This is a genomic window from Aeromicrobium sp. (assembly GCF_047607065.1).
Lineage (GTDB): Bacteria > Actinomycetota > Actinomycetes > Propionibacteriales > Nocardioidaceae > Aeromicrobium.
Genome location: NZ_JASGDU010000047.1, coordinates 1 through 96,885, shown reverse-complemented (window position 1 = coordinate 96,885; position 96,885 = coordinate 1). Strand labels below are relative to the sequence as shown.

General features: G+C 69.2%; 90 protein-coding genes. 69 read left to right on the top strand and 21 right to left on the bottom strand.

The genetic code is table 11. From position 1 onward, the window contains the following. Positions 1–439 precede the first annotated feature (439 nt). From QM597_RS07500 to QM597_RS07410, 19 genes are all read left to right on the top strand, one after another. On the top strand, positions 440–1,663 hold the full coding sequence (locus QM597_RS07500; RefSeq protein ID WP_415004247.1) for an RDD family protein: 1,224 nt from the start codon (positions 440–442) through the stop codon (positions 1,661–1,663). Next, on the top strand, positions 1,660–5,292 hold the full coding sequence (locus QM597_RS07495) for an FtsK/SpoIIIE domain-containing protein (protein ID WP_415004246.1): 3,633 nt from the start codon (positions 1,660–1,662) through the stop codon (positions 5,290–5,292). Before QM597_RS07500 ends, QM597_RS07495 begins: the two co-directional genes overlap by 4 nt. Then, entirely contained in the window at positions 5,262–6,068 is an 807-nt protein-coding gene (locus QM597_RS07490) for a hypothetical protein (protein ID WP_415004245.1), read from the top strand. The genes QM597_RS07495 and QM597_RS07490 overlap by 31 nt, the downstream gene beginning before the upstream one ends. Positions 6,069–6,217: 149 nt before the next feature. Further along, the gene (locus QM597_RS07485; protein ID WP_415004244.1) at positions 6,218–6,487 is read left to right on the top strand and encodes a WXG100 family type VII secretion target; all 270 of its coding nucleotides are present in this window, start codon (positions 6,218–6,220) and stop codon (positions 6,485–6,487) included. A 65-nt stretch (positions 6,488–6,552) separates the two neighbouring features. Next, the gene (locus QM597_RS07480) at positions 6,553–6,822 is read left to right on the top strand and encodes a hypothetical protein (RefSeq protein ID WP_415004243.1); all 270 of its coding nucleotides are present in this window, start codon (positions 6,553–6,555) and stop codon (positions 6,820–6,822) included. 1 nt (position 6,823) lies between these two features. Continuing rightward, positions 6,824–7,765: a hypothetical protein gene (locus QM597_RS07475; protein WP_415004242.1), complete on the top strand. Its 942-nt coding sequence runs from the start codon at positions 6,824–6,826 to the stop codon at positions 7,763–7,765. Positions 7,766–7,809: 44 nt separating this feature from the next. Next, the gene (locus QM597_RS07470; protein WP_415004241.1) at positions 7,810–8,409 is read left to right on the top strand and encodes a hypothetical protein; all 600 of its coding nucleotides are present in this window, start codon (positions 7,810–7,812) and stop codon (positions 8,407–8,409) included. Between the two features lies 1 nt (position 8,410). After that, on the top strand, positions 8,411–9,493 hold the full coding sequence (locus QM597_RS07465) for a hypothetical protein (RefSeq protein WP_415004240.1): 1,083 nt from the start codon (positions 8,411–8,413) through the stop codon (positions 9,491–9,493). Next, complete coding sequence (locus tag QM597_RS07460; protein ID WP_415004239.1) at positions 9,490–9,759, top strand: hypothetical protein; 270 nt, start codon at positions 9,490–9,492, stop codon at positions 9,757–9,759. The genes QM597_RS07465 and QM597_RS07460 overlap by 4 nt, the downstream gene beginning before the upstream one ends. Positions 9,760–10,034: 275 nt before the next feature. Further along, on the top strand, positions 10,035–11,792 hold the full coding sequence (locus QM597_RS07455; protein ID WP_415004238.1) for a GYF domain-containing protein: 1,758 nt from the start codon (positions 10,035–10,037) through the stop codon (positions 11,790–11,792). A gap of 337 nt (positions 11,793–12,129) precedes the next feature. Then, positions 12,130–12,351: a translation initiation factor IF-1 gene (infA, locus tag QM597_RS07450; protein WP_023647000.1), complete on the top strand. Its 222-nt coding sequence runs from the start codon at positions 12,130–12,132 to the stop codon at positions 12,349–12,351. Between the two features lie 93 nt (positions 12,352–12,444). Next, on the top strand, positions 12,445–12,558 hold the full coding sequence (gene rpmJ, locus QM597_RS07445; RefSeq protein WP_008361054.1) for a 50S ribosomal protein L36: 114 nt from the start codon (positions 12,445–12,447) through the stop codon (positions 12,556–12,558). A 183-nt stretch (positions 12,559–12,741) separates the two neighbouring features. Continuing rightward, complete coding sequence (gene rpsM / locus QM597_RS07440; RefSeq protein ID WP_415004237.1) at positions 12,742–13,110, top strand: 30S ribosomal protein S13; 369 nt, start codon at positions 12,742–12,744, stop codon at positions 13,108–13,110. Positions 13,111–13,117: 7 nt separating this feature from the next. Beyond that, on the top strand, positions 13,118–13,516 hold the full coding sequence (gene rpsK / locus QM597_RS07435) for a 30S ribosomal protein S11 (protein ID WP_415004236.1): 399 nt from the start codon (positions 13,118–13,120) through the stop codon (positions 13,514–13,516). A 40-nt stretch (positions 13,517–13,556) separates the two neighbouring features. Beyond that, positions 13,557–14,165, top strand: coding sequence for a 30S ribosomal protein S4 (gene rpsD / locus QM597_RS07430; protein ID WP_415004235.1), 609 nt, complete (start codon positions 13,557–13,559; stop codon positions 14,163–14,165). A gap of 70 nt (positions 14,166–14,235) precedes the next feature. Further along, positions 14,236–15,243, top strand: a complete 1,008-nt coding sequence (locus QM597_RS07425; protein ID WP_415004234.1) for a DNA-directed RNA polymerase subunit alpha — start codon at positions 14,236–14,238, stop codon at positions 15,241–15,243. A 51-nt stretch (positions 15,244–15,294) separates the two neighbouring features. Further along, positions 15,295–15,810, top strand: a complete 516-nt coding sequence (rplQ, locus tag QM597_RS07420) for a 50S ribosomal protein L17 (RefSeq protein ID WP_415004233.1) — start codon at positions 15,295–15,297, stop codon at positions 15,808–15,810. A gap of 317 nt (positions 15,811–16,127) precedes the next feature. After that, the gene (locus tag QM597_RS07415; protein WP_415004232.1) at positions 16,128–16,292 is read left to right on the top strand and encodes a hypothetical protein; all 165 of its coding nucleotides are present in this window, start codon (positions 16,128–16,130) and stop codon (positions 16,290–16,292) included. Further along, the gene (locus tag QM597_RS07410) at positions 16,289–16,507 is read left to right on the top strand and encodes a hypothetical protein (RefSeq protein ID WP_415004231.1); all 219 of its coding nucleotides are present in this window, start codon (positions 16,289–16,291) and stop codon (positions 16,505–16,507) included. The genes QM597_RS07415 and QM597_RS07410 overlap by 4 nt, the downstream gene beginning before the upstream one ends. Before the next feature lie 127 nt (positions 16,508–16,634). On the opposite strand, the gene QM597_RS07405 is transcribed toward QM597_RS07410, so the two are convergent. The 3 genes from QM597_RS07405 to QM597_RS07395 form a co-directional block, all read right to left on the bottom strand. Continuing rightward, positions 16,635–17,228 (bottom strand): class I SAM-dependent methyltransferase, encoded by a 594-nt coding sequence (locus QM597_RS07405; RefSeq protein WP_415004230.1) that lies wholly within the window; start codon positions 17,226–17,228, stop codon positions 16,635–16,637. 58 nt (positions 17,229–17,286) lie between these two features. After that, the gene (gene truA / locus QM597_RS07400) at positions 17,287–18,075 is read right to left on the bottom strand and encodes a tRNA pseudouridine(38-40) synthase TruA (protein WP_415004229.1); all 789 of its coding nucleotides are present in this window, start codon (positions 18,073–18,075) and stop codon (positions 17,287–17,289) included. A gap of 126 nt (positions 18,076–18,201) precedes the next feature. Further along, positions 18,202–19,497: a citrate synthase gene (locus QM597_RS07395; RefSeq protein ID WP_415004228.1), complete on the bottom strand. Its 1,296-nt coding sequence runs from the start codon at positions 19,495–19,497 to the stop codon at positions 18,202–18,204. Between the two features lie 292 nt (positions 19,498–19,789). On the opposite strand from QM597_RS07395, the gene rplM reads away from it, so the two are divergent. The 3 genes from rplM to glmM are packed head-to-tail and all read left to right on the top strand — an operon-like array spanning position 19,790 to position 22,105. After that, the gene (gene rplM / locus QM597_RS07390; RefSeq protein ID WP_415004227.1) at positions 19,790–20,233 is read left to right on the top strand and encodes a 50S ribosomal protein L13; all 444 of its coding nucleotides are present in this window, start codon (positions 19,790–19,792) and stop codon (positions 20,231–20,233) included. A gap of 20 nt (positions 20,234–20,253) precedes the next feature. Beyond that, on the top strand, positions 20,254–20,751 hold the full coding sequence (rpsI, locus tag QM597_RS07385) for a 30S ribosomal protein S9 (RefSeq protein ID WP_415004249.1): 498 nt from the start codon (positions 20,254–20,256) through the stop codon (positions 20,749–20,751). Between the two features lie 7 nt (positions 20,752–20,758). Next, positions 20,759–22,105 carry a phosphoglucosamine mutase gene (glmM, locus tag QM597_RS07380; RefSeq protein ID WP_415004226.1) on the top strand — a complete coding sequence of 449 codons (1,347 nt, stop codon included), beginning with the start codon at positions 20,759–20,761 and terminating at the stop codon, positions 22,103–22,105. 132 nt (positions 22,106–22,237) lie between these two features. Here glmM and coaA read toward each other — a convergent pair whose 3' ends face one another. Then, the gene (gene coaA, locus QM597_RS07375) at positions 22,238–23,188 is read right to left on the bottom strand and encodes a type I pantothenate kinase (protein ID WP_415004225.1); all 951 of its coding nucleotides are present in this window, start codon (positions 23,186–23,188) and stop codon (positions 22,238–22,240) included. Between the two features lie 46 nt (positions 23,189–23,234). Between coaA and glmS the strand changes: the two genes are divergently transcribed. The 8 genes from glmS (at position 23,235) to rimI (ending at position 31,371) form a co-directional block, all read left to right on the top strand. Then, positions 23,235–25,079, top strand: coding sequence for a glutamine--fructose-6-phosphate transaminase (isomerizing) (gene glmS / locus QM597_RS07370; protein ID WP_415004224.1), 1,845 nt, complete (start codon positions 23,235–23,237; stop codon positions 25,077–25,079). 193 nt (positions 25,080–25,272) lie between these two features. Next, positions 25,273–25,629: a holo-ACP synthase gene (locus QM597_RS07365; protein ID WP_415004223.1), complete on the top strand. Its 357-nt coding sequence runs from the start codon at positions 25,273–25,275 to the stop codon at positions 25,627–25,629. Positions 25,630–25,631: 2 nt separating this feature from the next. Next, the gene (locus QM597_RS07360) at positions 25,632–27,062 is read left to right on the top strand and encodes a bifunctional ADP-dependent NAD(P)H-hydrate dehydratase/NAD(P)H-hydrate epimerase (RefSeq protein ID WP_415004222.1); all 1,431 of its coding nucleotides are present in this window, start codon (positions 25,632–25,634) and stop codon (positions 27,060–27,062) included. After that, positions 27,059–28,183 carry an alanine racemase gene (gene alr / locus QM597_RS07355; protein WP_415004221.1) on the top strand — a complete coding sequence of 375 codons (1,125 nt, stop codon included), beginning with the start codon at positions 27,059–27,061 and terminating at the stop codon, positions 28,181–28,183. Before QM597_RS07360 ends, alr begins: the two co-directional genes overlap by 4 nt. Next, positions 28,180–29,163, top strand: coding sequence for an alpha/beta fold hydrolase (locus QM597_RS07350; RefSeq protein WP_415004220.1), 984 nt, complete (start codon positions 28,180–28,182; stop codon positions 29,161–29,163). Before alr ends, QM597_RS07350 begins: the two co-directional genes overlap by 4 nt. 11 nt (positions 29,164–29,174) lie before the next feature. Continuing rightward, positions 29,175–30,152, top strand: a complete 978-nt coding sequence (gene tsaE / locus QM597_RS07345; RefSeq protein ID WP_415004219.1) for a tRNA (adenosine(37)-N6)-threonylcarbamoyltransferase complex ATPase subunit type 1 TsaE — start codon at positions 29,175–29,177, stop codon at positions 30,150–30,152. A gap of 146 nt (positions 30,153–30,298) precedes the next feature. Beyond that, positions 30,299–30,937 (top strand): tRNA (adenosine(37)-N6)-threonylcarbamoyltransferase complex dimerization subunit type 1 TsaB, encoded by a 639-nt coding sequence (gene tsaB, locus QM597_RS07340; protein WP_415004218.1) that lies wholly within the window; start codon positions 30,299–30,301, stop codon positions 30,935–30,937. Continuing rightward, complete coding sequence (gene rimI / locus QM597_RS07335; protein ID WP_415004217.1) at positions 30,934–31,371, top strand: ribosomal protein S18-alanine N-acetyltransferase; 438 nt, start codon at positions 30,934–30,936, stop codon at positions 31,369–31,371. Before tsaB ends, rimI begins: the two co-directional genes overlap by 4 nt. Positions 31,372–31,446: 75 nt before the next feature. On the opposite strand, the gene QM597_RS07330 is transcribed toward rimI, so the two are convergent. Next, the gene (locus QM597_RS07330) at positions 31,447–33,441 is read right to left on the bottom strand and encodes a hypothetical protein (RefSeq protein ID WP_415004216.1); all 1,995 of its coding nucleotides are present in this window, start codon (positions 33,439–33,441) and stop codon (positions 31,447–31,449) included. 93 nt (positions 33,442–33,534) lie between these two features. On the opposite strand from QM597_RS07330, the gene tsaD reads away from it, so the two are divergent. Further along, complete coding sequence (gene tsaD / locus QM597_RS07325) at positions 33,535–34,578, top strand: tRNA (adenosine(37)-N6)-threonylcarbamoyltransferase complex transferase subunit TsaD (protein WP_415004215.1); 1,044 nt, start codon at positions 33,535–33,537, stop codon at positions 34,576–34,578. A gap of 6 nt (positions 34,579–34,584) precedes the next feature. Here the strand turns inward: tsaD and QM597_RS07320 are convergent, their stop codons facing one another. The 5 genes from QM597_RS07320 to QM597_RS07300 all read right to left on the bottom strand — a co-directional run bounded on the left by QM597_RS07320 (position 34,585) and on the right by QM597_RS07300 (position 38,338). Beyond that, entirely contained in the window at positions 34,585–35,457 is an 873-nt protein-coding gene (locus QM597_RS07320; protein ID WP_415004214.1) for a biotin-dependent carboxyltransferase family protein, read from the bottom strand. Continuing rightward, complete coding sequence (locus QM597_RS07315) at positions 35,454–36,038, bottom strand: 5-oxoprolinase subunit B family protein (RefSeq protein WP_415004213.1); 585 nt, start codon at positions 36,036–36,038, stop codon at positions 35,454–35,456. The genes QM597_RS07320 and QM597_RS07315 overlap by 4 nt, the downstream gene beginning before the upstream one ends. Then, complete coding sequence (locus QM597_RS07310) at positions 36,035–36,724, bottom strand: LamB/YcsF family protein (protein ID WP_415004212.1); 690 nt, start codon at positions 36,722–36,724, stop codon at positions 36,035–36,037. Before QM597_RS07310 ends, QM597_RS07315 begins: the two co-directional genes overlap by 4 nt. A gap of 34 nt (positions 36,725–36,758) precedes the next feature. Beyond that, entirely contained in the window at positions 36,759–37,076 is a 318-nt protein-coding gene (locus tag QM597_RS07305; protein ID WP_415004211.1) for a hypothetical protein, read from the bottom strand. A 101-nt stretch (positions 37,077–37,177) separates the two neighbouring features. Beyond that, positions 37,178–38,338 (bottom strand): THUMP-like domain-containing protein, encoded by a 1,161-nt coding sequence (locus tag QM597_RS07300; protein ID WP_415004210.1) that lies wholly within the window; start codon positions 38,336–38,338, stop codon positions 37,178–37,180. A gap of 420 nt (positions 38,339–38,758) precedes the next feature. Here QM597_RS07300 and groES point away from each other — a divergent pair, with 420 nt between their 5' ends. From groES to QM597_RS07225, 15 genes are all read left to right on the top strand, one after another. Then, positions 38,759–39,049 carry a co-chaperone GroES gene (gene groES / locus QM597_RS07295; RefSeq protein WP_415004209.1) on the top strand — a complete coding sequence of 97 codons (291 nt, stop codon included), beginning with the start codon at positions 38,759–38,761 and terminating at the stop codon, positions 39,047–39,049. 85 nt (positions 39,050–39,134) lie between these two features. Continuing rightward, positions 39,135–40,739 (top strand): chaperonin GroEL, encoded by a 1,605-nt coding sequence (gene groL / locus QM597_RS07290; protein WP_415004208.1) that lies wholly within the window; start codon positions 39,135–39,137, stop codon positions 40,737–40,739. A gap of 115 nt (positions 40,740–40,854) precedes the next feature. Further along, positions 40,855–42,363 (top strand): IMP dehydrogenase, encoded by a 1,509-nt coding sequence (gene guaB, locus QM597_RS07285; protein WP_415004207.1) that lies wholly within the window; start codon positions 40,855–40,857, stop codon positions 42,361–42,363. A 266-nt stretch (positions 42,364–42,629) separates the two neighbouring features. Beyond that, positions 42,630–43,607, top strand: coding sequence for a FecCD family ABC transporter permease (locus QM597_RS07280; RefSeq protein WP_415004206.1), 978 nt, complete (start codon positions 42,630–42,632; stop codon positions 43,605–43,607). After that, positions 43,604–44,692, top strand: a complete 1,089-nt coding sequence (locus QM597_RS07275; RefSeq protein WP_415004205.1) for a FecCD family ABC transporter permease — start codon at positions 43,604–43,606, stop codon at positions 44,690–44,692. The genes QM597_RS07280 and QM597_RS07275 overlap by 4 nt, the downstream gene beginning before the upstream one ends. After that, complete coding sequence (locus QM597_RS07270; protein ID WP_415004204.1) at positions 44,689–45,549, top strand: ABC transporter ATP-binding protein; 861 nt, start codon at positions 44,689–44,691, stop codon at positions 45,547–45,549. Before QM597_RS07275 ends, QM597_RS07270 begins: the two co-directional genes overlap by 4 nt. Positions 45,550–45,587: 38 nt before the next feature. Then, positions 45,588–46,583: an ABC transporter substrate-binding protein gene (locus tag QM597_RS07265; RefSeq protein ID WP_415004203.1), complete on the top strand. Its 996-nt coding sequence runs from the start codon at positions 45,588–45,590 to the stop codon at positions 46,581–46,583. Positions 46,584–46,703: 120 nt separating this feature from the next. Then, positions 46,704–46,946 carry an AbrB/MazE/SpoVT family DNA-binding domain-containing protein gene (locus tag QM597_RS07260; RefSeq protein ID WP_415004202.1) on the top strand — a complete coding sequence of 81 codons (243 nt, stop codon included), beginning with the start codon at positions 46,704–46,706 and terminating at the stop codon, positions 46,944–46,946. Continuing rightward, a complete protein-coding gene (locus QM597_RS07255) occupies positions 46,943–47,263 on the top strand; it encodes a type II toxin-antitoxin system VapC family toxin (RefSeq protein ID WP_415004201.1) in 321 nt (106 codons plus the stop codon). The genes QM597_RS07260 and QM597_RS07255 overlap by 4 nt, the downstream gene beginning before the upstream one ends. A 36-nt stretch (positions 47,264–47,299) precedes the next feature. Next, positions 47,300–48,406: a GuaB3 family IMP dehydrogenase-related protein gene (locus QM597_RS07250; RefSeq protein WP_415004200.1), complete on the top strand. Its 1,107-nt coding sequence runs from the start codon at positions 47,300–47,302 to the stop codon at positions 48,404–48,406. A gap of 14 nt (positions 48,407–48,420) precedes the next feature. Next, positions 48,421–49,194 carry a carbon-nitrogen hydrolase family protein gene (locus tag QM597_RS07245; RefSeq protein WP_415004199.1) on the top strand — a complete coding sequence of 258 codons (774 nt, stop codon included), beginning with the start codon at positions 48,421–48,423 and terminating at the stop codon, positions 49,192–49,194. Positions 49,195–49,262: 68 nt separating this feature from the next. Then, positions 49,263–50,843, top strand: coding sequence for a succinic semialdehyde dehydrogenase (locus QM597_RS07240; protein ID WP_415004198.1), 1,581 nt, complete (start codon positions 49,263–49,265; stop codon positions 50,841–50,843). A gap of 13 nt (positions 50,844–50,856) precedes the next feature. Further along, complete coding sequence (locus QM597_RS07235) at positions 50,857–52,539, top strand: GMC oxidoreductase (RefSeq protein WP_415004197.1); 1,683 nt, start codon at positions 50,857–50,859, stop codon at positions 52,537–52,539. A gap of 278 nt (positions 52,540–52,817) precedes the next feature. Beyond that, positions 52,818–54,413, top strand: a complete 1,596-nt coding sequence (gene guaA, locus QM597_RS07230) for a glutamine-hydrolyzing GMP synthase (protein WP_415004196.1) — start codon at positions 52,818–52,820, stop codon at positions 54,411–54,413. After that, entirely contained in the window at positions 54,410–55,432 is a 1,023-nt protein-coding gene (locus QM597_RS07225) for a glycerophosphodiester phosphodiesterase family protein (protein WP_415004195.1), read from the top strand. Before guaA ends, QM597_RS07225 begins: the two co-directional genes overlap by 4 nt. Positions 55,433–55,608: 176 nt before the next feature. On the opposite strand, the gene QM597_RS07220 is transcribed toward QM597_RS07225, so the two are convergent. After that, positions 55,609–55,824: a hypothetical protein gene (locus QM597_RS07220; protein ID WP_415004194.1), complete on the bottom strand. Its 216-nt coding sequence runs from the start codon at positions 55,822–55,824 to the stop codon at positions 55,609–55,611. After that, positions 55,821–56,999, bottom strand: coding sequence for a PspC domain-containing protein (locus QM597_RS07215; RefSeq protein ID WP_415004193.1), 1,179 nt, complete (start codon positions 56,997–56,999; stop codon positions 55,821–55,823). Before QM597_RS07215 ends, QM597_RS07220 begins: the two co-directional genes overlap by 4 nt. Positions 57,000–57,130: 131 nt before the next feature. On the opposite strand from QM597_RS07215, the gene QM597_RS07210 reads away from it, so the two are divergent. The 5 genes from QM597_RS07210 (at position 57,131) to pcrA (ending at position 64,440) form a co-directional block, all read left to right on the top strand. After that, on the top strand, positions 57,131–58,384 hold the full coding sequence (locus QM597_RS07210) for a PspC domain-containing protein (protein ID WP_415004192.1): 1,254 nt from the start codon (positions 57,131–57,133) through the stop codon (positions 58,382–58,384). After that, positions 58,381–59,046 carry a response regulator gene (locus QM597_RS07205; protein WP_415004191.1) on the top strand — a complete coding sequence of 222 codons (666 nt, stop codon included), beginning with the start codon at positions 58,381–58,383 and terminating at the stop codon, positions 59,044–59,046. Before QM597_RS07210 ends, QM597_RS07205 begins: the two co-directional genes overlap by 4 nt. Before the next feature lie 85 nt (positions 59,047–59,131). Next, on the top strand, positions 59,132–60,364 hold the full coding sequence (locus QM597_RS07200; RefSeq protein WP_415004190.1) for a hypothetical protein: 1,233 nt from the start codon (positions 59,132–59,134) through the stop codon (positions 60,362–60,364). Between the two features lie 57 nt (positions 60,365–60,421). Next, positions 60,422–61,855, top strand: a complete 1,434-nt coding sequence (zwf, locus tag QM597_RS07195; RefSeq protein WP_415004189.1) for a glucose-6-phosphate dehydrogenase — start codon at positions 60,422–60,424, stop codon at positions 61,853–61,855. A 215-nt stretch (positions 61,856–62,070) separates the two neighbouring features. After that, positions 62,071–64,440 (top strand): DNA helicase PcrA, encoded by a 2,370-nt coding sequence (gene pcrA, locus QM597_RS07190; protein ID WP_415004188.1) that lies wholly within the window; start codon positions 62,071–62,073, stop codon positions 64,438–64,440. Positions 64,441–64,622: 182 nt separating this feature from the next. Here pcrA and QM597_RS07185 read toward each other — a convergent pair whose 3' ends face one another. Further along, entirely contained in the window at positions 64,623–65,408 is a 786-nt protein-coding gene (locus QM597_RS07185; RefSeq protein ID WP_415004187.1) for a M23 family metallopeptidase, read from the bottom strand. A 400-nt stretch (positions 65,409–65,808) separates the two neighbouring features. Between QM597_RS07185 and sucC the strand changes: the two genes are divergently transcribed. Continuing rightward, complete coding sequence (gene sucC / locus QM597_RS07180; RefSeq protein ID WP_415004186.1) at positions 65,809–66,975, top strand: ADP-forming succinate--CoA ligase subunit beta; 1,167 nt, start codon at positions 65,809–65,811, stop codon at positions 66,973–66,975. Between the two features lie 16 nt (positions 66,976–66,991). After that, a complete protein-coding gene (gene sucD, locus QM597_RS07175) occupies positions 66,992–67,888 on the top strand; it encodes a succinate--CoA ligase subunit alpha (protein WP_415004185.1) in 897 nt (298 codons plus the stop codon). Between the two features lie 274 nt (positions 67,889–68,162). On the opposite strand, the gene QM597_RS07170 is transcribed toward sucD, so the two are convergent. Next, entirely contained in the window at positions 68,163–69,980 is a 1,818-nt protein-coding gene (locus tag QM597_RS07170) for a hypothetical protein (RefSeq protein WP_415004184.1), read from the bottom strand. An 80-nt stretch (positions 69,981–70,060) separates the two neighbouring features. Between QM597_RS07170 and QM597_RS07165 the strand changes: the two genes are divergently transcribed. Genes QM597_RS07165 through purH form a run of 3 tightly spaced genes read left to right on the top strand, consistent with a single transcriptional unit; the run spans position 70,061 to position 73,423 of the window. Continuing rightward, positions 70,061–71,209 (top strand): DUF6350 family protein, encoded by a 1,149-nt coding sequence (locus QM597_RS07165; protein WP_415004183.1) that lies wholly within the window; start codon positions 70,061–70,063, stop codon positions 71,207–71,209. Next, positions 71,184–71,849 (top strand): phosphoribosylglycinamide formyltransferase, encoded by a 666-nt coding sequence (gene purN / locus QM597_RS07160; protein ID WP_415004182.1) that lies wholly within the window; start codon positions 71,184–71,186, stop codon positions 71,847–71,849. Before QM597_RS07165 ends, purN begins: the two co-directional genes overlap by 26 nt. Next, on the top strand, positions 71,846–73,423 hold the full coding sequence (gene purH, locus QM597_RS07155) for a bifunctional phosphoribosylaminoimidazolecarboxamide formyltransferase/IMP cyclohydrolase (protein WP_415004181.1): 1,578 nt from the start codon (positions 71,846–71,848) through the stop codon (positions 73,421–73,423). The genes purN and purH overlap by 4 nt, the downstream gene beginning before the upstream one ends. Positions 73,424–73,581: 158 nt before the next feature. On the opposite strand, the gene QM597_RS07150 is transcribed toward purH, so the two are convergent. Continuing rightward, the gene (locus QM597_RS07150) at positions 73,582–74,217 is read right to left on the bottom strand and encodes a TetR/AcrR family transcriptional regulator (protein ID WP_415004180.1); all 636 of its coding nucleotides are present in this window, start codon (positions 74,215–74,217) and stop codon (positions 73,582–73,584) included. Positions 74,218–74,327: 110 nt separating this feature from the next. On the opposite strand from QM597_RS07150, the gene QM597_RS07145 reads away from it, so the two are divergent. Beyond that, positions 74,328–75,212 carry a bifunctional methylenetetrahydrofolate dehydrogenase/methenyltetrahydrofolate cyclohydrolase gene (locus QM597_RS07145; RefSeq protein WP_415004179.1) on the top strand — a complete coding sequence of 295 codons (885 nt, stop codon included), beginning with the start codon at positions 74,328–74,330 and terminating at the stop codon, positions 75,210–75,212. Further along, positions 75,209–75,511: a DUF3017 domain-containing protein gene (locus tag QM597_RS07140; protein WP_415004178.1), complete on the top strand. Its 303-nt coding sequence runs from the start codon at positions 75,209–75,211 to the stop codon at positions 75,509–75,511. The genes QM597_RS07145 and QM597_RS07140 overlap by 4 nt, the downstream gene beginning before the upstream one ends. Here QM597_RS07140 and nhaA read toward each other — a convergent pair. Then, a complete protein-coding gene (nhaA, locus tag QM597_RS07135) occupies positions 75,467–76,648 on the bottom strand; it encodes a Na+/H+ antiporter NhaA (protein ID WP_415004177.1) in 1,182 nt (393 codons plus the stop codon). The genes QM597_RS07140 and nhaA overlap by 45 nt on opposite strands. A 284-nt stretch (positions 76,649–76,932) precedes the next feature. Between nhaA and QM597_RS07130 the strand changes: the two genes are divergently transcribed. Further along, positions 76,933–78,123: an MFS transporter gene (locus tag QM597_RS07130; RefSeq protein ID WP_415004248.1), complete on the top strand. Its 1,191-nt coding sequence runs from the start codon at positions 76,933–76,935 to the stop codon at positions 78,121–78,123. 115 nt (positions 78,124–78,238) lie between these two features. Here the strand turns inward: QM597_RS07130 and QM597_RS07125 are convergent, their stop codons facing one another. The 4 genes from QM597_RS07125 to QM597_RS07110 are packed head-to-tail and all read right to left on the bottom strand — an operon-like array spanning position 78,239 to position 81,924. Then, on the bottom strand, positions 78,239–79,210 hold the full coding sequence (locus QM597_RS07125; protein ID WP_415004176.1) for a sulfate/molybdate ABC transporter ATP-binding protein: 972 nt from the start codon (positions 79,208–79,210) through the stop codon (positions 78,239–78,241). Then, positions 79,207–80,046 (bottom strand): sulfate ABC transporter permease subunit, encoded by an 840-nt coding sequence (locus tag QM597_RS07120; RefSeq protein ID WP_415004175.1) that lies wholly within the window; start codon positions 80,044–80,046, stop codon positions 79,207–79,209. Before QM597_RS07120 ends, QM597_RS07125 begins: the two co-directional genes overlap by 4 nt. Continuing rightward, the gene (cysT, locus tag QM597_RS07115; protein WP_415004174.1) at positions 80,039–80,890 is read right to left on the bottom strand and encodes a sulfate ABC transporter permease subunit CysT; all 852 of its coding nucleotides are present in this window, start codon (positions 80,888–80,890) and stop codon (positions 80,039–80,041) included. Before cysT ends, QM597_RS07120 begins: the two co-directional genes overlap by 8 nt. Continuing rightward, a complete protein-coding gene (locus QM597_RS07110; protein ID WP_415004173.1) occupies positions 80,887–81,924 on the bottom strand; it encodes a sulfate ABC transporter substrate-binding protein in 1,038 nt (345 codons plus the stop codon). Before QM597_RS07110 ends, cysT begins: the two co-directional genes overlap by 4 nt. Positions 81,925–82,288: 364 nt before the next feature. Here QM597_RS07110 and QM597_RS07105 point away from each other — a divergent pair, with 364 nt between their 5' ends. From QM597_RS07105 to QM597_RS07070, 8 genes are all read left to right on the top strand, one after another. Continuing rightward, the gene (locus QM597_RS07105) at positions 82,289–82,723 is read left to right on the top strand and encodes a Fur family transcriptional regulator (protein WP_415004172.1); all 435 of its coding nucleotides are present in this window, start codon (positions 82,289–82,291) and stop codon (positions 82,721–82,723) included. Between the two features lie 28 nt (positions 82,724–82,751). Next, the gene (katG, locus tag QM597_RS07100; protein ID WP_415004171.1) at positions 82,752–85,001 is read left to right on the top strand and encodes a catalase/peroxidase HPI; all 2,250 of its coding nucleotides are present in this window, start codon (positions 82,752–82,754) and stop codon (positions 84,999–85,001) included. 145 nt (positions 85,002–85,146) lie between these two features. Then, entirely contained in the window at positions 85,147–87,174 is a 2,028-nt protein-coding gene (locus QM597_RS07095) for a TIGR03767 family metallophosphoesterase (protein ID WP_415004170.1), read from the top strand. A 185-nt stretch (positions 87,175–87,359) separates the two neighbouring features. Then, on the top strand, positions 87,360–88,106 hold the full coding sequence (locus tag QM597_RS07090) for a DUF5819 family protein (protein WP_415004169.1): 747 nt from the start codon (positions 87,360–87,362) through the stop codon (positions 88,104–88,106). Continuing rightward, positions 88,103–89,068: an HTTM domain-containing protein gene (locus QM597_RS07085; protein ID WP_415004168.1), complete on the top strand. Its 966-nt coding sequence runs from the start codon at positions 88,103–88,105 to the stop codon at positions 89,066–89,068. The genes QM597_RS07090 and QM597_RS07085 overlap by 4 nt, the downstream gene beginning before the upstream one ends. 171 nt (positions 89,069–89,239) lie before the next feature. Continuing rightward, positions 89,240–90,955, top strand: coding sequence for a choice-of-anchor G family protein (locus QM597_RS07080; protein WP_415004167.1), 1,716 nt, complete (start codon positions 89,240–89,242; stop codon positions 90,953–90,955). A 179-nt stretch (positions 90,956–91,134) separates the two neighbouring features. Then, positions 91,135–91,878, top strand: a complete 744-nt coding sequence (locus QM597_RS07075) for a DUF5819 family protein (protein ID WP_415004166.1) — start codon at positions 91,135–91,137, stop codon at positions 91,876–91,878. Positions 91,879–91,883: 5 nt separating this feature from the next. Continuing rightward, positions 91,884–92,960: an HTTM domain-containing protein gene (locus QM597_RS07070; RefSeq protein WP_415004165.1), complete on the top strand. Its 1,077-nt coding sequence runs from the start codon at positions 91,884–91,886 to the stop codon at positions 92,958–92,960. 190 nt (positions 92,961–93,150) lie between these two features. Here QM597_RS07070 and QM597_RS07065 read toward each other — a convergent pair whose 3' ends face one another. Next, positions 93,151–95,196: a M13 family metallopeptidase gene (locus QM597_RS07065; RefSeq protein WP_415004164.1), complete on the bottom strand. Its 2,046-nt coding sequence runs from the start codon at positions 95,194–95,196 to the stop codon at positions 93,151–93,153. Between the two features lie 17 nt (positions 95,197–95,213). Here QM597_RS07065 and QM597_RS07060 point away from each other — a divergent pair, with 17 nt between their 5' ends. Beyond that, a complete protein-coding gene (locus QM597_RS07060) occupies positions 95,214–95,999 on the top strand; it encodes a siderophore-interacting protein (protein ID WP_415004163.1) in 786 nt (261 codons plus the stop codon). After that, a complete protein-coding gene (gene ispD, locus QM597_RS07055; protein WP_415004162.1) occupies positions 95,981–96,682 on the top strand; it encodes a 2-C-methyl-D-erythritol 4-phosphate cytidylyltransferase in 702 nt (233 codons plus the stop codon). Before QM597_RS07060 ends, ispD begins: the two co-directional genes overlap by 19 nt. Positions 96,683–96,885 lie beyond the last annotated feature (203 nt).

The window sequence follows — 96,885 nt, the reverse complement described above, 5'->3', positions numbered from 1 at the left end:
GTGCTGTCGCCGGCGTCGATCCCGTGGCGGCAGGTGGGCCGGGCCGCACGCGAGCGGGGGCGCGGGTATGCGGTCGCGGCGGCCGGCAGCCGTCCGGCCCGGTGGCTGCGCGAGCGCGCCGCGCGCCTGACCCGCCGGAGGACCCCCAGTGCCTAGGGGAACGCTGATTTATAGGTCGATGCCGCTCATTGAGGTGCGGAGCGAGGTACGAGCGGAGCCTCGAAATGAGTTGCGGTTTGGGTCCCTTCGAGGCTCGCAAGCTCGCACCTCAGGGACCGGATGCTCCCGGTCCCTGAGGTGCGACGAAGGAGCCTCGAAGGGGCGGGCCTCAGCCAGCGACGGCCGTCCGGTCCCTGAGGTGCGACGAAGGAGCCTCGAAGGGACCACTCCAGCGCCTCCTCCGTCCCATGAATCCGACTGAAGAACCCGAGGTCCACGCATGAGCCAGCACCATCCCCAGCCGCCCACCGCCTACGCGACCCTCGGCAACCGGTTCGTCGGTGCCGCAGTCGACGGGCTACTGAACCTGCTATTCGTCGGCCCGGCCTACGGCCTGCAGATCGCGGCGACATCCGACCCGTACAGCGTCAACACGGGTCTGCTCATCGGCGCGCTCGTCCTGTGGGTCCTCTATTTCGGCTGGTGGTTCTACCAGCGGATCTACTGCGTCGGTGTCCACGGGCAGGCCATCGGTCACAAGGTCGCCGGGATCGCGGTCGTCGATATGGATACCGGCCGGCCGGTAGGGATGGGGCGCGCGATCTTGCGTAATGTCGTCTTGGCCCTGACGGCCACGTGCTGCGGAATCATGGCGTTGATCTCGGCGCTGGTGTCGAACTCCCATCCGCGACGCCAGATGTGGCATGACAGCGTTGCGGGAACCGTGGCGGTCAGGGCCGATTCGCTCGGCGGGGCACCCGCAGCGAAGGCCCCGGCCGAGGGTGTTCTGCCGGTGGTGCTGCCGGGCACGCCGCCTTCGGCACCGGCCGGCCACGTGCTGCCGCCGCTGCCCACGCGCCCGGGAACCGACCTCACCTCGAATCCCGGGACGCCGCCGCTGGCCGCCCCACAGGCTAAGGACCGCCTGCCCGCGCCGCCGGTCCGTCCGGCTGCGGCGCCCGTGTCGCCTGCGGTTCCGACGCCGCTGCCCCAGCCTCCGGTGACCCCGCCGCTGACTCCGCCGTCGACCCCGCCGACCGGGGGGCTTATCACCTCGGTTCCGGGATTCAGTGCGCCGTCGACGCCAGGAACGCCGCAGCCGGCCGTCCAGCCCCCGGTGCCGCAGCGGCCCGCGAGCGAGGTCGATGCGCGCACGCAGTTGCGTCCTCGTCGCGCCAAGCAGCCCGCGTGGCGTTTGCGGTCCGATTCCGGTCAGGTCATCGAGGTATTCGGCACGGTGCTGGTCGGTCGCGACCCGTCCGCAGACGGACATCCCGGCGCGACGCTGGTGCCGGTCGACGATCCGGAGCGCAGCATGTCCAAGACCCATGCGCGCTTCACCCTGGTCGGCATCGAGGTGGAGGTCGAGGACCTGCATTCGACCAACGGCACCTACCTCGTGCGCGACGGGAACGAGTCGGAGCTAACCGAGCCGACCGTCCTCGCCGCCGGCGATCAGATCGCCCTCGGCGACCGGATCTTCACCCTGGAGCCGTCCGAATGAAGCTGAAGCTGTCGGTCGGAGGGGCCAACGGCGACCGCGACGTCCTGGTCACCGCCGACGCTGCGGCGACCGTGGGCGATGTCGCGGAGGAGATTCAGGCACGGCTCGACGGCAACTCGTCGTCAGGCGGGCAGACCACGTTACGGGTACACGGCCTGCCGACCGAACGCGGTGCGCAGACCGTGGTGCTCGATCCGCACGGCCCCATCGGCGAGTCCCCGTTGCCGTCCGGCTCTCGGGTCAGCGTCGCCTCCTCCACCGAACTGTTCGACGGAAGCGGTCACCGCCGGGCCGGTGCCGTGGCGGTGCTGAGGGTGCTCGCCGGCCCGGACGCGGGCCAGGAGTTCGGGTTGCCCTCCGGCGCCACCCACGTCGGCCGCGACGCCTCCTCCGAGGTGGTGCTGTCCGACCGGTTCGTCTCCAAACGGCACGTGCGCGTGAGCGTGACCGATGTCGTCGAGGTCATCGACCTCGGATCGGCCAACGGCACGAGCCTGTCCGGTGAACAGGTGCAGCGGGCGACGGTTCTGCCGGGCGATGTCGTACAGATCGGCGACACGAGCTTCACGATCGTCCCGCTCCAGCGGCTTACTGCCGACGCTTCGGGCACGGTGCAGTTCAATCGGGCACCCCTCGTGCAGCAGATCTTCGCCGCGCGGGAGATCGATGCACCCGAACCTCCGGGACTCGTGCGGACGTCCCATTTCCCATTCGTCGCCATGGCGGGGCCGCTTCTCATCGCCGGCGCGATGTTCGCCGTCGTCAAACTCACCGGCATGCAGACCTCTCCCATCATGTTCGTGATGATGGGTCTCAGCCCGTTTATGATGCTCGGCGCGTTCTTCGACCAGAGGCGTCAGAACAAAGGTGAAGCGAAGCAAGCGCTGAGGCAGTACCGGGCGGCCGTCGAGGACCTGCGAGCGGACCTGGAGATCCTGCGGGAGGAAGAACGCGCCTCGCGGTACAACGAGGCCCCGTCGACCGCCGATGGATTGTCGGCCGTCGAGCAGCACGGCCGTCTGCTGTGGTCTCGCCGGACGGACCGGCCGGGCTTCCTGGACCTGCGGCTCGGCATCGGCCGGGTGCCGTCCCGCGTGACCTTGAACCTTCCGGACAGCCGCCGTTCGGACCCGAAGCATTGGCACCTGATCGCCGACCTCCAACGGGATTTCTCTACCATCGATGATGTCCCCGTCGTCGCTTCACTCATGGACGCCGGCGGTATCGGAGTCGCCGGACCGCCGGAGATGATGTCGGTCGTGGCGCGCGCCCTGGTCGCGCAACTTGCTTGCCTGCATTCGCCCGCTGATGTGGCCATCGCGGCGGTCGGGAGTTCTCAATCGGTGGGGCAGTGGGACTGGCTGAAGTGGCTGCCGCATGTGGGCGGTCCGCACGCGCCTATCACTGGTGTGTCCCTCGCGGACAATTCGACGACCTCGGCACGTTTGGTCGCCGAGTTGGAACAGCTGCTCAACGAGCGCATGGTCGCCAAGGAGAATGCGACCGGTCCGATGTCGGAGCCTCGGGTAGTCCTCATCGCCGTGGACGACGCGCCCATTGAGCGCTCGCGGCTCGTCACGCTCGCCGAGGCCGGCCCGGAGGTGGGGCTGCACGTGCTGTGGTGCGCCTCGTCGGTGGGCCGCATTCCAGCGGCTTGCCGCTCGTTCGTCGAAGTCGACCATGCCGGCCATGCCGAGTCCGGACAGGTCCACCTGTCGGAGATCGTCGACCCGATCCGCTGCGAGTCCTTGGACGTCGACGTCGCCGGCCACATCGCGCGGCGGCTCTCGTCAGTCGTGGACGCCGGTGCCCCGATCCACGACGACAGCGACCTGCCGCGTTCGGTCTCCTTCCTCGCCTCGATGGGAACGGAGATGGGCAGTTCTCCCGAGCCGGTCGTCGAACGGTGGATCGCCAACGACCCGACGCTGGTCGGAGGGCCGCCGGTCAAGGGCGGGTTCTCGCTGCGCGCGGTGGTCGGCCAGGCGGCCGGCGATGCGTTCGCGCTCGATCTGCGCACCCACGGGCCGCACGCATTGGTCGGCGGCACGACCGGCGCGGGCAAGAGCGAGTTCCTGCAATCGTGGGTCCTGTCGTTGGCGGTCTCCCAGAGTCCCCGGCGGGTCACCTTCTTGTTCGTGGACTACAAGGGAGGGTCGGCCTTCGCCCGGTGTACCGAACTGCCGCATTGCGTCGGCCTGGTCACCGACCTCGACCAGCATCTGGTCCGGCGTGCGTTGACATCGTTGCGTGCCGAGCTGACCTACCGTGAGGAGATCCTGGCCCACTACCGCGCCAAGGACATCATCGATCTGGAGAAGAAGCCCGACGCCCCGCAACTGCCGAGCCTGCTCATCGTGGTCGACGAGTTTGCGGCGTTGGCGCAGGAGATCCCGGAGTTCGTCGATGGCGTCGTCGATGTCGCCCAACGCGGCCGGTCTCTCGGCCTGCACCTGATTCTGGCGACGCAGCGGCCTTCGGGCGTCATCACCGGGAACCTGCGGGCCAACACCAACCTGCGCGTCGCGCTGCGTATGGCTGACGCCGACGACTCGAAGGATGTCCTCGAAGACGTCATGGCGGCCGGATTCGATCCGGGCATTCCCGGTCGTGGTGCCGCCAAGACGGGGCCGGGCCGGTTGACGACCTTCCAATCCCTCTATGTCGGCGGGAGCACGCCGGACGTGGTGCCCCGTCCGTCGGTGGACCTGGAGACCCTGACCTTCGGTGCTGCTCAGGTGTTGAAGCGAGACAGTGCCGACGAAGTGCGACCCACCGGTCCCGAACCGGAGACCGACCTGAACCGGACCGTGGATCAGGTCATCGCAGCTGCCCGCCAACTGGAGTTGTCCGAGCCGCGCAAGCCGTGGCTGCCGGTGCTGGCACGGGTCTACGACCAGGCGATGGTTCCTCAGCGTACGGATGCCGAACTGGCCATCGGCATGCAGGACATCCCGCAGCAGCAGAGCAACGACTTCATCTACTTCCGCCCGGACGTCGACGGCAACATGGCCATCATCGGCACTGGTGGATCGGGTAAAAGCGGTGCGCTGCGCACGCTCGCGGTGGCTGCGGCCGGCACCATGCGCGGCGGCCCCTGCGACGTCTACGCGCTGGACTTCGGCTCGCGCGGACTGGCGATGCTCGAAGAGCTTCCGCACGTGGGGGCCGTCATCGCCGGGACGGACCACGAGCGGGTCGGCCGCCTGCTGCGGTGGCTGCGCGACGAGGCCGAGTTCCGGGCGCGCAGGTACGCGGCCGTGAATGCGTCCACCATCACCGAGTATCGGCAACGCTCGGGCGACACCGATGAACGGCGCCTTCTCGTGTTGATCGATGGCTTGGGGGCCTTCCGGCAGGAGTACGAACTCGGTCCGCGCAGTGGCTACTACACCCTGTTCAACCAGTTGGCCGCCGACGGCCGTGCCGTCGGCATCCATTTCGTGCTCACCGCAGACCGTCCTGCGGGTGTGCCCGCGTCCTTGTCGGCCACGATCCAGCAGCGCCTCATCCTGCGCCTGTCGGATCAGAACGACTACTCCTTGGCGGGTGTGCCGTCCGACGTACTTTCCAGCGACTCGCCCCGGGTCGTGGCATCTTGGACGGGCTGGAAGTTCAGGTCGCCATGATCGGCGGTTCGTCCAGCCTGCCTCGTCAGGCCGAGAGCCTCGGACGCCTCGCCGCAGTCATGCGACGACGTGGCCGCAGCCCGGCCCGGCCCATCGAGCGTCTTGCCGAGCGGGTCGAACTGGCCGAGTTGCCGGCGGCGATCAACGGCCATGCGGTCATCGGCGTTGGCGATGAGGACTTGCAGCCCTATGCCATCGAGACGCAGGGATCGTTCCTGGTCGTCGGTCCGCCGGTGAGCGGACGCACCACGGCGCTGGCTTCGATCATCACCGCGACCCGTCGTGCGGCACCCCGGACGGTGTCGTACCTGTTCGGTGCCAAGCGGACGGTTCTGCGGCACATGGATCCGTGGGAGTCCATCGCGGTGACCGATGAGGAGATGTCGGAGTTGGCAGCCGATCTGAGTTACCGGCTGTCATCGGGCACGCTGGTGCCCGAGCCGACATGTCCGGTCCTGATCGTGGTGGAGTCGTTCGAGGCCCTCGTGGGAGCGATGGCCGAATCGGCCATCGACGCCCTGGTCAGGACGGCTGTCGGCTACGACGCCTTTGTCGTCGGCGAATCGGAGACATCGGCGCTCAGCAGCGCCTACACGCTCGGAACCACCTTCAAGCAGGCCCGCCGGGGTATCGCGCTCCAACCGGACGATATGGACGGACAGACCGTCTTCAAGCAGTCCTTCCCACGGGCCAGCAGGTCGGAGTTCCCGCCGGGTCGCGGCATCGTCGTCGACGGCGGCCGGGCCATGCGCGTGCAGTTGGGTCTGCCGTCGTGAGAGGCGCCGGGTTCAGATGGGGATTGGTCCCCATCGACCCAGGCGGAAAACCTCTCTAAGTTCGTCTTGACCGCGACAGGGCGGTCGAGATCGGGGGATCACCACCGAGGCCACCGTGGCCGAGGACATTACAGAAGGGGATAGGGATCATGGCCGGAATGGTCGGCATGAATGTCGAAGAGGTTCGCACTCTCGCCAAGCAGATGGACACCGCTGCGCAGCAGATCGAGACCCTCGCGCGTCAGATTGGCTCGAAGCTCAACAGTACCACCTGGGTCGGCAACGACTTCAACACCTTCAAGAGCGACTGGGAGGGCCAGCACATGACGGCCATCACGAACGTCGTCAACGCGGTGCGCACGGCCGGACAGAAGGCCGGTCAGAACGCCACCGACCAGGAGAACGTCTCCAACGCCTGACCCGCGGTGCGGCCCCGGCCGGCTCTGGCCGGGGCCGCGGGTCGCCCCATGAGAGGAGGTCCGCCATGAACCAGATGTTCGGCATGAACATCGAGCAGATCCGTGCACTGTCAAGCCAACTCGACGCCGCAGGCACCGAGGTCGATCAGATCGTCACCACGTTGACCAAGGCGCTGAGTTCGACCAAGTGGGTCGGTAACGACCGCACACGGTTCGAGTCGAGCTGGTCCACAACGCATACGACGGGCCTGCGTAACGCCTCGGCGGCGTTGCGTAACGCCGCGCGCGCCGCCCGGACGAACGCCGACGAGCAGCATCGGATCTCGGGGCGCTGACATGGGGCACATGATCGGAGCGGACGTCGATGACCTGAGGCGTCTGGCCGCACAGTTCGATCAGGCGGCTGACCGGCTGAGGGCACAGGCCGGCCAGGTTTCCAACGGCGTGCGGGTCTCGGCATGGGTCGGGCCGGTCGCCGTACGTTTTCGGGCCGATTGGGACTCCACGCACAGCGTGGCGCTGAAGAATGCCGCAGCCGAGTTGGCCGAGAGCGCCCTCAGCCTCCGTCAGAACGCCAAGGAGCAGGAGGCCGCCAGCGCCAGCCTCAGTGGTAACGCCGGGACCTCGGTGGTCAAGGCTCACGCGGTGCAGAACGCCGCCCGCCACGCCGCCCAGGGCGGGGGGTCGAAGGCGATTGCCGATGCGAGCGACTTTTGGGATGGCGTCAAGGACGTCTACCAAAGAGCAGCCATGGGCATTGACTCGGCGAAGCTTCTGAAAGAAGCCGTCGAGTGGGCGAAACCGCAATGGGCGAAGAGTCTTCCCTGGATGGCGAAAGCGGGCAAGGTTCTCGGCAAACTCGGCGACGTCACGGCGGTGATCGGTGCCTTCGATGCCGGATGGCAGATCGGTGAAGGGATCGCTACCGGCGATGGCTTCAAAGTCACCGACGGCGTCATTTCGGCCGGCTTCGCCGTGGCCGGCGTTGCCCTTGTCGCGTGCCCGCCTGCTGCTCTGGTTGTCGGTGGCGTCGGTCTGGCGTGGGGAGCCGCGCAGTTGGCGAGTGGTGACGTGCCGGTCTCGAAGCGTGTCGCCGACTTTGCCGTGGGTACGTGGAACGGCGCGGCGGACCTGACGAACAAAGCGACTCACGCCGTGGCCGACGGTGCCAAAGCGCTTGCCGAAGGTGCCAGTGACACGGCCAAGAACATCGTGAACGGGGCTGGCGATGCCGTCAAGAACCTGTTCCGTCCGCCCAAGTTCAAGTTTGGATGGTGAATTCGAGTATGACGCAGGAGACCATTGCCTTCACCGGGCATGAGTTGGTCGCGCTGGCCGGGATGAGCACGTCGGCGGGGTCGACCAAGACCAGTGAGGTCCTTCAGTTGCCGGTAGGGGAGGAAGCCGCCGACTTCGCGCTCATGGGTGCAGCGACCTTGGTCGTGCGCGATTTCGCCACCACCGATGGGGAAGAACTCGATCTTCAGGGCCCAGCCCGTCATGTGGCAGTGGTCTTCGCGGAGTCGTCCGAATGGGTCGAAGTGGCGGTGATGACGGCTGACGAGGCCGTCACGGCGTACACCTTGATCGGTGCGCCGTTGGGAGGGCTTGCCTTGCAGGTGGTCAAGCTGGGCATCCGTGAGGTCAACCCCCTCCGCCCCGAGGTCGACCTCATCGACCTGGCCGTCGCTGTCGTGCGGGAACGATTCGAGGAAGTCGGCTCGGTCGCTGCCATCGGTACGGTCAAGTGGCATCGTGAAGACTCGTCGTGGCAGGCCGCCTCATTGCAGCGGTCTGAAGCCGGCGATTGGCAGGTCGTCGGACCGGAAACGAACACCGACGATTCCGCCGAGGTGATGACGGTGACGGCCTCCACGGTCTGGCAGGAATGGGCGGGCCGTCTGCGTCAAGGCGCGCAGTGACATGAACGCCATGATCGGTGCCGACGTCGATGCTCTGCGGCAGTTGGCGACGCAGTTCGACCAGGCGGCTGATCGTTTGCGGGCACAGGCAGGCCAGGTCTCCAACGGCGTACAGGTGTCGGCGTGGGTCGGTCCGGTCGCCGTGCGCTTCCGGGCGGACTGGGACTCCACCCACAGCGTCGCCCTCAAGAACGCCGCCGAGGAACTGGCCGAGAACGCCACAGTGCTGCGCCAGAATGCCGCGCAGCAAGAGGCCGCCAGCACGAGCCTGTCGGGTACCGCTGGCTCGTCGGTCGTGGCGAGTGGTGCGACCTCCTGGAAGGACACGAGCGCGCCCTGGGGCGAGGTGACGGCGGATGACTATCTGCAGTTCTCCAAGGCGGCTTATGACCCGTCTAAACTCCCCGACGGATGGCAGCCGGCGAGTGGCGACGAGTTGAAGAAACTCGGCATCGATCCGGGCATGCTGCACACCAAGAATGGTCTGGACGCGGTGATCGCGACCGATGGCAAGGGTCACTATGTGCTGATCTTCCGTGGCTCCACCGAGCACGGAGGGGCCGTGGACTGGTGGCGAGAGAATGCTCGTGCGGGCCTGTCCTCCGGCGCGGTGGGGAGCATCGCCTCTCAAGGCGCGGCAGACCTTCTCGCTCTCCACGACCCCGGGTCTTCGACCGAAGAAGCCATGAACCTCGCCCTTGCGCTCAAGAACGCCGTCGGCACCGAAAACATGACGGCCACCGGGCATTCGCTCGGCGGTCGGCATGCGGCTGTAGCGGGCCTTGTCACCGGATCGACAGCCGTGACGTTCAACGCGGCAGGCGTCACCAACGACGATCTGCTCTACGCGCGCACACTCATGGGCAAAGACACCAATTTCGGCCAGTACGTGTTGGGTCGCATGACCGAGGGCGGCGCTCTCAAAGACGGCATCGACACCAGCCGAATCACCAACTACACGACTTCGGGCGATCTGTTGACCTTTGGGCAGAAGTACACAAGTGCCTACGACGCGATCGGTCGTCAGGTCGAGGTTGACGGTCCGAATCACGATCTGGAGTCGTTCGACGGGAAACTCCGGTGAACGGGCGGTGGTTGGGGGTTGCGGCTCTTGCCGCTCTCGCCGCATGCACCGGCGCGAATGAGGGCGGGGAGACGACGTGCGGGGAGTTCCTTGCGCAGTCCGAGAGCGCGCGGATCGAGGTCGTCAAGACGCTGCTCGACGAGGCGGACGCCGACGACAGTGACGCGGCGGTCGCGTTGACCCGGATGACGACCGAGGCGTATTGCCGCAATGTCGGCACCGAGGACGATCAGGTGCGCGACGTCATCGGCAAGCCGGTGCCGTAGTGGTCGGCCGGGGTCCCTTCGAGGCTCGCTCGTTCCTCGCTCGCGCCTCAGGGACCGGCTCGTCGCAGGTTAGACCTGCGCGGATAGGTGAGAACCCGGTCATTGAGGTGCGAGCTTGCGAGCCTCGAAATGACCCACCACAGCAGGCTTCGCCCTTCGAGGCTCCTCGTTCCTCGTCGCGCCTCAGGGGCCTATCCGCGTAGGGGAGAAGTCCCCATGGCCGCGGGGCGCGTGCGGTCCTAGCCTCGGACAAGCTCGACGTGGAGAGGAATCGCATGACCCATTCGGATGGACCGCAGCCGATCCCGGAGGTCGACTACTACGCCGTGATCGACGGCGACTCCCACGGGCCGCTCGACGCCGAGGGACTCAGCGGCCTCGTCGCCGACGGGCGTATCGATCCCACCTCGATGATCTCGGTCGACTACGGCCCCTGGCAGCCCGCCAGCACGATACCGGTCCTCTTCGCGCAGGCCGCGCCGTCGGCGGCAACGCCTGCGGCCCCACCGGCTCTCGTAACCCGCCCCGTCGCGGCCAAGGCTCCCGCCAAGCCCCCCGCGCTCTGCGGCGCGCTGTTTTACGGGGGCCTCGCGGTCCTCTTCCTCGCCGCCATGGTCAAGAGTGTCGTCCAAGGGACGACCGGGGGCTTCGGCCTGTCCTTCGGCGACTACCTGCATTGGTACTTCATCGATAATCTCGGCCTGATCGAATGCGCCGTGATCCTCGCGTTCATGGTCACCGTCGTCGGCCTGCTCGCCAAGCCGTCGACGGGCTGGCTCATCCTCGGCCTGCTTGAGATGACAGGCGAGACGGTGTGGTGGCTCGTCAACGCGCTGAGAACCGGTTTCTGGTGGGGCGGCGGCGATCCACTGGGACTCGTGCTCTATCTCGCCACGGTCTACCCGCCGAGTTGGACCGCCTATGTCGGCTTCCCGCTGGCGCTCCTGGCGGGCCTCGCGCTGGTCCTGTGGTCGGCGGTCTCGTCCCGGAAGGGTGAGCCGCCAGCGATGCCCCGGCCGCTTGCCGCAACCACCACCGCATCCGAGCCGGTCCCGCTCCCTCCGCCTCCGGCCAGCCGGCAGCCCCTCGACTTGCCCCTTCCGCCACCCGCGGGCAGCGAACCCGTCGACCTCCCGCTCCCGTCTCCGGCCGGCAGCGAACCCGTCGGCCTTCTGCCCCCGCCACCGGCGTCCTCCGGGGGCACGGGGCTGGCTGGCAAGCAGGGCGCGATCATCGCTACCGTCGTCATCGCGCTGCTCCTGGTCGGCAGCGTCCTGACCGCCGTCATCCTCGGTAACCGGGGAGGCGACTCCTCGCAGGCTTACGACGACTACGACGAACCCACCTACGAGCCGACCTACGAACCCACCTACGAGCCGACCCCCAGCCCGATGCCGACCGCTCCGGAGGCACCTGGAGGCATGAACAACAGCGCCACCTGGGCCTACACCGACGACGAGGGCTTCAGCCTCGACATGACGATCTCCTTCGGTACCGTGCAGTCCGGCACGCAGCTCGTCGGCGCGTCGCATCCGAGTGACGCCGAACTGATCCTCGGCACGTCCTGCTCCTTCGACCCCGAGCGAGACGGCCTCGTGGTGGGTTCCATGACGGTCACCGCCCGGACCGAGGGCTTCGACACCCCGCTGGTCGGTGCCTTCAGTTTCGACATGTTCTCCTCGTCGTCATACGGGGACTCCAGCGACGGCCGCATCCAGGTGGAGCACCGCTTCACGACCGACGGCCCGGCCTGTGAATACCTCAACAGCTACGGCAACTATTCGGAGGACGTCGACGTGATGTGGCAGGAGTCCCAGCCTGCGGGGACCACCGTGAGCCATCCGTTCTTCGTGATCCTCAAGAACTACTATTCGCCGAACACGCCGAACGGTGACTCCGCGTGGCTCGACTCGGTGGCCTTCGTGCCGCGCTCGCAGGCCAACACGAACCTGAACTCTGAGGCCACGCCGTACAGCCCTGATACCTCCTCGTTCGAGGGCATCACCCTGAGTGGCCGCAAGGTCTCCTACTGATCGCCGGATAGGCGACCCCGCCACGGCACCCTTCGAGGCTCGGCCGCAAGCGGCCTCGCACCTCAGGGACCGCTCTGCGGCCTCCGGTCCCTGAGGTGCGACGAAGGAGCCTCGAAGGGGCCACCGCCGCAGGCTCGCTCGTTCCTCGCTCGCACCTCAGCCAACGGGACTTACCTGCGGGCGTTCTAACAGGATCTCTTTTATGTGTAAACATCCGGGGAGGGACCCGATTTGGTGGGAGGGCGGGCACGGGCGTAAGGTTGGTAGCCGGTCTGGGTGCCGTCACTGTGGCGTGCCTGCACCGGGTAAGTCGAAGCAATCCGAGTAGCTGAGGTTCATGGCGAAAAAAGAAGGCGTCATCGAGATGGAAGGCGCGGTGGTGGAGGCCCTCCCCAACGCGATGTTCCGTGTCGAGCTGACCAACGGGCACAAGGTGCTCGCCCACATCAGCGGCAAGATGCGCCAGCACTACATCCGCATCCTCCCCGAGGACCGGGTCGTGGTGGAGCTCTCGCCGTACGACCTCAGCCGCGGTCGCATCGTCTACCGCTACAAGTGACGCCTCGCTAGGCGCGTCGCTCGCGGGCACACCTGTGCCCGTCACAACTGCATATCCGACCATTCACGTTCAGATTCAGGAAAGAGCTTCTCCATGAAGGTCAACCCGAGCGTGAAGAAGATCTGTGACAAGTGCAAGGTGATCCGTCGCCACGGCCGCGTCATGGTGATCTGCGAGAACCCGCGCCACAAGCAGCGCCAGGGCTGACCCCAGAACATCAGCAGAGTTTCTTCGCCAGCACCACTGAACATCTGACGGCTCACCCGAGGACTCCTCGGGTGCGACCCCCGGCGCGAAGGCCGGGGCCCGGTTCCGAAGCCACGAGCATCGGGAGGCAACCGGGGCGCCGCGGATGACCACACCTTCGCCGAACCGAAAGGACCGCCAGACATGGCACGCCTCATCGGAGTCGATCTCCCGCGCGAGAAGCGCCTCGAGATCGCACTCACCTACATCTTCGGCATCGGGCGCACCCGCGCCGCCGAAACCCTCGCCGCTACCGGCATCTCCGGCGACCTGCGGGTCCACGAGCTGAACGACGACCAGCTCGTCGCGCTGCGTGATCACATCGAGGCCAACTACCAGGTCGAGGGCGACCTGCGCCGCGAGGTCACCGCCGACATCCGCCGCAAGATGGAGATCGGCAGCTACCAGGGCCGCCGCCACCGTGCGCACCTGCCGGTCCGCGGCCAGCGCACCAAGACCAACGCGCGCACCCGCAAGGGTCCCAAGCGCACCGTCGCCGGAAAGAAGAAGTGATCGCCTGATGCCTCCCAAGACCGCCGGCGCCAAGAAGGTGCGCCGCAAGGAGAAGAAGAACGTCGCGCAGGGCCAGGCCCACATCAAGAGCACGTTCAACAACACGCACGTCACCATCACCGACCCGACCGGTGCCGTCATCGCGTGGGCCTCGGGCGGAACCGTGGGCTTCAAGGGTTCGCGCAAGTCGACGCCGTTCGCGGCGGGCATGGCCGCCGAGGCCGCCGGCCGTCAGGCCATGGAGCACGGCATGAAGAAGGTCGACGTCTTCGTCAAGGGTCCCGGCTCGGGACGCGAGACCGCGATCCGCTCGCTGAGCGCCGTCGGCCTGGAGGTCGGCACGATCTCCGACGTCACCCCCAGCCCGCACAACGGCTGCCGCCCGCCCAAGCACCGCCGTCTCTGACGCGCTGCCTTCGATCTTTCTTTCCAGGAGTATGTGAATCATGGCCCGTTACACCGGTCCTCTCACCAAGAAGTCGCGCCGTCTCGGCGTCGACCTCGTCGGTGGTGACGCCGCCTTCGAGCGTCGCCCCTACCCGCCCGGCCAGCACGGCCGCACCCGCGTCAAGGAGTCCGAGTACCGCACCCAGCTGCAGGAGAAGCAGAAGGCGCGTTACACCTACGGCGTCCTCGAGAAGCAGTTCCGCCGCTACTACGAGGAGGCCTCGCGCCGTCCCGGCAAGACCGGCGACAACCTGCTGAGCCTGCTCGAGTCGCGTCTGGACAATGTCGTCTACCGCGCCGGCCTGGCCCGCACGCGGCGTCACGCCCGCCAGCTGGTGACCCACGGTCACTTCCTGGTCAACGGCGTCAAGACGAACATCCCGTCGTTCCAGGTCAGCAAGCACGACATCATCGACGTCAAGGCCAAGAGCCTGAACACGACGCCGTTCATCGTCGCGCGAGAGACCCACGACTCGGACACCGTTCCCGGCTGGCTCGACGTCTCGCCCGAGCGCGGTCGCATCCTGGTTCACCAGAACCCGGTCCGCGAGCAGATCACCGTGCCGATCTCCGAACAGCTCATCGTCGAGTACTACTCGAAGATCTGATCCTTCCGACGATCTCGTCCACCCCACCGACCCGGACCTCAGATGAAGGTGGTCCGGAAAGGAAAGAAACATGCTGATTGCCCAGCGCCCCGTCCTGTCCGAAGAGGTCATCGACGAGCATCGCTCGAAGTTCGTCATCGAGCCGCTCGAACCGGGCTTCGGTTACACCCTCGGCAACTCGCTGCGCCGCACCCTCATCAGCTCGATCCCGGGTGCCGCCGTCACGTCGATCAAGATCGACGGCGTCCTGCACGAGTTCTCGACCGTGCCCGGTGTCACCGAGGACGTCACCGAGATCATCCTCAACCTGAAGAACCTCGTGGTCTCCTCGACCATCGACGAGCCGGTCGTCATGTATCTGCGGGCGCAGGGCGCCGGCGACGCGACGGCGGCCGACATCGAGGTTCCGGCCGGTGTGGAGGTCCACAACCCGGACCTGCACGTGGCGACCCTCAACGAGAAGGGCCGTCTCGACATCGAACTCATCGTGGAGCGCGGCCGCGGTTACGTCTCGGCGGTGCAGAACAAGACCGGTGACGAGGAGATCGGGCGTATGCCGGTCGACTCGATCTACAGCCCCGTGCTGAAGGTCACCTACAAGGTCGAGGCCACCCGTGTCGAGCAGCGCACCGACTTCGACCGCCTCGTGATCGACGTCGAGACCAAGCCGTCCATCGTGCCGCGCGACGCCCTGGCGTCGGCCGGTTCGACGCTGGTCGAGCTGTTCGGCCTGGCGCGCGAGTTGAACGTCGAGGCCGAGGGCATCGACGTCGGCCCGTCGCCCATCGACGAGCAGCTGGCCGCCGACCTCGCGCTGCCCATCGAGGATCTCGACTTCAGCGTGCGGTCGTACAACTGCCTCAAGCGCGAGGGCATCCACACCGTCGGTGAGCTCATCACCCGTTCGGAGCAGGATCTGCTCGACATCCGCAACTTCGGACAGAAGTCGATCGACGAGGTCAAGGAGAAGCTGGTCGAGATGGGCCTGGCCCTCAAGGACAGCCCCGCCGGCTTCGATCCGTCGGCCGTCGTGTTCGACGACGAGGACACCTCGTTCGCCGAGGACGAGCAGTACTGAGTCAATTTCGTCGGGTGGCTCGCTGCCCGTCAGACCCCCTTTGGAGTAACCATGCCCACCCCCACCAAGGGTCCCCGCCTCGGCGGTAGCCCCGCGCACCAGCGGTTGATCCTGGCCAACCTGGCTCAGTCGCTGTTCGAGCACGGCAAGATCACGACGACCGAGGCCAAGGCCCGCCGTCTGCGTCCGTACGCCGAGCAGCTCATCACGAAGGCCAGGAACGACACGGTGGCCAACCGCCGGCAGGTCGTCAAGGTCATTCGTGACAAGAGCGTCCTGCACACGCTGTTCACCGAGATCGGCCCGGCCATGGCCACCCGTCCCGGCGGCTACACGCGCATCACGAAGATCGGTCCGCGCAAGGGCGACAACGCGCCCATGGCCGTGATCGAGATCGTCGAGGCGAAGGAGTTCGGCGCGCAGAACCAGACGCCGAAGGCGAAGGCCGCCGAGAAGGCTCCGGTCGAGGAGCCGGTCGTCGAGGAGAGCGCCGAAGAGGTCGTCACCGAGGCGGCCCCCGAGGCCGAGGCGGCCGACACTGCCGAGGAGACCCCGGCCGAGGACTGATCCTCACTCGTTCGAGATCGAAGCGCCCGTCACCCCTTCGCAGGTGGCGGGCGCTTCGCCGTCCTGACCGGCCCGCGCTCGCCCCTTGAGCGGCGTGTTAGAGATTCCGCAGATAGGCGGAGCCGGTCATTGAGGTGTGAGCTTGCGAGCCTCGAAAGGACCCTTCTGTGGCAGGCTTTGAGGCTCGCTCGTTCCTCGCTCGCACCTCAGCCAGCGGACCTATCTGCGGAACCTCTTAGGCGTGTATCGGGGCTGCCGATAGGCCTCGCACGCACCGCCCGAGCGGCGGGTGCGTAGGATGCGGAGGCCTGTGGCCGGTGCCCTCCAGCGGTACGGCTCTGACGGTCATCGAGACCGACCACGGCATCGTCCTGCTGACGCGCGATCAGCTGCGCGAGTGGGTGCGCCGCGATCTCGACGGACTCGACCTCGTGGGCGAACTGCTGGCCGACCGCCGCGCCGCCGCTGTGGACGCCGCGTGAACGTTTTCGACGCATCGGCGCTGCTGTCCTTCCCGCTGAGCATCGAGCCGGTGACGGTCGAGGATGCCGAACTGGCCGCTCGGCTGTGGTCGGACACGCCGGGGCTGTCACTGGGTGATCGTCTGTGCCTCGCGCTCGGCGGCCGGCTGGATGCGGTGGTCTGGACGGCAGACAGGGCGTGCGGCACCTCAGCACGCAACTGCCAGATTCGCTGACCGAGGTGGGTCGACATGGCGACGAACCCGCGCGAAGCCGTCTCCTTCCACGGCTGCTGAGAACTCCGAGGATTTTTCCCCGCAAGCGGGAGGTGCCCCTGGCCTCAGTGCTGTCAGGGTGAAATGCTCAGGTGGCGCGGCGGGTGCGCAGGATGCGGAAGCCTTTGGCGCTGGCGAGGCGTTCGGTCGGCCGTCCTTGGTCGGTGAGCCAGCGTTGGAGTGAGTCGGCGCCGAGGTTCTTACCGACGATCATGGTCAGGGTGCCGTCGTCGCTGAGCCGGTCGAGCCAGTGCAACAACAGCGCGTGCAGCGCCTGTTTACCGATGCGGATGGGGGGATTGGACCAGATCGCGTCGAAGCGGAGGTCGTCGGGGACGTCCTCGGGCAGCGCGGTGCGCACGGTGAGACCGTGGCGCCGGGCATTGGCGGCGGTCAGCGCGAGGGCGCGTTCGTTGACGTCGACGGCCCACACCTCGGTGCCCGGCCAGCGCAGCCCGAGTGCGAGCGCGACCGGCCCCCAGCCGCAGCCGAGGTCGAGGACGCGCTGCGGCTCGGCATCATGCATGTGCTCCAGCAGGACTGCCGTGGCATGGTCGAGTCCGTCTCCGGAGAAGACGCCCGCCGCTGTGGTGACCGCCAACTCGCGCCCGGCGATCCGGACGGTCACTTCTCGGCGTCGATCCTCGACATCGGGGGTGGCAGAGAAGTAGTGGTCGGACACGCCCCGATTCTGTCAGCCATCCTGGTGGAGCGACGAGAGCGTCGGCGGGTCGTCGCGGCTACTCGTCTCGCCGCCGCCGGGCCTGAGAGACGCGCTCTGCCAGTTGCTCGTCGGGCGGGTAGACGACCTCCTCCAGCACCAGCCCGTGCGCCGGCATGACCTTGACCCGCGGATCGCGCACCCGCCCGGCGAGGATTTCGGCGGCGAACTCCGGCGTATACCGCCGCTCGCCGACGGCGACGAGACATCCCATGAGCGAGCGCACCATCGAATGACAGAAGGCGTCGGCACGGACCGTGGTGGCAATGGTCTCGCCGCCGCGCATCGTACGCAGCGCCAGGAGGGTGCGGACGGTCGTGGCACCCTCGCGCTTCTTGCAGAACGCGGCGAAGTCGTGTTCGCCGAGCAGGTGTTCGGCCGCCTCGTTCATCAGGTCGACGGTCAGCGGCCGCGGCTGGGCGACGATCATCCCGCGAGCCAGGGGGTCGGGACCGGCCGGATGATCGGTCATACGGTAGACGTAGCGGCGCTCGAGCGCCGCGAAACGCGCATCGAAGTCGGGGTGTGCCTCGGTGACCGACTTGATCCGGATATCACCGGGCACCAACCGCCGTAACCGCCGTTCGAGGACTCCCGGATGGGTGTCGAGGTCGACGTGGACGACCTGCCCGCGCGCATGCACGCCGGCGTCGGTGCGGCCCGCGCAGACCACCTGCGGCGGTTCGGGCAGCCGCAGCACGGTGGCCAGGGCCTTCTCCAACTCTCCCTGCACAGTGCGCAAACCGGGCTGGACGGCCCACCCGGAGAAGTCGCCGCCGTCGTAGGCCAAGTCGATACGCAGTCGCACCCCCTCACCGTATCGCCGCCCGCCGACCCCGGCGCGACACCTCAGGAGCCGAAGGCCCGGTCCCTGAGGCGCGACGAGGACCGAGGAGCCTCGAAGGGACCTATCTCAGGCCCCCGTAGCGCGCGCTCAGGCCCAGCGCTGGGCGGCGGGGGTGAAGTCGAGGGTGCGGCCGCCGGTGTAGATCTGCTTCGGCCGGGCGATCTTCTGCTCCGGGTCGTCGACCAGCTCCAGCCACTGCGCCAGCCAGCCCGACGTCCGCGGGATCGCGAACAGCACCGTGAACATCTCCGGCGGGAACTGCAGCGCCTCGTAGATGAGACCCGAGTAGAAGTCGACGTTCGGGTAGAGCTTGCGCTTGACGAAGTACTCGTCCTCCAGTGCGATCTTCTCCAGCTCCTGCGCGACCTCCAGCAGCGGGTTGACCCCGGTGACCGCGAAGACGTCGTCACAGGCCTTCTTGATGATCTTCGCGCGCGGATCGTAGTTCTTGTAGACCCGGTGACCGAAGCCCATGAGGCGTTCTTCGCCGTTCTTGACCCCGGTGATGAAGTCGGCGACGTTCTCCTTGGTCTTGATCCGCTTGAGCATGCGCAGGACGGCCTCGTTCGCACCGCCGTGCAGCGGGCCGTAGAGGGCCGCGATGCCCGCGCTGACCGCCGAGTACGGGTCAACCTGGCTGGAGCCGACCGAACGCACCGCATTGGTCGAACAGTTCTGCTCGTGATCGGCGTGCAGGATGAACAGCACTTCCAACGCCTTGACCAGGCGCGGGTCGGCCGCGTACTTCAACTCGCTCATCTTGAAGAGCATCGACAGGAAGTTCTCGGTGTAACTCAGTTCGTTGTCGGGGTAGACGTACGGCTTGCCCTGCGCGTGCCGGAACGACCAGGCACCGAGCGTGGGCATCTTGGCGATCAGGCGCACGATCTGCGCCATGCGGATCTCCGGGTCCTTGATGTTGCGCGCCTCGGGGTAGAAGGTCGACAGCGCGCCGACGCTCGACAGCAGCTGACCCATCGGGTGTGCGTCGTAGCGGAAGCCCTGCATGAGGCCCTTGAGGTTCTCATGGACGAAGGTGTGGAAGGTGATGTCGTGGACCCACTGTTCGTGCTGGGCCTGCGTGGGAAGTTCGCCGTTGACTAGCAGGTAGGCGACCTCCAGATAGGTCGAACTCTCGGCCAACTGCTCGATGGGATAGCCGCGGTACTCCAAGATGCCCTTGTCGCCATCGATGTAGGTGACGGCGCTGCGCGTGGACGCGGTGTTGGTGAAGCCCGGATCGTAGACCGCCAGGCCGGGGGAGTCGTCGCCCTTGCCGATCTGTCCCACATCGGTGGCGCGGATCGCGCCGTCGGTGATGGGGATCTCGTATTCGGCACCGGTGCGGTTGTCGCGGACGGTCAAGGTGTTGTTCTCGGTCACGATGGGTCTCCTGTGACGTACGACGTGTGCGGAGCGCCGGGGGTGTGGCACCGTTGACAGCAACCTAGCCGCCCCCGGCCCCATCGCGGGTGCCGGGGGCGCGGATCGTTCACATCCTGAGGCCGCCGCGGCTCGGGGGCTGGTGGGCCGTTTTGACCGCAGCGGGTGCGGGCGGCTAGGCTAGCGAGTCGTTGTGCCCTGCGATTTCCCACGCGGACACAACCACCATAGATCTCCGTTCGGGGCAGCGTCCCCGATCAGCCACTCGAGAACGAGAAGAATAGGTCACGCCGTGCGTACGTTCAGCCCCAAGCCCGCTGACATCACCCGTCAGTGGCATGTGATTGATGCCGAGGATGTCGTCCTGGGCCGTCTGGCCGTCGAAGCGGCCACGCTCCTGCGGGGCAAGCACAAGCCGACCTACGCGCCGCACGTCGACGGCGGTGACTTCGTCATCATCGTCAACGCCGAGAAGGTGGCCCTGTCCGGTGCTAAGCGCACCGACAAGCAGGTCTACCGCCACAGCGGTTACCCCGGCGGCCTCAAGCAGATCGCCTATGGCGACCTGCTCGACAAGGACGCGCGCAAGGCCATCGAGAAGTCGGTCCGCGGCATGCTGCCGAAGAACCGTCTCGGCCGGGCGCAGATCTCGAAGCTGAAGGTGTACGCGGGTCCCACCCATCCGCACGCCGCCCAGAAGCCCCAGCCGTTCGAGATCACGCAGATCTCCCAGTGAGCACCAGGAAGCAGAACATCGTGGCCGACACCACCACTGACGTCGAGTTCGAGACGAACGCCGAGGGCGTCGCCTACACCTCCGAGTCGAGCGGCATCTCCGCCTCGGCCACCGACCGCCCGGCCCTCGTGGCCCCCGGCGCGGCTACCGGCCGCCGCAAGGAGGCCGTCGCCCGCGTGCGCATCGTCCCGGGCACCGGCCAGTGGACGGTCAACGGCAAGCCGCTGGAGGAGTACCTCCCCAACAAGCTGCACCAGCAGATCGCCAAGGAGGCGCTCGCGGCCACCGGCCTGGAGGACTCCTTCGACGTGATCGCCCGCGTCACCGGCGGCGGCATGACCGGTCAGGCCGGCGCGCTGCGTCTCGGCGTGGCCCGTGCGCTCAACGGCATCGACGTCGAGGCGAACCGTCCGGTCCTCAAGAAGGCCGGCCTGCTGACCCGCGACGCGCGCATCAAGGAGCGCAAGAAGGCCGGTCTCAAGAAGGCCCGCAAGGCTCCGCAGTACAGCAAGCGCTGATCCGGGCGTGGGTCGGGTCTTCGGAACCGACGGGGTTCGGGGTCTGGCCAATCGGGACCTGACCGCCGAACTCGCCGTCGACCTCGCGGTCGCGGCCGCCCAGGTTCTCGGTCGGCGCGAGGTCGGCTCCGGCCGGCCGACGGCTGTTGTCGCTCGTGACACCCGCGTCTCCGGGGAGTTCTTGGAGGCTGCGGTGGTGGCCGGGCTGGCGTCGGCGGGTGTCGACGTCCACCGGCTCGGGATCGTGCCGACGCCGGGCTGCGCCTACCTGACCGATCACCTGAACGCCGATCTGGGCGTGATGATCTCGGCGAGTCACAACCCGATGCCCGACAACGGCATCAAGTTCCTCGCTCGTGGCGGACGCAAACTCGACGACGCCGTTGAGCGGCAGATCGAGGATCGCCTCGGCGAGCCGTGGCGGGAGCGTCCGACGGGTGCCGACGTGGGCCGCGTCGGCGAGAGCCGGGTCGGGCTGGCCGAGTACGTCCGTCATCTGGTCGCCTCGGCACCGTCGCGGCTGGACGGCCTCAAGGTCGTGCTCGACTGCGCCCACGGGGCCGCCTACGAATCCGGTCCGGCGGCCTTCGCCGAGTTGGGTGCCGAGGTCGTCACCATCAACGCCTCGCCCGACGGCACCAACATCAACGCCGACTGCGGATCGACCCACCTGGGCGGCCTGCAGGCGGCCGTGGTCGAGCACGGGGCGGCCGTGGGGTTCGCCTTCGACGGCGACGCCGACCGCTGCCTGGCGGTCGACGCCAGTGGGCAGGCCGTCGACGGGGATCAGATCCTCGCCGTGCTCGCGCTCGCGCTGAGCGAGGCCGGGTCGCTGAAGGACGACACCGTGGTCGTCACGCAGATGAGCAACCTGGGCTTCGTGCAGGCGATGGAACGCGCGGGTATCACCTGCGTCCAGACCGCCGTGGGCGACCGCTACGTGCTGGAGGCGATGCGAGCCGGGGGCTTCTCGCTCGGCGGGGAGCAGTCCGGTCACGTCATCGTCGCCGATCGCGCCACGACCGGTGACGGCGTGCTGGCGGCGATCCAGGTGGCCGCGCGCATGGTGCAGACCGGCCGTTCGATGGCCGACCTCGCCGCAGTGATGACGCGACTGCCGCAGGTGCTCGTCAATGTGCCCGGCGTCGACAAGACGCGCACCGACACCGACCCGGCCGTGCACGGCGCGGTGGCGGCGGCCTCGGCGGCGCTGGCCGGCTGCGGGCGGATCCTGCTGCGCCCCTCCGGCACCGAGCCGCTGGTCCGCGTCATGGTCGAGGCCCCGACTGAGGACGAGGCCCAGAAGGTCGCCGACGACCTCGCCCACATCGTCCAGGCCCACCTCGCGCTGTAAGAACGCGTGCCAATAGGACCCGCTGGCTGAGGTGGTCCCTTCGAGGCCGCTCGTTCCTCGCGGCACCTCAGGGACCGGGGCAGGTCCCTGAGGTGCGAGCGGAGCGAGCCTCGAAGGGACACCCCACGAGGGTCAGAGTTTGCGCAGGCGGATCCACTTGACGGAGTGATCGGCGTCCTTGCGCAGGACCAGATCGGCCCGCCCGCGCGTGGTGGTGATGTTCTCGCGCAGATTCGGCCAGTTGATGGTGTCCCACAAGAGTTCCGCGCGCGTCAGCGCCTCGGTGTCGCTCAACTCGCTGTAGCGATGGAAGTACGAGTGCGGGTCGGCGAAGGCCGTGCGGCGCAAGGTCAAGAAGCGGTCGATGTACCAGCGCTTGATGTCGCGGTTGGCGGCATCGACGTAGAGCGTGAAGTCGAAGAAATCGCTGATCGCCAGGCCTGGGCTGCCATCCCCGCGTGAGCGCGCCGGTGCCAGCACGTTGAGGCCCTCCACGATGACGATATCGGGCCGGTGCAGCGTCACAACCTCGTCGGTCACGTCGTAGGTCAGGTGCGAGTAGACCGGTGCCTCGACCACCTCGGCACCGGACTTGACGTTCATAATGAACCGCAGCAGCCCCTTGCGGTCGTACGACTCCGGGAAGCCCTTGCGGTCGAACATGCCGCGGCGCTCCAACTCGGAGTTCGGGAGCAGGAAGCCGTCGGTGGTCACGAGTTCGACTTTCGGCTTCTCCGGGGCGTGCGCGAGCAACTCGCGGATCAGCCGCGCCGTGGTCGACTTGCCGACCGCCACCGACCCGCCGACCCCGATGACATATGGCGTGCGCTGCGGCTGCGGATTGCCGAGGAACTTCTCGGTCGCCCGGTACAGCCCCGCCGCCGCGCGAATGCGCATCGTCATCAACTCGGTCAGCGGGAGGTAGACCTGGCGGACCTCCTCCAGGTCGAGTTCCTCGCCCAGCCCGCGGATGCGTTCGATCTCGGCGGCCGACAGCGGCAGGGGAGCCTCCCCGGCGAGTTCGGCCCATGCCTTGCGCTCCAACTCCACGTAGGGCGACAGCTCGCGGGACATGCGCACCATTGTCGCGGCACGAGGTCTACCCGGCGCAGTCGGTACCCTGAAGCCCATGTGCGGAATCGTCGGATACGTCGGCCAGCGCTCGGCCGTCGATGTCGTCATGGGCGGCCTGCGGCGCCTGGAGTACCGCGGCTACGACTCCGGCGGCGTTGCCGTGGTCGCCGGCGGCGGCATCGTCTCGGCCAAGAAGGCCGGCAAACTCGCCAACCTTGACGCCGTGCTGGCCGAGCATCCGCTGCCCGCCGCCACGACCGGCATCGGACACACGCGCTGGGCGACGCACGGCGGCCCGACCGACCGCAACGCCCACCCGCACCTGGACGACACCGGCCGCGTCGCCATCGTTCATAACGGGATCATCGAGAACTTCGCCGAGTTGCGCGCCGAGGTCGAGGACGCCGGTCACGAACTGGCCAGCGAGACCGATTCGGAGGTCGTCGCCTTCCTCGTCGCCGGCCGCCTCGCCGCCGGAGACGACCTGCCCGAGGCGGTGCGCGCGGTCTGCCGCCGCCTCGAGGGGGCCTTCACCCTGGTCATCTGCGAGGCCGGCAGCCCTGGCGTCGTCGTCGGCGCGCGCCGCAACTCGCCGCTCGTCGTGGGCCGCGGCGAGGGCGAGAACTTCCTCGGCTCCGACGTCGCGGCGTTCATCGAGTACACCCGTGAGGCCGTCGAACTCGGCCAGGACCAGGTCGTCGTCATCACTCCCGACGACATCGTCGTCACGGACTTCGACGGGGTACCCGCCGTGACCACGGCTTTCACCGTCGACTGGGATCTTTCGGCCGCCCAGAAGGACGGCTACGAGTGGTACATGCTCAAGGAGATCGCCGAGCAGCCCAAGGCCGTCGCCGACACCCTCCTGGGCCGCCACACCCCCGAGGGGCTGCTGCAACTCGACGAGATGCGGCTGTCCGACGACGAGTTGCGCGGGGTCGACAAGATCGTCGCCATCGCCTGCGGCACCTCCTACTACGCGGCGATGGTCGCCAAGTACGCCATCGAGCACTGGACCCGCATCCCCGTCGAGGTCGAACTGGCCAGCGAGTTCCGCTACCGCGACCCCATCCTCGATCAGTCGACGCTCGTGGTCACGATCAGCCAGTCCGGCGAGACGATGGACACGCTCATGGCGATCCGGTACGCCCGCCAGCAGCGCGCCCGCGTGCTCAGCATCTGCAACACCAACGGCTCGACTATCCCGCGTGAGTCCGATGCGGTCATCTACACGCACGCGGGGCCGGAGATCGCCGTCGCCTCGACCAAGGCTTTCCTCGCGCAGGTCGTCGCCTGCTACCTGCTCGGGTTGTACCTCGCGCAGGTCAAAGGGGCAAAGTTCGGCGACGAGATCGCGCGCATCCTCGACGACCTCGTCGCGACCCCGGCGGCCATCCAGCGCATGCTCGACGAGGCCGGCACGGTGCGCGACATCGCCCAGGCGCTCTCCGGGGCGTCGTCGTTCATCTTCCTCGGCCGCCATGTGGGCTATCCGGTGGCGCTGGAGGGCGCGCTCAAGCTCAAGGAGCTGGCCTACCTGCATGCCGAGGGCTTCGCGGCCGGTGAACTCAAGCACGGTCCCATCGCGGTGATCGAGGAGGGCACGCCGGTCTTCGTCGTGGTGCCTCCGGCGGGTCCGGGCGAGGTGCACGAGAAGGTCGTCAGCAACATCCAGGAGGTGCGGGCGCGGGGGGCACGGACCATCGTGCTGGCCGAGGACGGCGACGAATCGGTCGTGCCGTTCGCTGACCACCTGATCCGGCTGCCGCAGGTGCCGACGCTGTTGCAGCCGCTCGTGGCGATGGTGCCGCTGCAGATCTTCGCCTGCGAGTACGCCACGGCGCTCGGCCACGACGTCGACCAGCCGCGCAACCTCGCCAAGAGTGTCACGGTCGAATAGAGCGCGCGCCGAACCGGGTCGTTGAGGTGCGAGGAGCTTGCGACGAGCCTCGAAATGACCCAGACAGCGGCTCGTTGTTTGGGGTCCCTTCGAGGCTCGGGCGCGGGGCGCCCTCGCACCTCAGGGACCAGGCTGGCGGGTCCCTTGGAGGTGTGAAGCGAAGCGAGCATCGAAGGGACGTAACCTGACGCACATGAGCGTGCGTGGGATCGGCGTCGACGTGGTGGACATTGAGCGCTTCGCCGTGTCGCTGGAGCGCACCCCCAGCCTGCGCCAGCGGCTCCTGACCCCCGCCGAGGCGGAACTGAGCATCGAATCAATGGCGGGCCGCTTCGCTGCCAAAGAGGCCTTCGTCAAGGCGCTGCGTGCGCCGGCGGGACTGTCGTGGACCGACATCGAGGTGGTCACCGACGACCGGGGTGCGCCGTCCTTCGAGCTGACCGGTCCGGCGCGTGCGCGCGTGCGCGACCTCGGCATCACGGCGCTGCACCTGTCGATCTCCCACGACGGCCCGGTCGCCACCGCCTTCGTCGTCGCCGAGGCGGGCTGACGGTGCGTGCCGCGCACGACGTCGCGGCGATCCGTGCTGCGGAGGCTGCGGTTGCCGCCGAGACCGGCTGGGACGCCCTGATGCAGGCCGCCGCCGACGCCCTCGCCGGTGTCCTGCTCGACCGGCTGCCGCCCGGTCAGACGCCGGTCTTCCTCGTCGGTCCCGGCAACAACGGCGGCGACGCGCTGTACGCCGCAGCCCGGCTGTGCGAGCGTGGCCGCGAGGTCGATGTGTGCCTCCTCGATCCCGACCGCTCCCACCCCGGAGGACTCGCCGCCGCACGCGCCGCAGGGGCCAGGGAGGTCGCCGAACCGCACGGGCATGCGAGTGTCGTGGACGGACTGTTCGGCATCGGTGCCCGCCCCGGCCTCGGCACCGGACGTGCCGCCGACTGGGCCGCCTGGCAGGCCGACGCTAGGCCGTACACCGTCGCGGTCGATGTCCCGTCCGGCATCGGCGTCGACGATGGGACGGCTCCCGGCCCGCACTTCGTCGCCGACCACACCGTCACCTTCGGTGCCCTCAAGCCCGGCCTCCTGCTCGGCCCCGCCGCCGACCTCGCGGGCGCCGTCGAGGTCGCCGACATCGGGATGGGCCGACACCTGGGCGAACCGGCCGTCGAGGCGCTGACCGCAGACGATCACGCCCTGCTCGCCCCGGCCGTGCCGCGCGGCGACGCTCACAAGTACACGCGCGGAGTCCTCGGCATCCGCGCCGGATCGCCGGCCTATCCGGGCGCGGCGCGGCTGTGCGTGGCCGGTGCCCAGGCGGGTCCGGCCGGCTACGGGCGTTTCGTCGGCGACCCCGAGGTGACCCGGAGTGTGATTGACCACGCCCCGGAAATCGTGCCCGGCACGGGCCGCGTGCAGGCCTGGGTGGTTGGTCCCGGCGGCGGTGAGGACGTCGGCGACCACCTCGCGGCGGCGCTCGCCGACGGGGTGCCGACTGTCGTCGACGCCGCTGCGCTGCACCCTTCGAGGCTCGCTGACGCTCGCACCTCAGGGAGCGTGTGGGTCTTCACCCCTCACGCAGGCGAACTCGCGGCCATGCTCGGCCTCGACCGTCAGCAGGTCGAGGCGGACCCGTGGCGGCATGCGCGAGAAGCCGCACAGCGCTGGCAGGCGACGGTCCTGCTCAAGGGGCGGCGCACCCTGATCGTCACACCCGGGCAGACGACGCGCGTCAACCTCTCGGGCACCGCCTGGCTCGGTACGGCAGGATCGGGCGATGTGCTCTCCGGATTCCTCGGGTCGCTGCTGGCCGCAGGCCTGGTGCCCCACGACGCTGCCGCCGTGGCCGCCTTCCTGCACGGGGCTGCGGGGGTCCGCGCCAATCCGGGCGGACCGGTGAGTGCCTCGGGCGTGGCCGCCGCGTTGCCTGCGGTCGTCGCGGACTTCCTCGCCGGCCGCCTGAGCGGGGAGCGGGACTGGTGAGCGCGCCCCTCCAGGCCGAGGCGTACGTCGATCTGGCCGCCTACCGTGCCAACATCCGCACCCTCGCCGCGCTGGCCCCGGACGCGCGGTTCCTGGCGGTCGTCAAGGCGAACGCCTACGGACACGGCTCGGTGACGATGGCCCGCGCCGCGCGCCAGGCGGGAGCCGACTGGCTCGGCGTGGCCACCCTCGACGAGGCCCTGGCGCTGCGGCGCGCCGGCGACGAGGGTCCGCTGCTGTGCTGGCTGGCCGCCCCCGGAGCCGACTTCGCCGCCGCGGCCCGGCACGACATCGAGGTGACGGCTTCCTCGGCCGACCAGCTCGCCGAGATCCTCGCCGCCTCGTCGGTGCCGCGCATCCAGCTCAAGGTCGACACCGGCCTGGGCCGCAACGGTGCCTTCGGCGACCAGTGGACCGAACTGGTGGCGGCCGTCCGGGACTCGCGCACGCGCCTCAGCGGGGTCTGGTCCCATTTCGCCTGCGCCGACGAGCCGGGACACCCCGCCAACGACGCCCAGGAAGCCCGCTTCGGCGAGGCCGTCGCCGAACTCGAGGACGCCGGGATCGACCCCGGCCTGCGGCACCTGGCCAACTCTGCGGCGCTGATGACCCGGCCGAGCGCCCACCTCGACCTCGTGCGCGCGGGCATCGCCACCTACGGTCTCCCGCCCGACCCGGACATGTCGGCCCACCCCGGCACGCCCCGCATCGACCTGACGCCGGTGATGACCCTGCGCGTCCGGCTGGCGGCCGTCAAGCGAGTCTCGGCCGGGCAGGGCGTCTCCTACGGCCACCGCTACGTCACCGACCGCGAGACCACCCTCGCCCTGGTGCCGGCCGGCTACGGCGAGGGCCTACACCGCGCGGCGGGGGGACGGGCGCAGGCCTGGTTCGCCGGGCGGCGCGTGCCGGTCGTCGGGACGATCTGCATGGACCAGATGGTCGTCGACCTCGGCGACCTGCCCGCCGAGCGCGGCGACGTGCTCACCCTGTTCGGGTCCGGCGCGGCCGGCGAGCCGACCGCCGTCGACTGGGCGGCGGCCTCTGGCACCATCGCCTACGAGGTCGTTACCGCGCTGGGCGGCCGGATCGGATACACCTACGGAGAGGGGCCGCCATGAGACGGTTGACGACTGCGGCGCTCACGGCGGGCGCTTTCGTCGGTGCCGGCCTGGCCGCATCGGCGGTCCGCCACCGGCGCATCACCGCGCGCCGTGAGCACCTGCCGGGCGACACCCCCTTCGGGTCGGTGCGCTCGACGGGGCACACCGTCATCGCCGCCGACGGCACGCCGTTGCACGTCGAGGTCGAGGAGCCGGCGGCCGGCGACCGGCGCGGCCCGACCATCGTCTTCGTCCACGGCTGGATGTGCGACCAGGACACCTGGCACTTCCAGCGACTTGCTCTGCGCGGTCGCGCCCGCATGGTCTTCATCGACCAGCGCGGACACGGCGCGTCCGGGGCCACCACCGCCGAGAACTCCTCACTGGCGCACCTGGCCGACGACCTGGCCAGGGTCATCGCCGAGCACGGTCGCGGCCGCGTCGTCCTGGTCGGGCATTCGATGGGCGGCATGGCGATCATGCAGTTGGCCGCTGACCACCCGCAGCTGTTCGGCGGAACCGTGGTCGGGGTCGTCCTCGTCGGCACCAGCGCCGGCAAGCTCATGCGCGGCAAGCCGGTGCTGGAGCGGCTGGGCGGCGTGGTGCGCGCCGCCGGACCGGTGCTCGACTGGGGCCGCAGTTTCAACAGCACCTCGCTCGTCCGCCGGTGGGCGGTCGGCCCGGACGCCGACCCGCGTGCCGTGGCGATGTGTGACGAGATGATCGCGCGGGCGCCGACACGCCTCCTCGTGGACTTCTACCCGAACTTCCCGTCCCTGGACCTGTTCGAGGCGCTGCGGACGCTCGCCGACGTGCCGGTCACGGTGTTGTGCGGCACCGACGACCTGTTGACCCCGGCGAAGCACAGCCGGCGGCTCGCCGAGGCCATCGAGGGTGCGCGGCTCGTGCTCGTGCCCGGTGCCGGACACATGGTGATGCTCGAACAGCCCGAACCGGTCGACGCTGCCGTCACCGCCCTCGTCGACCGGCTGCGGTGAGGGGCGCTCTGATGCCCGCGCTCGACGTCACCGAGGCCCGCCCCGAGCACGCGGAGGCCGTCGCCGACATCATCTGCCGGTCCTTCGCCGCCCGGCCGGTGCTGGATCCGCCGTCCACGGCCACCGAGGAGACCGCCGATTCGGTGCGCGCGGCGCTGGAGAGCGCCGGAGGACTGATCGTCGAGCGTCGCGGCCGGCCTATGGGTGCGCTGCTGTTCGACGAGTCCAGGCCCGGCCTGCTCGGCCTGCGACGGGTCTCGGTCGATCCGCAGATCCAGGCGCGCGGGGTCGCCTCGGCGATGGTCGGGGTGGCCGAGGACATCGCCGAGGAGCGCGGCAAGGACGGCCTCTGGCTGCACGTGCGCGCCGAGCTGCCCGACACGGTGCGCTTCTGGGAGCGTCGGCGCTACGTGCCCATCGGCGGCGACGGCACGCTGCTGGAGTTCGGCAAGACCCTGTGGCTCGCTCGGGAGCTGCCGACGGCCGAGGACACCCAGGCGCTGGCCGGCCGGCTGGCCGCACTGTTGCGCGCCGGCGACCTGCTGGTGCTCTCCGGCGGCCTCGGTGCGGGCAAGACGACCTTCACCCAGGGACTCGCCGACGGCCTGGGCGTTCGAGGCCCGGTCACCTCGCCGACCTTCGTCATCGCGCGCAGCCACCCCTCGCTCGTCGGCGGTCCATCGCTGGTGCATGTCGACGCCTACCGGCTGGGATCGGCCGCCGAGCTCGACGACCTCGACTTGGACGCCTCCGTGGACGAGGCGGTCACGGTCGTCGAATGGGGGGAGGGACTGGCCGAGCAACTGGCACCGAACCGGCTGCACATCAGCCTGGAACGGCGGCGTGCCGCGCCGGGCGATCCGCTGGGGACGGCGGTGGCCGCCGACGAGCCGGGCGACGAGGACGACATGCGGGTCGTGACCATCCGGCCTCACGGGCCGCGCTGGGTCGGCGTGCCGCTGCGGTCCACGCTGCTGGGGACGTGCTGATTTGTAGGTCGATGCCGCTCATTGAGGTGCGAGCTTGCGAGCCTCGAAATGACCCATCCACCGCAAGCGGCCTCACACCTCAGGGACCGGCTCGCAAGCTCGCGCCTCAGCGACCGGGTCCGCCTCCTGTCGCGTAGGCTCGCGGGGTGCTGCTGCTCGCCTTCGACACCGCGACGCCAGCGGTGACCGTCGCCGTCCACGACGGGACCCGGCTGCTGGCCGCCTCGACGAGCGAAGGTGCGACTGCGCACGGCGAACGGCTGGCCCCCGCGATCCGCGAGGCCCTGACCGAGGCGGGAGCGGACCCCGCCGACCTGACTGACATCGCCGTCGGCGTGGGGCCGGGGCCGTTCACTGGCCTGCGGGTCGGTGTCGTCACCGCCTTGACTCTCGCCTCGACGCTCGGCATCGGAGCACACGGCATCTGCACCCTCGACACCCTCGCCGCCGAGGCTGTAGCCGCCGGTGGTCCGGGCGAGGAGTTCCTCGTCGCCACCGACGCGCGTCGCCGCGAGGTCTACTGGGCGCGTTACGACGCGGCCGGGGCACGCCTGGACGGCCCCGATGTGGCTGTCCCGGCCGACCTCGCCGCTCGCTTCCCCGGCCGCCCGGTGATCGGGCGAGGTGCCGACCTGTACGCCGATCTCCTTGGCCCCTCCCGCGGGCCGCGCGATCCGTCGGCTGCGGCCCTGGCGAGCGCGGTCGCAGGCGGATCGGCCGCGCTCCTGCCCGTCGAACCGCTGTACCTGCGACGCCCCGACGCGGTGCCCCTCGATCAGCGATGAATCTGGTGATCCGTCCCGGCTCGGATGCCGACGTCGATGCGCTCGCAGACCTGGAGGCGGTTTGCTTCGCGTCGGGGTGGAGCGCTGCCTTAGTACGGGACGAACTGGTGAACCGCACGGTGCTGGTAGCAGTCCGCGATGGTTCCGTGCCGTCCGGTTGGGCGAGCGTGGCGGTGACCGGTGACACGGCAGACCTGCTGCGGATCGCTGTTGACCCGGCCGCCCGGCGTGAGGGCGTCGCACGGGCGCTCCTGGGCGAGGTGCGGCGGAAAGCACGGGAGGCCGGCGCTGAAAGGATGCTGCTGGAGGTCGCCGAGGACAACGCGGCCGCTCGCGCGCTGTACGCGACCGCCGGGTTCGCCGAGATTCACCGGCGGCGCGGCTACTACCCCGGCGGAACCGACGCCCTGGTCTACGAACGGCGGCTGTCGTGAGCGCGATCATGGACGGCATCGGCTCGTGGTCGTGGGTTCTCACTGTGCGAACGTCCGAAGACCGCGCCGCCGACATCACGAGATAGGCGTCCCCGTCGTGTAATACGACTTCCATGCCAAGGGCATTCGCTCGATGGCCGGTTTCTTGCCCCCGCCTAGGCGGATCAGCGCGTCCATCGACGTCACATGTCGTATCTCACGACCGTTCCCTTGATAGATCTCGTCTCCACCGTCGAACTGGAGGAACGTCCCTGCCACATCGGGCGCTCCGATACCGATATAGGAAACCGTTGCGGCCGACCACGGCAGCAGCGTCAGGTCGCGGTCGCCATTGAGCTGCCGCAGTCGATCAGAACTGCGAATATGGTGCAATTGGCCGGCGTCGATGATGTAGACCTCCGGCTTGCCGGGTATCTGCACGAAGAAGGGAGCAGACACCTGGGTCGAAGAGATCGAAAGAGGGGCGCACGCTGCCTGCGGCAACTGCACCGCAGCGAAGCCCGTTGGCCCAGCCCCCGAGATAGGCCATGCTTGACCACCAGCGATCAGAAGATCACGCCCGTCACAGGTGATGACGGGACTCAGGGAACCCGTAAGCGTGCTGTTCTTCGCCAATGTGCCGTCAGAGACCACGATGCGCTGGGTCGCCCCCAATTCTGCGGCCAGGCCGAACGAGGGAATATGCAGCAGGCCCGAGTCGCCCAGCGTGAGATAGACCTCGGCTCGTGAGGTTTCGCGCACCAGGGTATTCGGCTCGAGGATCGCTGGTCCTGTCGTGAACGTGGCGGCAAGGGCGGCTGAGATCGGGAGGACGTACGGGTTCTTGCCGGTCGCCGCCGTCGCATAGGCTCGCATCGTCGTGACGTATTGGCGGGTGCCGTCGTTCAAGAAGTAGATCTCGGGTCCGTCTTCTATGCGGAAGAAGTTCCCTGCTTCTGGCCCGGTGGTGAAAGCGTCCGACTGGCTCGGACTCAGATCGACGTAGGTGTCGAAGCCGTAACCGTAGTCCGCCAAGGTCGCCGCGTCGGGGAATCGATGTTTGGCCCCATCGATTCCCACCATGGAGATCACTCCGTCTCTGGGATCGCGCACCAGGCGTGTCGCGGGCCGGCCCGTCGTCAAGGAGCTGAGGTAACTCGCCGGAACGGACTTGACCGACCCGAGCCGCGACGTGAAGACCCGTAGGTCCGCGTACGCCGTGATGTGGTGTTTGGACGTTCCCACCACTAACCAGATCTCCGCTTGGCCAGGTACTTGAACGATGGAGGACACGGACTGCGTGTTGCCGAACCAATCGACGAAGTACTGGTAGAAGTTCCGGTTGCCGTACGAGGAGCACGCATCTCCGGTGCCGTAACCGGCGTTTAGTGCTGCTTGGTTCGGCTGGTACGGGGTGTAGTAGTAGAGGCCCGCCGTGGCCTTGTTCTCGATGAGGACCGATCCGCTGCCGCAAGCCGTATTGGGGTGATAGCGGACCTGGTTGACCTGCCCGACCTTGATCCAGGTGTAACTTCCGCTGTTGGCGTAGCGCTGGAACTGCCGCGCCGCGCTGTAGACCTGGTTGCCGAAGCCGTAGTAGGTCGAGTCACAGGCGGTGGTGTCGGGACAGGCGAACCCCATGGCCTTCTGGTAGGCGGTGGCCGTCGGGTTGGTGCGGGTCACGAGACTCTGCTCCTTTTGGAGCATGACCAGAAGGACTTGCGGATTGATGCCGCAGGAGTTGGCGACACGGTAGATGATGCGCGCCGCAGACTCAGATCCTGACGCAGGATAACCTGCGCAGAACTGGTCGCTCGACTTCGACGGCACGGTGTCCACGTAGTTCTTCAGGCACATGGAACCCGAGCAGGCGCTCCCCTTTTGGTTGAGAAACGCCTGTATGTCACTCTCGTTCATCGTCCACGCGCTGAAGAAGACCTCGTCGCTGATGATGTTGCCCGCCCGGAACTGGCTCAGGTCGGCGGCCTTCGCCTGCGGTGTCGGGGACGTCACAACGGTGGCCAGACACACGATGATCCCGACCGCGAGGACGAGCGTCTTGGGGTGACGATGCCACGCGCTGAGAAGCATGCGGCCAGTATGGACTACGGTGCTTCGAATGGCCTGGTCTTGGCGGCTTCCTGCCGGGGGAACCGCAGCGAAGGGACCTGACAGGATGAGCCGGTGAGCGAACCCATCGTCCTCGGCATCGAGTCCTCGTGCGACGAGACGGGTGTCGGTATCGTGCGCGGCACCGATCTGCTGGCCCATGTCGTCTCCTCCAGCATGGACGAGCACGTGCGATTCGGCGGCATCGTGCCGGAGGTAGCGAGCCGGGCGCACCTGGAGGCCTTCGTCCCGACGCTCGACGGCGCGCTCGCCCAGGCCGGCATGAGTGTTGCGGATGTCGACGCCATCGCGGTCACAAGCGGCCCGGGCCTGACCGGGGCGCTGCTCGTGGGCGTGGCCGCCGCGAAGGCGCTCGCGCTGGCGCACGACAAGCCGCTGTACGGACTCAACCATCTCGCCGCGCACGTCGCGGTCGACCAGTTGGAGCACGGACGCTTCGACCGCCGGGTCGTGGCCCTGCTGGCCAGCGGCGGGCATTCGGAGATCCTGCTCGTCGACGACATCGCCTGTGACATCACGCTGCTCGGCCAGACCATCGACGATGCCGCAGGGGAGGCCTTCGACAAGGTCGCCCGGCTGTTGGGCCTGCCCTATCCCGGCGGTCCGCACATCGACCGGGTCGCGGCCGGCGGTGATCCGGCGGCGGTGGCCTTCCCGCGCGGGCTCACGGCCGCCCGCGACCGTGAGCGGCACCGTTGGAACTTCTCGTTCTCGGGCCTCAAGAGCGCCGTCGCTCGTCATGTCCAGCGCGAGGAGCTGGCCGGCCGGCCGCTCGCGGTGGCCGATGTGGCGGCGTCTTTCCAGGACGCGGTCTGCGACGTGCTGACCGCCAAGGCCGTTGCGGCGTGCCGGGAACACGAGGTCGGCACGCTCGTCGTCGGCGGCGGGGTGGCGGCCAACTCGCGGCTGCGCTGGTACGCGCAGCGGCGCTGCGCCGAGGCCGGTATCGAGCTGCGGGTGCCGCGCCTGGGCCTGTGTACCGACAACGGGGCGATGGTCGCCGCGCTCGGTGCCGAGGTGGTCCGCCGGGGCTTGCCTCCGTCGCCGTTCGACCTGCCTGCGGACTCGGGCCTGCCCGTCACCTCGGTCGTGGCGTAGGCGTCCTCAGCCGGGGAGCGGGTGTCGCGCGAAGCGGACGATCCGGCCGGGCGCGGCCTGGGCGAGGAGATCGGTGTCGTGGTCGAGTAGGACGGCGATCACCGGGTAGCCGCCGGTGACCGGGTGGTCTGGGCCGAGCACGACCGGAAGGCCCGCCGAGGTGACCTGGATGCTGCCGCGCACGACCGGTTCGGAGGCCAGTTCCGCCGTGACCGCGCGCTCCAGCGCCGGGCCGTCCAGGCGCACGCCGATCCGGTCGCTGCGTTCGGACACCGTCCACGGCGTGCCGAAGAACATCGCGACGGCCTCCGGGGTGAACCAGTCGTCCCGAGGGCCGGGGACGGCACGGACGGTCAGGTCGCCGACGGCACCGAGCAGGAGCGGGCCGAGGTCGTCGGGCAGTGGCGACGGCGGCGCGGCGGGGGCCAGGCCGACCGGCAGCAGGTCGCCGGGGCGCACCGGCTCGGGACCCAGGCCGGCCAGCAGATCGCGGGAACGGGAACCGAGCACCGGAGCGCTCGCGATGCCCCCGGCCACGGCGAGCACGCGGCGCACGCCCACGGTGGCCGGCGACACCCCCAGGAACGCGCCGGCCCTCAGACGCAGCACGCGGCCGTGCGGACACGGACGGCCGTCGATGTCGAGCGGACCCGGTGCCCCGGTCACGACGAGGGTCACCGGGCGGGTGGCCCGCACGGTCAGCGCGCCGATCACCTCGAGCACCGCGTCGACGGGCCGGTTACCAAGGAGCGCGTTGGCCTGCCGCATCGCGGTGCGGTCGAAGGTGCCCGAGGGGGCGACGCCGAGGGCCGAGCGGCCGGGGCGGCCGAGATCCTCCACGAGCGTCACGCCGGTGACTTCGATGACCCGTAGGCTCATCGCCGGTCCTCGGCGAACCGCACGCGCAGGCACGGGCGCAGCAGTGCCGGCGGGTCGCGGTCGAGGTCCCACAGCACGGCCTCGGTGCGGCCGATCAACTGCCAGCCGCCCGGTGAGGCGCGCGGGTAGACGCCCGCATAGGGTCCGGCCAGCGCCACCGATCCTGCGGGGACGCGGGCGCGTGGGGTGCCCCGGCGCGGCACGTGCAGGCGCGGATCGCCGCCGGTGAGGTAGGCGAATCCGGGGGCGAACCCGGTGAACGCGACATCCCAGGCCGTGCCGGTGTGGGCGGCGATGACCTCGGTCTCGGTCAGGCCGGTGATCCGGGCGACCTCGGCGAGATCGGGGCCGTCGTAGACCACCGCGATGACGATTTCGCCGTCGCCGAGCGGGGCGACCGCGCCCGGTGTCGTCACGGCGACGAGGCGGCGCAGCGCCGGCGGATCGCCGCGCAGCAGGACCGTGGAGGCACCGAGCGTCGCCTCGGCCTGCGGAGCGAGGGCGGCATGCCAGGCGCGGGCCTCGCCGGGGTCGGCGCAGTCGAGCAGCAGCGCGGTGTCGCCGCAGGGCCGCAGTCTCACGCGAACGGCCCGAGGGCGAATCCTGCGGCCTCCAGCGCCTCGCGGACGGAGCGGGCCAGGCCGAGCGCGCCGGGCGAATCGCCGTGGACGCACAGCGAGTCGACGCCCGCAGCCAGGCGGACGGCCTGCGCCGCGACCACTCCGGGGTCGGTCAGCACGGCACCCGGTTCGGAGCGCGGGACCAGGGTCCCGTCGGGCCGGTAGGCGCGGTCGGCGAATCCTTCCACCGCGACGGGAAGCCCCTCGGCGCGCGCCAGTCGAAGCGATGCCGCCTGGGGCAGGCCCAGCAGCGGCAGCCCGTACGGTGCCACGGCCTCGACGACGACGCTCGCCTGGCGCTCGTCGGAGACGATGGTGTTGTAGAGCGCGCCGTGCGGTTTGACGTAGGCGAGCGGGGTTCCCGCAGCGTCGGCGATATCGGCCAGGAGGTCGATCTGCTCGCGCAGGCAGGTCAGCAGTTCGCCGCCCGGCGGATCGAGCCGGCGGCGGCCGAAGCCTTCGGGATCGGCGTAGCCGACCTGGGCACCGATGGTGACACCCCGCCGGGCGGCCCGCTCGCACGCCTTCACCATGAGGTCGACACCTCCGGCGTAGGCCCCGCAACAGACATTCGCACTGGTGGCGACGTCGAGCAGGGCGAGGTCCTCGGCGCTCTCGGCGACATCGGCGTTGAGATCGACCCGCATGGCCCGAGTCTAGGAGAGGGCCGCAGGCCTGCGGCTACTCGTGGCCGAAGACGCGCTTCATCACTGCTTGCACGTCGCGGTCCAGATGCTGAATCTGCCGGTTCAAGGTCTCGAAGCGTGCATTCATCTCGCCGCGTAGACCGCTGATTTCGCTATGCATTTCGCCGCGTAGACCGCCGATTTCGGCCCGCATCTCGCCGCGCAGTTCGCTGATTTCGGCCCGCATCTCACCACGCAAGCCGCTGATTTCGGCCTTGAGAACCCGGACGAACAACCCGGACACGACGGTGACCATAGCGAACATCGCCGTGCCGAAGACGCCGATGAGCGTCCAGACCTGTGGTTCGGACATGGAGATCACCTTCCTATTCTCTCCGTTCGAGGCGAACCTGTCACGCAGGGTGACGGGCGGCAAGGCCGGTGACGGGCGGCTGTGGACAACCGCCATGCGGGTCAGTTCTGGAGCGGGTCGACGAGGAAGGCCCGCCCGGCTCCGGCCACGCGGGTCAGGATCACCGTGGCCTGATGCGGTCCGTCGAGCCGCAGCCGCCGGATCAACTCCTCGGGCACGATTTGGACGCCGCGCTTCTTGACGGTGAGGGTGCCGATGCGGCGTTGCTGGAGGGCCGCGCGCAACTGCTTCTCGCGGAACGGCAGTTCGGCGACGACGGTGAAGCGCCGGGCCAGGGCGGTGGCGTCGCCGCGGTCGGCGCTGAGGTAGGCGATCTTCGCATCGGGCAGCCACCCGCCGAGTTCGGCGGCGAGTTCGGCGACGAGACCGGCGCGGATCACCGCGTCGTCCGGCTCGTACAGATAGGCCCCGACCTCCCCCGTGACGGCCGGTTCGTCGCGGTGGGCGAGGCTCGCCCCGGACGGCAGCAGCGTGGCGCGCCGCCGGGTCCGGGCGAAGGCCGAACCCCACAGGCAGCACTCCACGAGGTCGCCGCCGTCACTGACCCATTCGGCCTCGACGCCCTCGGGGATGTCGGCGTGCGCGAGGCCGGGCATGACTTTGGCGACCGCGCGCCCGGCCAGCAGGTCGCGCACCCAGGGCCACGGCGGCTGGAGGTCGGCGGTGCCGAACACCCGGCCGCGGCCGGTCCGGCGGGCCGGATCGACGAAAGCGGTCTCGCCGGCGCGCAGGGGAGTGTCGGTCGCGTCGCCGGTGATGACCTCGCCGTCGAGACTGAGCGCGCGCAGGTTGGCCGTAGCGATGGCGGCCCGGACCGGGTCGCGTTCGACGCCGCGCACGCGCAGGCCGGCGCGAGAGAAGGCGATGAGGTCCGCGCCGATGCCGCAGCCGAGGTCGAGGACCGCCTCCGTTCCTGACGCGGCGAGTCGCTGCGCCCGGTGGCCGGCGACCCGTCGCCGGGTCGCCTGTTCGAGGGCGTCGGGGGTGAAGTAGAGCCATGCGGCATCGGCCCCGAACTTGGCGGTGGCACGGGTGCGCAGGTTGTTCTGTGTCATCGCGGCGGCGACCAGATCGTGCGGATGAGTCTTGCGCAGGCGGGTCCCCAGGGCGAGGCGGTCGGTGCCGGGCGGCGCGGCGGCGATCTCGGCGAGCAGGTCCTGGCCGGGCGGCGTCAGCAGTCGCTCGAAGGTCTCCAGGTCCACGGCCCGACCCTAGCCATGCGCACGCGAGAACGAAGGCCGGTCCCTGCGATGGCGGGGTCCCTCGCCCTTCGAGGCTCGCTCGTTCCTCGCTCGCGCCTCAGGGACCGGACACTCCCGGTGGCTGAGGTGTGAGGCCGCTTGCGGCCGAACCTCGAAGCCACCCACCGGGCAGGTCCCTTCGAGGTTCCTCGTTCCTCGTCGCACCTCAGGGACCGGTCAGCGCCCCACCCCCGGCCAGGACGAGAAGCGGCAGGGTGAGGGTGCCCGCTTAGCACTCCTGTTGGGCGAGTGCCAGCGACGTGCTACATTCCGAATTGGCACTCTCCACCTGAGATTGCCAACGTGCGCGGCACCCGCGACGACGCGCACACGATCCGTGTTCATCCCGTACTCCGTTCATCACGAAGGGGAGGTCGACCAGTGTCGACGATCAAGCCGCTCGAGGACCGTCTCATCATCAAGACGAGTGAGGCCGAGCAGACCACCGCGTCCGGACTCGTCATCCCGGACACCGCCAAGGAGAAGCCGCAGGAGGGTGAGGTCGTGGCCGTCGGCCCCGGCCGCATCGACGACAACGGCAACCGTGTTCCGCTCGACGTCGCCGTCGGCGACAAGGTCATCTTCAGCAAGTACGGCGGCACCGAGGTCAAGCACGCCGGTCAGGACTACCTGATCCTCTCGGCGCGCGACATCCTCGCCGTCATCTCCTGATGCGCTGACGCCCCGGCCTCCTGATCCCAGGGGTGCCGGGGCGCTCGCGTCTCCCACCCGTCTCTGTACCGGAAAGAAGGCTCATATGCCCAAGATCCTGGAGTTCGACGAGGACGCCCGCCGCGCGCTGGAGCGCGGCGTCGACAAGCTCGCCGACACCGTCAAGGTCACCCTCGGCCCCAAGGGCCGCTACGTCGTGCTCGACAAGAAGTGGGGTGCCCCCACGATCACCAACGACGGCGTGACCGTCGCGCGTGAGGTCGAGCTGGACGACCCGTTCGAGAACCTCGGCGCGCAGCTCGCCAAGGAGGTCGCCACCAAGACCAACGACGTCGCCGGTGACGGCACCACGACCGCCACCGTCCTGGCGCAGGCGATGGTCCACGAGGGCCTGCGCGCCGTGGCTGCCGGTGCCAATCCGGTCGGTCTGAAGAAGGGCATCGAGGCGGCCGTCGCGGCCGTCACCGACAAGCTCCACGAGACCGCCCGCGCCGTCGATGACGTCAAGGACATGACCGCCGTCGCCACGGTCTCCAGCCGTGACGCCCACATCGGCGAGTTGATCGCCGAAGCCTTCGACAAGGTCGGCAAGGACGGCGTCATCACCGTCGAGGAGTCCAACACGCTCGGCACGCAGCTCGAGTTCACCGAGGGCATGCAGTTCGACAAGGGCTACCTCAGCCCCTACATGGTCACCGACACCGAGCGCATGGAGGCGGTGCTCGACGATCCGCTGATCCTGCTGCACGCCGGCAAGATCTCGGCCGTCGCCGACCTGCTGCCGCTGCTGGAGAAGGTCATCGCCGCAGGCAAGACGCTGTTCGTCATCGCCGAGGACGTCGAGGGCGAGGCGCTCAGCACGCTCGTCGTCAACAAGATCCGTGGCACGTTCACCTCGGTCGCGGTCAAGGCTCCGGCCTTCGGCGACCGTCGCAAGGCGATCCTGACCGACATCGCGACGCTCACCGGCGCGACGGTCGTCACGCCCGATGTGGGCCTCAAGCTCGACTCGGTGGGCCTGGACGTGCTGGGCACCGCCCGCCGCGTCGTCGTCACCAAGGACGGCACGACGATTGTCGACGGCGGCGGCAATGCCGAGGAGGTCGCCGGTCGCGTCGCGCAGATCAAGTCCGAGATCGAGCTGTCCGATTCGGACTGGGACACCGAGAAGCTGCAGGAGCGCCTGGCCAAGCTGGCCGGCGGTGTCTGCGTCATCCAGGTGGGCGCGGCCACCGAGGTCGAGCTGAAGGAGAAGAAGCACCGCATCGAGGACGCCGTTTCGGCGACCCGCGCGGCCATCGAGGAGGGCATCGTCCCCGGCGGCGGCTCGGCGCTGGTCCATGCCGTCGCGGTGCTCGACGGCGACCTCGGCCTCAGTGGTGACGAGGCCGTCGGCGTGCGCATCGTGCGCAAGGGTGCCGACGCCCCGCTGGAGTGGATCGCCCGCAACGGCGGCGTGTCCGGCGAGGTCGTGGTCTCGAAGGTCCGCGAGTCCGGTGACGGCTACAACGCCGCCACGGGCGAGTACGGCGACCTGTTGGCGCAGGGCATCCTCGATCCGGTCAAGGTCACGCGCTCGGCGCTGGCCAACGCCGCGTCGATCACCGCGATGCTGTTGACCACCGAGACGCTGGTGGCCGACAAGCCGGCCGAGGACGAGGCGGACGCCCACGCGGGTCACGCCCACTGACGTCCCCGCCCCCGCGAGCGGCCCCCTCCCTGACCAGGGAGGGGGCCGCTCGTCGTGGGGGCCAGGGGGCAAACCTGCGCGGCCTGCGGCATCGGGGGCGGCATAGGATCGAGGCATGGACAGTGGCATCCCGGAGAAGTTTGCGACCCTCGGACTCACCTACGACGATGTGCTGCTCCTGCCGGGCGAGACCGACGTCATCCCCAGCGAGGTCGATACGACCGCCCGGCTGACCCGTGAGTTGACGCTGCGCATCCCGCTGCTGTCGAGCGCGATGGACACCGTCACCGAATCGCGCATGGCCATCGCGATGGCCCGTGAGGGCGGCATCGGCATCCTGCACCGCAACCTGTCCATCGAGGATCAGGCGTACCAGGTCGACCTTGTCAAGCGGACGCAGACCGGCATGATCCCCAACCCCATCACCATCGGCCCCAAGGCCACCCTGGAAGACCTCGACGCCACCTGCGGGGAGTACCGGGTCTCGGGCCTTCCGGTCGTTGACACCGACGGCACGTTGCTCGGCATCATCACCAATCGCGACCTGCGCTTCACCCCGGTCGCCGAATGGGCCACGACGCTGGTCGGCGACGTGATGACGCCGATGCCGCTCATCACCGGCCCGGTCGGCATCAGCCGCGACGAGGCCCAGGCGCTGCTGCGCCAGCACAAGCGCGAGCGGCTGCCCATCGTCGATGCCGGCGGCAAACTCGCCGGACTCATCACGGTCAAGGACTTCGTCAAGGCCGAGCAGTACCCCCTGGCCAGCAACGACGCCTCGGGCCGGCTCATGGTCGGAGCGGCGGTCGGCTTCTTCGGCGATGCGTGGGAGCGCGCCAACCAGCTGCGCGAGGCCGGGGTCGACGTTCTTGTGGTCGACACCGCGCACGGCCACGCCCGGCTGCTGCTCGACATGATCCGCCGGATCAAGGCCGATGCTGCCTTCGCCGGTGTGCAGGTCATCGGCGGCAACGTCGCGACCCGCGAGGGCGCCCAGGCGCTCGTGGACGCCGGAGTCGATGCGGTCAAGGTGGGCGTCGGTCCAGGCTCGATCTGCACCACGCGCGTCGTCGCGGGGGTCGGCGTGCCGCAGTTGACTGCGGTCTACGAGGCTTCGCTCGCGGCCGGCCCGGCCGGGGTGCCGGTCATCGCCGACGGCGGCCTGCAGTATTCCGGTGATATCGCCAAGGCGCTCGTGGCCGGTGCGGACTCGGTCATGGTCGGTTCGCTGCTGGCTGGCTGCGAGGAGAGTCCGGGCGACCTGATCTTCGTCGGCGGCAAGCAGTTCAAGAGCTATCGCGGTATGGGCTCTATCGGAGCGATGGCCTCGCGGGGCAAAAAGTCCTACTCCAAGGACCGTTACTTCCAGGCCGACGTCACCAGCGACGACAAGATCGTCCCGGAGGGCATCGAAGGCCAGGTGGCCTACCGCGGCCCGCTTGGAGCCGTCGCGCACCAACTGGTCGGGGGGTTGCATCAGTCGATGTTCTACGTCGGCGCGCGGACCATCGCCGACCTGCAGGAGAAGGGCCGTTTCGTGCGCATCACGGCCGCCGGGCTGAAGGAGTCGCACCCGCACGACATCCAGATGACCGTCGAGGCCCCGAACTACGCCGGCCGGTAAACGGATGTGCGAATAGGCGAGAACCCGGTCATTGAGGTGCGAGCTTGCGAGCCTCGAAATGACCCACCCCGCAGGCTTCGAGGCTCGGCCGCAAGCGGCCTCGCACCTCAGCCAGCGGTCCTACTGGCGCACCCTCTGAACGGACCCCCTCGGGAGTGATCGGATCTCATATGTAAGGTAAGCCTCATCTTTCTTGGGATGGGGTGCGTGTGGCGACAGCGACGGCCGCCGCGACCGGTTCGAGCCGGTCCGGCGTGACGAGGTCGATGGCCTTGCTGACCCTCGGCGGCATTCTCGCGGGCGTGAGCCTGCTGAGCCTGTTCGTCGGCAGCGGGGACATCTCGGTCGCCGAGGCCTGGCGGGCGCTGTGGAGCAACGATCACAGCACCACCGCCGAGATCGTGCGTACCGCACGGGTGCCGCGCACGCTGCTGGGGCTGTCGGCCGGTGCCGCGCTCGGTGTTGCGGGGGCGCTCATGCAGGCGCTCACCCGCAACCCGCTGGCCGATCCGGGCCTGCTCGGCGTCAACGCGGGTGCCTACCTGGCGATGGTCGTGGGTTTTTGGCTCTGGGGTGCCATGTCGACGGCGAACTACGTGCTGTTCGCCATGATCGGGGCCTTCATCACCTCGGGACTGGTCTACTTCGTCGGCTCGCGCGGCCGGGCCGGTGCCAGCCCCGGCAAGCTCGTGCTCACCGGCGTCGCGGTCAGCTGCGTCTTCACCGGGCTGGCCTTCGGCCTGACGATGATCGACCCCAAGGCCTTCGACGCGATCCGCGGCTGGCAGATGGGATCGCTGCAGAAGTCCGGCGGCGAGGCGATCTTCTTCGGTGCCCTGCCCTACATCGTCGTCGGCCTGGTGCTCGCACTCGGCCTGATGCTCTACCTCAACGCCATCGCGCTCGGCGACGACCGCGCCCGCTCGCTGGGCGTGCCGGTGACCACGGTGCGCACGGTCGGTTTCGTGGCGATGACGCTGCTGTGCGGCGCGGCGACCGCCGCCATCGGCCCGGTCTCCTTCCTCGGGTTGATCGTGCCGCACGCGGTCCGCTCCATCGTCGGGCCGGACCAGCGCTGGATCGTCCCGGCCTGCCTGTTGTGCGCGCCGATCCTGTTCCTGGGCGCGGACATCATCGGCCGGGTCGCCACGAGCAGCGAGCTGCCGGTCGGCATGATGACGGCCTTCATCGGGGCACCGGTGCTGATCTGGCTGGCTCGTGGGCAAGGGGTGAACGAGCTGTGAGCGCGCTTCCGCCGGACCATGCCGAGGTCGAGATCTGGCCGCCGCGATTCCGCTTCGTCGGCACACGCGAGGGCGTCCGCGTCCGCGTCGACGTGCGCACGGTGACGGTGACCGCCGTGCTGGCGGCGATCACCGCGGCCGTGTCGATCTGGTCGCTCAGCATCGGCTCGGTCGAGGGTGCCAATCTGCCGTTGAGCAGGGTGCTCGGTGCCTTCACCGGCCAGGAGTCCGAGACGATCCACCGCATCGTCGTCGAGGGGCGCCTGCCGCGGGTGGCCGTCGCGGTCTTCGGCGGTGCCTGTCTGGCCCTGAGCGGGGCGATCTTCCAGACCGTCACCCGCAACCCGCTGGGCAGCCCGGACATCATCGGCTTCACCAGCGGCGCGAACACCGGCGCGCTCGTGGCGATGCTCGTGCTGAACCTCGGCTATGCGGGAGCCACCTTCGGTTCGCTCGTCGGCGGTCTCGCCACGGGCCTGGTGATCTACCTGCTCGCCATGCGCGGCGGAGTGGAGGGCACCCGGCTGATCGTCGTCGGCATCGGCGTCAGCGCAATGCTCGTCGCCTTCAACAGCTTCCTGCTCGCGCGCGCCAAGGTCGAGAACGCCTCCGTCGCCGCCGCGTGGGGCCAGGGCATCTTCGACCAGCTGAAGTTCACCGACATCATCCCGGTGGCCGTCGTCCTGGCGCTGCTGGCACCGGCGCTGGCGGTCCTCGCGCCCGGGATGCGCATGTTCGAGCTGGGGCCGGACTCGGCGCGCAGCAAGGGCGTGGACACCGAGCGGCTGCAGTTGCTGTTGCTGCTCGTCGCCGTCGGCTTCGTCGCGGTCGTCACGGCCGTCGCCGGGCCGGTCGCCTTCATCGCCCTCATCGCGCCGCAGGTCGGGATGCGGCTTGCCAGAAGCCCCGGCATCCCGCTCGTCACGAGCGCGGCGGTCGGCGCGACGCTGCTGGTCATCAGCGACGTCATCGCGCGTTCGCTCCTGGCCCCCGTGCAGTTGCCGGTCGGCGTGGTGACCACGGCGCTCGGCGGCGTCTACCTGCTCGGCCTGCTCATCGTCCAGTCTCGAAAGGTGTCAGTGTGACCAGTTCTGCCTCCGGCCGACTCAGCGGGCACGGCCTCCAGGTCGGCTACGACCAGCGGACGATCATCTCCGGCCTGGACGTGACGATCCCCGACGGCTCCTTCACGGTCATCATCGGCCCGAACGCCTGCGGCAAGTCGACGCTGCTGCGCACGCTGTCGCGGCTGCTCAAGCCGACGGCTGGCGCGGTGCTGCTCGACGGCCGTGACGTTCACGAGTACCAGGGAAAGGCTTTCGCGCGCGAGATCGGCCTGCTGCCCCAGCAGTCTCTCGCGCCGGACGGCATCACGGTGGTCGACCTGGTTTCACGGGGGCGTTTCCCGTACCAGACGCTGTTCAAGCAGTGGACCGATGCCGACGAGCAGGCCGTTCGCTCGGCGCTGGAGGCCACCCGCCTGGTGGAGTTGTCCCACCGCCCGGTCGAGGCGCTCTCGGGCGGCCAGCGCCAGCGGGTCTGGATCGCTATGGCGCTCGCCCAGGAGACGCCGATCCTGCTGCTCGACGAGCCGACGACCTATCTCGATCTCGCGCACCAGCTGGAGGTGCTGGAGTTGTGCGCCCGGCTGAACGCGCAGGGCCGCACGCTCGTCGCGGTGCTGCACGACCTCAACCAGGCGGCCCGCTACGCGACGCACCTCATTGCCATGCGCTCCGGCAGCGTCATCACCGAGGGCGCACCCGACCAGGTGGTGACCGAGGAGAGCGTCGAGCGGGTCTTCGGCGTCCGTTCGCGGGTCATCGCCGACCCCGAGACCGGCACGCCGATGGTCGTGCCGCTGGCCTCCGGAGCGGTGCAGGAGTCCTCCTTGCCCGGAGACACCGCCAACTACCGCGCCGAACCGGCCGCCGCCTCGTGACGGCACCGTCAGATCCCCCACAAGAAAGAAGAACAGCTATGAGATCCATGCGCCGGTTGGGCGCTATCGCCGTGGCGATGGCGCTCCCGCTCACGATGACCGCCTGCGGTTCGAGCGACGATGCCAAGGACGGCGAGGTCGTCGGCACCGTCGAGCGAGGCCCCGAGAAGGAGGTGCGCGCCTCCGACGACGGGCTGAGGGTCGTCGCGCTCGGCTGGTCCGACGGCGAGATCGCGCTCGACCTCGGCGTCAAGCCGATCGCCATCTACGACTGGCAGGGTCATGGCGAGGAGAACAAGGGCGTCGGCCCGTGGGCGACGGACGCCTTCGGCGACACCGAGCCGGAGGTCATCGAGAACACCGGCACCACCTACAACTACGAGCAGATCGAGCTGCTGGAGCCGGACGTGATCCTCAACGTCCGCGCCTCGGCCGACGAGGAGGTCTTCGACCGCCTCTCCGAGATCGCCCCGGTCGCCTCGGCTCCGGCCGACACCGGTGACTTCGCCGTCGACTGGCGTACGCAGACCGAGATCATCGGCCAGGCCATCGGTAAGGACGACGAGGCCGCCGCCGCCATCGACGAGACCGACGCGGTCATCGCCGACCTCGCTGCGGAGCACCCGGAGTTCGTGGGCAAGACGTTCGTCTACGGCGCGAAGTTCGCCGACGCCTACAGTGCCTACCTCGAAGGCGACGCCCGGTTCGACGTGTTCGCCTCACTCGGGTTCGTGGCCAATCCGCCGGTCGCCGATCTGGAGGCCATGGGCTTCTTCGCCTCGGTCCCGGCCGAGAAGGTCTCCGCGCTCGATGCCGACGTGGCCCTCCTGACGACCATCGGGATGCCGCTGTCGGATCTGCAGAACGATCCGCTGATCTCCTCGCTCGGCGTGGTCAAGGACCAGCGGGCGCTCGTGCTCGACGAGACCGACGAGATCGTGCTCGGCCTGGGTGCCGGCACGCCGCAGTCGATTGCGCTGGCCGTCGAGAAGGCGGTCCCGCTGCTGGCCGACGCTGCCGCCAAGGTCGGCTGAACGCCCGCATCGCACGACTCCGAGGCCGGACCCGCCAATGACGCCGGGTCCGGCCTCGGCCGTTCGCAGGCGGCGTGCGCGACCGTGGCACATATCCGGGAGATATGCCACTGTGGCGTTATGAATGCCACAGTGACGGTCGGCAAGCAGGGGCGCATCGTGATCCCTGCCGAGGTGCGCGCTGCCCTGGGTTTGGAACCAGGCGAGGAGTTGAGGGTGTCGGTGGAAGGCAGGGCAGTGGTGCTGCAGCGGCAACGCGACGCCGTTCGTGCGCTGTGGGGTTACGCCAAGCGCGACGATGGTCGTTCCTTGGTCGATGAACTCATCGCGGAACGGCGCGCTGCTGCGGAGGAGGGCGATTGACGGCGGTCCTCGACGCTTCGGCGGTGATGGCCGTTCTCCGTGAAGAGGCCGGGGGAGAGCGAGTGCTGGCGCACCTTCCCGGAGCGGTCTTGGGAGCCGCGAACTTCGCCGAGGTGATCGGCAAACTGCTCGATGCGGACATCCCCGTGGAACCCGTCCGAAGGATGCTGGAGAACGCGGATGTCAGGATCGAACCGGTCACAGATGGGGACGGCCTGTTGGCCGGCCAACTGCGCGGCATCACCGGTGGCCGACAACTCTCGTTGGGTGATCGGTGCTGCCTCGCGCTCGCCCTGCGGATCGGCCTGATCCGGTGAGTGCGGTGCGGGCAGGTGCGCCGCTAGGGTGGCCTCATGGCTGATCTCGACATCGGTGCCGCCAAGCGCGGCCGCCGGGCGTACTCCTTCGACGACATCGCGATCGTGCCGAGCCGCCGCACGCGCGACCCCGAAGAGGTCTCGACCGCTTGGCAGATCGACGCCTACCGCTTCGAGCTGCCGGTGATCGCCGCCCCGATGGACTCGGTGATGAGTCCGGCGACCGCCATCGCCCTCGGCCGCTTCGGCGGCCTCGGGGTGCTCGACCTCGAGGGACTGTGGACGCGCTACGACGATCCCGAGCCGCTGCTGGCCGAGATCGCCGGCCTCGCCCCGGAGGTCGCCAATGCACGGCTGCAGGAGATCTATGCGGCCCCGATCCGTCCCGAACTCATCGCCAGCCGTCTCCAGGAGGTGCGCGACGCCGGGGTGACCGTGGCGGGGGCGCTCTCGCCGCAGCGCACTAAGCAGTTCGCCGACGTCGTCGTCCAGGCCGGGGTCGACCTGTTCGTCATCCGCGGCACGACCGTCTCGGCCGAGCACGTCTCGGGCCAGACCGAGCCGCTCAACCTCAAGCGCTTTATCTACGAACTCGACGTTCCCGTCATCGTCGGCGGCTGTGCGACGTATCAGGCGGCCCTGCACCTCATGCGCACCGGTGCGGCGGGCGTGCTGGTCGGTTTCGGCGGCGGTGCGGCGCACACGACCCGGTCGGTGCTCGGCGTCTCGGTGCCGATGGCCTCGGCCGTTGCCGATGTCGCCGCCGCGCGACGCGACTACCTGGACGAGTCCGGTGGCCGCTACGTCCACGTCATCGCCGACGGCTCCATCGGCCGCAGCGGCGACATCGCCAAGGCCGTCGCCTGCGGTGCCGATGCGGTGATGATCGGTTCGCCGTTCGCCCGCGCCGTCGAGGCACCGGGTCGCGGCTTCCACTGGGGGGCCGAGGCCTGGCACGCCGAACTTCCGCGCGGCGAGCGGGTCGAGTTCGGCACCATCGGCTCCCTGGAGACGGTGCTGTTCGGCCCGTCGAGCGTGCCCGACGGCACGATGAACCTCATCGGCGCGCTGCGCCGGGCTATGGCGACGACCGGCTACACCGAGCTCAAGGAGTTCCAGCGGGTCGAGGTCGTCGTCGGCTGAGCCGGTGTCACGACATGCGCGTCGCCGTCGCCCAGCTGCCGTCGGTCGCCGGCGATGTCGCGGCGAACGTCGCTACGGCGCTGACCGCGCTGGACCAGTGCGACGGCGCGGACCTGCTGGTGTTGCCCGAGTTGTTCCTGACCGGCTACACGCTCCCGCCGCACATCTTGGGTCGCGCGGACGATCCGCGCCTGGCGTCGTTGGCCGAGGCGGTCGCCGCATGCGGGACGACGGTGCTGGCGGGGGCAGCCCTCGGCGGTTCGCCGAGGCCGACGCTGAGCACCCTGGGCCTCGGCACCACCGGAGCGCGGCGCCTGTACGACAAACAGCACCTGTCCGGCGGCGAGCGCGACTGCTTCGCCGCAGGTGAGGCCGGGACGGTTCTCGATCTCGGGTCGGTTCCGGTCGGCCTGGCGATCTGTTACGACGCCTGCTTCCCCGAGCACGCGCGGGCGGCGGCCGACGCGGGCGCGCTGGTCTATGCGGCCTCCATCGCCTACTACGCCGGCAGCGAGCACCGCCGCGACCTCTACGGCCACGCGCGGGCGCTCGACAACGGCTTCTTCGTGGCCATCGGTGCCCTGATCGGCGAGTGCGGGCGAGCGCGGTTCTGCGGAGGCGCGGCGATCTACGACCCCGAGGGCCGGGTGGTCGCGGCGGTGCCGGAGGGTGCGCAGGGCATCGCGGTGGCCGACCTCGACCTCGACCAGGTGGTCGCCACCCGTGCGGCCCATCCGATGCTCGCCGAGCGCCGCAGACTGCCGGTGCTGCAGCGCATAACGCTCTGACCTGCGGCGATGAGCCATTATGGGTGTTCGATGGAAATCGCGTGTGTGACGGCGGTACCCTGCCGCTCATGGCGTCGACACTCAGCACCCCTGCCTCCACCTCGGATTTCACGGTCGATCCGGCTCGCGTCCGCAGCCTCACCGCACTGATCCGCTCCACCACCGGCGAGACCCGCACCACGACCGCCCCGTTCACCGGAGGTCCGCTGGCGCTCATCCCGGTGTCGAGCCTGGACGACGTGGACGCGGCCTTCGACGAGGCCCGCCGGATCCAGCCCCGCTGGGCCGCGACCTCGGTGCGCCAGCGCGCCGCAGCGCTGCTGCGGCTGCACGACCTCGTGCTCGCGCACCAGAGCGAGTTGATGGACCTCGTTCAGCTCGAATCGGGCAAGACCCGCAAGCACGCCTACGACGAGGTCGTCCATCTCGCGCTGACCGCGCGGTACTACGGCCGCCGGCTCAAGCATCTGGCCGCGCCGCAGCGCAAGGTCGGGGTCTTCCCGCTCATCACCCAGATCAGCGTCAACCACGTGCCCAAGGGCGTCGTCGGCATCATCAGCCCCTGGAACTACCCGCTGACGATGGCGATGGCCGACGGCCTGCCCGCCATCGCTGCGGGCAACGTCGTCGTCCACAAGCCCGACAGCCAGAGCTGCCTGACCGCGCTGGCGGCCGTCGAGTTGTTCCGCGAGGCGGGCTTCCCCGCCGACGTGTGGCAGGTCGTCAGTGGAGCCGGCTCGGTCGTCGGCACGTCCATCGTCCAGCAGGCCGACTACATCTGCTTCACCGGTTCGACCGCGACCGGCACCGGTATCGCCAAACTTGCCGCCGAGCGGCTGGTCAACTATTCGCTGGAACTCGGCGGCAAGAACCCGATGATCGTGCTCCCCGGTGCCGATATCGAGAAGGCGGCCGAGGGAGCGGTCGGTGCCTGCTTCTCCTCGGCCGGACAGCTGTGCGTGTCCATCGAGCGGCTGTACGTCCACGACACGCTTTACGACGACTTCCGCGACGCCTTCATCCGGCGGGTGCAGGCGATGAGCCTGGGTGCCACCCTCGGCTGGGACGCCGATATGGGGTCGCTGGTCTCGGCCAGCCAGGTCGAGACGATCAGCAAGCATGTCGAGAACGCCGTTGCCAACGGGGCCACCGTGCTCGCCGGCGGCCGCGCCCGCCCCGACCTCGGCCCGCACTTCTACGAGCCGACCGTGCTCGAAGGGGTCACCGAGGCCGCCGACTGCTTCGCCGAGGAGACCTTCGGGCCGCTGGTGTCGCTGTACCGCTACGACACCATCGAACAGGCCGTGCAACTGGCCAACGCCGGCGAGTACGGTCTCAATGCGTCGATCTACGGTCCTGTGCCGGTGGCTCGCGGCATCGCCGGGCGTATCAAGGCCGGCACGGTCAACATCAACGAAGGCTTCGCGGCCACCTTTGGCAGCATCGACGCTCCGATGGGTGGTATGCGCTCCTCGGGCACCGGCCGCAGGCAGGGCGACGAGGGCTACTACCGATACACCGAGACGCAGGCGGTCGGCGTGCAGCGGCTCCTGCCGGTCTCCGGACCGGCCGCGATCCCGCCGAGGCCCTACGCCGCCGTCTTGACCTTCCTGCTGCGCGTCCTGCGCCGCACGACGACCCGCCGTTGAAAGGCACACCGATATGAGTTTCGACTACGACGTCATCGTCATCGGCTCCGGCTTCGGCGGGAGCGTCTCGGCGCTGCGGCTGACCGAGAAGGGCTACAAGGTCGCGGTCTTTGAGGCCGGCAAGCGGTTCCGCGACTCCGACTTCGCCAAGACTTCCTGGAGCCTGCGCAAGTTCCTCTGGATGCCGCAGATCGGCTGTTACGGTATCCAGCGGATCGACAAGCTCAAGGATGTGCTGATCCTGTCCGGTGCCGGTGTCGGCGGCGGCTCCCTGGTGTACGCCAACACGCTGTACGAGCCGCTCGACCCGTTCTACCGGGACCCGGCCTGGGGGCACATCACCGACTGGAAGTCCGAGCTGGCCCCGTATTACAACCAGGCCAAGCGCATGCTCGGCGTCAGCGTCTACCCGCGCGAGACCGAGGCGGACCGGGTCATCAAGAAGGTCGCCGAGGACATGGGCGTCGAGGGCACCTTCCACCACACGCCGGTCGGCGTCCTGTTCGGCGACGAGCCGGGCGCGAAGATCCCGGATCCGTACTTCGGCGGCGTCGGCCCGGAGCGCAACGCCTGCCTGAACTGCGGCGAGTGCATGACCGGCTGCCGTCACAACGCCAAGAACACGCTGGTCAAGAACTACCTGTACCTGGCCGAGAACAACGGTGCGGAGATCCATCCGCTGACGACGGTGGTCTCGGTGCGTCCGCTGCCCGGTGGCGGCTACGAGGTCGAGACGCGGCGCACCAACAAGCGCTTCCGCCCGCATCGCACGCTGCGTGCCGAGCAGGTGGTGTTCGCCGCAAGCACGATGGGCACCCAGAAGCTCTTGCACAAGATGAAGGACTCCGGTGCGCTGCCGCGGGTCTCGGACCGCCTCGGCTTGCTGACCCGGACGAACTCCGAGGCGCTGCTCGGCTCCATCGCCGACGGCAACGACGTCGACTACACCGAGGGCGTGGCGATCACCTCGTCGTTCCACCCCAACGAGCACACCCACATCGAGCCGGTCCGCTACGGCAAGGGGTCGAACGCGATGAGCCTCATGCAGACCGTGCTGACCGACGGCTCCAAGCCGGAGCCGCGCTGGTGGACGTGGCTCAAGGAGATGTGGAAGCAGAAGACCAAGCTCTTCCGGCTCTACGACCTGCGGCACTGGTCCGAGCGCACCATCATCGCGCTGGTCATGCAGACGCACGACAACTCGATCACGACCTACACCAAGCGCGGCCTGTTCGGGCGCACGCTGACGTCCAAGCAGGGCCACGGCGCGGAGAACCCGAGTTTCATCCCTGAGGCGCACGAGGCCGTGCAGCTCATGGCCAAGCACATGAAGGGCACCCCCGGCGGCACCATCGGCGAGCCGTTCAACGTGCCGATGACTGCGCACTTCATGGGCGGGGCATGCATCGGAGACTCGCCCGAGACCGGCGTCATCGACCCGTACCACCGGCTGTACGGGTACGAGGGCCTGCACGTGGTGGACGGGTCGTCGATCTCGGCGAACCTGGGCGTCAACCCGTCGCTGACGATCACCGCGCAGGCCGAGCGGGCGATGTCGTACTGGCCGAACAAGGGCGAGACCGACGTGCGTCCGGCCATGGGCGAGGAGTACCGGAAGATCTCCCCGGTGGCGCCCAAGAGTCCGGTGGTGCCCGACGAGGCCCCCGCAGCCCTGCGCCTGCCCATCGTCTCCTGACCACCCCGGTCGCGTGGACCGCATTGAGGGTCCGCGGCTGCTCTGGCAGCTGCGAACCCTCAATGCGGTCGGCCCCGCTCCGGATGCCGGGGCGAAAGACCTCAGAAATGCACAGAACCCGGTCGGGAGGGAGAAAGTGACCGGGTTCTGTTGTGCCACGAGGAGCGGGCACTGAATCTGACGGGAGGGAGTATGTGCCAGATTCACTCCTATCAACGACGCCCTCCGGTAGGGGTTACGTGACCTCGGGAAACTTTTTCTCCCGTTAGGATCGCTGCGTGACGGACGCCCCCTCTGCCCCCGCATCTGCCCCCGACGCCGCCGAGCACGACACGGTGCTCGTCGTCGACTTCGGTGCCCAGTACGCCCAGCTGATCGCCCGGCGGGTCCGCGAGGCGCGGATCTACTCCGAGATCGTGCCGAGCACGATGAGCGCCGCAGACATGCTCGCCAAGAAGCCCGCCGCGATCATCCTGTCCGGCGGGCCGTCGTCGGTCTACGAGCCGGGCGCCCCGCAGCTCGACGCGGGTGTGCTCGACGGCTCGGTGCCGGTCTTCGGCATCTGCTACGGCTTCCAGGCGATGTCGGCGGCCCTCGGCGGCACCGTCGCGCGCACCGGCCTGTCGGAGTTCGGCCGCACCGAGGTCACGGTGTCCGACGCGGGCACCCTCCTGGCCGGCGTGCCCGCGACGCACCGCATCTGGATGAGCCACGGCGACGCGGTCACCGAGGCACCGGCCGGCTTCACCGTGCTGGCCAGTACCGACGGTGCCCCCGTCGCGGCCTTCGAGGACACCGCCCGCTGCTTCGCCGGCGTTCAGTGGCACCCCGAGGTGCTGCACAGCGAGCACGGCCAGCGGGTGCTCGAACACTTCCTGACCGACATCGCCGGCTGCCGGCCGACCTGGACCAGCGCCAATATCGTCGAGGACCAGGTAGCCCGCATCCGTGAGCAGGTCGGCGACGCCCGCGTCATCTCGGCGCTGTCGGGCGGCGTCGACTCGGCGGTCTCGACCGCGCTCGTCCAGCGGGCTGTCGGCGACCGGCTCACCGCCGTCTTCGTCGATCACGGCCTGCTGCGCGAGGGCGAGGCCGAGCAGGTGCGCGAGGACTATGTCGCCGCCACCGGGGTCGACCTCAAGGTCGTCGACGCGAGCGAGCAGTTCCTCGGCCACCTCGCCGGCGTCAGCGACCCCGAGGAGAAGCGCAAGATCATCGGCCGGGAGTTCATCCGCACCTTCGAGGCCGCCGAGCGCGAGATCGTCGCCACGCCCGGCCCGCCGGTGCGGTTCCTCGTGCAGGGCACCCTCTACCCCGATGTCGTCGAGTCCGGCGGCGGCGAGGGCGCGGCCAACATCAAGAGCCATCACAACGTCGGCGGCCTGCCCGACGACCTGGAGTTCGATCTCATCGAACCGCTGCGCACGCTGTTCAAGGACGAGGTGCGTGAGGTCGGACGCCAGCTCGGCATTCCCGAGGCCATCGTCGGCCGCCATCCGTTCCCCGGTCCCGGCCTGGCGATCCGCATTGTCGGTGCCGTCGACGCCGAGCGGCTGCGCATCCTGCGCGCCGCCGACGCCATCGTGCGCGCGGAGACCACAGCGGCCGGCCTCGACGGCGAGATCTGGCAGTTCCCCGTGGTGCTGCTGGCCGATGTCCGCTCCGTCGGGGTGCAGGGCGACGGACGCACGTACGGTCATCCGGTCGTGCTGCGCCCGGTCTCCAGCGAGGACGCCATGACTGCCGACTGGAGCCGGCTGCCCTACGAGCTGCTGGAGCGCATCTCCACGCGCATCACCAACGAGGTGCGCGAAGTCAACCGGGTCGTGCTCGACGTCACGAGCAAGCCCCCGGGAACGATCGAGTGGGAGTGACGGGAGCCAGCGCCGTGGACCGGCCCATCATCATCGCGCACCGGGGCGTACCGACTTACCGCCTGGAGCACACCCGAGCCTCGTACGAACTGGCGATCGCCTGGGGGGCGGACTACATCGAACCCGATGTCGTCTGCACCGCCGACGGGCACCTCGTGGTGCGCCACGAGAACGAGATCGGCGGCACGACCGACGTCGCCGACCGCCCGGAGTTCGCCGACCGCAAGACCACGAAGTTCATCGACGGCACGCCGCGGACCGGCTGGTTCACCGAGGATTTCACGCTGGCCGAGCTGAAGACGCTCTACGTCGCCGAGCGGCTGCCGAAGCTGCGCCCGCAGAACCTGGCCCTCGCCCAGACGGCCCGCATCGAGACCTTCGAGGAGGTGCTCGACCTCGCCGAGGCCGCCGGCCGGCGGGTGGGGGTCTACGTCGAGACCAAGCACCCGAGCTACTTCCGCAGCATCGGGCTGGACATCGACGGTCGGCTGATCGAGGCGCTGGAGCGGCGCGGCCTAAACCAGCCCGTGGCCGACATCCCGGTGACGATCCAGTCCTTCGAGACCGGCAACCTGCGCGCTCTGCGCGACCACACGCCGCTAACGCTGATCCAGCTGATCGACCGTCAGGGCGCGCCGTGGGACTTTGTCGAGGCCAGGGACCCCCGCACCTACGCCGATCTCACGACGCCGGAGGCGCTGGCCGACATCGCCACCTACGCTGACGGGATCGGGCCGAACAAGAGCCTGGTCATCCGCCGCGACGGGGACTACCGGCTCGCTGGCGACACCGGTCTGGTCGCCGCAGCCCACGCGGCCGGGCTGCTGGTCCACATCTGGACGATGCGCGACGAGAACAACTTCCTGCCGACCGACCTGCGCCGGGGCGAGGATGTCTCGGCCCACGGCAGCGTGGTCGAGGAGTTCCGGGAGTTCCTGGCCGCCGGGGTCGACGGCTTCTTCGCCGACGACACGGCCACCGCCGTCGCCGCCCTCGGTCCGCGCTCGAAGGACGCCTGAGGAGCAGGCTCTGCACGGGGACCAGGGGATTCTGCGTTCAGTCGGTGCGCGGATAGGCGCTGGCTGAGGTGCGTAGGCCGCTTGCGGCCGGAGCCTCGAAGCCTGCCGCGGTGGGTCCCTTCGAGGCTCGCAAGCTCACACCTCAGGGACCGAGGCTCGCCTATTGGCGCATGCCCTTAGTCGGCGGGCGGGTTGCGGCGGACGAAGGTGAGGGCCAGGCCCCCGATGCCCAGGGCGATCAGGGTGATCGGGGCCGCCACGAGGAGGGTCCCGGTGCCGAAGAGACCGGACTCGACCGAAGCCCAGCCTGCCGCCACGAGGACGAAGACCGTCCCGGCCAGGAAGCTCCAGGCGTTGAAAGGGTGCGTGTTCTCTTGCGTTCGCTCGTTCATGCTCGCTCCACGATGACTTGTCCGAAGGCGTGGTCGATGATCAGGTGCAGGCTGTGCTGCTGGTCGCTGGGCACGCTCAGATCGGCCGAGCGGCCCGAGCTGTACTCGCCGAAGACCCGGATGTCCCCGCCGGCGACCTCGGCGTCGACGGAGACCGCGAGGTCGCCGGGGACGATGATGCGCACCTGGCCGAACCCGCTGTCGACGCGGACGGTGCGGTCCAGCAGATGCTCCGGATCGGCGACCTCGGTGAGGTCGAGCTCCAGAGTCCCGGCACCGACCTCGTAGGTCGACGCGACGGCACCGGCCGTCTTCGGCGTCTGCCGGAAGTCCCCGAGCGGTCCTTCGGGGAACACGCTGGTCGCGGCCAGGACCAGGCACAGCAGCAGGCCGAGGGGCACCAGGGCGATGCTGCGTCCCCATCGGGTCCCGACGAGGAGTCCCGCGCCGACGACCCCGAGGGCGAGCGCCGGGTAGGCGGCGACCGGGAATCCGGACCCGACTGCCAGGTGCACGACCGCCAGGGTGCCGAGGGCGATCAGCAGCACCGACATCGTCGCCCAGAACAGCAGCGGCGGAGTGTGCGGAGCACGCGGTGCCGGTGCGGGCGCGACCATCGGTGCTGCGGGTCGCGGCGGGGGCGTGACGGCCTCGCCGGGCGCGCCGGTCGAGTCCTTCGCCGGTTCACGAGAACCCCGCGGCAGGACCGCGAACAGCCAGTAGAAGAACAGCGCCGGCACCACGAGCCATAGGGCGGACAGCGGCGTCGCCGGCCCCCAGAGCCATCCGCTGTCGCCGACGATGGAGGCGAAGGCCAGTGCGCCGCCGATGATGAGCGCGCCCGTGCGCACCTGTGGCTCGTTGACACCGAGACGGAACCAGTCAGCCATGACGCTCGGGCGTTCGTCGTCTCCGGGCAATGCGAACCAGGCGACCGCGTACAGCAGCAGTCCGGCCAGCCCCGCGAAGCACAGGGCGACGAAGACGACGCGGACGATGATCGGATCGATGCCGAGGTGGCGGCCCAGCCCCGCGCAGACCCCGGCGACGACGCGGCCTTCGGTGGCGCGCCGGGTCTGCGCGAGCGAACGGAAACGCTGGCCGTCGGGGCCGGGCGCGGGTGGCGGCTCCGTGGCACCGTGCGGCGGTGGTGGGGGAGTGGCGGTCTGGTTCATGTCTCCATCCTGGGCGCGTGAACGCTCCGGGACCATCGGGTGCGTCCCTGATCCGTCCCTGAGACGGCCCGGAGAACCCCGAGGATTTTCCCGCATGGCCGTGAGGGTGCGGCACATGTGACGATCATGGGGTGACCTCGACTGCCCTGCCGCTACGCCGCGCCTACCGCCCGGCGGGTCGCCGCCTGGTCTCCGGCGTGAGCGCGGGGGTCGCCGAACACCTCGGGGTCGACACCCTCTGGGTGCGCCTCGCCTTCACGGTGACGGCGATGATCAACGGCGCGGGCCTGGTCGCCTACCTGCTGCTGTGGCGCTTCCTGCCGATCACCGACGACACGATCAGCCCCGGCCTCGACGCTGCGGCCCGCGGCGGGCTGCGGCCGGGGCGCACGACGACCTGGATCGACCACACGCGCGCTGTGGCGGTTCTCGCGCTCGGTGCGGGCGTCGGCCTTGCGCTGCAGGTGTCGGGCCACGGCATCGCCTGGGGCATGTTCGTCCCCCTGGTCATCGGCGGGGTGGGTCTGGCGGTGATGTGGCGTGGTCTGGACGACGTGGCGTTGCTGGCCGCCCGGCGGATGCGCTGGTGGTCGGTCCTGCGGGTGGGCGTGGGCCTGGGCCTCGTCGCGCTCGCCGGGGCCTATCTCGTGACCGTCGAGAGGGGCAGGTCGGCGTTGACCGACGCGGGCGCGGCGCTCGTGGTGGCGCTGGTCGGTCTCGGACTCGTGCTCGGGCCGTGGATCGCCTCGCTGATCGCCGACCTGGGTGCCGAGCGGCGCGAACGGGTGCGTTCGCAGGAGCGCGCCGACGTCGCCGCCCACCTGCACGATTCGGTGCTCCAGACCCTCTCGCTCCTGCAGAAGTACGCCGACGATCCGGCTACTGTCGCCACGGTCGCGCGCCGCCAGGAGCGCGAATTGCGAGCCTGGCTGTACGGCGGCGACGACCCGGCTCCCTCGAGCCTGAGCCTGGCGCTGCGTGCTGCCGCCGATGAAGTCGAGGACCACCATCGCGTCGCCGTCGAACTCGTCATGGTCGGGGAGACCCAGGTCGATGCCGACGTGGCTGCTCTGGTCCGCGCCGCGCGCGAGGCGATGCTCAACGCCGCTACCCATGCCGGGGTCGACCGCGTCGACGTCTTTGCCGAGGTCACGCCGCGTGCCGTCGAGGTTTTTGTGCGCGACCGGGGGACCGGCTTCGACCCCGAACGCATCGACCCCGACCGCATGGGCATGCGCGGTTCGATCCTCGAAAGGATGGGGCGCCACGGCGGGTCGGCCCGGGTGAGGTCGGCCCCCGGCGAGGGCACGGAAGTCGCCATGGTCATGCCGCGCGAGGATGGACCGCGCGAAGCCCCGCCGACCACCGACCAGGAGCGCCGATGACCTCCCTCCCGCCCGAGATGTCCGCGGCGCTGCGCGTCGTGCTTGTCGACGACCATGCGATGTTCCGCACCGGTGTCCGGGCCGAGATCGCCGACACCGTGCATGTCGTCGGTGAGGCGGGGGACGTGGACGAGGCCGCCGCGGTCATCACCGCCGAGCGGCCCGACGTGGTGCTGCTCGACGTGCACCTGCCCGGTGGCGGCGGCCGCGAGGTGCTGCGCCGGATCGCCACGGCCTGCCCCGAGGTGCGGTGCCTGGCGCTGTCGGTCAGTGACGCGGCCGAGGACGTCATCGGCGTCATCCGGGCCGGAGCGCGCGGCTATGTGACCAAGGCGATCTCCGGGCCGGAACTGCTCGACGCGATGCAGCGGGTCGCGGCGGGGGACGCGGTGTTCAGCCCGCGTCTGGCCGGTTTCGTGCTCGACGCCTTCGCCGGGTACGTCGAGGTGGCGCAGGTCGACAGCGACCTCGACCGGCTCACCGAGCGCGAGCGGGAGGTGATGCGGCTCATCGCCCGCGGCTACGCCTACAAGGAGGTCGCCAAGGAGCTGTTCATCTCGCCGAAGACCGTCGAGACGCACGTGTCCAGCGTGCTGCGCAAGCTCCAGCTGTCCAGCCGACACGAGCTGACCCGCTGGGCCAGCGACCGCCGATTGATCTGACGGACCGGATCAGTCGGCGCGGCGGTTTACACTCGTGCGGGCAGGAACGGCGGCGCGTCGGCACCTGCACACCGAAGGGGGAACTATGTCGAGGCGGGCAGCCGTAACGCTGGCACTGGCGGCGACGCTGGTCGTGAGCTTGGCCGGGTGCGGCGGCAAGGACGATCCGCAGCCCGATGTGACGCCCGCCGAGACAACTACCTTTGACCCCGACGCGCTCGACCTGGGCCGTATCGATCCGACCGGTACTGACGTCGATACGGCGCTGACCCCGGAGAACGCGCGGCGCGCTGCGGCTATGGAACTGGGCGAGTATCTCGTCTTGCCTCAGCAGCTCGACGAGGAGATGACCGGCTACGGCATCGAGACGATGGCCATGAGCGAGCCGGAGGATTTCGACCACACGTTCACCTCCTCGGGCGACGCCTTCGCCTCGGCTCAAGTCGGTTTGCTCACCCGGCGGGTCCGGGGTAACGCGGACGCCTGGATCACCACCGCCATTGTGCAGTTCCCCGATTCCGCCGCTGCCCAGGCCGCAGTGCAGACGACGGCCGATGTCATGGTGGCTCCCGATGAGACCGGGGCGGCGAAGTACGTGACTGAGTCGGTGCCGGGGGACGACGAGGCCGTCGGCCTCGCCGCCGTCAGCAACGACGTCGCCAATCAGGTGTACGTTCTGCGCGCCTACGGGCCGTTCCTCGTCTTCGGCTGGTTCTACGACATCGACGGCGACATGGACGACGTGCGCAACGAGCGCGACGACTTTCTGCTTGAGCAGTCGCTGTTGCTCGACGGCGTCGATCCGGTAGAGATCTCTGAGGAGCCGACTAAGCGCGACCTTGACCCGACGGGCCTGTGGTCCAAGGTGCTGGCCGCCGACGGGCGCGGCACGCTCGTCGACGATGCCGCCATCTACGGCGGGCACACCGCGCAGATCTTCCAGATCGACGCGAGCGGTCTGGAGCGGGCCTTCGACAAGGCCGGTATTTCGCGGGTGGCGACCAATGTGACCACCGTGTATGTCGCCGAAAACGCCCGCGGTGCTACCTCCCTGGTCGACGACTTCGTCGACCAGGCGCTTGATGTAGGCCTGGAGAAGACCGACTCGCCGGCCGGCCTCGGCGACGCGATCTGCATCGAGAAGCCCGACGAGGACGATCCGGACCTGTTCTTCTGGCCGTCGTTCATGTGCTATGCCATCTGGGATTCCTACGCGCTGGAGTCCAGTGGCGTCTCGCTGGAGGAGGCCCAGCAGCGGATCAGCGCGCAGGCGCTGCTCATGTACGAGGAGACCTCCGGCCAGAAGCGCTCCTCCTGAGCGACGGCACACGGAACGTTCACCTGGGCGCAATGTGACGGGTCTAGCCTGGGCGACATGAAGCAGCCGCATCTGATCGTCCTGTTCGGGGCTACCGGCGATCTCGCCCGCCGCAAACTTCTTCCCGGACTCATGCACCTGGTGCAGTCCCAGCTCGTGGGCGACGCGCGCATCATCGGCGTGTCGATGGATGACTTCGACGACGACGAGTTCCGCCAGTTCACGCTGCAGGCCTGCCGCGAGTTCGGCACCCGGCCGGTCCGCAGCGACGAGTGGGACGATTTCGCCGACAAGCTCGCCTACGTCAATGTGGCCCAGGGGGCGCAGGTCTTGGCCGCTCGTGCTGCGGATCTGGAGGCGAGCCTCGGCGAGGGGGCGCGCCGGCTGCACTATCTGAGCGTCCCGCCGAAGGCGGCGCTCGACGTGGTGCGCACGCTGGCCGAGGCCGAGCTGGTGGACCGTGCGCGCATCATCATGGAGAAGCCCTTCGGCACCGATCTGGCCAGTGCCCGCGCGCTCAATGCCTCGATCCACGAGGTCTTCGCCGAGGAGCAGATCTTCCGCATCGACCACTTCCTCGGCAAGGAGGCTGCACTCAACATCTTGGCCTTCCGGTTCGCCAACGGCCTGTTCGAGCCGATCTGGAATCGCAACTTCATCGACCACGTGCAGATCGACGTGCCCGAGACGCTGTCGGTCTCGGGTCGCGCGGGGTTCTACGAGGGCACCGGGGCTTTCAAAGACATGGTGGTGACTCACCTGCTCCAGGTCCTCGCGTTCATGGCGATGGAGCCGCCGACCGCGTTGAACTCCGATGCAATCAGCGAGGAGAAGAACAAGGTCTTCCGCTCGATGCGTCCGTTGGTCCCGGCCGACGTCGTGCGCGGCCAGTACGCGGGATACCGCTCAGAACCCGGCGTCGCGGCTGATTCGGAGACCGAGACCTTCGTGGCGCTCAAGGCCGAGATCGACAACTGGCGCTGGGCCGGGGTGCCGTTCTACCTGCGCACCGGCAAGCGCATGGCCGAGGGCGCGCGCATCATCTCCATCGCCTTCCGTGAGCCGCCCAAGTCGATGTTCCCCGAAGGCTCGGGGGTTGGCCGTTCCGGTCCGGACCACCTGACTTTCGATCTGGCCGACGCTTCGCGTATGTCGTTGTCGTTCTACGGCAAACGACCCGGACCGGGCATGAAGCTCGACAAGTTGTCCATGCAGTTCGCCATGCAGGAGACCGGACGGCAGGGCGACGTGCTGGAGGCGTACGAGCGGCTGATCCACGACGCGATGCTCGGCGAGCGGACTTTGTTCACCACGGCGGAGGGCATCGAACGCCTCTGGGAGGTCAGCCAGCCGCTGCTCGACGATCCGCCGCCGGTGCGCCTGTACGACCAGGGGACCTGGGGGCCGAACGCGGTGCACCAGCTCATCGCACCACGCAGTTGGCGCCTGCCGTTCGAACGCCGCTGGCGCGACGCCCCCACCGACGACTGAGAGGTTCCGCCAATAGGTCCGCTGGCTGAGGTGCGAGCGAGGAACGAGCGAGCCTCGAAGCCGGCGGTGGTGGGGTCCCTTCGAGGCTCGCAAGCTCGCACCTCAGGGGCCGAGGCTCGCCTATTGGCGCGCATTCTGCGCCGGCCTCCCGAGCGCGTCCGGGCGCCAGCGGCGGGTCGGAGCGTGTCGGTGGCGGCGACTAGGCTGGCACGACGATGACGCTGCCTTTCCCCGTGCCCGAGTTGCGCCCTGCGGCCGATGCCGCTCCCCGCCCCGCCGAACGTCGCCTCCCGCGCTCGGAGACGCTCTTGGAAGGCTTGAACGACCCGCAGCGGGCCGCCGTGGGTCACGAGCCGGGGCAGGTGCTCGTGGTCGCCGGAGCCGGGTCGGGCAAGACGCGCGTCCTGACCCGCCGCATCGCCTGGCTCATGGCCGCACGCCGCGCCGCGCCGGGGTCGATCCTGGCGATCACTTTTACCAACAAGGCCGCCGCCGAGATGCGCGAACGGGTCGCCGATGCCGTCGGCGGCGCGGCGCGTGCCATGTGGGTCTCCACCTTCCACTCCGCCTGCGTGCGCATTCTGCGCCGCGAGGCCACCACGCTCGGCTTCACCTCGTCGTTCACGGTCTACGACGCGACCGACGCCAAACGCCTCGTCACGCTCGTCTGCCGTGACCTGCAGCTCGACCCCAAGCGGGTCAACCCGCGGGCGGTCCTCAACTGGATCAGCAACCACAAGAACGAGCTGGTTGACCACGAGACCGCACGCAGCCAGACGTCGACGCCCACCGAGGAGACCTTCGCGGAGGTCTACGGCGAGTACCAGCGCCGGCTCGCCGCCGCCAACGCGATGGACTTCGACGACCTCATCATGCACACCGTGCACCTGTTCCAGGCGTTCCCAGCCATCGCCGAGTCCTATCGGCGGCGCTTCCGCCACATCCTCGTCGACGAGTACCAGGACACCAACCACGCCCAGTACGCGCTGATCCGCGAGTTGTGTGACGACGGCACCGACCTCATGGTCGTGGGCGACTCCGACCAGTCGATCTACGCCTTCCGGGGTGCCACGATCCGCAACATCCTGGAGTTCGAGAAGGACTTCCCCTCCGCCGAGACCATCGTGCTGGAGCAGAACTACCGCTCGACGCAGACCATCTTGTCGGCCGCCAACGCCGTCATCAGCCGCAACGAGGGCCGCCCCGCCAAGAACCTGTGGTCGGCGGCCGGCGAAGGCGAGAAGATCGTCGGCTACGTCGGTGACGACGAGCGCGACGAGGCCCAGTTCATCGCCGACGAGATCGACACGCTCGTCGACGACGGAGCGGTCACGCCTGCGGGGGTCGCGGTGTTCTACCGCACCAACGCCCAGAGCCGTGTCTTCGAAGAAGTCTTCATCCGCGTCGGCCTGCCCTATCGCGTGGTCGGCGGCGTGCGCTTCTACGAGCGCAAGGAGGTCCGCGACGCACTGGCCTACCTGCGGGCGGTAGCCAACGAGCGCGACGCCGTCTCGCTGCGCCGCATCGTCAATGAGCCGAAACGGGGTATCGGCGAGCGGGCCGAGGCGGCGCTGGAGCGATTCGCCGGCCGTGAGCAGATCAGCCTGGCCGAGGCGATGCGCCGTACCGGCGAGATCACCGACCTCGCCACCCGGTCGGCGAAGGCCATCGGTGAGTTCGCCGAGGTCATGGACGGCCTGCGGGCGCTGGCCGCTGACGGTGCGCCCGCCGATCAGGTGCTGGAGGCGGCCCTGACCCGCACCGGGTACCTCGCCGCGCTCGAAGCCAGCGACGACCCGCAGGACGAGACACGGGTGGAGAACCTCGCCGAGCTGGTGGCGGTGGCGCGTGAGTTTGTCGCCGGAGCCGCCCAGGTCGAGGACGTCGAAGACGACCCTGAGTCGGCCGAGGAACCGGCACCGTTCGCGCCCGGCTCGCTGGACGCCTTCCTCGAACGGGTCTCCCTGGTCGCCGACGCCGACTCCCTGCCTGTGGAGGGCGACGGCGTCGTGACGCTGATGACGCTGCACACGGCCAAGGGCCTGGAGTTCCCGGTCGTCTTCCTCACCGGCATGGAGGACGGGATCTTCCCGCACCAGCGCTCGCTCGGTGACGCCTCCGAACTGGCCGAGGAGCGGCGACTGGCCTACGTCGGCATCACGCGCGCCCGCGAACGCCTCTACCTCACGCGCGCGACGAGCCGGTCGGCCTGGGGTGCCCCGGCCTACAACCCGGCGTCGCGCTTCCTCGACGAGGTGCCGGAGACGCTGCTCGACTGGCGCCGGGAGGCACCGGCGCTGACCTCCTGGATGCCGTCGGTGCCCTCGGCCTCGGCGCTGTCCGGTGCGCGGCGCGAGCGCGCCGGGTCCGGCCGGGCGTTCACCTTGCGGGCGGTCTCGCGGGCGGCGGATATGACGGGGGTGCTCTCGCTGGAGCCGGGTGACCGCGTCACGCACGACACCTACGGTCTCGGCACGGTCGTCGCGCTCGACGGCAACGGCCAGAACATGCAGGCGTCGGTCGACTTCGGCTCGGCCGGCGTCAAGCGCCTCATCCTGCGCTACGCCCGACTCGAGAAGCTGTAGACGACCGGTCCCTGAGGCGTGAGGCCGCCTGCGGCCGAGCCTCGAAGGGACCCACCCTCCGCAGGCTCCGCCCTTCGAGGCTCGTCGCACCTCAGGACCCGGCTCCGCTCGTTCCTCGCGGTCCCTGAGGTGCCGCGAGGAACGAGCAGCCTCGAAGGGCGCACCTCAGCCAGCGGGAGCGCTTACGGGTAGACGTTGTGGTCGTGGAAGTACGGCTCGGGGTCGGCCGAGTGGCCGCCGCCGGGCTTGACCTCCACGTGCAGGTGCGGGCCGGTCGAGCGACCGGTCGAACCGGTGTAGCCGACGACCTCGCCGGCCACGACATGCTGGCCGACCTTGACCACCTGGCGACTCTGGTGGCAGTACATGATGACGAGATCTTCCGCATCGAGCTGGAACTGCGTCATATTGCCGCAGTTGCCCGAATACTTGACCGCGATCACCGTGCCGGAGGCGATGGCGACGATGGTCGATCCGCTGGGACCGGCGAAGTCCAAGCCGCTGTGTCCCTTGCCCCACAGCGAGTTGGTGGTGCCGTAGCGCCCGGTGATGTGGTAGCCGGTCACCGGCAGAACCCACTGGTTCGCCTTGAGCTCGTCGGCCTTGGCCTGCGTGGCGACCTGCAACTCCTGCTGGGCGGCGAGCAACTGATCGGCCTGGGCCTTGGTCTGCTCCTCGAGCAACTCGCGGTCGAAGTCACGACTGACGTCGAAGCCACCGCTGCTCGCATCTGCTGAGAGCGCCTGGTAGTCGCCACTCAGCGTGCCCGAGTCGGTACGGTCACTGATGATCGCCGAGCCGAGTCCGGCTGCGACAAGGGCCAACGCACCGATGGTGGCCATGGACGGGCGGAAAGCCGAGGAAGTACGCCGCCGCGCCGCGCGCCGTCCGCCTCGTGCCTGCGCGGCGCGTTCGGTGGACTGATGACGTACGTCGAGTCGTCGCTTCGGCGCGGGAGAAGAACTCACGCACGACCTCCGACCCTGAGACGACACAAACCTAGCTAACTATAGCCGACCGTCAGGGCACCGCGCATGCCTAATGCCCAAATCCGAACTGCAGGAGCCGTGATGGCAGGAGCGGCGTGGTCCGCATGTGGGTGGGCTCACATATTCCGGCTGGTCGCGGCGCTGCTATGACGGCTCTCCGACGGGGCGAAATCGGGCCTCGCCGGGGCACCGCGTTCGCCGCGCAGCAGGTCGATGACATCGCCGTGACCTGCGCGAGGCCGAAGAGCGACTGACGGGTAACCGACCCGATACCCGGCACGGGAATCTCGGAGAGATAGAGTCGCCTCGGTTTTCCAGCGGCGTAGGCCGCCTGGACCCCAACTCAATCATTCGTCAACACCACAGGACGGTTATCACCGTGGATCTGATGGAATACCAGGCGAAGGAACTCTTCGCCAAGCACGGCGTCGCTACGACGCTCGGCAAGGTCGTCACGACGGCCGACGAGGCCAAGGCTGCGGCCGAGGAGATCGGCGGCGTCACCGTCGTCAAGGCGCAGGTCAAGGCCGGCGGCCGAGGCAAGGCCGGCGGCGTGAAGATCGCCAAGACCGCCGACGAGGCCTATGAGTACGCCTCGGCCATCTTGGGCATGGAGATCAAGGGCCTCACGGTCAACCGTGTGCTCGTGACCCCGGCGACCCCGCCGGTCGAGGAGTACTACTTCTCCTTCCTGCTCGACCGCTCCAACCGCAGCTACCTGTGCATCGCGAGCGTCGAGGGCGGCGTGGAGATCGAGGAGGTCGCCAAGACCAACCCCGAGGCGGTCCGCCAGATCCCCGTCGACGCCGGAACCGGTGTGGACGAGGCTAAGGCCCGCGCCATCGTCGAAGAGGCCAAGTTCCCGGCCGAGCTCGCCGAGCAGGCCGTGGCGATGGTCCAGTCGTTGTGGAAGGTCTTCACCGAAGAGGACGCCACCCTCGTCGAGGTCAACCCGCTGGCGCGCCTTGAGGGCGACAAGCTGGAGGCCCTCGACGGCAAGGTCTCCCTCGACGACAACGCCTCGGAGGTCCGTCACCCGGACCATGAGGCGTTCGTCATCACCGAGGAGGCCGACCCGCTGGAGGCCAAGGCCAAGGCCAAGGGCCTCAACTACGTCAAGCTCGACGGCGAGGTCGGCATCATCGGCAACGGCGCGGGACTCGTGATGAGCACCCTCGACGTCGTCGCGTACGCCGGTGAGCGTCACGGCAACGTCAAGCCCGCGAACTTCCTTGACATCGGCGGCGGTGCCTCGGCGCAGGTCATGGCCGACGGTCTCGACGTGATCCTCGGCGATCCGCAGGTCAAGAGCGTGTTCGTCAACGTCTTCGGCGGCATCACCTCCTGTGACGCGGTCGCCAACGGCATCAAGGGTGCCCTGGAGCTGCTCGGCGAGAACGCCACCAAGCCGCTCGTCGTGCGTCTCGACGGCAACAACGTCGACGAGGGTCGCGCGATCCTGGGCGAGCTGAACCACCCGCTCGTGACGCTGGTGGACACGATGGACGGTGCGGCCGACAAGGCCGCCGAGCTGGCGAACGCCTGAGGGACGGAGAAACAATATGTCGATTTTCCTGAACAAGGATTCCAAGGTCATCGTCCAGGGCATCACCGGCGGTGAGGGTTCCAAGCACACCGCGCGCATGCTCGCGGCGGGCACCAACATCGTCGGCGGCGTCAATGCGCGCAAGGCCGGTACGACTGTGACGCACACCGACGCCTCGGGTGCCGAGGTCGAGCTGCCGGTCTTCGGCAGCGTGGCCGAGGCCATCGAGAAGACCGGTGCCGACGTATCGGTGGCCTTCGTGCCGCCGGCGTTCACCAAGGATGCCGTCATCGAGGCCATCGATGCCGAGATCGGCCTGCTCGTGGTCATCACCGAGGGCGTGCCGGTGCAGGACTCTGCGGAGTTCTGGGCCTACGCGCAGGGCAAGAAGACCCGCATCATCGGTCCGAACTGCCCCGGCATCATCACCCCCGGCGAGGCGCTGGCGGGCATCACCCCGGCCAACATCGCCGGCAAGGGTCCCATCGGCCTGGTGTCGAAGTCGGGCACGCTGACCTACCAGATGATGTACGAGCTGCGTGACTTCGGCTTCTCGACTGCCATCGGCATCGGCGGCGACCCGATCATCGGCACGACGCACATCGACGCGCTGGAGGCCTTTGAGAACGATCCGGAGACCACGGCCATCGTGATGATCGGCGAGATCGGCGGTGACGCCGAGGAGAAGGCCGCCGCCTACATCCAGGCGAACGTCACCAAGCCGGTCGTCGGCTACGTGGCGGGCTTCACCGCTCCGGAGGGCAAGACGATGGGCCACGCCGGTGCCATCGTGTCTGACGGTGCGGGCACCGCGCAGGGCAAGAAGGAGGCCCTCGAGGCCGCCGGGGTCAAGGTCGGCAAGACGCCGAGCGAGACCGCCGAGCTGCTGCGGAGCATCCTCAACGCCCAGTAAGAGGATGCACGGATAGGCGCTGGCTGAGGTGCGTAGGCCGCTTGCGGCCGGAGCCTCGAAGCCTGCTGCGGTGGTGGGTCATGTCGCCCTTCGAGGCCGCTCGTTCCTCGCGGCACCTCAGGACCCGGTGTGCTGCGCTCGCACCTCAATGACCAGGTTCCGCCTATCCACGCACGTTCCAAGGCATCGCGCTCCTGTATGACGGGGAGCGGGTATCCGGTTCCGGCCGGGTGCCCGCTCCCCGTCGGCTTTTCTGCTGCCGGTGCGGGTACGGTCAGCGGGAGGCGTACGCGAGGCGCTGCGCGGCGCGCTGGGCCACGAAGGTGAACACGTCACCGCTCATGTCGGCCGTGCCGCTGGGCGTGAATAGGATGCGTGCCACCGCCGGGCCGCGCTGCACCACGGCGGTGCGCATCATCACCGGGCTGCCGCCGTCGACCTGCAGGGTCAGGGTCCAGGTGGCACCGCGGAACTCCGGGGACTCTCCGAAGGTCTGCGCCTCGGTGACACGGGCCGCCAGGTTGGTCGCCGGGCAGTCGTTGAGCGCCGCCTGAGCCTGATCGACGAAGGTCGTGGCGGCCTCCGTTGACGGGAAGCTCGCTACGGACTCGACGATGCCGAAGGCCGACGGCAACGTCGGGGTATCGGGCAACAGGAAGATGCGCGTCGCCGCCTCGGCACCGGAGGCCGAGAAGTCCGACGTGTTGCACGTCGTGGCCGAGGCCGCCGTAGTGGCCGTCTCGCTCTCGGTCCGTACCCAGGGTGAGTCGACGTCGGGCAGAGGCGGCAGGTCGACGGCCCCGAGGAAAGCCGGATCGCTGGCCAGCGCGGGCGGGTCGACGGCGACCGCAGTGGGCGTGTCGTCGCACTTCCCCCCGCTGTCGTTGCAGACTTTCTGCAGCGAGTCGTTGACGGTCATGGCGAAGTCGTCGATGGCCGGGGGCGTGGATCCCTCGGTCTCGTGGGTCAGTGTCGTCGTGACCACGCCGGACCGGCTCAACCCGACGGTGACGGTGCGCGGGACATCGCCGTGCACGACCAGGCGCAGCACCAGCACGTCGCCGTACGGCCTTGCCACCCGGTAGGACTCGGTCAGCTGCACCCGCGGGACCTCGCAGTCGGCGAACCAGGTCACGGCGCGCACATAGCCCGCTTCGGCGTCGGCGGTGTTGCGCGCTATCTCGATGGACTGCGACACGCGCTGTGGTGTCGTGTCGGAGGCCTCCAAGGTACGGACGAACACCTTGAGCGGATCGGTGGTCGCAAACCGTTCGGTCGAACACATCGACAGCGGCTCGGCGGCGTCGGTCTGCTCGCTGGTGTCGACGACCTGCCAGCTCGCTGCGGGCGCGAGCCGGGCGATCTGGCCGGAGGTGACGAGGTCGTCGGCGGAGATCTTCTGGGCGTCGAGGATGAGGTCGTGACTCTCCGCGCCGAGGCGTTCGCGGTAGGTGTCGCCGGAGAGCCGGTCCAGCGGTCGTCCGTCGGTCATGGCGAAGGCACCGCCGATCATGGCCAGCACCGTGGCCGCCACGAGCAGGGCGGTGCTCAGCCGGTGGCCGCGGGTGGCCTGGCTGCGGATCTTCTCGGCCTCGGGCATCGGCAGCCGTTCGGTGACCGAAGCCAGGGCGTTCAGCCGCTGTTCGAGGTCGTCGATGCTCTGGCGGGTCGCCTGCTCCAAGGTGGCGATGGCGGTGGTGACGCGCTCGATGGCCTCTTCGTCGCTGACGTCGATCTCGCGGGCGGCGTCGTCGAGGGCCGTCGTGCCGAGGGTCATCAGGACCAGCAGGCGCCGGTCGTCGGCGGGCAGGTCGGCGAGGGCCTCCAGCAGCGCGCTGTCGGCGTCGTCCTCGTGGCGGCGACGTAGGGGATGGGTGCTGCGGCTGACGGTCTGGGCCTTCCACGCCTCGACCCGGACGTAGCGGTGCGGCTCGTGCTCGCCGACCTTGGACCAGTCGCGCCAGGCGTGGCGGTAGGCGTCGATGGTGGCCTCGCGCGCCACCGAGCGGTCACCGGTCAGCGCGTACATGACCTGCAGGGTGTTCTTCGACGTGGAATCGTAGAACGTGTCGAACTCTTCGACCCGCGACATCGAACCCCTCCTCGCGAGTCGGTGTGCCTCCGGAAGACGCCGTAACCCTACAGGGAATGATGGAGTCCGTGCCTTCACCCGTGTCTGTCACCCGGACCGCCGAGCTGCGTTCGGCGGCGTGGCCCGGTGCCATCGCGGCGCTGTGGGCGGCGGCCGCAGGGTGGCTGACGACCCTGGCGGCCGTGCTGCTGGCCGGAGGAGGGGGATCACCGCTCGGCACCGCCCGCGTCGTGACGCGGATCTGGCTGGTCGCCCAGGGCAGCGCGATCTCCATCGACGGCACACGGATCACCCTGATCCCGTGGGGCGGCCTGCTCGTCGCGGTCGCGCTGGTCGCGGCGATGGCCTGGCGGCAGGTGCGCGAGCCGGTCGCCGAGCCGGCGGCCTTCGCGGCGACGGTCGCGGGCACCTACGCGGTGGCGGCTTCCGTCCTCACGGCGCTGGCCAACGACCAGGGTGCCACGGTCCCGACGATCCGCGCGGCGCTCGTGACCTTCGTGCTCGGCGGAGTCGGTGGCGCTGCGGGCTATGCGCTGGCTCACGGGGTGCCGGACGCCTGGTGGCCGCAGGGACGCCCGCAGGTGCGCGCGGTTCTGGCCGGTGCCGGGTGGAGCGCCTTCGGGGTGTTCGTCGCCGCGCTGGTCCTCGTGGTGGCGATGATCGCCCTGCACGTCGAGCGGGCCGCGAGCCTGTGGGCCATGCTCGATCCGGGTTTCGGGGGCGGCCTGGGGCTGGCGCTCGTGTGCGTGCTGTGCGTGCCGACCCTCGCGCTGTGGGCGGTGGCGGTGCTGCTCGGTCCCGGCTTCGGCGTGGGCACCGACACCTCGGTCGACCTCATGCACGCGAACCTCGGCCAGCTCCCCGGGCTGCCGGTGCTCGCCGCGCTGCCGGCCCCCGGAGACATTCCCGGCTGGGCGTTCCTGCTGGCGCTGGTGCCGGCGCTGTCGGCCGGATGGGCCGGATGGCACCTCGTGCGCAGCGGCCGCCTCGACCTCGCGGTGGACTTCTGGTGGGGCGTGGGGCTGGCCGCCGGTGCCGGGGGGCTGGGCGGGGTGCTCCTGGCAGTCCTGGCGTACGCGTCGAGCGGTGCCGTCGGCCCGGGCCGGATGGCGCAGGTCGGACCGGAATCGCTGTGGGCGCTTTTCGCCGGGGTGCCGATGATGGTCGTGGCCGCCGGGTTTGCGGCAGCGGCGGCCCACTATCGTGGTGGCCGTGCCCCGCAAGCCTGACGCGACGCCCATCGTCGTCCTCGTCTCGGGTAGCGGCACCAATCTCCAGGCCCTCATCGACGCTGCGGCCGACCCCGCCTTCGGCGTGCGCATCGCGGCGGTCGGTGCCGACCGGGACGGTATCGAGGCCCTGGCGCGCGCACGCCGGGCCGGGATCGACACCTTCGTCCTGCCCGTCACCGACTTCCCCGACCGCGCCGCCTGGGACGCCGCCCTCGCCGAGTGCGTCGGTGCCCACGACCCGGCCCTCGTCGTGCTCGCGGGCTTCATGCGACTGGCCGGCCCGGCCTTCCTCGCGCGCTTCGGCGGCCGCACGCTGAACACCCATCCGGCGCTCTCGCCGTCGTTCCCCGGCATGCACGGCCCGCGCGACGCGCTGGCCTACGGCGTCAAGATCACCGGCGCGACCTTGTTCGTCGTCGACGAGGGCGTCGACACCGGCCCTATCGTGGCCCAGGTCGCGGTGCCGGTCCACGACGACGATACCGCCGAGACCCTGCACGAACGCATCAAGATCAGCGAGCGCGCCATGCTCGTCGAGTGGGTGGGGCGGCTGGCCACGGCCGGCTACTCGGTCGACGGCCGCCGCGTCGTCCCCGGCTCCGCCCCGCATCCCCCGGACCCCAAGGACATCCCATGACTCAGCGCCCCCTGCGCCGCGCCCTCGTTTCGGTCTACGACAAGACCGGCCTCGACGACCTCGCCCGCGACCTGCACGCCGCCGGCGTCGCCATCGTCTCGACCGGATCGACGGCCAAGACCATCGAGGCCGCCGGGGTGCCGGTCACGCCGGTCGAGGAGCTGACCGGGTTCCCCGAGTGCCTCGACGGCCGGGTCAAGACACTGCACCCGCACGTCCACGCGGGCATCCTGGCCGATTCGCGGCTGGAGTCCCACGTGGCGCAGCTGGCCGACCTGGGCGTGGAGCCGTTCGACCTCGTGGTCGTCAACCTCTACCCCTTCCGCGAGACGGTCGCCTCCGGCGCGACGCCCGACGAGTGCGTCGAACAGATCGACATCGGCGGTCCGTCGATGGTGCGCGCGGCGGCCAAGAACCATCCGAGCGTGGCCATCGTGACCTCGCCGCGGGCCTACGGCGACGTCCGCGAGGCGCTGGCCGCCGGCGGTTTCACCTTCGAGCAGCGCCGCCGCCTGGCCGCGCAGGCCTTCGCGCACACCGCCGCCTACGACGCGGCGGTCGCCTCTTGGTTCGCCTCGTCCTATGACGGGTCCGAGGACGGCTGGCCGGAGTTCGTCGGCGAAGCGTGGGACAAGGCCGCAGTGCTGCGCTACGGCGAGAACCCGCACCAGCAGGCCGCGCTCTACACCGGTGGCAGCGGCGGCGGCCTGGCCGGCGCCGAGCAGTTGCACGGCAAGGAGATGAGCTACAACAACTACGTCGACACCGACGCGGCGATCCGCGCGGCCTTCGACCACGCCGAGCCGGCGGTGGCGATCATCAAGCACGCGAACCCCTGCGGCATCGCGGTCGGCGAGAACGTGGCGCTGGCGCACCGCCGAGCGCATGCGTGCGACCCGGTTTCGGCGTTCGGCGGGGTGATCGCGGTCAACCGCCCGGTGTCGCTGGAGATGGCCGAGCAGGTGGCGGAGGTGTTCACCGAGGTCATCATCGCTCCGGACTACGAGGCGGGTGCCGTCGAGGTGCTGCAGGGTAAGAAGAACATCCGCATCCTGCGAGCGGGCGACCTGGACCCTTCGCGGCTCGCAGGCTCGCACCTCGGGGAGCGGGGAGAAACGGAGTTCCGCCAGATCAGCGGGGGCCTGCTCGTGCAGGTGCGCGACCAGGTGAGCCAGGACGACCCGGCCACGTGGACGCTGGCCTCCGGCGAGCCGGCCGACGAGGCGACGCTGGCCGACCTGGCCTTCGCCTGGCGGTCGGTGCGGGCGGTGAAGTCCAACGCGATCCTGCTGGCCTCCGGCGGTGCCGCAGTAGGGATCGGCATGGGGCAGGTCAACCGGGTGGACTCGTGCCGCCTGGCCGTCGAGCGCGCCGGTGCGCAGAGGGCTAGCGGCTCGGTGGCGGCCTCGGACGCCTTCTTCCCGTTCGCCGACGGTCCGGGCATCCTCATTGAGGCCGGGGTCAAGGCCATCGTCCAGCCGGGCGGCTCGGTGCGCGACGCCGAGACCATCGAGGCCGCGCAGGCCGCCGGGGTGACGATGTACCTCACCGGCACCCGCCACTTCTTCCACTGAGCAGACGGCGACAGGCGGCGAGGAGGTCCCTTCGGGAGCGGTGTGGCCGGTCTCTGAGGTGCGACGAAGGAGCCTCGAAGAGACCCCACCATCGCAGGCTTCGAGGCTCGCTCGTTCCTCGCTCGCACCTCAGCCAGCGGGGCCTACTGCGGAATCTCCTACTTGCCGGTGCGCAGGGCGGTGGTGACGGCGTCCTCGCCGAGTAGATGGGCCGCGACGAGATGGCGCAGCGAGGTCGCCAGCAAGCGGGCCTCCTCGGCGTCGCTGCTGGCCCCGCTCTGCCGGCGGAAAGCGCTGCCGGCGATGAGGGCGGTGATGGCCGAGGCGAGGGTGTCGACGCTCTCGATCCGCAGGCGCGTCAGCATCGAACGGGTCAGGTCGTCGAGGGCGGTGAGCGCCTGGGCGGCCAGCTCGCGCAACTCCGGGTCGCGCGCCGAGGCGAGGTAGATCGCCAGCTGGGTGCCGGCGATCTCCGGGCTGCGGGCGCTGTAGACGGTCTCGATGAAGGCTGCGGCGGCGTCGATGTCGGCGGAGGTGTCGAACTCGACGTCGGTCAGGGCGCGCAGGGTATCGATCCACGTCTGAAGGTGGTGTGACAGCGCCTCGCGGACGAGTTCGGTGATCGAGGTGAAGTAGTAGGTCGTCGTCGCGGGCGGCAGGCCGGCGCGGGCGGCGACGGCGCGATGGGTGATGGCGCGGGCACCGCCTTCGGCGAACAACTCGAGGGCGGCCTCCAGGAGTGCGTCGCGCCGGGCACGGCTGCGTGCCTGGCTCAACTGCGCTCTCGACGCCATGACGGCTCCTCACCTGCGAATCGGACTGCCGCCTGAAGTCTATGGGGCGCGGCGCGCGCCGAGGCAGGCGTGTTCGGGTGATTCGCGGGGCGAGTGGGAGTATGGGACGTGTGACTGCGTACATTCTCGACGGCAAGGCCGTGGCCGCCCAGATCAAGTCCGAACTCGCGACCCGCGTGGCGGTGCTCGCCGAGCAGGGGATCGTGCCCGGTCTGGGCACCGTCTTGGTCGGTGACGATCCGGGGAGCCATTGGTACGTCGGTGCCAAACACCGCGACTGCGCGGAGATCGGGATCCGTTCGATCCGCGTCGACCTGCCCGCCACGGCGACGCAGGCCGAGGTCGAGGCCGCCGTCGACCGGCTCAACGCCGACCGCGACTGCACCCTCTACATCGTCCAGCTGCCGCTGCCGAAGGGCCTCGATGAGAATGCGGTGATCGGCCGGATCGACCCCGCCAAGGACGCCGACGGCCTGCATCCGACCAATCTCGGCTGGCTCGTCCTGGGCGAGCCGGCGCCGCTGCCGTGTACCCCGCGCGGCATCATCGAGCTGCTGCGCCGCCACGAGGTGCCCATCGAAGGTGCGCATGTCGCGGTCGTCGGCCGGGGCATCACCGTCGGCCGTCCGATGGGACTCATGCTGACCCGGCGCAGCGAGAACGCCACGGTCACGCTGTGCCACACCGGCACCCGCGATCTCGCTGAAGAGGTGCGCCGCGCCGACATCGTCATCGCGGCGGCGGGCGTGCCGGGGATCATCACCGCCGACATGGTCAAGCCGGGCGCGGCGCTGCTCGACGTGGGGGTCAGCCGTGACGAGAACAACGCCATCGTCGGCGATCTGCACCCGGACGTGTACGAGGTCGCCGGCTGGGTCGCTCCGAATCCCGGCGGTGTCGGGCCGATGACGCGCGCCATGCTGTTGGCCAATGTCGTCGACGCCACCGAGCAGGCCGTGGGTCGCGTCGGCGGCGTGCCGGGGGACTCGCTGTGAGCCAGGGCGGGCCGTCGCTGTTGCGGGTGCCGCGCACCTACGGGACGCGCGTCTATGTGGTGCTGCTCGCGCTGGTGCTGCTCGGGCTCGCGCTGGTGGCCCTCGGGTATTGGCGCCGGGGCATCGTCGTCGTCGGCGGGTCGTTCGTCATCGCGGCGCTCGTGCGGACGGCACTGTCCGACGAACAATCCGGTCTGCTGGCAGTGCGGGGCAAGACCTTCGACGTCGCCTGGACGTCCTTCGTCGGCGTGGCGCTAATCGTGCTCGGCCTGGCCGTCCCCGGAGTCCCGGCCCCGTAGGGACCGGCCGCAGACCTGGCGGGCGTCGCGGCGCAGGACGGCGGCTCCGGCGGTCGCGGCCAGGAGCGAGGCCAGCAGGACGGCCGCTTTCGCGGCATCGCGCTCGGCACCGCTCGGGAAGGACAGCTCGGCGATGAGCAGGGAGACCGTGAAGCCGATGCCGGTCAACAGGCCCACGCCGACCAGCTCGCGCATCCCGATGCCCGGCGGCAGGCTTAGCGAAGTGAACCGGGTCACCAGCGCGGTCGTCCCCAGCACGCCCACGACCTTGCCGAGCGCCAGCGCGGTCAGGACGGCGATGGCCACCGGCGAGGTCAGGACGTCCAGGACGTCGCCGGCGGGAACGACGACCCCTGCGGCGCAGAACGCGAACAGCGGCAGCGCGATCCCCGACGACCACGGCTGGAGCCGTTCGGCCCAGCGCTGCGCGCGTCCCGTCGCCGCCGGAACCGTCAGCCCGACGAGGACGCCCGCCACCGTCGCGTGGACTCCGGAGTCGTGCATGAACCACCACGCGGCGGCGGACACGGGCGTGAGCAGCCACCAGCGGGGCCGCGCGGCGCGGGCCAGCAGGCCGCACAGCTCTACCAGGCCCAGGGCCGCCGCCAGCGAGACGAGGTCGACCCGCTCGGTGTAGAAGACCGCGATGACGACGATGGCCAGCAGGTCGTCCACGACCGCCAGCGTCAGCAGGAACACCCGTAGCGCCGGTGGCAGCCCGCGCCCGGCCACCATGAGGACGGCGACCGCGAAGGCAATGTCGGTGGCGGTCGGGATCGCCCAGCCGCCCGGATGATCCGAGATCAGCAGATAGAGCGCGGCCGGTGCGGCCATGCCGCCGACGGCGGCCAGTACCGGCACGGCGGCCTCGCGGGGGCGCGACAGGCTGCCGCAGACCAGCTCATGCTTGAGTTCCAGCCCGACGACGGCGAAGAACACCGTGAGCAGCCCGTCGGAGGCCCACGCGGACACCGGAAGGTCCAGATGCAGGACGGACGGTCCGACGACGGCCGAGACGAGATCGCGGTAGGCACCGACGGCCGGGGAGTTGGCCCACAGCAGCGCCAGCAGGGCGGCACTGAGCAGCAGGGCGCTCGCGGCCCTCTGGTCGGTGGCGAGGCGGTACAGGCGGGTCATGGGACTCCTGGGGTCGTCGGCATCATCGCCGACCAGACTTCCCGGCACACCCGAGACGATTCTAGAGGATGCGGATGGGTGCCCCGAAGGGATTCGCTCGAGGCGTGGGCTTCGAGGCTCCGGCCGCAGGCGGCCTGCGCACCTCAGCCATCGGGACGACCGGTCCCTGAGGTGCGAGCGAGGAACGAGCGAGCCTCGAAGGGACCTACCTGCGGGCGACGGCGTGTGATCGGTTCCATGCGGCCTCGGGGAATGGGTGCGCACCGAGGCGGCTTGACTTGAGGGTGACGACCTGCGACAGCCCCGCCGCGACTCCGGTTTCGGCGACCCATCACCTCGGCCTGGCGCTGCTGGCGCTCGCGATGGGCGGCTTCGCCATCGGCACGACGGAGTTCATGACGATGGGCCTGCTGCCGCAGATCGCCGACGGTATCGGTGAGTCGATCCCGACCGCTGGCCACATCATCACCGCCTATGCGTTCGGCGTGGTCGTCGGCGCCCCGCTACTGGTCGCGCTGGGGGCCAGGCTTCCGCGCCGCGGCCTGGCGGTCGCGCTGGTGCTGGCCCTCGGCGTCGGCAATGCCGTGACGGCGCTCGCGGGCAGTTACGGACCGGTCATGCTGGCGCGGTTCGTCGCAGGCCTGCCGCACGGCGCGTACTTCGGCGTCGCCTCGCTGATCGCGGCCTCCCTGGTGCCGCCGCAGCGGCGCGGGCGCGCGGTCAGCTCGGTCATGCTGGGTCTGTCGGTAGCGACCGTCGCGGGCGTCCCGGCGAGCACCTGGCTGGGTCAGGGATTCGGCTGGCGCAGTGCTTATGGCGTTGTGCTCGCCATCGCGGTGCTCGCCGCCGTGCTCATCGCCTGCTTCGTCCCGGCCACACCGGGCAATCCGGCCGCGACGGTCCGTCAGGAACTGTCGGCCCTGGCACGTCCGCAGGTGCTGGTGGCTGCCCTCACCGGGATGATCGGTTTCGGCGGGGTGTTCGCGATGTACTCCTATGTGGCCCCATTGGTCACCGAGGAGGCGGGCCTGCCCGACGGCTCGGTGCCGCTGTTCCTGCTCGCGTTCGGCATCGGCTCGGTCATCGGCACCTGGGCGGCCGGACGGCTGGCGGACTGGGACGTCTGGCGGTCGGTCGTGCTCGGCTTCCTTTCCTCGGTCGTCACGCTGGTACTCGTCGTGCCGCTGGCCGGTTCCGCGACGGCTCTGGCACTGCTCGTGTTCGTCGTCGGAGCGCTCGGCTCGCTGCTGGCGATCAACCTCCAGATCCGGCTCATGCACGAGGCCGGCGACGCCGAGATGCTGGGCGCGGCGATCAACCATTCGGCGCTCAACGTCGCCAACGGCCTGGGTGCCTGGTTCGGCTCGGTGGTGATCGCCGCAGGGCACGGCTATCGCGCGCCGAGCCTGGTCGGTGCCGGTCTCGCGCTGGCCGGGTTGCTGATCTTCCTCGCCGGAACCCGCACCCGCCGGTAGCGGCGGGCGGACTTCGAGGCTCGTCGCCCCCTTCGAGGCTCGGCCGCAAGCGGCCTCACACCTCAGGGTCCGCTCCTCGCACCTCAGCCAGCGGGGTGTGAGTACATGTCAGGTCTCAGCCGGGAACCGTCTGGGCACCGGCCTGGGGGCGCAGCCACACGAGGTCCCCGAGGTGCAGGCCGAGCGCCGTGGCTTCCGTGCGGGTCAGCGAAACCTGGACCGGGTCGTCGTGGCGCGGGTCGGTCGGGGTGACCTCCAGGCGCACCTCGAAGCCGACGCGCGTCCACCGGGTGATCGGGCCGGAGGCCACGGCGGCCTGTTCGTAGCGCGAAATCTCGATGTCGTGCGGCCGGATCAGGTCTCCGGCCAGGCGGGTCACCGGGCCGAGGAAGCTCAACACGAACTCACTCGCCGGGCGGTCGTACAGATCATCGGGGGAGCCGACCTGCTCGATGCGGCCTTCGTTGATGACGACGATCTGGTCGGCGACTTCCAGCGCCTCCTCCTGGTCGTGCGTGACGAACACCGTCGTCACGTGGACGTCGTCGTGTAGGCGTCGTAGCCAGTCGCGCAACTCTTTGCGCACCTTGGCGTCGAGGGCACCGAACGGCTCGTCGAGCAGCAGCACGCTCGGCTCGATGGCCAGCGCTCGCGCGAGGGCCATGCGCTGCCGCTGCCCGCCGGACAACTGCGCGGGTAGCCGGTCGGCCCATTGCGTCAGGTGGACCAACTCCAGCAGTTCGTCCACCCGCGCGGCGATCTCGGCCTTCGGGCGTTTACGGATCTCCAGGCCGAAGGCGATGTTGCGGCGCACGCTGAGATGCTTGAAGGCTGCGTAGTGCTGGAAGACGAAGCCGACATTGCGCCGCTGCACCGGCAGCGCGGTCGCATCGGTTCCTTCGATGACCACTCGTCCTCCGGGGTCGGCCTCCTCCAGCCCGGCGATGACGCGCAGCAGTGTGGACTTGCCGCCGCCGCTCGGTCCGAGCAGAGCGGTGAGCTGTCCGGTGGGGATGGTCAGGTTGATGTCAGTCAGTGCGGCGAAGTCCCCGAAGGACTTGCTGACGCCGGCGATCTCGATGCTCACTGGTGGGACTCCTGGGGGCGAAGGACGGTGACGACGATGAGGGCCAAGACGGCCAGGGCGACCAGCACGAGTGCTGCGGCGTAGGCGGACGCCTCGTTGAAGGAGCTGTATTCGTTCTGGATGAGCAAGGTGGCGGTCTCGCCGTTGAACTCCGCGCCGCGGCTGACGATGCGTATTGCGCCGAACTCGCCGATCGCGCGGGCGGCGCTGAGGACCACGCCGTAGACAACCGCCCAGCGGATCGTGGGCACGGTGATGCGCCAGAAGGTCTGCCAGCCGGAAGCGCCGAGGCTGCGCGCGGCGGTTTCGGCGTCCTCGCCGACCTCCTCCAGTACGGGGATCACCTCGCGGATCACGAGGGGAAGGCTGACGAAGGCGGTCGCCATGACCAGGCCGGGTGTGGAGTTGATGATGCGCAGCCCGACCACCTGCAAGACGTCGCCGAACAGGCCGAGCGAGGTGCTGTAGGTCAAGACGATGGCGAGGCCCACGACGACCGGCGACACGCTCATCGGTAGGTCGACCAGCACCGACAGCGCACGGCGGCCGGGGAAGCGGTGGCGTACGAGTAAGAGGGAGATGCCGACACCGAAGAGCGTGTTGATGACGACGGCCCAGAACGAGACGGTCAGGGTCAGGTTGAAGGCGTAGACCGCCGCCGGATCGCTCAGCCTCTCCCACAGCGGACCGATTCCGCCGGGCTTGCCGTCGGTCGGGTCGAAGGCGCGCTGCACCACGACCGACACCGGCCAGACGACGAGGAAGAACAGGTAGGCCACGACCACGAACCGCAGCGTGTAGGCGAGCGGTCGGGAGCGGTGGGTGATGTTAGCCACGGGCGGCCACCTTCCGTGCGAGGACGTCGAGGGCCACGATGACGACGACCGCGACGAGTAGCAGCAAGACCGCCACCGAAGCGGCTGCGGCCTGCTGATCGCCCTCGATGTATTTGAGGATCTTGAGTGAGGCGACCTCGGTGTGGCGCGGCTGGTTGCCCGCGATGAGGACCAGTGAGCCGAACTCGCTGATCGCGCGGGCGAAGGCCAGGGAGGCACCCGCAGTGATCGCCGGGGCGAGGCTCGGCAGGACGATGCGGCGCAGTGTCGTGGCGCGTGAGGCACCGAGGGAGGCAGCAGCCTCCTCCACGTCGGCGTCTAGTTCCAAGAGCACCGGCTGCACGGTCCGTACGACGAACGGCAACGTGACGAACAGCAGGGCCAGGAAGATGCCTTGGCGGGTGTTGACCACATTGAGGCCGACCGGGCTGTGCGGTCCGTACAGGCTCAGTAACACCAGGCCCGCGACGATGGTCGGCAGCGCGAAGGGCAGGTCGATGACGACTTCCAGCGCGCGCTTGCCCCAGAAGCGATCGCGCACGAGTACCCACGCGATGACCGTGCCCATGACGACGTTGACGACGGTGACCAGGGCCGCCTCGGCCACGGTCAGCCGGATGGCTGCGGCGGTGTCGCCGTCGGTCAGCGTCGCGACGAAGGTGCTCCAGCCCCCCTCGGTCGCGGCGATGACGACGGCCGCGAGCGGGATGAGGACCAGCAGGCTGAACCAGACCACCGCCAGCCCGAGGCCCAGGCCGGAGGCCGGGGTCAGTGTCGAGCGGCGCTGCCGGCGGCGGGGACGGACCTCCGCCCCCGCCGCACGGCTCTCGGTGCTCAGACTCACCCCTGGGCCGCCTGATCGCGCAACTGCTTGATGAGTCCGCCGTCTTCGGCGAAGAACTTCTCGTTGACCGCGTCCCAGCCGCCGAAGTCGTCGGCGATGGTCAGCAGCCGGTCCGGCTGGGGGAACGGGTCGGCCGGGTCGTTGGCACCCTCGACCTCGACGTCGATGCCGTCGATCACCGGGCGGAAGCCCTTCTTGGCGAATTCGGTCTGACCGGTCTTGCTGAGGACGAAGTTCAGCCAGGTGGTCGCGGCTTCCGGGGCGTCCTTGAGCACGGTGCCGGGGTTCTCGATGAGCAGCGTGTCGTCGGGAACGATGTAGTCGTAGGCCTTCCCGTTCTGGCGTGCGAGGATCGCCTCGTTCTCGTAGCTGATGAGCACGTCGTACTCGCCGGTGTCGAAGGCGGTCGTCGCCTCGCGGCCGCTCGCGGACCACTGGTCGACGTTGCCGAAGATGTCCACGAGGAAGCTGTTGGCCTCCTCCTCGGACTTGCCCTGGGCGATGGCGTGACCGTAGGCACCGAGGATGTTCCAGCGCGCGGCACCGGAGGAGTCCGGGTCGGGCGTGACGATGGAGATGTCGTCGCGGGTCAGGTCGTCCCAGCCGGTGATGTTCTTCGGGTTGCCCTCGGGGACGACGAGGACGACGACCGAGCGCGACACGATGCCCTGGTTGTCGTTGTCCTTCCAGTTCTCGTCGATCAGCCCGGCGTCGACGAGGCGGGTGACATCGCCTTCGAGGGAGAAGTGGACGTAGTCGGCGATCTCCGGATCAGCCTCGACCTTGCGGCTCTGATCGCCCGAGGCACCGTAGGAACCCTGGATGTCGATGTTCTTGCCGGCGTCGGTCTCGTGGAACTTCTCCTCGATGGCCTCGTTGGCGGCCTCGGGCACGGCGAAGCCGACGAGGTCCACGGTGGTGGTGTCGGAACTGCCTCCGCCGGCACTGGCGCAGGCGCCGGTGAAGGCGAGCAGGGCGGCGGTGGCCGCAGCGAGCGCGGCGCGATGGGTGCGGCGGGGCCGGATCGGACTCATGGTGCTTCCTGTCGGTTGTCGGCGCCTCGGTGTCGGCGTCGTTCAGCCGGAACACTAGGAACAGTGGTGCCGCTCGGCCCTGCTGTGCCCACGACGTGAAACCGGTCCGCTTCGCGTGCATCCGTGTGCTAGGGCACCCCTGGCTTGTTCGGGTTGTGTGCCGCCTGCCGGTCCCTGAGGTGCGAGTTTGCGAGCCTCGAAGGGACCAGACCGCAGCTCATTTCGAGGCTCGCTCGTTCCTCAGCCAGCGGGTCTATCCGAGCAACTGCCACGTCTCTCCTGCGACACGGCTCCGAGGCTTCGCCGGGACGGAGAAAGGGTTACCTTTCTTGAATTGTTCAAGAAAAGGCGTAGCGTGGCTCTCGTGACCGTGACCCCTGCTGCCGAAGCGCTCTTGCGCGAGGTCGGCTTGCGGGTGACCCGCCCGCGCGTCGCGGTGATGAGCGCCGTCAACGCCCACCCCCATGCCGACACCGACACCGTCATCAGCGTCGCCCGCGAGGAGCTTCCCGAGGTCTCCCACCAGGCGGTGTACGACTCCCTCGCCGCGCTGACTGCCGCTGGACTCGTCCGCCGTATTCAGCCCACCGGCTCGGTGGCGCGGTACGAGTCGCGCGTCGGCGACAACCATCACCATGTTGTCTGCCGATCCTGCGGTGCCATCGCCGATGTCGACTGTGCGGTCGGCCCGGCCCCCTGCCTGACCCCGTCCCATGACCACGGCTATCTCATTGACGAAGCCGAGGTCATCTATTGGGGCTTGTGCCCCTCGTGCCTTTCCCGGACCCCATCCGCCTGACCCACGAAGAGAGAAGAGAAGGATCGACATGGCCGAGCACAATGCCGACCGGCACAACACAGAACTTGGCGACCTCAACGACCCGAGCAACGAGGGTCGTTGCCCCGTCGCTCGCGGCGCGAAGTACCCCGCCGAGAGCGGTAGCAGCAACCGAGGCTGGTGGCCCGACCGCCTCAACTTGAAGATTCTCGCCAAGAACCCCGACGTCGCCAACCCGCTTGGCAGGGATTTCGACTACAAGGCCGCCTTCGAGGCGCTCGACCTGTCGGCAGTCAAGGCCGACATTGCCGCGATCCTCACCGACTCGCAGGACTGGTGGCCGGCAGATTTCGGCAACTACGGCCCGCTCCTGATCCGCATGGCTTGGCACTCTGCGGGCACCTACCGTGTCCAGGACGGCCGCGGCGGTGCCGGTGCCGGCCAACAGCGCTTCGCCCCGCTCAACAGCTGGCCTGACAACGGCAACCTCGACAAGGCCCGCCGCCTGCTGTGGCCGGTCAAGAAGAAGTACGGCCAGTCGATTTCGTGGGCTGACCTGATGATTCTCGCGGGCAACGTCGCGCTGGAGGAGATGGGTTTTGAGACCTTCGGTTTCGCCGGTGGCCGCGAGGACGTCTGGGAGCCGGACGAGGATGTCTACTGGGGTCCGGAGACCGAGTGGCTCGGCGGCGAGGAGGGCGGCAAGCAGCGCTACTCCGGCGAGCGCGACCTGGAGAACCCGCTCGCGGCGGTGCAGATGGGTCTCATCTACGTCAACCCCGAAGGCCCCGAGGGTGTCCCCGACCCGCTGGCCTCGGCGCGAGACATCCGCGACACCTTCGGCCGCATGGGCATGACTGACGAGGAGACGGTCGCGCTGATCGCCGGCGGTCACACCTTCGGCAAGACTCACGGTGCCGGCCCGGCCGAGCTGGTCGGTCCGGAGCCAGAAGGTGCGTCGATCGAAGAGCAGGGCTTCGGCTGGAAGTCGAGTTATGGCACCGGTAAGGGTGCCGACACCATTACGTCGGGCTTGGAGGTCACCTGGACCTACCACCCGACGCGCTGGGACAACGAGTTCTTCCACATCCTGTACGCCTACGAGTGGGAATTGACCGAGTCGCCGGCCGGGGCGAAGCAGTGGCGTCCCAAGGACGGCGCGGGCAGCGATATGGTGCCCGCCGCCCACGGCACCGGCAGCCAGGAGCCGCGCATGCTCACCTCCGACCTTGCGCTGCGTTTCGACCCGGTCTACGGGGAGATCTCCCAGCGCTTCAAGGATGACCAGCAGGCGTTCTCCGATGCCTTCGCGCGGGCCTGGTTCAAGCTCACGCACCGCGACATGGGGCCGGTGGCGCGTTACCTGGGTCCGGAGGTCCCGGCCGAGGCGCTGCCGTGGCAGGACCCGCTGCCGGCTGCCGAGGGCGAGCCGATCAGCGAGGCCGACATCGCCGCGCTCAAGGAAGCCATTGCCGCGACCGGCCTGAGCGTCGCCGACCTGGTCACGACGGCCTGGGCCTCGGCGGCGTCGTTCCGCAACAGCGACATGCGCGGCGGTGCCAACGGTGCGCGGGTGCGTCTGGAGCCTCAGATCGGTTGGGAGGCCAACAACCCCGGTGAGTTGCGCCGCGTTCTGGGTGTCCTGGAGGGTGTCCAGGCCGACTTCAACGGTGCCGGCGGAGCACAGGTGTCGCTGGCCGACGTCATCGTGCTGGCCGGCAACGTGGGCATCGAGCAGGCGGCCAGGGCGGCCGGGCACGACCTCACGGTGCCGTTCACGCCCGGCCGGGTCGACGCGGTGGCCGAGCAGACCGATGTCGACTCCTTCGCGTGGCTCGAGCCGAAGGCCGACGGTTTCCGCAACTACTACGGCAAGGGCAACCGCCTCCCGGCCGAATACCTGCTGGTCGACAAGGCCAACCTGCTGGGTCTGAGCGCCCCGGAGATGACCGTGCTCGTCGGTGGCCTGCGGGTGCTCGGCGCGAACTACGACCGGTCCTCGCTCGGCGTGCTGACCGACAACCCCGGCACGCTGACCAACGACTTCTTCGTCAACCTGCTCGACATGGGGGTGACGTGGTCGTCGGTCGACGAGGACCAGGCGGTTTTCGAGGCGCGCGATGCCTCCGGCCAGGTGCGCTGGACCGGCAGCCGGGCTGATCTGGTCTTCGGCTCGAACTCCGAGTTGCGGGCGCTGGCCGAGGTCTACGCCAGTGACGACGCGCAGGACAAGTTCGTGACGGAGTTCGCCCGTGCCTGGGCCAAGGTCATGGACGCCGACCGCTTCGACCTGCGTTGACATCCGCCTCAGGGACCGGGTGGTGCCCGGTCCCTGAGGCGCGTAGGCCGCTTGCGGCCGAAGCCGGGTCCTGAGGTGCCGCGACGAAGGAGCGGCCTCGAAGGGCGAAGGAACCCAGGCAGCGGGCCGTTGTTGCGGGGGTGCCGTGACCTGGATCACCGCCGGGCCGTTAGATGGGATCGTGGACACGAATATCTCGCGCCGCTCACTGATCCGTGGCGGCTTCCTCGGTGCCGCCGTCGTTGTCGTCGGAAGTCAGGTGCTCGGCCCGCGTTCGGCGCAGGCGGTCTCCCCGGCACGGGTCAACGCGCGGATCGCCGCCCGCTCGACGACCCTGTCGACCTTCCGCATCGGCGAGCCGGACTCGAACGGCTACAGCAGCGTTGTCATCGGCCCGCCGGAGGAGCGCGTGGTGCGTACCGATCTGGGGGCGCAAGCCGGAGCCTCGCGCGCGACGACGCGCACCCACAAGGCGACCTTCGTGCAGTTCACCGATGTCCACATCATCGATCACCAATCGCCCGCACGCCTGGAGTTCGCCGACCGGTACGACGATCCGGGCACGACGGGCATCCCGGCCATCGGCCTGTTCACCTCGGCCTACCGGGCGCAGGAGATGCTCACCGCGCACGTCGCTGATGCGATGGTGCGCGCGGTCAACGACCTGGGCGTCGGCCCGGTGCTCGGTCAGCCGCTGGAGTTCATGATCGAGACCGGCGACAACTCCGACAACAGTCACTACAACGAGATCCGCTGGAACATCGACATCCTCGACGGCGGCCCGGTCACCCCCGACAGCGGTGACGACGCGAAGTACGAGGGCGTCATGGATCAGGAGGTTCTCAGTTACGACACCCACTACTGGCATCCCGACGGCACGCCCGCGGAGTCGCTCAAGGGCGACGACATCTATCGCGCCGACCACGGCTTCCCGTTGGTTCCGGGTCTGCTCGACGCCGCGCGGGCGACCTTCGAGGCGCAGGGGTTGTCGATTCCGTGGTACAGCGTCTTCGGCAATCACGACGGCATGTGGCAGGGCACCTTCCCGACACAGACGATGCCCGGTCCGTTCCTGGCCACTGGGTCGCTCAAGGTCTACTCGATCCCGGCCGGTGTGACACCCGCCGATGCCGTCGACGCGCTCACCGATCTGGCCGGCGGCGACCCGTCGGCGCTGCTCGGCCTGCTCGGGGACGACCTGACCTCGCTGCCGGGTGTGCGGCTGGTCACCGCCGATGAGAACCGCCGGATGCTGAATCGCCAGGAGGTCGTGACGGAGTATTTCGACACCACCGGGGAGCCGGTCGGGCACGGCTACACCGACGAGAACCGCAGCAACGGCACCGCCTACTACACCTTCGACCACGGTGACTTCCGCATGATCGCGATGGACACCGTCAACCGCAACGGCTACTCCGACGGCTCGCTCGATCAGGCGCAGTTCGACTGGATCAAGGCCACCATCGAGGCCACCACCGACAAGGCGATCATCCTGTTCAGCCACCACACGGCCGACTCGATGGGCAATGTGCTCGTGGCGACCGGTCTCGACCTCGACGCTCCACGAGTGTCGGGCGACGACCTGGTGGAGTTTCTGCTCACGCAGCCGCGAGTCATCGCCTGGGTCAACGGGCACACCCACAAGAACCGGGTGTTCGCCCACGCCCGCTCGGACGGCACGGGCGGGTTCTGGGAGATCAACACCGCCTCGCATGTGGACTTCCCGCAGCAGTCGCGGGTCGTCGAGATCGCCGACAACCTCGACGGCACCTGGTCGATCTTTGCCACGCTTCTCGATCACGCGGCACCGGCGGCCTTCGACGGCGACCTGAACAACCCGGTCTCGTTGGCGGCGCTGAGCCGCGAGTTGTCGGCCAACGACCCGCAGGGCGGGCAGGAGGCCGGCCTCGGCGGGGACGATTCACGCAATCTGGAGTTGCTGATCCAGGCGCCGCCGGGCGTGCCGACGGTCGATATCGAGGTGCCGACTGAGGTGCCCGGGGAGCAGCCGAGCCTCGGCGGAGGCGGTGGCACGGTCCAGGCCGACAGCGGCGTGTTACCGAACACCGGTGCGCCGGCGCTGCTGCTGGGTGCGGCGGCAGGTATGGCCGCGACGGCGGTCGGCCAGGCCGCTCACAAGCACGCCAAGTGGAGCGCCCCCGGCGAAGCCTGACGCCCGGCGCCCTGAGCGGGTCCCTTCGAGGCTCGGCCGCAGGCAGCCCCGCACCTCAGGGACCGAGCGAATCCGGTCCTTGAGGCGCGACGAGCCGGATCCTGAGGTGCCGCGACGAAGGAGCGGCCTCGAAGGGCGAAGGGACCTCGGCAGCTGGTCTGTGTCGTCTCGCCTACAGTGGCGGCGTGTCGAGTGGCTCTATCGCGCAGAAGCTGCGTGCTGTGGTCGTGCTGGCGGTCGTCGCCGTGGTGTGTGTCCAGGTCTACGGGGTGACCGTCGTGTCGATTCCGCCCGAGTCGGCACCCCCCGCAGCCCGCTCGTTGGGCCTGGCGGTGATCCCGGCTTATCTGGAGGAGGAGTGGAAGCTCTTCGCGCCTAATCCGGTCGGCTTGGACCGCAATCTCCTGGTGCAGGCGGCGTGGCGTGACGGCGACACGGTTGTCGAGGGGGAGTGGCTCGACCTGACCGCTATCGACAACACCGTGGTCGCTCATGCGGTCGGCGCGCCGCGCTCGGCGTACCTCACGTCGCGCATGGCCGGCGCTATCGATGCGTCGTGGGCGAACGCGGGCAACAAAGTCAAGGCTGCGGTGCGAGACGAGTCCTCGCCCGAGGAGCCGCTGTCGGTCGATGACTTGCGTGAGGCGCTGCTGGCGGCCGAGGCTACCGAAAGGGCCGCCGAGGTGATCGGCGACTTCGACCTGGCGACCGTCACCTACGCGACCGACGCGGTGCGAACCCTCGAACCGGATCACGGTGAATTGGTTGCCGTTCGTTATGCGACGCGGGTCAGCAGCGTGCCGAAGTGGCAGCGGCGCGACGTCCAGGACAAGACCGGTGGTTCCATCGCGGCCGGGCCGTGGCGGCTGCCGGCTCAGGATGATCCTGACCGTAGGGCCGCAGTGGCCTCGTACTTGGAGCGTCACCGGTGAGGGCACTGTGGCAGGGCGTCGACTGGCTGGTAGCGACGCTGACGACCCGTCGGTGGTCGACCTACGGCCTGGCCGCCACGCGCATCATGCTGGGGTTCACCATTGGTATCCAGTTGGTCGTGGGTTTTGTCGACCGCCAGTACATCTGGGGGGTCGGCCAGCGATGGGCTGAGTCCACTCATGATCGCCAGGCGGTCCTCGCCTGGGTGCCGTGGCTGCCGGCCGCGCCTGCGTGGGTGACCGATGCCGCAGTGCTCGTATCGATCCTGACGTCGGTCGCGCTCTTGCTGGGCTGGCACACACGCTGGTCGTGTGTCGCCTCGTTCGTCATGTGGACCGTGATGATCGAGGCATCGCCGATGCTGCGCTCGGGCGCGGAGGACGTGGTTCGTCTGGTACTGCTCTACCTATGCTTCAGCGACAGTGGCGCGGTGGCCTCGCTCGACGCCCGCCGCCGGGCTGCCGAGGCGCGCAGGGGTGAGTCACGGCTGCCGAGGGCCGAATGGCTGGTGATCCTCTTCAACAACGCGGCGGTCGTGATGATCGCTCACCAGATCGTCATGGTCTATGTCGGCTCGGCCCTGTGGAAGATCGACGGACCGACCTGGAGGGACGGCACGGCGGTCTACTATCCGCTGCAGGTCAACCAGTACTCCCCGTGGATCGGTGAGTTCGACTGGCTGTACACGTGGTCGCCGTTCGTCCACGCCGCCACCTGGAGTGCGATGGTGATCCAGTTCACCTTCCCACTGCTGCTGTTCACTCGTCGTACCCGCATCCTTGGCTTCGTGCTCATCACGGGAACCCACCTGGGCATCGGAGTCCTCTTGGGCCTCATGTACTTCTCCTTGGCGATGATCGCCGCCGACGCGGTGCTCATCAGCGACGAATCCTGGCGGCGGGCGGCGGCCGGTTTACGCCGGTATTGGAGGCGTCGACGCCGATCAGGAGACCTTCTGTGACGGAGGCAACAGGCACGCAAGTCTGATCGGGGGGGGGGTGACCTTGAGAATGTGGTTAGAATGTCTATCGGAACATCACGTCTACGTGTGGTGTTTCGTCCCAAACGTGGGCGGGAGATGAGAACCGTCGCCCGCATTCGTGCAAGTAAGCAACACGAGGAGCCCTCTCGGATGAAGAACATTGGCAAGAAGGTGATTGGCGCCGGCGTCGCGACGCTGCTCGTCACTACGGCCGCCAGCCTGAACGCTGGTGCGGCCACCGTGACGGACTATCGGTCGTACGCGGAGGCGCAGTACATCAGCGGCTCCGGCTCGCTGCTCGGCGACAACCTGACCGACCCGCTGATCGACACGCTGGCGGAGGGCGAGGCCGACAACGGCGGCGCGGATCCGACGACCGGTGCCTGGGCGCTGGTTGACACCGAGAACGGCACCGAGGAGACCTCGGGTCCCTACTGGGCCTCGGGCGCGCTGAACGAACTCGCCGCTCTGACCGGCCCGCTCGGTGACGCTCTCGGCTCCACGGGCGTCGGCGTCATCGGTAGTTACGCCTACGCGAACCAGAACTACTCCCACGGTGCCTCGGGCCTCGTGACCAACGAGGGCGCGGTCAACGTCGACAGCGCGAGTGCCGACGAGCCGGCCAACGCGACCCTGTCTCTGACCGGTTCGGGCATGCCGCTGGAGGCGCTCAACGACGTCGCGAACGTCACGGTCGACCTCGGTGCCGCCGCTTCTTCTGCTGAACTGACCGGTTACAGCCAGACCAAGCCCGATAGCGCCGACGAGGCCGTGCTCGATTACGGCATCAGCGGTGGCGGTCTGGACATCGAACTCAACGCCCTGCAGACGCTCGGTAGTGCCATCAACGACCAGATCAGCATCCTCGACACGCTGACCACGATCGACGGCGGCGCGCTGGGCAGCATCAGCGTGACGGGCATCGACGACATCACCAGCGCCCTGGCGAACAGCACCGATGGTGCGGTCGATATCAACATCATCGGCGACGACGCGGGTCTGATCTCGGTCGATGTCCCGGCGCTGTTGACCGAGATGGGTCTCGACATCAACTCGCTGCCGCGTAACACCGACCTGCTGCACGTGATCCTGGCCGGTTGCGATGACGTCCCGGAGCTCGTCGAGGCTGGCTGCAACGGCACGCCGGGCCTGCTGGGCCAGGTGGACACCTTCCTGGCGGACCTGACCGACAACCTCACCACCGCGATTGGTGCGGTCGGCCTCACGCTGACCCCGCCGCTCGGTGACCCGGTCGAGATCGATCTTGGAGATCAGCTGTACTCCGCTCTGCTGTCGCCGCTGCAGGATGCGCTCGACACGATCCTGGCGCAGTTGGACGAGCCGCTGGCTGAGGTGGGCGACAACCTCGCCACCGTCACCGACGCCATCACGGACGTGCTCAGCTTGAACGTCAACGTTCAGCACTACGGCACCGCCGACGACGCCGACGAGGGCAACTACGTGACGACGACCACGAGCGAGCGCACCGGCACGGAGGGCGTCTTCTCGATCACTGCGCTGCGTGTGGTGCTGCTGGCTGCGGCCGGTGACTCCCCGCTGTTGAGCCTGAACCTGGCCAACTCGCTGGCCGGCTACAACTGGCTCAACGAGTACGACGACAACACGAACGCGGATGCGGACACCGACACGGATGCCGATGCGGACACCGACACGGATACGGATGCGGATACCGACACGAACGTGAATGCCAATGGTGGTGTGGCCGACCAGTCGGTCGACACGCTGCCGACCACGGGCGCGTCGAACCTCTGGCCGTTCTGGCTGCTGGGCCTGCTCCTGGTGGCTCTCGGTATTGCCGCGATGATCAACGAGAAGCGGCGCGAAGCTGCGCAGCTGCTCGCCTGATCTGCTCGTAGCCTGACCCGATGCCGGCGGCTCCCTTGCGGGGGCCGTCGGCATCGGTCATGTCCGGGCCACCCCGGTCCCTGAGGTGCGAGGAGCTTGCGACGAGCCTCGAAGGGACCTCCCCGCCTCCATGACCTGATGTGACGGCCGCTCACCAACCGACAACTAGGATGAGGACCATGCCCGCTGCGAGTTCCACCGAAGTCTCGGTGACCCGCTGGCAGAGCGGCGTGATGCTGACGGCTGCGGTCGCAGTGGTCCTTCATTCGGTCATCGTCGGGCTGTGGCTCAGCCCGAGCAGCCCGATCCGTGAAAGCGTCGGCGAGAACGCGCTGGCCTCCTACATCAACCCGTACTTCCGTCAGTCGCCCACGACCATCGACCCGGCACTGCAACGTGCTGACGAGGCGCTCAAGGTGCGGGCCACCGTCCTGAACGACACTGGCGAGGAGATTGTCACCGAGTGGATCGACGTCACCGGTGCTCAACTCGGCGCGAGTGGGCTGGCCAGCACCCGCGTGGCGCGCTCGGCCCGAGCGCTGGCGACGAATCTCAACGTCGCGCTCTATTCGATGCCCGATAAGGTGCGCGAGGCGGTCGGGGAGGACATGGCCGACGACGAGGGCCAAAACCGCAGACAAGAACTACACAAGGCCGGAGCGACGCGCTACGACAGCCGAGTCTTCTTCGCCAACTGGACCATGGCCACCCAGTTCGCCACCCTCTACACCCAGGCCACGGCCGACGGCACCGTGCTGCGGGTACAGGTCAAGGTGGGGCTGCGCCGGGTACCCGCCTACGATGACCGGGCCGACGAGACCCTGGCGGACTTGCCGTACGACTGGATCGAACTCGGTTGGCGGGAGGCCCGGCCGGGCAATCAAGAGGCACAGCAAGCATTCGACGACTACGTGGGGAGGTGACGGCAATGCGTGATGCGTGGTGGATCTTCGTCGATGCGGTGATCTCGACCCGCGAGAAGGCCGAACAGTGGCTGTTCGGGCAGCGACACGCGCTCGTCGCTGTCGCATTGTGCCGGATGCTTCTCGGCTTGTCGGTGTTCTTGACTTTGGCGGTCAACTTCGCGGAGCGTTCCCTGTGGGTCGGCAACGCCTCGGTGTGGGCCGAGCCGGCCCGCGACGCCGTGGACTTCCCCGAACTATGGCTCGTGCGCAACGCCACCGACCTCGTCGTCACGGTCATCTACGTCGCGACCATGCTCGCCGCAGTGGCGTTGGTTTTCGGCTGGCGTACCCGCGTGGTCAATGTCGTGACCCTGGTCGGCTTCGTGGCCATCGTCGGCCAGAACCCCATGGTCGGCAATACGAGTGACAACGCGGTCCGGCTCGCGTTGCTGTGGCTGGTGCTCACCAGCGCCGGAGACCGCTGTTCCCTGGACCAGCGGCGTCGTGAACTTCGCGCCGCTGGTGGTGTCGGTCCGCAGGAAGAGTCGTTGCCGCGCTGGCTGAGCGTCAGCCTGCATAACATCGGCCTGCTCGGGCTTGCGGTGCAGACCGTCCTGCTTTACGTCACTGCGGGTCTGGACAAGATCGCGCGAGCTGCCTGGCGCTCAGGCGAGGCGCTGTACTACACGACTCAGCTTCCCGAATACCGGCCGTTCCCGTGGCTGTCCGATCTGGTCTCGGCCAGTCCGGTATTCCTGGCCTTCCTCACCTACGGCGTGCTGCTGAGCCAGCTCTTCTTCGCGCCGCTCATGCTGACTCGCGCCTCACGGGTGGTAGCGGTGACGCTCGCGATCGTGGCGAACGTGTTCTTCGCGGTCGTCTTCGGTGCTGTGCCGGCCGCGCTGGCGATCATCGCAGTTACTCTCGTCGTCTTCCCCGACGACCTGCTGGAGGACCGTGTCGACTGGCTGGCGGAGGTCACCGAGCCGGTGGCGATCAAGCTCGAAGACCTCTGGTTCCGCATCAGCGATCCGTTCGCCGACGCCTGGTACGCCGTCACCGACACGCTGCGCGGCAACAAGCACCAACGCCGCCACTGAGGGCGGGTCCCTTCGCCCAGCGAGGCCGCTCCTGCGTCGCGGCACCTCAGGGACCGCGTGTGCCGAGTCCTGAGGTGTGAGGAGCTTGCGACGAGCCTCGAAGGGCGAAGCCTGCGGTGGTGGGTCATTTCGAGGTGTGCTGCACTCGCACCTCAATGACCAGGTTCCGCCGACCTCGAAGGGGCCTGCCTCAGGAGGACCAGATGGTGACCCGCTCGGCCGGGTCGAGCCACAGGGCATCGCTCTCGGTCACACCGAACGCCTCGTAGAAGGCGTCGATGTTGCGCACGACCTGATTACAGCGGAACTCCGGCGGCGAATGCGGGTCGACGGTGAGGCGCCGCACGGTCTCGGCCGGGCGCACCTTCGCCTGCCAGGCCTGCGCCCACGAGATGAAGAAGCGCTGATCGGGGGTGAGCCCGTCGACCAACTCGTCGCCCGGCTCGGTCATGCGGAAGGCCCGGTAGGCGATGCTCAGGCCGCCGAGATCGCCGATGTTCTCACCGATGGTCAACGCGCCGTTGACCCTCTGGCCGTCCGCGCCCTCCGGCGACAGCGCGTCGTACTGCACGATCAGCGCGGCGGTCAACTTCTCGAAGGCCGCGCGGTCGGCATCGGTCCACCAGTTGCGCAGTGCGCCCGTGCCGTCGTACTGCGAACCCTGGTCGTCGAAGCCGTGGCCGATCTCATGGCCGATGACCGCGCCGATGGCACCGTAGTTGACCGCGTCGTCGGCCTCGGCATGAAAGAACGGCGGCTGCAGGATCGCCGCCGGGAAGACGATCTCGTTCATCGTCGGGTTGTAGTAGGCGTTGACCGTCTGCGGCGTCATGTACCACTCGCCCTTGTCGATGGGGGCACCGATCTTGGCCAGTTCGCGCGCGGTCTCGACGGCCATCGAGCGGCGGGCGTTGCCGAGCAGGTCGGCCGGGTCGGTCTTCAGGGCCGAGTAGTCCTTGAACCGCTCCGGATGGCCGATCTTCGGGGTGAACGCGGCGAGCTTGTCCAGCGCCTTCGCCTTCGTCTCCTCGCTCATCCACGACAGCTCGGAGATCGACTGTCGGTAGGCCTCGATGAGGTTGGCGATCAGCTCGCCCATGCGCTCGCGCGCCGACGCCGGGTACTCGGTGCGCACGTACATGCGGCCGACCGCCTCGCCCATCGCGCTCTCGACGAACGAGACGCCGCGCTTCCAGCGGGGGCGCAGCTCGTCGGTGCCTGACAGGGTGCGCCCGTAGAAGGCGAAGTTCTCCTCGACGACCTCGGACGACAGGTACGGGGCGGCGGCGTGGACGGCGTGCCAGCGCAGCCAGTCCTTCCAGTGCTCCAGCAGGTCGCCCGTCAGCAGCGTCTCCAGGCCCTCCAGGAATGACGGCTGGGAGACGACGACCTCGGTCAGCGTCGCCGGGTCGATCTGCCCGGCCGCCAGCCACGCGGTCAGGTCGAGGGACGGGACGAGAGCCTGCAGGTCCTCGAAGGCGAGCAGGTTGTAGGTCTTCTGCGCGTCGCGGCAGGCCACCCGGTCCCAGTGGTGCGCGGCGATGCGGGTCTCCAGGTCCATGACCCGTTCGGCGCGTGCATCAGAGTCGTCCAGTCCGGCGAGGGCGAACATGCGCGCGATATGGGTGACGTAGGCGGTGCGGATCTCGGCGAAGTCGTCCTCGCGGTAGTAGGACTCGTCGGGCAGGCCGATGCCGCCCTGGAAGGCGTGCGCGATGTAGCGGTCCGGTTGCCCGCGGTCCGGGGCGATGTACAGGCCGAGCACGCCGCTCGTGCCGGTGCGCTCCAGGTCGCCGAGCAGCCGGGTGAAGGCCGGATAGTCGGCGACCTCGGCGATCCGGGCGAGATCGGGCTGCAGTGGTTCGACGCCGAGCGCCTCGATCCGTTCGGTGTCCATGAAGGAGGCGTACAGGTCGCCGATCTTGCGCTCATCCGAACCGGCCAGCGCGTCGCCCTTCGAGGCTCGCTCCGCTCGCACCTCAGGGACCGACGATGCTTCGATCCCTGAGGTGTGAGGGCGCCCCGCGCCCGAGCCTCGAAGGGTCGGAGCTGCGGACTCGATGATCTGGCGGACCTTGGCTTCGGCCTCGTCGACGAGCGTCACGAAGGAGCCGGCGGTCGCGCGGTCGGGGGCAATCTCGGCCGTGGCGAGCCAGCGGCCGTTGACGTGGCGGAAGAGGTCGTCCTGGACGCGAACCTCGGCGTCCAGTTGTGCGATGTCGATGCCCTGGGTCACGCGGTTAGGCTACAGGCGTGCCTCGCCCCCCATTGACCGGTTTGACGGTGCTTCGTGCCGACGCCCTCGCGCCGTCGATGCGCCGAGTGGTGCTGGGCGGCGACGGCTTCGCCGAGGTTGCGGGCCGCTGGCAGGGCTTCACCGACTCGTACGTCAAACTCGCCTTCGCGGTGCCCGGCAGCGACGATCCGGTGCTGCGCACGTACACGGTCCGGCGTTTGGACCCGCAGGCCGGAGAACTGTGGATCGACATCGTCACGCACGGCGACGACGGCTTGGCCGGGCCGTGGGCGCAGCGGGTCCGGCCCGGCGAGGAGATCAGCCTGCGCGGCCCCGGTGGTGCCTACCGTCCCGACCCCGAAGCCGACCATCACCTGTTCGTCGGCGACGAGGCGGCGCTGCCTGCCATCGCGGCGAGCCTGGAGTCACTCGTGCCGGGGCAGCGGGCCACGGCTTTCGTCGAGGTCGACGGCCCCGCCGACGAGCAGCCCGTCGATTCGGCCGGTGATGTCGAGATCATCTGGCTGCACCGCGCGCCCGCCCCGGCCGGCTCGACCGACCTGCTCGACCGCGCGGTGCGGGCGTGGGACTGGCCCGCCGGCCGGGTGCAGGCCTTCGTCCACGGCGAGTCCGCGCTGCTCAAGACCGTGCGCCCCTACCTTGCCAAGGATCGTGCCTTGCCGCGCGTCGACCTGTCGGTGTCGGCCTACTGGCGGCGCGGGGAGACCGAAGAGGGTTTCCGGGCTTGGAAGCAGGCCGAGCGTGCCTGCGGCGATGAGCCGATGTGGCGGCCCGGCCGGTGACCGTCTGGGCGCTCGTGCTTGCCGGCGGCACCGGTTCGCGTTTCGGCAGCGAGCAACCCAAGCAGCTGCTCGATCTCGGCGGGCGCAGCGTGTTCGCGCGGTCGGTGGACGCCCTGGCGGGTCACCGGCGCGTCGATCGGATCGTGCTGGTGACCCATGCGGCCTCGGCGCCGGAGGCCGAGCGGATCGCGGCGGCCGAGCCGAAGGTGGTCTCGGTAGTGGCCGGTGGTGACACGCGCGCGGCCAGCACCCGTGCGGGCCTGGCGGCGGTGCCGGCCTGGGGCGACGACGACCTCGTGCTGGTCCACGACGCGGCCCGTCCGCTGGTGCCCCCGGCCGTCATCGACGCCTGTGTCTCGGCCCTGGACAACAACGACGCGGCGACCCCGGCGCTGGAGTGTGTCGACACCGTGGTCGAGGTCGACGCGGACCGTATGGTGCGCACCATCCAGCGTGCGCGGCTGCGCCGGGTCCAGACGCCGCAGGCCTTCCGAGCCTCGGTCCTATGCCGCGCGCATGCTGCGGACGCCCTCGCGCCGGGGGAGCCGACCGACGACTGCGCGGTCGTGCTGGCGCACGAACCCGGCGCGCGGGTGGTGGTGGTGCCCGGAGACGAGCGCAACCTCAAGATCACCCGTCCCGGCGACCTCGCCCAGGCCCGCCGCTGGCTGACCGATTCCTGAAGCCCCGTTCCCCCTGCGCCGGTCTCTTCGAGGCTTCGACCGCGAGCGGCCTTCGCACTTCAGGGACCGGGACCGGCCGACGCTTCTATGTTTGTCAAGTGGGGGTTTGGTTGAGGGTTCGCCAGATTTCTCGGGCGATGTAGCGGCGGAGGCATCGGCGGATGTCGCGGTCGGTTTTGCCTTGGGCGCGGCGGCGTGTGATG

Coding starts and splice junctions, on each gene's coding strand:
- QM597_RS07500 (WP_415004247.1), top strand. CDS start 440: ATGAGCCAGCACCATCCCCAGCCGCCCACCGCCTACGCGACCCTCGGC.
- QM597_RS07495 (WP_415004246.1), top strand. CDS start 1,660: ATGAAGCTGAAGCTGTCGGTCGGAGGGGCCAACGGCGACCGCGACGTC.
- QM597_RS07485 (WP_415004244.1), top strand. CDS start 6,218: ATGGCCGGAATGGTCGGCATGAATGTCGAAGAGGTTCGCACTCTCGCC.
- QM597_RS07480 (WP_415004243.1), top strand. CDS start 6,553: ATGAACCAGATGTTCGGCATGAACATCGAGCAGATCCGTGCACTGTCA.
- QM597_RS07475 (WP_415004242.1), top strand. CDS start 6,824: ATGGGGCACATGATCGGAGCGGACGTCGATGACCTGAGGCGTCTGGCC.
- QM597_RS07465 (WP_415004240.1), top strand. CDS start 8,411: ATGAACGCCATGATCGGTGCCGACGTCGATGCTCTGCGGCAGTTGGCG.
- QM597_RS07455 (WP_415004238.1), top strand. CDS start 10,035: ATGACCCATTCGGATGGACCGCAGCCGATCCCGGAGGTCGACTACTAC.
- infA (WP_023647000.1), top strand. CDS start 12,130: ATGGCGAAAAAAGAAGGCGTCATCGAGATGGAAGGCGCGGTGGTGGAG.
- rpmJ (WP_008361054.1), top strand. CDS start 12,445: ATGAAGGTCAACCCGAGCGTGAAGAAGATCTGTGACAAGTGCAAGGTG.
- rpsM (WP_415004237.1), top strand. CDS start 12,742: ATGGCACGCCTCATCGGAGTCGATCTCCCGCGCGAGAAGCGCCTCGAG.
- rpsK (WP_415004236.1), top strand. CDS start 13,118: ATGCCTCCCAAGACCGCCGGCGCCAAGAAGGTGCGCCGCAAGGAGAAG.
- rpsD (WP_415004235.1), top strand. CDS start 13,557: ATGGCCCGTTACACCGGTCCTCTCACCAAGAAGTCGCGCCGTCTCGGC.
- QM597_RS07425 (WP_415004234.1), top strand. CDS start 14,236: ATGCTGATTGCCCAGCGCCCCGTCCTGTCCGAAGAGGTCATCGACGAG.
- rplQ (WP_415004233.1), top strand. CDS start 15,295: ATGCCCACCCCCACCAAGGGTCCCCGCCTCGGCGGTAGCCCCGCGCAC.
- coaA (WP_415004225.1), bottom strand. CDS start 23,188: ATGGTGCGCATGTCCCGCGAGCTGTCGCCCTACGTGGAGTTGGAGCGC.
- glmS (WP_415004224.1), top strand. CDS start 23,235: ATGTGCGGAATCGTCGGATACGTCGGCCAGCGCTCGGCCGTCGATGTC.
- QM597_RS07365 (WP_415004223.1), top strand. CDS start 25,273: ATGAGCGTGCGTGGGATCGGCGTCGACGTGGTGGACATTGAGCGCTTC.
- QM597_RS07350 (WP_415004220.1), top strand. CDS start 28,180: ATGAGACGGTTGACGACTGCGGCGCTCACGGCGGGCGCTTTCGTCGGT.
- tsaE (WP_415004219.1), top strand. CDS start 29,175: ATGCCCGCGCTCGACGTCACCGAGGCCCGCCCCGAGCACGCGGAGGCC.
- rimI (WP_415004217.1), top strand. CDS start 30,934: ATGAATCTGGTGATCCGTCCCGGCTCGGATGCCGACGTCGATGCGCTC.
- QM597_RS07330 (WP_415004216.1), bottom strand. CDS start 33,441: ATGCTTCTCAGCGCGTGGCATCGTCACCCCAAGACGCTCGTCCTCGCG.
- QM597_RS07320 (WP_415004214.1), bottom strand. CDS start 35,457: ATGAGCCTACGGGTCATCGAAGTCACCGGCGTGACGCTCGTGGAGGAT.
- QM597_RS07310 (WP_415004212.1), bottom strand. CDS start 36,724: ATGCGGGTCGATCTCAACGCCGATGTCGCCGAGAGCGCCGAGGACCTC.
- QM597_RS07305 (WP_415004211.1), bottom strand. CDS start 37,076: ATGTCCGAACCACAGGTCTGGACGCTCATCGGCGTCTTCGGCACGGCG.
- groL (WP_415004208.1), top strand. CDS start 39,135: ATGCCCAAGATCCTGGAGTTCGACGAGGACGCCCGCCGCGCGCTGGAG.
- guaB (WP_415004207.1), top strand. CDS start 40,855: ATGGACAGTGGCATCCCGGAGAAGTTTGCGACCCTCGGACTCACCTAC.
- QM597_RS07280 (WP_415004206.1), top strand. CDS start 42,630: ATGGCCTTGCTGACCCTCGGCGGCATTCTCGCGGGCGTGAGCCTGCTG.
- QM597_RS07265 (WP_415004203.1), top strand. CDS start 45,588: ATGAGATCCATGCGCCGGTTGGGCGCTATCGCCGTGGCGATGGCGCTC.
- QM597_RS07260 (WP_415004202.1), top strand. CDS start 46,704: ATGAATGCCACAGTGACGGTCGGCAAGCAGGGGCGCATCGTGATCCCT.
- QM597_RS07250 (WP_415004200.1), top strand. CDS start 47,300: ATGGCTGATCTCGACATCGGTGCCGCCAAGCGCGGCCGCCGGGCGTAC.
- QM597_RS07245 (WP_415004199.1), top strand. CDS start 48,421: ATGCGCGTCGCCGTCGCCCAGCTGCCGTCGGTCGCCGGCGATGTCGCG.
- QM597_RS07240 (WP_415004198.1), top strand. CDS start 49,263: ATGGCGTCGACACTCAGCACCCCTGCCTCCACCTCGGATTTCACGGTC.
- QM597_RS07235 (WP_415004197.1), top strand. CDS start 50,857: ATGAGTTTCGACTACGACGTCATCGTCATCGGCTCCGGCTTCGGCGGG.
- QM597_RS07220 (WP_415004194.1), bottom strand. CDS start 55,824: ATGAACGAGCGAACGCAAGAGAACACGCACCCTTTCAACGCCTGGAGC.
- QM597_RS07215 (WP_415004193.1), bottom strand. CDS start 56,999: ATGAACCAGACCGCCACTCCCCCACCACCGCCGCACGGTGCCACGGAG.
- QM597_RS07205 (WP_415004191.1), top strand. CDS start 58,381: ATGACCTCCCTCCCGCCCGAGATGTCCGCGGCGCTGCGCGTCGTGCTT.
- QM597_RS07200 (WP_415004190.1), top strand. CDS start 59,132: ATGTCGAGGCGGGCAGCCGTAACGCTGGCACTGGCGGCGACGCTGGTC.
- zwf (WP_415004189.1), top strand. CDS start 60,422: ATGAAGCAGCCGCATCTGATCGTCCTGTTCGGGGCTACCGGCGATCTC.
- pcrA (WP_415004188.1), top strand. CDS start 62,071: ATGACGCTGCCTTTCCCCGTGCCCGAGTTGCGCCCTGCGGCCGATGCC.
- sucD (WP_415004185.1), top strand. CDS start 66,992: ATGTCGATTTTCCTGAACAAGGATTCCAAGGTCATCGTCCAGGGCATC.
- QM597_RS07170 (WP_415004184.1), bottom strand. CDS start 69,980: ATGTCGCGGGTCGAAGAGTTCGACACGTTCTACGATTCCACGTCGAAG.
- purH (WP_415004181.1), top strand. CDS start 71,846: ATGACTCAGCGCCCCCTGCGCCGCGCCCTCGTTTCGGTCTACGACAAG.
- QM597_RS07150 (WP_415004180.1), bottom strand. CDS start 74,217: ATGGCGTCGAGAGCGCAGTTGAGCCAGGCACGCAGCCGTGCCCGGCGC.
- nhaA (WP_415004177.1), bottom strand. CDS start 76,648: ATGACCCGCCTGTACCGCCTCGCCACCGACCAGAGGGCCGCGAGCGCC.
- QM597_RS07110 (WP_415004173.1), bottom strand. CDS start 81,924: ATGAGTCCGATCCGGCCCCGCCGCACCCATCGCGCCGCGCTCGCTGCG.
- katG (WP_415004171.1), top strand. CDS start 82,752: ATGGCCGAGCACAATGCCGACCGGCACAACACAGAACTTGGCGACCTC.
- QM597_RS07080 (WP_415004167.1), top strand. CDS start 89,240: ATGAAGAACATTGGCAAGAAGGTGATTGGCGCCGGCGTCGCGACGCTG.
- QM597_RS07075 (WP_415004166.1), top strand. CDS start 91,135: ATGCCCGCTGCGAGTTCCACCGAAGTCTCGGTGACCCGCTGGCAGAGC.
- QM597_RS07070 (WP_415004165.1), top strand. CDS start 91,884: ATGCGTGATGCGTGGTGGATCTTCGTCGATGCGGTGATCTCGACCCGC.